The sequence below is a fragment of the Alkalibacillus salilacus genome (assembly GCF_030812915.1).
GTDB classification, from domain to species: Bacteria; Bacillota; Bacilli; order Bacillales; family Alkalibacillaceae; genus Alkalibacillus; species Alkalibacillus salilacus.
The window spans coordinates 1-115,343 of the sequence record NZ_JAUSTQ010000008.1 but is presented as its reverse complement, the minus strand read 5'-3'; the positions used below and the strand labels follow the sequence as shown (position 1 = coordinate 115,343).

Annotated in this window: 110 protein-coding genes, 1 tRNA gene and 1 riboswitch (1 of these 112 running past the window's edge); of the genes, 43 read left to right on the top strand and 68 right to left on the bottom strand. The window is 37.4% G+C overall.

What is annotated here, in order from left to right:
* The 3 genes from pyc to glsA all read right to left on the bottom strand — a co-directional run.
* Positions 1-427: the beginning of a pyruvate carboxylase gene (pyc, locus tag J2S77_RS10405; protein WP_306977095.1), read on the bottom strand. Its footprint begins 3,020 nt before the window's first position; 427 of the gene's 3,447 nt are visible here — the first part of the coding sequence; the start codon lies at positions 425-427; the stop codon falls past the left edge of the window.
* A gap of 298 nt (positions 428-725) precedes the next feature.
* On the bottom strand, positions 726-1,016 hold the full coding sequence (locus tag J2S77_RS10400; protein WP_167259798.1) for an Fpa/YlaN family protein: 291 nt from the start codon (positions 1,014-1,016) through the stop codon (positions 726-728).
* Between the two features lie 92 nt (positions 1,017-1,108).
* Positions 1,109-2,038, bottom strand: a complete 930-nt coding sequence (gene glsA / locus J2S77_RS10395) for a glutaminase A (protein ID WP_306977094.1) — start codon at positions 2,036-2,038, stop codon at positions 1,109-1,111.
* A 107-nt stretch (positions 2,039-2,145) separates the two neighbouring features.
* Here glsA and J2S77_RS10390 point away from each other — a divergent pair, with 107 nt between their 5' ends.
* Together J2S77_RS10390 and J2S77_RS10385 are read left to right on the top strand one after the other, a co-directional pair.
* Positions 2,146-2,625: a hypothetical protein gene (locus J2S77_RS10390; RefSeq protein ID WP_306977092.1), complete on the top strand. Its 480-nt coding sequence runs from the start codon at positions 2,146-2,148 to the stop codon at positions 2,623-2,625.
* Between the two features lie 68 nt (positions 2,626-2,693).
* Positions 2,694-3,284 (top strand): YhcN/YlaJ family sporulation lipoprotein, encoded by a 591-nt coding sequence (locus tag J2S77_RS10385; RefSeq protein WP_306977090.1) that lies wholly within the window; start codon positions 2,694-2,696, stop codon positions 3,282-3,284.
* A 43-nt stretch (positions 3,285-3,327) separates the two neighbouring features.
* Here J2S77_RS10385 and J2S77_RS10380 read toward each other — a convergent pair whose 3' ends face one another.
* Positions 3,328-3,579 (bottom strand): YbyB family protein, encoded by a 252-nt coding sequence (locus J2S77_RS10380; protein ID WP_306977088.1) that lies wholly within the window; start codon positions 3,577-3,579, stop codon positions 3,328-3,330.
* A 135-nt stretch (positions 3,580-3,714) separates the two neighbouring features.
* Between J2S77_RS10380 and J2S77_RS10375 the strand changes: the two genes are divergently transcribed.
* Positions 3,715-3,918 carry a YlaI family protein gene (locus tag J2S77_RS10375; protein ID WP_306977087.1) on the top strand — a complete coding sequence of 68 codons (204 nt, stop codon included), beginning with the start codon at positions 3,715-3,717 and terminating at the stop codon, positions 3,916-3,918.
* An 80-nt stretch (positions 3,919-3,998) separates the two neighbouring features.
* On the opposite strand, the gene J2S77_RS10370 is transcribed toward J2S77_RS10375, so the two are convergent.
* Positions 3,999-4,328, bottom strand: a complete 330-nt coding sequence (locus J2S77_RS10370; RefSeq protein ID WP_306977086.1) for a YlaH-like family protein — start codon at positions 4,326-4,328, stop codon at positions 3,999-4,001.
* Between the two features lie 129 nt (positions 4,329-4,457).
* Between J2S77_RS10370 and J2S77_RS10365 the strand changes: the two genes are divergently transcribed.
* Positions 4,458-4,637 carry a DUF5325 family protein gene (locus J2S77_RS10365; RefSeq protein ID WP_167259782.1) on the top strand — a complete coding sequence of 60 codons (180 nt, stop codon included), beginning with the start codon at positions 4,458-4,460 and terminating at the stop codon, positions 4,635-4,637.
* Between the two features lie 32 nt (positions 4,638-4,669).
* Here the strand turns inward: J2S77_RS10365 and J2S77_RS10360 are convergent, their stop codons facing one another.
* Complete coding sequence (locus J2S77_RS10360) at positions 4,670-5,470, bottom strand: inositol monophosphatase family protein (protein WP_306977085.1); 801 nt, start codon at positions 5,468-5,470, stop codon at positions 4,670-4,672.
* 158 nt (positions 5,471-5,628) lie between these two features.
* Here J2S77_RS10360 and J2S77_RS10355 point away from each other — a divergent pair, with 158 nt between their 5' ends.
* On the top strand, positions 5,629-6,264 hold the full coding sequence (locus tag J2S77_RS10355; protein ID WP_306977084.1) for a YktB family protein: 636 nt from the start codon (positions 5,629-5,631) through the stop codon (positions 6,262-6,264).
* A 44-nt stretch (positions 6,265-6,308) separates the two neighbouring features.
* Here J2S77_RS10355 and J2S77_RS10350 read toward each other — a convergent pair whose 3' ends face one another.
* The 4 genes from J2S77_RS10350 to J2S77_RS10335 all read right to left on the bottom strand — a co-directional run bounded on the left by J2S77_RS10350 (position 6,309) and on the right by J2S77_RS10335 (position 8,921).
* Complete coding sequence (locus J2S77_RS10350; protein ID WP_306977081.1) at positions 6,309-6,581, bottom strand: UPF0223 family protein; 273 nt, start codon at positions 6,579-6,581, stop codon at positions 6,309-6,311.
* 13 nt (positions 6,582-6,594) lie between these two features.
* Positions 6,595-7,554: an NAD(P)H-dependent flavin oxidoreductase gene (locus J2S77_RS10345; RefSeq protein WP_306977078.1), complete on the bottom strand. Its 960-nt coding sequence runs from the start codon at positions 7,552-7,554 to the stop codon at positions 6,595-6,597.
* Positions 7,555-7,659: 105 nt separating this feature from the next.
* Positions 7,660-7,764, bottom strand: coding sequence for a GapA-binding peptide SR1P (locus J2S77_RS10340; RefSeq protein WP_306977077.1), 105 nt, complete (start codon positions 7,762-7,764; stop codon positions 7,660-7,662).
* A gap of 224 nt (positions 7,765-7,988) precedes the next feature.
* A complete protein-coding gene (locus tag J2S77_RS10335) occupies positions 7,989-8,921 on the bottom strand; it encodes a polysaccharide deacetylase family protein (protein WP_306977075.1) in 933 nt (310 codons plus the stop codon).
* A gap of 146 nt (positions 8,922-9,067) precedes the next feature.
* Here J2S77_RS10335 and J2S77_RS10330 point away from each other — a divergent pair, with 146 nt between their 5' ends.
* Complete coding sequence (locus J2S77_RS10330; RefSeq protein ID WP_306977073.1) at positions 9,068-10,603, top strand: glycine betaine uptake BCCT transporter; 1,536 nt, start codon at positions 9,068-9,070, stop codon at positions 10,601-10,603.
* 143 nt (positions 10,604-10,746) lie between these two features.
* Here the strand turns inward: J2S77_RS10330 and lpdA are convergent, their stop codons facing one another.
* The 5 genes from lpdA to J2S77_RS10305 form a co-directional block, all read right to left on the bottom strand.
* Entirely contained in the window at positions 10,747-12,156 is a 1,410-nt protein-coding gene (gene lpdA, locus J2S77_RS10325; RefSeq protein WP_306977071.1) for a dihydrolipoyl dehydrogenase, read from the bottom strand.
* 4 nt (positions 12,157-12,160) lie between these two features.
* Positions 12,161-13,459, bottom strand: coding sequence for a dihydrolipoamide acetyltransferase family protein (locus tag J2S77_RS10320; RefSeq protein ID WP_306977069.1), 1,299 nt, complete (start codon positions 13,457-13,459; stop codon positions 12,161-12,163).
* A gap of 27 nt (positions 13,460-13,486) precedes the next feature.
* Positions 13,487-14,464, bottom strand: a complete 978-nt coding sequence (locus J2S77_RS10315; protein WP_306977067.1) for an alpha-ketoacid dehydrogenase subunit beta — start codon at positions 14,462-14,464, stop codon at positions 13,487-13,489.
* 3 nt (positions 14,465-14,467) lie between these two features.
* On the bottom strand, positions 14,468-15,511 hold the full coding sequence (gene pdhA / locus J2S77_RS10310; RefSeq protein ID WP_306977125.1) for a pyruvate dehydrogenase (acetyl-transferring) E1 component subunit alpha: 1,044 nt from the start codon (positions 15,509-15,511) through the stop codon (positions 14,468-14,470).
* A gap of 472 nt (positions 15,512-15,983) precedes the next feature.
* Entirely contained in the window at positions 15,984-16,655 is a 672-nt protein-coding gene (locus J2S77_RS10305) for a YkyA family protein (RefSeq protein WP_306977066.1), read from the bottom strand.
* Between the two features lie 169 nt (positions 16,656-16,824).
* Here J2S77_RS10305 and def point away from each other — a divergent pair, with 169 nt between their 5' ends.
* The 3 genes from def to rnjA all read left to right on the top strand — a co-directional run bounded on the left by def (position 16,825) and on the right by rnjA (position 19,681).
* On the top strand, positions 16,825-17,382 hold the full coding sequence (def, locus tag J2S77_RS10300) for a peptide deformylase (RefSeq protein WP_306977064.1): 558 nt from the start codon (positions 16,825-16,827) through the stop codon (positions 17,380-17,382).
* A gap of 418 nt (positions 17,383-17,800) precedes the next feature.
* Complete coding sequence (locus J2S77_RS10295; protein WP_167264143.1) at positions 17,801-18,010, top strand: DNA-dependent RNA polymerase subunit epsilon; 210 nt, start codon at positions 17,801-17,803, stop codon at positions 18,008-18,010.
* 3 nt (positions 18,011-18,013) lie between these two features.
* Complete coding sequence (gene rnjA, locus J2S77_RS10290; RefSeq protein ID WP_167264141.1) at positions 18,014-19,681, top strand: ribonuclease J1; 1,668 nt, start codon at positions 18,014-18,016, stop codon at positions 19,679-19,681.
* A 94-nt stretch (positions 19,682-19,775) separates the two neighbouring features.
* Here rnjA and J2S77_RS10285 read toward each other — a convergent pair whose 3' ends face one another.
* The 3 genes from J2S77_RS10285 to J2S77_RS10275 form a co-directional block, all read right to left on the bottom strand.
* Positions 19,776-20,444, bottom strand: coding sequence for a potassium channel family protein (locus J2S77_RS10285; protein ID WP_306977059.1), 669 nt, complete (start codon positions 20,442-20,444; stop codon positions 19,776-19,778).
* A gap of 534 nt (positions 20,445-20,978) precedes the next feature.
* Positions 20,979-22,802, bottom strand: coding sequence for an ABC transporter ATP-binding protein (locus tag J2S77_RS10280; RefSeq protein WP_306977057.1), 1,824 nt, complete (start codon positions 22,800-22,802; stop codon positions 20,979-20,981).
* A gap of 12 nt (positions 22,803-22,814) precedes the next feature.
* Positions 22,815-24,566, bottom strand: coding sequence for an ABC transporter ATP-binding protein (locus J2S77_RS10275; protein ID WP_306977055.1), 1,752 nt, complete (start codon positions 24,564-24,566; stop codon positions 22,815-22,817).
* A 227-nt stretch (positions 24,567-24,793) separates the two neighbouring features.
* On the opposite strand from J2S77_RS10275, the gene J2S77_RS10270 reads away from it, so the two are divergent.
* From J2S77_RS10270 to J2S77_RS10250, 5 genes are all read left to right on the top strand, one after another.
* Positions 24,794-25,618: a mechanosensitive ion channel family protein gene (locus tag J2S77_RS10270; RefSeq protein ID WP_306977053.1), complete on the top strand. Its 825-nt coding sequence runs from the start codon at positions 24,794-24,796 to the stop codon at positions 25,616-25,618.
* Positions 25,619-25,688: 70 nt separating this feature from the next.
* Complete coding sequence (locus J2S77_RS10265; protein ID WP_306977050.1) at positions 25,689-27,023, top strand: FAD-dependent oxidoreductase; 1,335 nt, start codon at positions 25,689-25,691, stop codon at positions 27,021-27,023.
* 169 nt (positions 27,024-27,192) lie between these two features.
* Positions 27,193-28,509 carry a methyl-accepting chemotaxis protein gene (locus J2S77_RS10260; protein WP_306977048.1) on the top strand — a complete coding sequence of 439 codons (1,317 nt, stop codon included), beginning with the start codon at positions 27,193-27,195 and terminating at the stop codon, positions 28,507-28,509.
* Between the two features lie 198 nt (positions 28,510-28,707).
* Positions 28,708-30,519 carry a S9 family peptidase gene (locus J2S77_RS10255; RefSeq protein ID WP_306977046.1) on the top strand — a complete coding sequence of 604 codons (1,812 nt, stop codon included), beginning with the start codon at positions 28,708-28,710 and terminating at the stop codon, positions 30,517-30,519.
* Positions 30,520-30,531: 12 nt separating this feature from the next.
* Entirely contained in the window at positions 30,532-30,768 is a 237-nt protein-coding gene (locus tag J2S77_RS10250) for a DUF2164 domain-containing protein (RefSeq protein ID WP_306977044.1), read from the top strand.
* A gap of 538 nt (positions 30,769-31,306) precedes the next feature.
* Here J2S77_RS10250 and J2S77_RS10245 read toward each other — a convergent pair.
* The 3 genes from J2S77_RS10245 to cbpB all read right to left on the bottom strand — a co-directional run bounded on the left by J2S77_RS10245 (position 31,307) and on the right by cbpB (position 33,754).
* On the bottom strand, positions 31,307-32,422 hold the full coding sequence (locus tag J2S77_RS10245) for an N-acetyldiaminopimelate deacetylase (protein ID WP_306977042.1): 1,116 nt from the start codon (positions 32,420-32,422) through the stop codon (positions 31,307-31,309).
* A gap of 90 nt (positions 32,423-32,512) precedes the next feature.
* Positions 32,513-33,232 (bottom strand): 2,3,4,5-tetrahydropyridine-2,6-dicarboxylate N-acetyltransferase, encoded by a 720-nt coding sequence (gene dapD, locus J2S77_RS10240; protein WP_306977040.1) that lies wholly within the window; start codon positions 33,230-33,232, stop codon positions 32,513-32,515.
* Between the two features lie 69 nt (positions 33,233-33,301).
* Positions 33,302-33,754: a cyclic-di-AMP-binding protein CbpB gene (cbpB, locus tag J2S77_RS10235; RefSeq protein ID WP_306977039.1), complete on the bottom strand. Its 453-nt coding sequence runs from the start codon at positions 33,752-33,754 to the stop codon at positions 33,302-33,304.
* 135 nt (positions 33,755-33,889) lie between these two features.
* Here cbpB and trhA point away from each other — a divergent pair, with 135 nt between their 5' ends.
* Positions 33,890-34,528 (top strand): PAQR family membrane homeostasis protein TrhA, encoded by a 639-nt coding sequence (gene trhA, locus J2S77_RS10230; protein ID WP_306977037.1) that lies wholly within the window; start codon positions 33,890-33,892, stop codon positions 34,526-34,528.
* A gap of 148 nt (positions 34,529-34,676) precedes the next feature.
* Here the strand turns inward: trhA and fadH are convergent, their stop codons facing one another.
* Positions 34,677-35,444: a 2,4-dienoyl-CoA reductase gene (gene fadH / locus J2S77_RS10225; RefSeq protein WP_306977034.1), complete on the bottom strand. Its 768-nt coding sequence runs from the start codon at positions 35,442-35,444 to the stop codon at positions 34,677-34,679.
* A gap of 163 nt (positions 35,445-35,607) precedes the next feature.
* On the opposite strand from fadH, the gene J2S77_RS10220 reads away from it, so the two are divergent.
* From J2S77_RS10220 to J2S77_RS10210, 3 genes are all read left to right on the top strand, one after another.
* Positions 35,608-36,477, top strand: coding sequence for a metallophosphoesterase (locus J2S77_RS10220; RefSeq protein ID WP_306977032.1), 870 nt, complete (start codon positions 35,608-35,610; stop codon positions 36,475-36,477).
* A 136-nt stretch (positions 36,478-36,613) separates the two neighbouring features.
* The gene (locus tag J2S77_RS10215; protein ID WP_306977030.1) at positions 36,614-37,207 is read left to right on the top strand and encodes an SCO family protein; all 594 of its coding nucleotides are present in this window, start codon (positions 36,614-36,616) and stop codon (positions 37,205-37,207) included.
* 61 nt (positions 37,208-37,268) lie between these two features.
* Positions 37,269-37,366, top strand: a riboswitch (SAM riboswitch).
* Positions 37,367-37,463: 97 nt separating this feature from the next.
* Positions 37,464-38,567 (top strand): 5-methyltetrahydropteroyltriglutamate--homocysteine S-methyltransferase, encoded by a 1,104-nt coding sequence (locus tag J2S77_RS10210; RefSeq protein ID WP_306977028.1) that lies wholly within the window; start codon positions 37,464-37,466, stop codon positions 38,565-38,567.
* 428 nt (positions 38,568-38,995) lie between these two features.
* Here J2S77_RS10210 and J2S77_RS10205 read toward each other — a convergent pair whose 3' ends face one another.
* Both J2S77_RS10205 and J2S77_RS10200 read right to left on the bottom strand, forming a co-directional pair.
* Positions 38,996-39,205, bottom strand: a complete 210-nt coding sequence (locus J2S77_RS10205) for a PLDc N-terminal domain-containing protein (protein WP_306977027.1) — start codon at positions 39,203-39,205, stop codon at positions 38,996-38,998.
* A gap of 118 nt (positions 39,206-39,323) precedes the next feature.
* A complete protein-coding gene (locus J2S77_RS10200) occupies positions 39,324-39,677 on the bottom strand; it encodes a hypothetical protein (RefSeq protein ID WP_306977023.1) in 354 nt (117 codons plus the stop codon).
* A 79-nt stretch (positions 39,678-39,756) separates the two neighbouring features.
* Between J2S77_RS10200 and J2S77_RS10195 the strand changes: the two genes are divergently transcribed.
* Positions 39,757-40,920, top strand: a complete 1,164-nt coding sequence (locus J2S77_RS10195; RefSeq protein WP_306977021.1) for an aminotransferase A — start codon at positions 39,757-39,759, stop codon at positions 40,918-40,920.
* 37 nt (positions 40,921-40,957) lie between these two features.
* Here J2S77_RS10195 and J2S77_RS10190 read toward each other — a convergent pair whose 3' ends face one another.
* The gene (locus J2S77_RS10190; protein ID WP_306977019.1) at positions 40,958-41,140 is read right to left on the bottom strand and encodes an aspartyl-phosphate phosphatase Spo0E family protein; all 183 of its coding nucleotides are present in this window, start codon (positions 41,138-41,140) and stop codon (positions 40,958-40,960) included.
* Positions 41,141-41,426: 286 nt separating this feature from the next.
* Between J2S77_RS10190 and lepB the strand changes: the two genes are divergently transcribed.
* Positions 41,427-41,936 (top strand): signal peptidase I, encoded by a 510-nt coding sequence (gene lepB / locus J2S77_RS10185; protein WP_306977017.1) that lies wholly within the window; start codon positions 41,427-41,429, stop codon positions 41,934-41,936.
* A 52-nt stretch (positions 41,937-41,988) separates the two neighbouring features.
* Here lepB and J2S77_RS10180 read toward each other — a convergent pair whose 3' ends face one another.
* From J2S77_RS10180 to J2S77_RS10170, 3 genes are all read right to left on the bottom strand, one after another.
* Positions 41,989-42,120 (bottom strand): YvrJ family protein, encoded by a 132-nt coding sequence (locus J2S77_RS10180; protein WP_306977015.1) that lies wholly within the window; start codon positions 42,118-42,120, stop codon positions 41,989-41,991.
* A gap of 66 nt (positions 42,121-42,186) precedes the next feature.
* Positions 42,187-42,411 carry a DUF2922 domain-containing protein gene (locus J2S77_RS10175; RefSeq protein ID WP_306977012.1) on the bottom strand — a complete coding sequence of 75 codons (225 nt, stop codon included), beginning with the start codon at positions 42,409-42,411 and terminating at the stop codon, positions 42,187-42,189.
* A 14-nt stretch (positions 42,412-42,425) separates the two neighbouring features.
* Positions 42,426-42,647, bottom strand: a complete 222-nt coding sequence (locus J2S77_RS10170; protein WP_306977011.1) for a DUF1659 domain-containing protein — start codon at positions 42,645-42,647, stop codon at positions 42,426-42,428.
* A gap of 410 nt (positions 42,648-43,057) precedes the next feature.
* Here J2S77_RS10170 and J2S77_RS10165 point away from each other — a divergent pair, with 410 nt between their 5' ends.
* From J2S77_RS10165 to J2S77_RS10155, 3 genes are all read left to right on the top strand, one after another.
* The gene (locus J2S77_RS10165) at positions 43,058-44,239 is read left to right on the top strand and encodes an FxLYD domain-containing protein (RefSeq protein ID WP_306977010.1); all 1,182 of its coding nucleotides are present in this window, start codon (positions 43,058-43,060) and stop codon (positions 44,237-44,239) included.
* 12 nt (positions 44,240-44,251) lie between these two features.
* Positions 44,252-45,427: a S1C family serine protease gene (locus J2S77_RS10160; protein ID WP_306977009.1), complete on the top strand. Its 1,176-nt coding sequence runs from the start codon at positions 44,252-44,254 to the stop codon at positions 45,425-45,427.
* Positions 45,428-45,508: 81 nt separating this feature from the next.
* On the top strand, positions 45,509-45,625 hold the full coding sequence (locus J2S77_RS10155) for a YjcZ family sporulation protein (protein ID WP_167263981.1): 117 nt from the start codon (positions 45,509-45,511) through the stop codon (positions 45,623-45,625).
* Positions 45,626-45,671: 46 nt separating this feature from the next.
* Here the strand turns inward: J2S77_RS10155 and J2S77_RS10150 are convergent, their stop codons facing one another.
* The 5 genes from J2S77_RS10150 to J2S77_RS10130 form a co-directional block, all read right to left on the bottom strand.
* Positions 45,672-47,636 (bottom strand): sensor domain-containing protein, encoded by a 1,965-nt coding sequence (locus tag J2S77_RS10150; RefSeq protein ID WP_306977006.1) that lies wholly within the window; start codon positions 47,634-47,636, stop codon positions 45,672-45,674.
* A 34-nt stretch (positions 47,637-47,670) separates the two neighbouring features.
* Complete coding sequence (locus tag J2S77_RS10145) at positions 47,671-49,047, bottom strand: TrkH family potassium uptake protein (protein WP_306977004.1); 1,377 nt, start codon at positions 49,045-49,047, stop codon at positions 47,671-47,673.
* 212 nt (positions 49,048-49,259) lie between these two features.
* Positions 49,260-49,685 carry a YwpF family protein gene (locus tag J2S77_RS10140; protein WP_306977002.1) on the bottom strand — a complete coding sequence of 142 codons (426 nt, stop codon included), beginning with the start codon at positions 49,683-49,685 and terminating at the stop codon, positions 49,260-49,262.
* 63 nt (positions 49,686-49,748) lie between these two features.
* Positions 49,749-50,282 (bottom strand): HD domain-containing protein, encoded by a 534-nt coding sequence (locus J2S77_RS10135; protein ID WP_306977000.1) that lies wholly within the window; start codon positions 50,280-50,282, stop codon positions 49,749-49,751.
* A gap of 195 nt (positions 50,283-50,477) precedes the next feature.
* A complete protein-coding gene (locus J2S77_RS10130) occupies positions 50,478-51,854 on the bottom strand; it encodes an MFS transporter (RefSeq protein ID WP_306976998.1) in 1,377 nt (458 codons plus the stop codon).
* A gap of 154 nt (positions 51,855-52,008) precedes the next feature.
* Here J2S77_RS10130 and J2S77_RS10125 point away from each other — a divergent pair, with 154 nt between their 5' ends.
* Together J2S77_RS10125 and nfsA are read left to right on the top strand one after the other, a co-directional pair.
* On the top strand, positions 52,009-53,490 hold the full coding sequence (locus tag J2S77_RS10125; RefSeq protein ID WP_306976997.1) for a methyl-accepting chemotaxis protein: 1,482 nt from the start codon (positions 52,009-52,011) through the stop codon (positions 53,488-53,490).
* Positions 53,487-54,227, top strand: coding sequence for an oxygen-insensitive NADPH nitroreductase (nfsA, locus tag J2S77_RS10120; protein ID WP_306976994.1), 741 nt, complete (start codon positions 53,487-53,489; stop codon positions 54,225-54,227). Before J2S77_RS10125 ends, nfsA begins: the two co-directional genes overlap by 4 nt.
* A 42-nt stretch (positions 54,228-54,269) precedes the next feature.
* On the opposite strand, the gene J2S77_RS10115 is transcribed toward nfsA, so the two are convergent.
* Complete coding sequence (locus J2S77_RS10115) at positions 54,270-55,895, bottom strand: BCCT family transporter (RefSeq protein ID WP_306976992.1); 1,626 nt, start codon at positions 55,893-55,895, stop codon at positions 54,270-54,272.
* Positions 55,896-55,962: 67 nt separating this feature from the next.
* A complete protein-coding gene (locus J2S77_RS10110; RefSeq protein WP_306976990.1) occupies positions 55,963-58,377 on the bottom strand; it encodes a penicillin acylase family protein in 2,415 nt (804 codons plus the stop codon).
* A gap of 141 nt (positions 58,378-58,518) precedes the next feature.
* Between J2S77_RS10110 and J2S77_RS10105 the strand changes: the two genes are divergently transcribed.
* On the top strand, positions 58,519-59,169 hold the full coding sequence (locus tag J2S77_RS10105) for a hypothetical protein (RefSeq protein WP_306976989.1): 651 nt from the start codon (positions 58,519-58,521) through the stop codon (positions 59,167-59,169).
* 86 nt (positions 59,170-59,255) lie between these two features.
* Here the strand turns inward: J2S77_RS10105 and J2S77_RS10100 are convergent, their stop codons facing one another.
* Complete coding sequence (locus tag J2S77_RS10100) at positions 59,256-59,732, bottom strand: glutathione peroxidase (RefSeq protein WP_306976986.1); 477 nt, start codon at positions 59,730-59,732, stop codon at positions 59,256-59,258.
* A gap of 479 nt (positions 59,733-60,211) precedes the next feature.
* The gene (locus tag J2S77_RS10095; RefSeq protein ID WP_306976984.1) at positions 60,212-60,739 is read right to left on the bottom strand and encodes a PepSY domain-containing protein; all 528 of its coding nucleotides are present in this window, start codon (positions 60,737-60,739) and stop codon (positions 60,212-60,214) included.
* Positions 60,740-60,882: 143 nt separating this feature from the next.
* On the opposite strand from J2S77_RS10095, the gene J2S77_RS10090 reads away from it, so the two are divergent.
* Entirely contained in the window at positions 60,883-61,350 is a 468-nt protein-coding gene (locus J2S77_RS10090; RefSeq protein WP_306976982.1) for a hypothetical protein, read from the top strand.
* Here J2S77_RS10090 and J2S77_RS10085 read toward each other — a convergent pair.
* From J2S77_RS10085 to J2S77_RS10075, 3 genes are all read right to left on the bottom strand, one after another.
* Complete coding sequence (locus J2S77_RS10085; RefSeq protein WP_306976980.1) at positions 61,347-62,276, bottom strand: hypothetical protein; 930 nt, start codon at positions 62,274-62,276, stop codon at positions 61,347-61,349. The genes J2S77_RS10090 and J2S77_RS10085 overlap by 4 nt on opposite strands.
* A 152-nt stretch (positions 62,277-62,428) precedes the next feature.
* Entirely contained in the window at positions 62,429-63,769 is a 1,341-nt protein-coding gene (locus J2S77_RS10080; protein WP_306976978.1) for a sensor histidine kinase, read from the bottom strand.
* The gene (locus tag J2S77_RS10075) at positions 63,756-64,445 is read right to left on the bottom strand and encodes a response regulator transcription factor (RefSeq protein WP_306976976.1); all 690 of its coding nucleotides are present in this window, start codon (positions 64,443-64,445) and stop codon (positions 63,756-63,758) included. Before J2S77_RS10075 ends, J2S77_RS10080 begins: the two co-directional genes overlap by 14 nt.
* 82 nt (positions 64,446-64,527) lie before the next feature.
* On the opposite strand from J2S77_RS10075, the gene J2S77_RS10070 reads away from it, so the two are divergent.
* Both J2S77_RS10070 and J2S77_RS10065 read left to right on the top strand, forming a co-directional pair.
* Complete coding sequence (locus J2S77_RS10070) at positions 64,528-64,827, top strand: TIGR04104 family putative zinc finger protein (RefSeq protein ID WP_306976974.1); 300 nt, start codon at positions 64,528-64,530, stop codon at positions 64,825-64,827.
* Positions 64,828-64,842: 15 nt separating this feature from the next.
* Positions 64,843-65,238, top strand: coding sequence for a thiol-disulfide oxidoreductase DCC family protein (locus J2S77_RS10065; protein ID WP_306976973.1), 396 nt, complete (start codon positions 64,843-64,845; stop codon positions 65,236-65,238).
* Positions 65,239-65,277: 39 nt separating this feature from the next.
* Here J2S77_RS10065 and J2S77_RS10060 read toward each other — a convergent pair whose 3' ends face one another.
* From J2S77_RS10060 to J2S77_RS10040, 5 genes are all read right to left on the bottom strand, one after another.
* Positions 65,278-66,129 carry a CAP domain-containing protein gene (locus tag J2S77_RS10060; protein ID WP_306976971.1) on the bottom strand — a complete coding sequence of 284 codons (852 nt, stop codon included), beginning with the start codon at positions 66,127-66,129 and terminating at the stop codon, positions 65,278-65,280.
* 481 nt (positions 66,130-66,610) lie between these two features.
* Entirely contained in the window at positions 66,611-67,807 is a 1,197-nt protein-coding gene (locus tag J2S77_RS10055; RefSeq protein ID WP_306976969.1) for a cystathionine gamma-synthase family protein, read from the bottom strand.
* 84 nt (positions 67,808-67,891) lie between these two features.
* Entirely contained in the window at positions 67,892-69,103 is a 1,212-nt protein-coding gene (locus tag J2S77_RS10050) for a M24 family metallopeptidase (RefSeq protein ID WP_306976967.1), read from the bottom strand.
* Between the two features lie 269 nt (positions 69,104-69,372).
* Positions 69,373-71,052, bottom strand: coding sequence for a PucR family transcriptional regulator (locus tag J2S77_RS10045; RefSeq protein WP_306976965.1), 1,680 nt, complete (start codon positions 71,050-71,052; stop codon positions 69,373-69,375).
* Between the two features lie 161 nt (positions 71,053-71,213).
* Entirely contained in the window at positions 71,214-72,611 is a 1,398-nt protein-coding gene (locus J2S77_RS10040) for a tyrosine phenol-lyase (protein ID WP_306976963.1), read from the bottom strand.
* Positions 72,612-72,804: 193 nt separating this feature from the next.
* Here J2S77_RS10040 and J2S77_RS10035 point away from each other — a divergent pair, with 193 nt between their 5' ends.
* Positions 72,805-73,050 carry a GlsB/YeaQ/YmgE family stress response membrane protein gene (locus J2S77_RS10035; RefSeq protein ID WP_306976961.1) on the top strand — a complete coding sequence of 82 codons (246 nt, stop codon included), beginning with the start codon at positions 72,805-72,807 and terminating at the stop codon, positions 73,048-73,050.
* A gap of 61 nt (positions 73,051-73,111) precedes the next feature.
* Here the strand turns inward: J2S77_RS10035 and J2S77_RS10030 are convergent, their stop codons facing one another.
* Both J2S77_RS10030 and J2S77_RS10025 read right to left on the bottom strand, forming a co-directional pair.
* Positions 73,112-74,482, bottom strand: coding sequence for a dipeptidase (locus tag J2S77_RS10030; protein WP_306976959.1), 1,371 nt, complete (start codon positions 74,480-74,482; stop codon positions 73,112-73,114).
* 202 nt (positions 74,483-74,684) lie between these two features.
* Positions 74,685-75,215 (bottom strand): YceI family protein, encoded by a 531-nt coding sequence (locus J2S77_RS10025; RefSeq protein WP_306976958.1) that lies wholly within the window; start codon positions 75,213-75,215, stop codon positions 74,685-74,687.
* Between the two features lie 135 nt (positions 75,216-75,350).
* Here J2S77_RS10025 and J2S77_RS10020 point away from each other — a divergent pair, with 135 nt between their 5' ends.
* Both J2S77_RS10020 and J2S77_RS10015 read left to right on the top strand, forming a co-directional pair.
* A complete protein-coding gene (locus J2S77_RS10020) occupies positions 75,351-75,662 on the top strand; it encodes a winged helix-turn-helix transcriptional regulator (protein ID WP_306976957.1) in 312 nt (103 codons plus the stop codon).
* A 291-nt stretch (positions 75,663-75,953) separates the two neighbouring features.
* Complete coding sequence (locus tag J2S77_RS10015; RefSeq protein ID WP_306976955.1) at positions 75,954-78,440, top strand: S8 family serine peptidase; 2,487 nt, start codon at positions 75,954-75,956, stop codon at positions 78,438-78,440.
* 321 nt (positions 78,441-78,761) lie between these two features.
* Here J2S77_RS10015 and J2S77_RS10010 read toward each other — a convergent pair whose 3' ends face one another.
* Genes J2S77_RS10010 through J2S77_RS10000 form a run of 3 tightly spaced genes read right to left on the bottom strand, consistent with a single transcriptional unit; the run spans position 78,762 to position 80,105 of the window.
* On the bottom strand, positions 78,762-79,019 hold the full coding sequence (locus J2S77_RS10010) for a GIY-YIG nuclease family protein (RefSeq protein ID WP_370871821.1): 258 nt from the start codon (positions 79,017-79,019) through the stop codon (positions 78,762-78,764).
* The gene (locus J2S77_RS10005; RefSeq protein WP_306976953.1) at positions 79,019-79,885 is read right to left on the bottom strand and encodes a gamma-glutamylcyclotransferase family protein; all 867 of its coding nucleotides are present in this window, start codon (positions 79,883-79,885) and stop codon (positions 79,019-79,021) included. Before J2S77_RS10005 ends, J2S77_RS10010 begins: the two co-directional genes overlap by 1 nt.
* Positions 79,886-79,913: 28 nt before the next feature.
* The gene (locus J2S77_RS10000) at positions 79,914-80,105 is read right to left on the bottom strand and encodes a hypothetical protein (RefSeq protein ID WP_306976951.1); all 192 of its coding nucleotides are present in this window, start codon (positions 80,103-80,105) and stop codon (positions 79,914-79,916) included.
* A gap of 99 nt (positions 80,106-80,204) precedes the next feature.
* On the opposite strand from J2S77_RS10000, the gene J2S77_RS09995 reads away from it, so the two are divergent.
* Positions 80,205-80,276, top strand: a tRNA-Val gene (locus J2S77_RS09995).
* A 137-nt stretch (positions 80,277-80,413) separates the two neighbouring features.
* Here the strand turns inward: J2S77_RS09995 and J2S77_RS09990 are convergent.
* Entirely contained in the window at positions 80,414-80,923 is a 510-nt protein-coding gene (locus J2S77_RS09990) for a YfiT family bacillithiol transferase (protein WP_306976949.1), read from the bottom strand.
* A 143-nt stretch (positions 80,924-81,066) separates the two neighbouring features.
* Here J2S77_RS09990 and J2S77_RS09985 point away from each other — a divergent pair, with 143 nt between their 5' ends.
* Both J2S77_RS09985 and J2S77_RS09980 read left to right on the top strand, forming a co-directional pair.
* Entirely contained in the window at positions 81,067-84,864 is a 3,798-nt protein-coding gene (locus J2S77_RS09985; RefSeq protein WP_503128500.1) for a PDDEXK-like endonuclease domain-containing protein, read from the top strand.
* Positions 84,865-84,961: 97 nt separating this feature from the next.
* Positions 84,962-85,690 carry a M48 family metallopeptidase gene (locus J2S77_RS09980; protein WP_306976945.1) on the top strand — a complete coding sequence of 243 codons (729 nt, stop codon included), beginning with the start codon at positions 84,962-84,964 and terminating at the stop codon, positions 85,688-85,690.
* A 46-nt stretch (positions 85,691-85,736) separates the two neighbouring features.
* On the opposite strand, the gene J2S77_RS09975 is transcribed toward J2S77_RS09980, so the two are convergent.
* From J2S77_RS09975 to J2S77_RS09955, 5 genes are all read right to left on the bottom strand, one after another.
* Positions 85,737-88,682, bottom strand: coding sequence for a type I restriction endonuclease subunit R (locus J2S77_RS09975; RefSeq protein ID WP_306976943.1), 2,946 nt, complete (start codon positions 88,680-88,682; stop codon positions 85,737-85,739).
* On the bottom strand, positions 88,679-89,947 hold the full coding sequence (locus J2S77_RS09970; RefSeq protein ID WP_306976941.1) for a restriction endonuclease subunit S: 1,269 nt from the start codon (positions 89,945-89,947) through the stop codon (positions 88,679-88,681). The genes J2S77_RS09975 and J2S77_RS09970 overlap by 4 nt, the downstream gene beginning before the upstream one ends.
* Entirely contained in the window at positions 89,937-91,421 is a 1,485-nt protein-coding gene (locus tag J2S77_RS09965) for a type I restriction-modification system subunit M (protein ID WP_306976939.1), read from the bottom strand. Before J2S77_RS09965 ends, J2S77_RS09970 begins: the two co-directional genes overlap by 11 nt.
* Before the next feature lie 92 nt (positions 91,422-91,513).
* The gene (locus tag J2S77_RS09960) at positions 91,514-92,806 is read right to left on the bottom strand and encodes a hypothetical protein (RefSeq protein ID WP_306976938.1); all 1,293 of its coding nucleotides are present in this window, start codon (positions 92,804-92,806) and stop codon (positions 91,514-91,516) included.
* Positions 92,803-94,608, bottom strand: coding sequence for an AAA family ATPase (locus J2S77_RS09955; protein WP_306976936.1), 1,806 nt, complete (start codon positions 94,606-94,608; stop codon positions 92,803-92,805). Before J2S77_RS09955 ends, J2S77_RS09960 begins: the two co-directional genes overlap by 4 nt.
* Before the next feature lie 464 nt (positions 94,609-95,072).
* On the opposite strand from J2S77_RS09955, the gene J2S77_RS09950 reads away from it, so the two are divergent.
* Together J2S77_RS09950 and J2S77_RS09945 are read left to right on the top strand one after the other, a co-directional pair.
* On the top strand, positions 95,073-95,366 hold the full coding sequence (locus J2S77_RS09950) for a hypothetical protein (RefSeq protein ID WP_306976934.1): 294 nt from the start codon (positions 95,073-95,075) through the stop codon (positions 95,364-95,366).
* Positions 95,367-95,390: 24 nt separating this feature from the next.
* Entirely contained in the window at positions 95,391-95,834 is a 444-nt protein-coding gene (locus J2S77_RS09945; protein WP_306976932.1) for a YrvL family regulatory protein, read from the top strand.
* A gap of 217 nt (positions 95,835-96,051) precedes the next feature.
* Here J2S77_RS09945 and J2S77_RS09940 read toward each other — a convergent pair whose 3' ends face one another.
* Together J2S77_RS09940 and J2S77_RS09935 are read right to left on the bottom strand one after the other, a co-directional pair.
* A complete protein-coding gene (locus tag J2S77_RS09940) occupies positions 96,052-97,023 on the bottom strand; it encodes a DMT family transporter (protein ID WP_306976930.1) in 972 nt (323 codons plus the stop codon).
* A gap of 269 nt (positions 97,024-97,292) precedes the next feature.
* Complete coding sequence (locus J2S77_RS09935) at positions 97,293-98,228, bottom strand: InlB B-repeat-containing protein (protein ID WP_306976928.1); 936 nt, start codon at positions 98,226-98,228, stop codon at positions 97,293-97,295.
* Positions 98,229-98,395: 167 nt separating this feature from the next.
* Between J2S77_RS09935 and J2S77_RS09930 the strand changes: the two genes are divergently transcribed.
* The gene (locus J2S77_RS09930; protein WP_306976927.1) at positions 98,396-99,463 is read left to right on the top strand and encodes an SLAC1 family transporter; all 1,068 of its coding nucleotides are present in this window, start codon (positions 98,396-98,398) and stop codon (positions 99,461-99,463) included.
* Positions 99,464-99,490: 27 nt separating this feature from the next.
* On the opposite strand, the gene J2S77_RS09925 is transcribed toward J2S77_RS09930, so the two are convergent.
* Together J2S77_RS09925 and J2S77_RS09920 are read right to left on the bottom strand one after the other, a co-directional pair.
* Positions 99,491-100,072: a hypothetical protein gene (locus J2S77_RS09925; protein ID WP_306976925.1), complete on the bottom strand. Its 582-nt coding sequence runs from the start codon at positions 100,070-100,072 to the stop codon at positions 99,491-99,493.
* Positions 100,073-100,211: 139 nt separating this feature from the next.
* The gene (locus J2S77_RS09920) at positions 100,212-101,477 is read right to left on the bottom strand and encodes a purine/pyrimidine permease (RefSeq protein WP_306976923.1); all 1,266 of its coding nucleotides are present in this window, start codon (positions 101,475-101,477) and stop codon (positions 100,212-100,214) included.
* A 224-nt stretch (positions 101,478-101,701) separates the two neighbouring features.
* Here J2S77_RS09920 and J2S77_RS09915 point away from each other — a divergent pair, with 224 nt between their 5' ends.
* Positions 101,702-101,893 carry a hypothetical protein gene (locus J2S77_RS09915; protein WP_306976921.1) on the top strand — a complete coding sequence of 64 codons (192 nt, stop codon included), beginning with the start codon at positions 101,702-101,704 and terminating at the stop codon, positions 101,891-101,893.
* Positions 101,894-101,918: 25 nt separating this feature from the next.
* Here J2S77_RS09915 and J2S77_RS09910 read toward each other — a convergent pair whose 3' ends face one another.
* On the bottom strand, positions 101,919-102,473 hold the full coding sequence (locus tag J2S77_RS09910; RefSeq protein WP_306976919.1) for a TetR-like C-terminal domain-containing protein: 555 nt from the start codon (positions 102,471-102,473) through the stop codon (positions 101,919-101,921).
* Positions 102,474-102,626: 153 nt separating this feature from the next.
* Between J2S77_RS09910 and J2S77_RS09905 the strand changes: the two genes are divergently transcribed.
* Positions 102,627-104,687, top strand: a complete 2,061-nt coding sequence (locus J2S77_RS09905) for an efflux RND transporter permease subunit (protein ID WP_306976917.1) — start codon at positions 102,627-102,629, stop codon at positions 104,685-104,687.
* Positions 104,677-106,449 carry a YhgE/Pip domain-containing protein gene (locus J2S77_RS09900; protein WP_306976915.1) on the top strand — a complete coding sequence of 591 codons (1,773 nt, stop codon included), beginning with the start codon at positions 104,677-104,679 and terminating at the stop codon, positions 106,447-106,449. Before J2S77_RS09905 ends, J2S77_RS09900 begins: the two co-directional genes overlap by 11 nt.
* A gap of 189 nt (positions 106,450-106,638) precedes the next feature.
* Here J2S77_RS09900 and J2S77_RS09895 read toward each other — a convergent pair whose 3' ends face one another.
* The 3 genes from J2S77_RS09895 to J2S77_RS09885 all read right to left on the bottom strand — a co-directional run bounded on the left by J2S77_RS09895 (position 106,639) and on the right by J2S77_RS09885 (position 109,033).
* Positions 106,639-107,859: a hemolysin family protein gene (locus tag J2S77_RS09895; protein WP_306976913.1), complete on the bottom strand. Its 1,221-nt coding sequence runs from the start codon at positions 107,857-107,859 to the stop codon at positions 106,639-106,641.
* A 214-nt stretch (positions 107,860-108,073) separates the two neighbouring features.
* Positions 108,074-108,292 (bottom strand): hypothetical protein, encoded by a 219-nt coding sequence (locus J2S77_RS09890; protein WP_306976911.1) that lies wholly within the window; start codon positions 108,290-108,292, stop codon positions 108,074-108,076.
* Positions 108,293-108,520: 228 nt separating this feature from the next.
* Complete coding sequence (locus J2S77_RS09885; RefSeq protein WP_306976909.1) at positions 108,521-109,033, bottom strand: universal stress protein; 513 nt, start codon at positions 109,031-109,033, stop codon at positions 108,521-108,523.
* Positions 109,034-109,231: 198 nt separating this feature from the next.
* Between J2S77_RS09885 and J2S77_RS09880 the strand changes: the two genes are divergently transcribed.
* On the top strand, positions 109,232-109,999 hold the full coding sequence (locus J2S77_RS09880; RefSeq protein WP_306976907.1) for an SDR family NAD(P)-dependent oxidoreductase: 768 nt from the start codon (positions 109,232-109,234) through the stop codon (positions 109,997-109,999).
* 271 nt (positions 110,000-110,270) lie between these two features.
* On the opposite strand, the gene J2S77_RS09875 is transcribed toward J2S77_RS09880, so the two are convergent.
* A complete protein-coding gene (locus J2S77_RS09875) occupies positions 110,271-110,783 on the bottom strand; it encodes a type 1 glutamine amidotransferase domain-containing protein (RefSeq protein ID WP_306976905.1) in 513 nt (170 codons plus the stop codon).
* 325 nt (positions 110,784-111,108) lie between these two features.
* Between J2S77_RS09875 and J2S77_RS09870 the strand changes: the two genes are divergently transcribed.
* Positions 111,109-112,050 (top strand): glycine betaine ABC transporter substrate-binding protein, encoded by a 942-nt coding sequence (locus J2S77_RS09870; RefSeq protein ID WP_306976903.1) that lies wholly within the window; start codon positions 111,109-111,111, stop codon positions 112,048-112,050.
* Between the two features lie 47 nt (positions 112,051-112,097).
* Here the strand turns inward: J2S77_RS09870 and J2S77_RS09865 are convergent, their stop codons facing one another.
* From J2S77_RS09865 to J2S77_RS09855, 3 genes are all read right to left on the bottom strand, one after another.
* Positions 112,098-112,571, bottom strand: coding sequence for a universal stress protein (locus J2S77_RS09865; protein ID WP_306976901.1), 474 nt, complete (start codon positions 112,569-112,571; stop codon positions 112,098-112,100).
* A gap of 269 nt (positions 112,572-112,840) precedes the next feature.
* A complete protein-coding gene (locus tag J2S77_RS09860) occupies positions 112,841-114,424 on the bottom strand; it encodes a peptide chain release factor 3 (protein WP_306976899.1) in 1,584 nt (527 codons plus the stop codon).
* A 155-nt stretch (positions 114,425-114,579) separates the two neighbouring features.
* The coding region (locus J2S77_RS09855; protein WP_306976897.1) for an AbgT family transporter at positions 114,580-115,343 on the bottom strand (764 nt) is incomplete at its 5' end.

The window sequence follows — 115,343 nt, the reverse complement described above, 5'->3', positions numbered from 1 at the left end:
GGCCATCTGTACCTGGTATAACTGGTATATCAGCATTAATAGCTGCTTCACGCGCTCTTACTTTATCACCAAACGTATTTAATAAATCACTTGATGGTCCTATGAAAGTGATGCCTTCTTCTTCACATCGTTTAGCAAATTCAATATTCTCAGATAAAAAACCATAACCTGGGTGAATTGCATCAACATTGACTTCTTTAGCTAATTCGATGATTCCTTCAATATCTAAATAAGCATCAATTGGCTTTTTACCTTGACCAATTAAGTACGATTCATCAGCTTTATAACGATGATACGACCCTGTATCTTCTTCTGAATAAATCGCTACTGTTCGAATATTCATTTCAGTACACGCACGAAACACACGAATCGCAATCTCTCCTCGATTCGCGACCAAAACTTTATTAAATGATTTAAGGTCTGCCATAGTTTTACCTCCAATGAATGATTATTCTAAACATCGATTAATACTTGATTACGATTACGATATTCACTTAAATATCTGAATATTTTTTAGATTACATGAAAAAATTATTTTTGTCTAATGATGTAATGCTTTGAAATAAGGCTAATACCAAAGAATATTGCATCTCATTGATCAAAAAGACTAATTTTAACATTAGTTGGTGGATTTTTATTAATAAAGCACTATAATACCAATGAAAATCGAGAAAATAAAAAAACTCAAACTAATAACTTAAATAAGCCATTAGTTTGAGTTTCTGTTAAGTCGACTTCTGTGCTTGAGCCGCATCGTGTAAGGCACTTAACTCGCGCTCTAAATTCTCCATGATTTCTTTACCTGTATCTTCGTGTATTAAATTTAAACGAACAGCGAAATTAATCTCGCGAGACAATCCAAACATTTGTGTATCTAAAACCTCTTCGTAAAGAGGACATTGCGGCATAGTTAAATTATCCATTTGCACTTTAATTAATTGCAATATTTTATCCGCATCTGCCTTTAAGAGGGCGAGTGCTTGTTCATTTTCTTCAAGCGCTACATGAGATGACACGAAAATTCCCCCTCACCTATTAATCCTATCTACTTAATTATACTACCGTTTCACAGCTGAAAATGCAAGAAATCTAGTTATAAAGAAGAATTTTAATAAATCGACCATTTCTTTTCTTGTGTAAGCTTTTCCAATAATTCGATGCCCACTACACTGTTACCCTTTTTATCTAGTGAAGGCCCAAAAACAGCTAGTCCTCCTTCATTTTTAATCACACCAAGAATAGCTCCAGAAACTCCACTCTTGGCAGGGATTCCCACATTGATCGCAAATGTTCCAGAGTTATCATACATCCCGCATGTAACCATAAAGGTTTTACAAATTCTTGCGACTGTAGCTGGTATAAGAGGAACATTCGTATCAGGATCTCGCCCATCATTCGCAAAAACAGCGCCAATTCGTGCCAATTGCTTTACATTCATTTCAATCGCACATTGTTTCGTATAGACATCTAATAACTCTTCAACACTTCCAGTAATAATTCCATTTTGTTTCATGAAATAAGCTAGTGAGCGATTCAAAAAAGCTGTTTGGAATTCAGATTCAGCAACATCGCGGTCATAAGTAACCGAGTCATCTTGACATAACCGACGCATAAAGTCCAAGATCTCTCCCACCATCTCTTCCGAATGACGGCCACGAATCATATTAGTCACAGCGAGCGCTCCAGCATTAATCATCGGGTTAAGTGGTTTTCCTGGCGACTCAAGTTCTAACTTTCGTATGGAATAGAAAGGATCACTTGAGGGCTCTTTTCCTACACGATTAAACACAGCTTCTTCTCCATGTTGAATTAATGCCAAGGCTAAAATAAAAACTTTTGATACACTTTGTATCGTAAATTTATAATTTGATTGTCCAGCACTTGGACATTCACCATCTACACTATAAAAAGCTGCCGCACTAATTTCAGGACTTTGATTAGCTAAGGCAGGAATATAATCGGCGACTGTTCCATTATTAGCATAAATACGCACATGTTCTAACCAGTAATCAAGCTCATTTTTAGAAACAAAACTCATTTACATCTCTCCTTAATGCATGATTAGCTATTTTTAGATATAATCAACTTGTCGGTCGGTAAAAAATGACCCAAAAAAGATTGTTCTCATAGAAAGAGGTGCACGTCATGATTGTACAAATTAAAGGAAACGTTGGCTTTCCAATCACACTCGATCCAACTGTTTGGATTTTTGATGACCGGAAAGTGTTATTAGACGAAGTGTTTATCCAAACACCACAAGTTGATCAACAAGAGGATAAAGCTGATGATGCTTTAACGGTTCAACAGTATCAACAAAAAATTAATCCACCAATCAACGATAGCGTCGATCGATACAATCGAAAGAAGGCATTAGAGAACAGTTATGTGATGCCACTTCAACATTTCATCCATAATGCCGAGCCTAGCGCCAATGCTACAGAAGCCATTTTACATACCAATAATGGTGAGGAACGTATTTCGATGTCAGATTTAATTAATTGTTATTTATTGTTCTCAGTTGATGGAAAACCATTAAAAGAATCTGGTCCTGTTCATGTGATTTTACCCGATGGTTCTAATCAATCTAATCCTTATCAAGGTGTAGGCGAAATTACCATCGTTTAAAATTGGATAATCTTGTTACGATTAAAAGCTCCTTTTAACTTAATACTAAGCTAAAAAGGAGTTTTTTGATGAGATATTTTATAATTGGCTCGTTTCTTTTAGTACTTATGGGAATGTATGCTTGTCAAAATGAACCTGAAATGGATTCAATTGATTCAAATATTAATGAAGAACACATCATTCAAGTCGAAGATTCAGAAACACCCCAAAACCGTGACCATTCGAACCAAGAAGCAGCAGATCGTCTCTCTCAAATCGCCGCTGAAGTCGAAGAAGTTGAAGAAGCTAATGCATTAGTATTCGGCCGTTATACGATCGTTGGTATTAATGTGACTGATGATCTTAGTCGCTCACGCGTAGGTAGTGTTAAATATACAGTTGCTGAAGCATTAAAAGATGATCCGTACGGTCATTATGCATTTGTTGTAGCTGATGGAGATATCGTTGCGCGTATCCAAGAGATTAACCGAGGGATACGAGACGGAGAAGCACGTCATGTCGTTATTAATGAAATAGCTAACCTTGTGGGTCGTTATATTCCAGAAACTCCTCCAGAATCAAATCAAGCTCCTTCATATGAGGAACAAACAGATGAACAGCAATCTGACGAGCAGCAACGTCATCCTCAAAATCCACCTCAACAAGAAACATCTTCATAACAAAACTAACTCCCAAAAAGGTTTGACTTTTTGGGAGTTAAATTTATTCTGACTTCACTTCATTATAATATTGCACGCCGAATTGAGACCCTTCTGCTACCATTTCAGAGTTTTCAAGATCATCTAATTCAGGCTTACCTGTTTCCTCAATTGGAAATCTTTCTTCTGTGAAGTAATTTCTAAAATCATTAATTTTGTTTTTTACATCCTGACGTCTATTCTCATCAATTAATAAATAAGATGTGACAGCCGCTCCAGCAGCAATTGCTGATGAAATAATAAGTTTTCTAGACATAAAAGTTCCCTCCCTAAATTAAAAATTTCTTAATAAAGGTATTCCCTGATGGTACTATTTCAAACATCGAAATGACATTTTTTTGTTTGTCATGCTATAATACAAGCTATAGATGAAATAATTGAGGTGATCGAAATGCGTGCACAATGTGTGCTATGCGATCAAATAGACAAAATCGACTCGGTTTCACTATTAGCAAAGCAATTACGAAAAAAAAGAAAAATTTCCTATCTTTGCGAAGAATGTTCTGAGCGTATTACAGCTAAAACAATTGAGCGAAAACAATCACCACACTTTAAAACTTATCAAACGGATGAATATGATGAATATTTAAGATAGGTTGAGAGCAATTCTTTAACAATACCATTCAAAAAATTCCGGAAGGCTTAAGCAAATTAGCCCTCCGGAATTTTAGCATTCTAATTCGTATTTCGTTCACGATGAAGACGAAAACGATAAATACCTAACACCGTCGATACAATCATTAAAACTTCAACAATAGGTAAAGAAAAGACCGCAAATAAAATTAATAAAAAGCAACCTAATACTAACAGTCCGTAAACAATCAACGATTTACCAATCGGCAATTGTTTAGCAAATCCTAATTTATATGTGATGATCGCAAATACAGCAATAGCTAGAAATAATAACCAAAAGCCCGCTTCACCGCCAACATCAACAAGAAAATATTGTTCAATCGGCGCAAAACGAAAATGCTGATCTGCTGCTTCAATTGATTCTGAATCCACAATAATCCCTCTTTTCTAACCTTCTTCCCTTTACCATCATACTAAATCCAAAAACGTTGTGCTATATAGGATTTGAATGTTTTCAAAATTTGTCACATCGTGTACACTTAATATGAATGAGGTGAAACTATGAAATATGAAACAAAGATGCTTATACTTGCTATTATTATCGTATCCTGCTTTATTGCAACTGCAATTGTCATTAGCTACAGAAATTATGGCTTAATGGCCCTATTTTTCTTTTCAGGATTAGCTTTAATGGGATATGGCTTTAAATTAAAAAGCGAATATCAACGTGATGAACAATAAACGAGCGCTTACTATACGTAGGCGCTCGATTTCTATTTCGGTTCAATATACGTTAATAACTCTGAGTGAATCGCCTGATTAGCACAAATTACAGTATTTTTTTGTAACAAATCAAGAGGTGAACCATCTATTTGCGTGGTCATCCCCCCCACTTCATTCACTAAAATCATACCAGCAGCTACATCCCATGGAGCTAGACGCATTGTCACATAGGCATCAATTATTCCTTCAGCAATAAAAGCAAATTCTAAAGCAGCCGATCCATATGAACGAGTCCCTTTTGCTTTAGCAATAAGTTGATGAATCGTTGTTTCCTTTAGACGCCGATTAGGCATAGCCCAAACATTATTTAAACCAATGAGAGCATCTTCTAGTGTTTTCGTTTGATCTAATGGTTGCAGGCGTCTTCGGTTTTTGTAAGCCCCTTGACCACGTGCAGCTTCATACATCACATCTCCCATCACATCATATATAAGACCAATCTCGCCAATCCCTTCATGATAGATGCCTACTGAAATCGCAAAAAATCGTCTCTGGTGAACAAAATTCATCGTTCCATCGATAGGATCAATAATCCACACGGTGCCTTCTAGTGATTCAACATCTTCACCCACACCTTCTTCACCCATCACTTGATGGTCGGGATAGATCGTTTTAATTTTATTTAGCAAAAATTGTTCTGTCGCTTCATCAACTTCAGTCACCAGATCTTTGTGATCTTTTTTGGTATTAATCTGATACGGCCCTTCCATCATGTCACGAATTAACTGACCAGCATCATAAACCCATTGTTTGGCTTGATCTAACATCGATTGTTTGCTGCGATTATCCATTAACAGAACCCCTTTTTCTCTTTTCAATAACTATATTATAACAAAAATAATTACCCCGCATAAGCTAAAGGGTTTCATACAACAAGATCATCTAAATATGTTAAAATAACTAACGAATTCGACATCATACGAACAATAGTTGAACAAGGAGTGATTGCATGACAACGTTTAATGGATTTAGCCAAAAGGATTTCGACGTTTTTACAATTGACGGATTAGATGAGCGAATGACTGAGTTGAAAAGCCGTATATCACCTAAACTTCAAGATATTGCTGAACGTTTAGAACCTACTGTTTCCTCACTTGCTGGCGATCAAATGTATATCCATGTCGCTAAACACGCTCGCCGTAAAACAAATCCACCGAACGACACGTGGGCTGCCTTGGCAAACAATCAGCGTGGTTATAAAAAGCTTCCGCACTTCCAAATTGGTATGTGGGAATCCCATGTGTTTATTTGGTTTGCCGTTATTTACGAAAGTCCAATCAAAGAAGATTTTGCAAAACAATTAAAAGCAAACAAACAGGAGATACTTAGTCAAGTTCCTGATAATTTCGTATGGTCCAAAGATCACACAAAACCTGAAACGATTAGTCATAAAAACGTAAAAGACCGTGAATTTGATGAACTTGTGGAACGTTTAGAAACGGTGAAGAAAGCCGAAATATTATGTGGCCAAGTTTTCAATCGCGATGATGAACGTTTACAAGATGAAGAAACGATGATGGAATTATTTGATGAAGCAGTTAGAACACTAATGCCTCTTTATAATCTGACGAAAAAGCTACAGTAAACCAAAAGCCCCCAAGCCAATTTGTTGGTTTGGGGGCTTAACTATTAAGCCATGGAAAATGAGTCTTGCTCATTTAGTTCCTGTGCTTTTTTTACCACTCGATAAGGGACATAATCAGTTTCTTTCTCAAAAGTTTTAAACATTGATTTTTCTTCACTTTTAGAAGGCACTACTAATTTAAATTGTTTATAATCATCTAATACTTGTTTTGCGGTTACTTGATCTTCATAAGCTGATTCTACTGTGTTAAAAAACTGAATGACTTGCATCACTTCTTCCGTCGACCAATCAGGATCAATCGGGTAATGATAATTCATAATCTGTCACCTCTTACATTTGCCATTGTTTTTGGATACGTGCAACGTCTAATTGAATAGTGCTAAATAATTCTTCTACTGTTGGTATATCTTGAATTCGCATAGCAACTTGACCGGCCCAACCAAAGCCTTGAGCTTCTAGCCCGTCATAAATATAGCGTTTATTAGCTTTACCGCTAATATAATCTTTTAGTCCTTCATATCCTGTTTCTTTTGCTTCTAACGATAAAATTTCATCTGTCCAATTATTTTTTAAAGCTCGCGCAGGTTGACCTAGCGATGATTTAATCACAACAGTTGATTGTGCATCAGCATTTACAAGGTCCTGCTTATATTGTTCATGCGCATGAATACACTCCTGTGTCGCTATAAAACGTGTCCCCATTTCAATCCCTTCTGCACCTAATGCTAAGGCGGCCATTAATCCACGTCCATCACTAATTCCGCCTGATGCAATAACTGGAATATCAACAGCATCAACAACTTCAGGAATTAAGACAAAAGTTCCGAGGTCATCACGACCAATATGACCGCCTCCTTCTTGTCCTACAACCATCACTGCATCAGCTCCAAGTTCAGCTGCTTTTTCTGCTTGGCGTTTAGCAGCCACTAATACAAGTGTTTTGATACCTGTGCCTTCTACTTGCTCTAAAACAGGTTTGGGGTTCCCACCTGTTACTGAGATGGCCGGAACCTTTTCATCGATTGCTACTTGCACCATGTGCTCAAATTCTCGGTGCCCTTGTCCAATGGCGAAGTTAATACCAAATGGGTGATCTGTTTTTTGTTTCAATTTATGTATTTCTTGGCGTAGAGCGTTTTCGTCAGGTAAGCTCATTGCTGTTATTTGACCTAGTCCGCCAGCATTTGAAACAGCAGCAGCTAAATCAGCATAAGCCAAATGAGCTAAGCCTCCTTGAATGATAGGCCACTCTATATTCAATAGTGCTGTTACTTTCGTTATTAACCCCATTTCATTACCCTCCTTTTGAAGTAGTATAGCATTTTTCTATCGGAATGAAAAAAGCACACGACCTATGCCGTGTGCTAAAATCTTGGTGCTGAAAGCGATTTCAAATTAGTGTTTATGACAAGAACACTGGCTACTGTAAATCACTGTCACTTTTTCAACTTCAAAGTGATCAATAACACGTTGACAGTCTTTACAAACGATTGTGCCCATGACCATCGCTCCTTTATTGAAAATGATATAATTTTAGGTTAATAACAGTATATTATGTCATACTAATTTTTGCAATAGGTTATATAAATTATTTTATGATTCATTAAACAAGTCCAACAATTTATTAGAAAACTGCAGCAACTAATTAAATAAGTAGCCCTATTTATTTAATTAGTTCTAGATGAAAAGAAAAACTTGGCGGATGCCAAGTTTTCCGAAATAATTTATGATTCATCTGTTGGTAACAAAATCGTATCAGGGTCAAGCATATTATATCCTTTATCACGTAAGCCTTGAACAATGTCTTTCAAGGCCGCATTCGTCCATTCACGATCATGCATCAGTAGATTTGCTCCGTCTGATAATAACTCTGTATTAACCATGATGTCTGCAATTGCATCTTTCTCCATATATCCTTGCTTAAAATCATAGCCATACGACCAATTCATTAACAACATGCCTTCTTCTTCTACCAATTGCTTAGCAAAATCTGTGTTAACCCCATGTGGAGCTCGGAAAAATTCTGGTTTCTCTCCTGTCACTTCTCTAATCAAATGATTTAGAGACAAGATTTCTTCACGTTGCTCAGATTCACTGACTTCACTAAGATTTTGATGACTATATGTATGGTTTCCAATCGGAAAGCCCATCTCATGAATTTGTCTAACAATTTCTTGGCTTTCTTCATCTTCCATAAAAATGCCGTTCACAAAAAATATCGCTGGTGCATCTAACTCATTTAAAGTTTTAGCCATTTCAAGAGCTTGACCATCAGGCCCATCATCGATCGTAAGCAAAACAACTTCTGAAGGTGCATCATTTTCATTAATCGGTTTAAATGACCAGACATCATTCATTTCATATAATGGCTCCTGATTTTCTTTATCATTAGTACTAGAATTAGAGTTGTCGTTATCATCTTCCACTTGATCTTGTTCTTGTTCTTCATCATTTTTTGTTTCCGATTCATCTTCACTTGATTCAGTTGTGTCTTCATTCGATTGTTCTTCTGTTTCTTCTTTTTCCTCTTCTTCTACTTGTTCATTTGTTTGCTCTTCTTGATTACTGGATTCTTCACTCGATTCCTCGTTTTCAGTTTCACTTCCACACCCAACTAATGCTAAAATGCACACAAAAAATATGATCCATTTTTTCAAATCTGTTCCCCCTCTTGGTAGTCTCTATTTATATTATATCTCACGTTAAACTAAAATGGATAGGTTAATTTATGACTGATTTATGTATGGATTAGAATGACTTGCTAAAACTAACGATGTCTTACTTTCAGATAGGAGGATATTTTATGAAGAAATCCGTTACACGCGTATTTTATATATCATTAGTTATCGCCATATTATTTATTGCGTGGGGGGTCATTCCTGAAGAGACGTGGCCAAATTGGAACCTTAATACCGTTACTAATAATGTGCAAAGTTTCCTTGTTTCAAAATTTGGCTGGTTTTATTTATTATCTGCCACTGCTTTTTTAATTTTTGCTATTTATCTAATCGTGTCCAAATACGGAAATATTGTCTTGGGTAAAGAAGATGATGAACCTGAATACAATTACTTAACTTGGTTCGGCATGCTATTCAGCGCTGGTATGGGTATTGGTTTGATATTTTGGGGGGCTGCAGAGCCTATTTCACATTTTAACGCACCTCCGTATGATGTTAACGGTGATGGCGAAGCAGGACGCGTTGCTATGCGTTATAGTTTCTTTCATTGGGGTCTACACCCTTGGGGAATTTACGCGATTTTAGCTTTGGCTTTAGCGTATTTTCAATTCCGTAAAGAATATCCTGGATTAATTAGCAGTACACTAAAGCCATTATTTGGTGATCGAATGGATGGTAGTTCAGGTACAATTGTAAACACGATTGCTGTTTTTGCAACTGTCTTCGGGGTAGCAACATCACTTGGCCTCGGTGCTCAACAAATCAGCAGTGGCTTAGGTTTCGTTAATGAGAATTTATCTAATACTGTAACCTTGCAGTTAATTATCATTGGTGTCGTGACTATTTTATTCATGCTATCTGCTTTGACTGGTCTAGACCGTGGTATTAAATACTTAAGCACAACCAATATTGTCTTGATGTTCTTGTTGCTTTTATTTATGTTATTTGCCGGACCAACCAACTTCATTATGAACTATTTCACGACCACACTCGGTAGCTATGTTCAAAACTTACCGTTTATGAGTTTTCGTACAACTCCATTTAGTCCTGATGATACAGGCTGGCTTGAAAATTGGACCATATTCTATTGGGCATGGTGGATTGCTTGGGCACCTTTTGTTGGTATGTTTATTGCACGTGTTTCACGAGGAAGAACGGTTCGTGAATTTATAATTGGTGTTCTTTTAGTTCCGACAATCTTCGGTGCGCTTTGGTTTTCTGCCTTCGGTGGTTCCGCAATCTCTCTCGAATACCATCATGGGATGGATATACAAACAGTCATAAATAATGTAGGTGAAGAAGGGGCCTTATTCACAGTATTAGAAAACTACCCCTTACAACTTGTTACTACATTACTGACAATCTTATTAATTAGTACGTTCTTTATTACTTCTGCAGATTCAGCCACATTCGTATTAGGCATGCAAACGACTGGTGGCGACCTTAACCCTGATTTGAAAGTGAAACTTGCTTGGGGGCTTGTTCAATCTGCTACGGCAGCAGTTTTATTATGGCAAGGTGGTTTAGGTGCTTTACAAACCGCTTCAATCATTGCCGCCTTCCCGTTTGTGTTTATACTCATTATGATTATATTCTCTATTGTTAAAGCCTTTCGAGAAGAAGCGAAACAACACGACCTCAAACGTCGCAAATATAAATAGTTTTGAAATAAATGCATGCTTTAATTTCAAAACTTCCTTCAATAATATAATAAGTTCAATGATTTATTTAATAAATGAGGAAAACACACAAAAACCCGCAAAATGTCTATCAACATTTTGCGGGTTTAATCAATGAGTTGAGTTTATTTTGTAATATGAATTGGCATGCCCATTGCTAAGTCTGCTGCTTCCATAACTGTTTCACCTAGTGTTGGGTGAGCATGAATGGTTAACGCTAAGTCTTCAGCTGTCATTCCAGCTTCAACTGCTAAACCAATTTCTGCGATTAAGTCACTTGCATTTGGTCCAGCCACTTGGCCACCAATCACAAGACCATCTGATTGACGTGTAATAAGCTTCACAAAACCTTCAGAGTCATTTAGTGATAACGCACGTCCGTTAGCGCCGAATGGGAATTTCGAAGCGTCAACTTCAAATCCTGCTTCTTTCGCGCTATCTTCCGAGTGACCAACGCTTGCTAATTCTGGATCACTAAAGACAACAGCTGGAATTCCAAGATAGTCGATCTCAGATTTCTCACCACTGATTGCTTCAGCTGCAATTTTACCTTCATAAGAAGCCTTGTGTGCAAGTGGTGGTCCATCAACAATGTCACCAATCGCATAAATATTATCTAAGTTTGTACGGCACTGTTTGTCGATTTTGATCAGACCATTATCGTCCATTTCAACGCCCATTTCATCTAGACCGATTTCGTCAGTATTTGGACGACGACCAACTGTTACTAATAAATAATCAGCTTCTACCGTTTTTTCTTCGCCTTTTTCTTCATACGTTACTTTAACGCCATTATCGGTCTCTTCAACACCTTGTGCCATCGCCTTTGTAACGACGTCTACGCCTTTCTTCTTAAGACGCTTTTTCACAAGTTGTGTCATACCTTTTTCGAATCCACCTAGGATATCTTCTGTACCTTCAAGAATAGTTACTTCTGTACCAAAGCTAGCGTAAGCACCACCAAGTTCAGTACCAATATAACCGCCACCGATTACAACCATCTTCTCTGGAATCTCATCTAATTCCAAAGCACCTGTTGAATCAAGGACACGATCTGAATAAGGAAATGGTTTTAATTCAATTGGACGAGATCCTGTGGCAACAATCGCATTCTTAAACTTATACGTTTGAGATTGCTTGTCATCCATAATTTTCGCCGTATTTTGATCAACAAAGTAAACTTCACCTTTGACAATGTCAGCTTTATTAGACTTAAGTAAGCCTTCAACACCGCCAGTCAACTTGTTAACGACTTGACCTTTCCACTCTTGTACTTTTGAGAAGTCAACGGATACATTCTCAGCAGTAATCCCCATATCTTCTGAATCATTCGCTTGTTCATAACGGTGTCCCGCTGAGATGAGTGCTTTAGACGGCACACAACCAACGTTTAAACAAACTCCACCTAAATTACCTTTATCGACAATTGTAACACTTTGGCCCATTTGAGCAGCGCGAATTGCTGCTACATATCCGCCTGGGCCTGCCCCTACGACTAATGTATCGACTTCAACTGGGAAATCTCCTACTACCATAAATCTACGCCTCCATCATAATTAATTGTGGATCTTCTAATAATCGCTTCACATGGTTCATCGCGTGTTGCGCTGTTGCACCATCAATAATACGGTGGTCAAAGCTTAATGATATCGCTAAGACAGGTGCTGCAACTACTTCACCGTCACGTACAACTGGTTCTTCACTAATGCGACCAATACCTAGAATCGCGACTTCTGGATGGTTAATAACTGGTGTGAACCATTTACCACCTGCTGAACCAATATTCGTGATCGATGTTGATGCCCCTTTCATCTCTTCTGAAGCTAGTTTACCATCACGAGCTTTCGTTGCCAACTCGTTAATTTCATCAGAGATTTGGAAGATCGACTTACGATCAGCGTCTTTTACAACTGGTACGAGTAAGCCTTTGTCCGTATCGGCTGCAATACCAATATTGTAATAATGTTTTTGAATTAGTTCATCTGTATCATCATCAAATGAAGTATTAAGCACAGGGTATTTCTTAATAGTTGATACTAATGCTTTAACCACATAAGGTAGATACGTTAACTTGATATCTTGTTCTGCCGCAACTTCTTTAAATTTCTTACGATGATTAACTAGTTCTGTCACATCGACGTCATCCATTAATGTTACGTGTGGAGCAGTCTGTTTCGATTTAACCATGGCTTTAGCAATCGATTTACGGATTCCGCTAATTTTCTCACGAGTTTCTGGATATTGTCCTTCAAGCACAGGCTCTTGTTTGCTGCTTTCAGCTGGTTGTTCTTCGCTTGCTTCAGCAGCCTCTGCAGTCTCTGTAGGTTGATCGCCACTTAAGAAGGTATCAATATCTTCCTTTAGGATGCGACCATTTTTACCTGACCCTTGTACTTTTTGAATGTTCACATCATTTTCGCGAGCATATTTACGAACAGATGGCATCGCAATAACACGTTCGCCTTCATCGTCTGATTCACCACGATTTTGTGTTGTACTCTCTTTAGCTTCAGACTTCTCTTCTTTCTGTTCTTCTTTATCTTCTTTTTGCTCTTCAGCGTCATCTGATTCGCTTTCATCAGAACCTTGATCCTCATATCCTTCAGCATCAATCGTAACGATTACTTGTCCAACCGTTGCGACCTCTCCTTCATCAACATGAACGTCGCTAACTGTTCCTTCAACAGGTGATGGAATTTCAACAACAGCTTTATCGTTTTGCACTTCGCAAAGTACATCATCTTCTTGGATTTCATCACCTGCATTAATAAACCACTTGGCTATCTCGCCTTCATGGATTCCTTCACCAATATCTGGTAATTTAAATTCAAAGGCCACTATGATACCCTCCTGTCTTTGACTTCATTAAAAGTTGATTGATTGTTTTGCTTTCTCAACAATATCGTTATGATTTGGTAACCATACTTCTTCTGCTTCAGAAAATGGATATACTGTATCTGGTGCTGTAACACGTAGTACAGGTGCTTCTAAATGCAAGATTGCTCTCTCTTGAATTTCTGAAACAACGCTTGCCGCAATACCTGCTTGACGTTGAGCTTCTTGAATCACGACAGCACGATTCGTTTTCTCAACTGATTCAATAATCGTGTCGTAATCAACTGGGCTAACTGTGCGTAAGTCAATCACTTCAGCTTCAATACCATCTTCTTTTAACTCTTCAGCTGCTTTAAGTGCCGCGTGAACCATCGCACCATAAGCAACAAATGTAATGTCACTACCTTCACGTTTCACATTTGCTTTACCTAAATCAACCGTATACTCTTCTTCAGGTACTTCTTCACGGAATGAACGATAAAGTTTCATATGTTCTAAGAAAATAACTGGATCATTTTCACGAATAGATTGAATTAATAATCCTTTTGCATCGTATGGATTAGATGGAATGACAACACGTAAACCAGGTTGTTGTGCCATCAACCCTTCTAAACTGTCAGCGTGCAATTCTGGCGTATGAACACCACCACCAAATGGTGAGCGAATTGTGATTGGTGCATGCCAACGACCACCTGAACGGTAACGTAGACGGGCAGCTTGTCCACTCACAGCATCCATTGCTTCAAATACGAAGCCGAAGAATTGAATTTCAGGAACTGGACGTAAACCTTGTGTTGACATACCAACAGATAAGCCAATAATTCCTGATTCAGCTAACGGCGTATCAAAGACACGATCTTCTCCGAATTCTTCTTGAAGTCCTTCTGTTGCACGGAAAACACCACCGTTTTGGCCGACGTCTTCACCGAACACAAGGACGTTTTCATCATTTTTAAGCTCTGTTTGTAAAGCATTAGTGATTGCTTGAATCATCGTCATTTGTGCCATGGCTTACTTCGACTCCTTTTCTTTATATTCTTCCATCTGTTCTTCTAAGTTCTGTGGAAGTCTATCGTACATAATTGACATTAAGTCAGTTACCTTTTGTTTATCTTGTTGGTCAGCTTCTTTAATCGCAGCTTTAATTTCTTCTTTTGCCGTTTCAATGATTTCATTTTCTTTCTCTTCAGACCATAAATCTTTAGATTCTAAGTATTTACGGAAACGTACTAGTGGGTCACGTTTTTCCCATTCGTCATCCATATCATCTGTACGATAACGTGTCGGATCGTCACCAGCCATTGTATGTGGACCGTAACGATAAGTCATCGTTTCAATCATTGTTGGACCTTCACCATTAATAGCGCGTTCACGTGCTTCTTTAACGACTTGATATACAGCTAATACATCCATACCATCAACTAAGAAGCCAGGAACACCAGCAGCCGCTGCCTTTTGAGCAATAGTATCTGCTGCAGACTGCTTTTCAACTGGTACAGAGATAGCAAATTGGTTGTTTTGCACAACAAAGATAGCTGGTGCTTGGTAAGCTCCTGCAAAATTAACACCTTCATAGAAATCACCTTGCGAAGCACCACCATCGCCAGTATAAGTTAGTGCAACATTTTGTTTTCCAGTACGTTTCATACCTAACGCAACACCTGCAGCCTGAGTGATTTGCGCACCGATAATAATCTGTGGGCTTAATGCATTCACATCTTCTGGCATTTGGTTACCGTGATAATGGCCACGGGAAAATAAAAATGCTTGATATAGCGGTAATCCGTGGAAAATTAATTGAGGAACATCACGATAAGCCGGGAGTAAGAAATCTTCTTTCTCCATAGCATAATGACTTCCTAATTGTGAAGCCTCCTGACCTGCAGTAGGTGCATAGAAACCTAATCGACCTTGGCGATTTAGTGCAATGGAACGTTGGTCTAACACACGCGTGTAAACCATACGGCGCATTAATTCAACAAGATCATCATCTGATAAATCAGGGAGGTTGTCTTCATCTACAATTTGACCATTTTCATCTAAAATTTGAATCATTTCGAACTGTTCTTCGATACCTTCAAGTGGACTTTTGAAACTCACGTAGGTCACCTCTTCCTTTCATGATTAAAATTTTTTTTTTAGAATGATTTAACGTCCTAATTTAATGAATACCTATCCTTTTTATATGTACCCATAATCGATTAGCGTTAATCATAAAAAAACTGTTACAACTTTTTGCTAGAATGAATTAGTACAACATCCATCTATTAAGTAGTTTATCCTAAAAGAATATTTTTCGTCAAACACTTTTGATTATGCATAATGATAAACATTTTTGATAAATACTATTCAGTTCATGAACTGAAACTGTTACAGCAAATTATCATTTCTGTATTATAACAGAAGGCTGTGTGAGAAAGCGTTTTCTTAACTTAGTCAATATCAAGCTTATTGAGGCCTTACTTAGAAGATGTTTGGAAACAAAAAAGCACACGTACTAGCTACGTGTGCTCTGTCCTACAACAACTTATTCAGTTTCACCATTTTCGCTTTCAAATTCTACATTTAAGTCAACTGTTTCATAAAATTCTCGCTTTAGATCGTTAAAGCTTTCTGTCTTATCATTGAATGTTTGTTGAGCTGAAGTAATATCATCATAACTTGAATTGATCTCATCCACTTGTTCATCTAAAGCTTCTTGCTCCAAGTCTTCATTTGCTAACATGTCATACAGCTCTTGGTCTAAATCCAGTGATTTATTATAAGCATCATAAACATTTTGGAATGCTTCGTAACGTTCGTTCATAGTGGTAACCATATTATTCGCTACTTCTTGTGCTTCCTCATCTAAGTCTTCTATTGACTCTTCAACTTGATCAAACTCTTCTTTTGCCGCGTCGATACTCGTTTTTTCCTGTTCAACCAATTCTCTACGTTCTTCTAAGAGGGCTTGTGCTTCTTCAACTGTGCCTTGGATTTCATCTAATTCATCCATGTTAACTTCGATTAATTCATTGTATAATTCTTGTTCCTGTTGTTCTACGTCTACCAGTTCCTCTTGTGCTTCGTGAAACCCTGCCTCTTCTTCGACAGAAGACTCTAGATGATTATAGATGTCCTCTGCAGCTTGGTTGGAATTGCAAGCGACTATAAACGTCGTGATCGTGATCATTATAAACAGTAAGCTAAGTTTTTTCATCTCGTCATTCCCTTTCTGATCATCATAGTCCTATTTTTATATTTACATCTTTATAACAAGTAAAGTATAGCATATTTCTGTTTTAAAAATATACAACTTACATGATGATTTTATATGATTTATGCTAAAATAGATGATGGAATTTGCGCAATTAGAAAGGATGTCATTAATGATCACAATGGATGATATTGTTCGTGAAGGACACGAGACACTACGACAACGCACTGAGAACGTCACCCTCCCTCCTTCAGACGAAGATCAATATACATTAAAAGAAATGCTTCAATTTATTAAAAACAGCCAAGATGAGGAACTAGCTGAACAATATGACTTGAGACCAGGCGTTGGATTAGCAGCTCCTCAAATCGGCCTATCCAAACGTATGATGGCTGTACATTTCACAGATGCAAACGGTCGGGAATACAGCAATGGGTACTACAATCCGCGTATTGTCAGTCATTCAGTCGAGCAAGCTTATTTACCTGGTGGAGAAGGGTGTTTAAGCGTTGATCGTGATGTGCCTGGAATCGTTCCACGTCATGCACGTATTACCGTTAAAGCCACAACCTTAGATGGCGAAGACGTAAAAATTCGACTCAAAGGTTATGCAGCTTGTGTTTTTCAACACGAAATTGATCATTTAAACGGTGTTATGTTTTATGATCATATTAATCAAGATGACCCGATGACTCCACCAGAAGGCGCTGTATCCGTCGATGAATTATAATTGAAAGATAAATTTCAAGGTACTGACGAACTTTGTCAGTACTTTTTTTGTATTTATTATTTTATTTATGGTGAGGAACAGTATATAATAAAGATAGGATTTATCATGGACATTGGATAAAATAATCATTGTAACAATCATAGCTATGCGATAAATTGCGATCTTATTACCAACCTACTACTAGTTGTATATCATACTGAAAGGAGATGTATGGTATAATGTTGAAACGGTTGCGTGAAAAAATTAAAAAACGTCTAAAAAAAGTACTAAGATCTAAACAGGGTGCAAGTACGTAAATTAACACCTTTTATTTCGCATGGTAACAGACTGAATTTGTTTAATAATGCTTAATTGCATTTTATATAGCTATACGGATAGGAATGAACGTAAAACTAATTTAAGTAAGGAGAGAGACAAAATGGTATTCAAAGTACTCTATCAAGAAAACATTACAGAAGCTCCAGTACGTGAAGAAACTAAAACCATGTACGTTGAAGCAGAAACCAAACGTGAAGTCCGTGAAAAGCTAGCAGACCGTCCGTATAATATTGAGCATGTCCAAGAACTAAGTGAGGCGCATTTAGCCTATGAACAACAATCCGAAAACTTTAAGGTAGAGGATCTCTAACGCATGAAGTTTGTTAAAAACGATCAAGTTGCAATATTTGCGTTAGGTGGTCTTGGTGAAATCGGTAAAAATACTTACGGCATTCAATTCCAAGACGAAATTATTTTAGTCGATGCTGGTATTAAATTCCCGGAAGATGAGTTGTTAGGAATTGATTATGTCATCCCGGATTATACGTATTTAATCCAAAACCAAGACAAGATTAAAGGATTGTTTCTTACACATGGACACGAAGACCACATTGGTGGGATTCCATATTTATTACGCGAGATGAACATCCCGATCTACGGCGGGAAGCTAGCAATCGGCTTAGTCCGAAACAAGTTAGAAGAGCACGGTTTACTCCGTAGCGCTGACTTAAACGAAATTCAGGAAGACGACGTGATTAAATTCCGTAAAACATCCGTCAGCTTCTTCCGTACGACACACAGCATTCCAGATTCATTCGGAATTGTTGTCAAAACACCACCTGGAAATATCGTTCACACAGGTGACTTTAAATTTGATTTCACCCCAGTTGGTGAACCAGCCAATCTATCTAAGATGGCTGAAATCGGGTCTGAAGGTGTTTTAGCCCTCTTATCAGATAGTACTAACAGTGAAGTTCCAGGCTTCAGTCTATCTGAAAGCGTTGTAGGCGAAAGTATCCAAAACATATTCGATGAAGTGAGTGGACGAATTATTTTTGCAACATTCGCATCGAATATTTACCGCCTACAGCAAGTAGTCCAGTCAGCAATTAAGAACAAACGGAAAATTGTTGTCTTTGGACGAAGCATGGAAAATGCAATCAAAATTGGTCAGAAACTTGGTTACATTCAAGCACCGAAAGATACATTTATTGAACCAAACCAAATTTCTAAAACACCGAGTGATGAGTTGGTCATTCTCTGTACAGGCTCACAAGGTGAATCATTAGCGGCATTATCACGTATCGCTAATGGCACGCACCGCCATGTACAGATCCAACCAGATGATACAGTTGTCTTTTCATCATCACCGATTCCTGGTAACACAATCAGTATTAATCGTAATATTAATAAATTGTACCGTGCTGGTGCGAATGTCATTCATGGATCATTAAATGATATTCACACTTCAGGACATGGTGCTCAAGAAGAACAAAAGTTAATGTTACGTTTACTAAAACCACAATACTTTATGCCAATTCACGGTGAATACCGCATGTTAGCTGAACATATTAATTTAGCTGAACAAACAGGTGTCCCACGTAAAAACAGTTTCATTATGGATAACGGGGATGTCTTAGCTCTTGGCAAAAATAAAGTAGGTGTTGCTGGTAAGATTCCATCTGGTTCAGTTTATGTAGATGGTAGTGGAATTGGTGATATTGGTAATATCGTCCTTCGCGACCGTCGTATCCTTTCTGAAGAAGGGTTAGTCGTCGTCGTGGTAAGTATCGATATGAAAGAATTCCGAATTGCTTCTGGACCTGACATTATCTCTCGTGGTTTCGTCTATATGCGCGAATCAGAGGATCTGATTAAAGATGCACAAGGTCTAGTTGCGAATCATTTAGAAAAAGTAATGGAACGCAAGACGACGCAATGGTCTGAAATTAAAAATGAAATTACAGATACAATTCAACCATTCTTATATGATAAAACGAAGCGTCGTCCGATGATTTTACCGATCATCATGGAAGTATAATTGAATCATTCCTATCCAACGTAGTAAGCCCCCATGGCCAATTAGGCCATGGGGGCTTTTAATATGGATTTATAATTTATTTTTACTTAACAGTCTAATCTTCAATAACAAGCGCTTTTTCGAAACGATGAATATCTTGATCGGCACCAATCACAATAATAACATCATCTCTATGAATGACATCACCCGCCATTGGTGAAACATTGATGTCCTCTCCGCGTTTAATGGCCACAACGTTACAACCAAAACGAGCGCGTATATCTAGATCGATTAATGTCTTATCATTCATCTTCTTTCCTGCTTTCACTTCAACGACACTGTGCTCATCTGATAACTCTAAGTAATCTAGAATATTACTTGAAATAATGCTATGAGCAATACGTTTACCCATGTCACGTTCAGGGTGAACAACTTCATCGGCACCAATCTTATTCAAGACTTTTTCATGGTAATCATTTTGAGCTTTAACTGTGATCATTTTAATTCCAAGTTCTTTAACAATTAGGGTTGTTAGAATACTTGCATGAATATTATCACCGATTGCAACAATGATATGGTCAATATTTCGAATGCCTAAATCTTTTAACGCTAATTCGTCTGTGGAATCTGCAATAACTGCATGTGATGCAATATCTTTATATTCATTTATTTTCTCCTCATCAGAATCAATCGCTAAGACTTCCATACCTTCACGTGCGAGTTCCTTACATATACTGCCGCCAAATCGTCCTAAACCGATGACGCCATACAGATGCTTACTCATCTGCCTTCCTCCTCTTTTGTCTATACTGAGCATAGTCTACCATATATCACGACCTATTTGTCGAATGATTATTAAATCTTTCTACAACAAATCCACTAATTTAATATGTTCTGTTAAAGTTCGTTGTTGATGTTGTGATCCGCTACTGGTGGACGCTTTCCGTGGGGCACGGCTCGAGCCTTCTCGGCCACTAAAGGAACTTCGGCTAAGTGCCGGACGTCAATCACAAACGCCGAAGTGATCCACATCCTGTGGCCCTCTGGGGGTCTCGAGACTCGTGCTTTTCCCGTGATGACCTGGACGGTCTAATGTCGACGTTGGTCACAGGACGTGACCGCTTTTAGTCGACCTGGAGTCGCCACCATCGCTACTCACAATTCAACAACTTAGTGCTAAACCAATTGAAATTAATACTAAACTTTAACAAAGCCAATTATTAAAAAATATTTTAATAATCTAGAACTTCAATCTAATGATAGGCCCTTTTAATGTAACAAAGAAAACCGAACGACATGTAAGCCGCTCGGTTCTCCTTTACATTTGATCTAATGCTTGAAATTGTGACTTAACTAGACCATAGTATTCGCCACCATGTGCCATTAATTCATCATGATTGCCTTGTTCTAATATCTGACCGTTTTCTAACACAATAATGTTATCTGAATCACGGATCGTTGATAAACGGTGTGCAATAATAATAGATGTGCGTCCTTCTAATAAGCGTTTAAGCGCACTTTGGATTTTCACTTCTGTTTCTGTATCAATGCTTGCTGTTGCTTCATCTAAAATAATAATTTTAGGGTCAGCTAACAATGCACGAGCAAATGATAACAATTGACGCTCACCAGCAGACAATATATTACCTCGCTCTTCAACTTCAGTTTCATAACCATCTGCCAGACGCTGGATAAATTCATCAGCTCCAACGACTTTGGCTGCATCAATCACTTCTTCATCTGATGCGTCAGGACGACCAAAGCGAATGTTTTCCATAATAGTTCCTGAGAAAATGAACGTATCTTGTAAGACGACACTAATCTTTTGGCGTAAATCATCGAGTTTCACATCCCGTAAATCAATCCCGTCGATCTTAACAGCACCACTCGTCGGGTCATAAAAACGACTGATCAAATTCGCAATCGTTGTTTTGCCGGAACCTGTATGACCGACAAGAGCCACTGATTGACCTGGTTTCATCTCTAAGGAAATATCATCTAAAGCAATCCGTTCATCATCATAAGCGAATTGTACGTGATCAAACTCAATATGACCCTCAATATCATTCAAATGAACGGCATCTTCCTTCTCCTTCACATTCGGTTCTTCATCTAGAAATTCAAAAATACGTTCAGAAGCTGACATCGCCATAAGCAATTGATTATACATTTGACCAAGACGTGAAATCGGCTCCCAGAACATGCCGATAAATAACGCAAACGTAAAGAATGTACCGACTGTTAATGCATCTTGTGAAATTAAGAATGCACCAAAACCTAATAGCACCGCCGTTCCAAACGCATTACTCATTTCCACAAAAGGACGGAACATCGCACTTTTCCGAGTCGCTGTTTGCCAACGGTCAAAGTTATCAGAGTTCACACCTTCGAAAAACTCTGTGTTTTCTTGCTCTTGCGCGAACGATTGCGTAATACGAATACCTTGAATGCTTTCGTTTAAATGTGAATTAAGTCTTGATTGCTGAATCCGTACTTGTTGCCATGAGCGACGAATTCTTTTTCGTAACTTCGTTGAAATATAGAACATAATTGGAATAACAATCACGACCGCTGCAGCTAACGGTGGACTAAGTACAAATAAAATCACAATGATACTAATAAGCATAACGATATCCATGAGTAAGTTAATAATTCCATTTGTAAACAGTTCTTGTAGTGAATTAATATCATTCATGATACGAACGATGATACTACCTGCCGACTTTTTATCAAAAAAGCGGTTTGACAAATGCTGAACATGTGAAAACAAATGTCGTCTTAAATCATAAATCACGTTTTGTCCGAGTAAATTCACATATTTAATCCGAACCATATTACCGATGTAACTAAATAAGTACATGATCGCAATTCCTATAACGAGTTGGATCAATAAATTTGTGTTGCCTGTATCAATTGCCATATCAATTGCCACACGACCAACAAGAATTGGCACAACTAATCGTACGATGGTCGAAACTAGCATAGCGATAATGGCAATAGGTAAGATCTTTTTAGAATACGGTTTTAAATATTTTAATAATCGAACTGTCTGTTGCCAGTTAAACGGCTTATCAACGGCGATATCTTGTGTATAGTGAAATCGTTTTAAATGTGGGCTTTTTTCTTTGGCTTCAGTTGCCATTTGTCTCCCCCCTTATACATGTTGTTTACCTAATATGGCCTCTTTATCTTGGTATTGAATGTCATAAATGCGTTGGTACGGACCTTCATTGTCGAGTAAATCTTCGTGTTTACCGCGCTCAACGATTGCACCACCTTCTAATACAAGAATTTCATCGGCGTGTTGTAGTGATGAAATACGATGCGCAATAATAAACGTCGTACGGTCCGACATGACTTCCCGTAATGCTTTTTGAATTTTCGCTTCTGTTTGCATATCAACAGCTGATGTTGCGTCATCTAGGACTAAAATGCTCGGATCAATCAAAAGAGCTCTTGCTAGAGAAATCCGTTGTTTTTGACCACCTGATAGACCCATGCCACGTTCACCTAGTAACGTGTCATAACCATCTGGCATCGATTCAATGAAGTCATGAGCTTGCGCACGTTTAGCTGCATCAACTATTTCATCCATTGAAGCTTCTGGATTGCCGTATGCGATGTTTTCTTTGATCGTCGTTGAAAATAAGAATGGCTCCTGTAAGACAAACCCTATTTGTTTGCGCAAATCTTTCAGTGAATAGTCTGTCGTCGGTTTCCCATCAATGTAAACAGTCCCCTGTTCAGGTTCATAAAACCGTGTTAAAAGTTGAGTGATACTTGATTTACCGGCACCAGTTGCACCAATTAACCCAACAATTTTCCCAGGTGGTGCATCGAAACTCACTTCTTTTAATGCCTCATCATCATCTTCAACATATGTTAGTGTCACATTGTCAAAGGCAACATGCCCTTTTATTGTTTCGCCTTTAGCTGGTTGACCGTCATCTAATTCTAGATCTGACTCTAAAACCTCAAGTAAACGCTCACCAGATGCTTTTGCTTGTGAAAACTGATTGACAACAAACCCAAAGTTCATTAATGGTCCTAGAAACATCCAGACTAACGAGAAGAAGGCACCTAATTCACCGACTTGAACATCACCTTGAATCACTAAGTAACCACCAAACGCAAGTAAGGCCACAACACATACATTACCGACAAACTCCATAAATGGCATGTATTTTGACCAGATTGATGCTGTTTTCAAATAGTGATCTCGATAGTTTTCCCCTTTTTCTTCATAACGACCAATCTCAAAGTTTTCACGAGATAATGACTTAACCGTGTTCATTCCCGAAATATTTTCTTGAACACGTGTATTCATTCGTCCAAATGAACGTCGGATTCCTAAAAAGGCTGGATGTACACGTTTGTCGAACATATAAACTGAAACAGCTAAAAAAGGCATTGCTGCTAAAGTAACGAGTGTTAATGGTACGGAGTAAAATAACATAACCGCACCACTCACGATTACAAGCGACACAATACGTAATAACTCTGCAAAACCAAACGATAAGAAGAAACGAAAACCTTCTACATCTGCAGTCAAGCGTGACATCAAGTCACCTGTTTTAGCATTATCGTAATACTTGAATGACAAGCGCTGTAATTTACGATACAAATCGTTTCGGACTTCATAAACGGTTGATATACCGAATAAATCACCAAAATACTGTTGCGTAAAAACAGATATTGCTTTGATTCCCATAAGAACTATGAATGCAATAATAATAATTGGTAAAAGGTCAAAGTTTTGTTGACCAATCACATTATCAATCGTTTGTTGCAAAACGATTGGATAAGCGGCCGTTATGATTGTCACAAATAACATAGAGATAAGTGAAATAATCAAATACCGCTTAAAAGGCCAGTAATATTGTTTTAGCTTTTTGAAAATATCCAAGCCTCTTCCCCCACTTTCTATCGATGAATATTCCTGCTTTTATAAATATATCGGGTTACGAAATAAAATGCTACCCCTTTGCCTTAATTTTTTGAAAAAATTTATAATTCGCATTCTTAATATAACTTTGAGTACCCGTAAAATGTCAAATTATGATTGAAACATGATTAACGAAATACGTTATGTGGTATATAATAGTTAGACCTAGTAATGAAAGGAGTTTTTTGATGGACTTTTTAGATCTCGAAGGCATGTTAAGTAACTTAGTGAGTATTGGTGGTCAATTATTATTACTTATTATCGTTTATGTTATTGTGGCCCCAATCGGACGTAAAGCCATTTCTAAGGCCATGGGGCATGTAGCCAAACGCCAAAAATTAAACGAAGGACGTAAGAAGACATTAGAGAACTTGTTGTTAAACGTGTTTACATACGTATTATTGTTCTTTTTCATTGTTACGTTCCTAGGAATTCTAGGTATTCCGCTTGCTCCAGTCTTGGCAGGTGCTGGTATCGTTGGACTAGCTGTCGGTTTTGGTGCCCAAGGTTTAGTTAGTGATATCGTGACAGGTTTTTTCATTTTAATTGAAAAACAAATCGATGTGGATGATTATGTCACAGCAGGTGGTCATGACGGTATTGTAGAAGAATTGGGATTACGGACAACTCAATTACGGGGATTTGATGGCACCCTACACTTTATTCCGAACCGTTATATTCAAGCTGTAAACAACCATACACGCGGTAATATGCGCGCGCTCGTCGATATGGGCATTGGTTATAGTGAAAATATTGACCAAGCTATGGAAATTTTACAAAATGTGTGCGATCGTTTTCGTGAAGACGACCGTATCAAAGAAGGTCCTGATGTTGTCGGAGTGCAAAGTTTAGGTTCATCTGACGTTGTATTACGTGTCATAGCCCAAACTGAAAAAATGCTACAGTGGGAAGTGGAACGTGATCTTCGTAAAGCCATGAAGGAAGCACTTGATGATGCAGGAATTGAAATACCTTTCCCTCACCGTACGATTGTTCAAAAAGAAACCGAGTAATAGCAACTATATGGAGCTCATGTTTGTCACATGAGCTCTTTTTTATAACAAGTAAATGAGGTGGTATGAAATGCGCTACGTTATTATTGGAGGCGATGCTTCTGGTATGAGTGCAGCGATGCAGATTAAACGTGAAAGTACACAAGACGATCAGATTATTACACTTGAAAAAGGAGACTATTATTCCTATGGGCAATGCGGGTTACCTTATGTCATTAGTGGTGACGTTCAGTCAACAGATGATGTGATTGCTAAGCCTGTTGAAGTATTTCGCCAAAAGCATGGCATTGATGCAAGGACACAGCATGAAGTGACTGCCGTAGATCCTAATAAACAAGTCGTTTCTGGCGTGAACCTGGAAAACGACGAACCATTTGAAATTGAATACGATAAACTGCTGATTGCTACAGGCGTACGTCCTGTAAAACCAGATTGGGATGGGATCGACTTAAATGGTATTCACTCGATGAAAACCATTCCAGATACTAATAAAATTATAACCGACCTTCAATCTGAAGAACCTGAGACTGTCACAATCATCGGTGGAGGTTTTATCGGATTAGAAATCGCCGAAAACATGCGTGAAATTGGAAAACATGTCCGCATTATTCAGGCTAGTCAACAATTAATGAACCCGATTGATTATGAGATGGCCAAATTACTACATGACGAAGCTGAACAACAGGGCGTCGAACTTATCTTCAATGAATTCGTCCAACGTTTTGAAGGTGATCAGAGAGTAGAAAAAGTTGTTACTGACCAAGGCGAATACCCAACAGATCAGGCCATTGTCAATATCGGTGTTAAACCAAACACTGATTTCTTAGACCCAAATGTATTCGACTTAAATGATCAAGGTGCTATATTGGTCAATGAATATATGGAAACTAACATCAATAATGTACACGCTGCTGGTGACTGTGCGGTTGACTACAATCGGGTCAAACAGCAAAATGACTTTATACCACTCGGGACTACCGCCAATAAACAAGGTATGATTGCTGGCATGAATATCGTTGGACGAGAGAAATCTTTTCAGGGGATTATTGGAACTTCCATTTTGAAATTCTTTACACTTGATGTTGCAAGAACTGGTTTATCAGAAAAAGAAGCTGAATCCTTAGGTTTTGATTATCGTGTAGTATCGATTAAAACAAATGCTGTCGCTGGATATTACGACCAGCAACCACTTCATCTTAAGCTCGTATATGAACAAGACTCACGAAAATTATTAGGTGGACAAGCCGTGGGTACTACTGGAGCAGACAAACGAATTGATGTACTTGCGACAGCACTCTATCATAATATGTCTACCGTTGATTTACTCAACCTTGATTTGGCCTATTCCCCACCTTATAATGGCGTATGGGATCCACTTCAACAAGCAGCCAAGAAAACACTATAATTCACTAAACCTGTCGAATAATACTCGGCAGGTTTTTTAACCTATTAATAAAATTTTATTTTCAAAAATTGATTGACAATTTCTCGACGAACAGTGTCAAATAATCACTCTTTTGGTACAATGAATTAGGACCTAAGTATGATAATTATAATCTTAAGGAGGATTTACCTTGCCCAACAAGACATTTCGCTTCAGTTTACGATTAAAACTTGTATTATTTACAACGATTTTAGCCATCATTACATACTCGACGAGTGGATTTTTTATTTATGTACTATATGACATGATCAGAGACTTTCTCAATATGTCTGAATTCACATTCACCGTGATCACCTTATTACTCGGAATCTTATGGTCCGGCATATTAGCATACTTTGCCGCACGAATTATTACTGATTCATTAAACAAACTTGAACGCGTTGCTTCAAAAGCTTCAGAAGGCGATATTAATCACCAAGTTGACGTAAAACAATCTGACGATGAAATTCGAGCCCTCAGTTTATCATTCAATAACATGTTATCAAACTTAAAAACAATGGTACATAATATTGACGATAACTTTAAACAGACCCAAAATACCGTTACAAATATAACCGATCGTACCGAACATGCCTCTGAACAAATTGAACAAATACGTGCAACAGTTGACGAAATTGCGTCCGGCGCGGAAAATACGTCATCAGCCGTACAAAACACTGCCGAAACTATTGAAAACACGACACACTTAGCTCAAGAAGTGAAAAACAAAGCCGAAACATCTAAAGATTCATCTCAAACGATGTTAACCACACTTGATGAAAGTAAAGAACTTACACAATCACTTATTAACGGTATTAACGAACTAGCTCAACAACAAGAATCCTCATTGGAGACATTTAACCGCCTTGTCGATAATGCAAATAAAGTAGAACAAATCACTTCACTTGTTGGTGAGTTCGCTGAACAAACAAATTTACTAGCACTAAATGCATCAATTGAAGCATCACATGCAGGCGAGCATGGAAAAGGGTTCGCTATTGTAGCTGAAGAAGTTCGAAAACTGGCTGATCAAAGCACGAAAGCTGTTGACGACATTTCAAAACTCGTCTCTAATATGCAACAAGATGTGCAGGCCATGACAACTGTCATAAACAGTCAAGTAGACCAAGCCAACACAGAAGCATCGAAGGGTGCTCAGACTAATGATGCAATTATCAAAATGTCAGAGTCGATTAATACGGTAGCTGATGAAGTAACAGAAATCTCGTCACTGGTAGATCAACAGTTAACGTCACTTGAAAACACATCACTTCAGTCACAAGAAGTTGCTGCAATTGCCGAAGAAACATCAGCTGGTACAGAAGAAGTAACCGCAACTATACATGAACAGGCATCACTCATGTCAGATATTAGCGATACGACACATGAACTGATTGATCAAGCTAATCGCTTAAATGATCAAATCAAGCAGTTTAAGTATGATGAAATTGATGATGCCGCATCATAAACGAAAATCTTTTAATTATGTTGATTATTTATTGAGGCTAATCAACAATCTGACAAAATTAAATAAATATCACCCTATCTTGCCATTAACTCGAACGTTTTCAAATTTCGTTCGAGTTAATTTTATTTTTGAACAAGGAAACACGCTACATATGCACGAATATATGAAGGAGAACCTAATTGAAATGAGGGGATTTTAATGACAAACGCTTCTTCTATTCGTGGCAAATACACGGTAGACCAATTCATGAGCAGTGAAACGATTGTGACTGTATCAGTTAATGATGACAATCAAACGATTCTGTATGCTAGTGATCAATCTGGTGTATTTAATGCTCACACTGTTTATGTAGATGGGACAAATCAAACCCAAGTTACCCATTCTATTGATGAGAGCATTTTCCCCATTACCTATCTACCGAACTCTTACGATTTTATCTTTCAACAAGATCATGGCGGTAATGAAATTAGTCATTTATATTTATATCAAACCAATGGCTCCATAACAGATTTAACGCCTTCTGAGAATGAAAAAGCATCATTTTTACAGTGGGACAAGAATCGGGATAGTTTCTACTACTTATCAAATAAACGAGACACCCGTTTTTTTGACCTTTATCAAATGCATACTTCTTCATGGACTGCTGAATTAGTCTTTGAAAACAAAGATGGTTTAAATGTCGAAACTGTCTCACCTAATGGGAAACAATTCGCTATCCAACACACTGTTACTGATAATGAATCAAATATGTACCTTTACTCAGTAAAAGATGGGCTGATCCAACTCAACCATCAACCTGGTGAAGCTGAATTTACCCCAATGATGTTCAGTCAGGATTCGAGTGAGCTATATTTTATAACGAACGAAACTTCTGAATTCTTACAACTCAAGAAAATCAATTTATCAACTAATAATGTCACTATTGTTGCTGATGAGAATTGGAACATTGAATGGGCACGGTTCTCACCACAGTACTCTCTACTAATGTATTCATATAACGATGATGCACAAAACAAGCTAAAGGTTATAAACCAAAATTCAGACGATTTTCAGCTCCCGGAATTCCCGGATATGAATTTGGTTGATATGAAATTGTCTCATGATGAAAGGGCTATAACATTTCTTGTGAACAGTTCAGTTGCACCTACTGATTTGTTTGGTTTTACACCTTCAAACACTCAGCTTAATCGCCTAACTTATGCACAACATCCTGAGATTCAATCAAACGAATTGGTTAAAGCTGAAATCGTACGCTATGAATCATTTGACGATTTAACGATTCCAGCTGTTTATTATGAACCTCATTTGAATGATAATGAGAAAGCACCTGCCCTTGTACTCGTTCATGGAGGTCCTGGCGGGCAAGCAACAACTGATTATATTCCGTTGATACAATATTTAGTTAATCAGGGCTATGCAATCATAGCAGTCAACAATCGTGGAAGCTCAGGGTATGGTAAATCATTCTTTAAAGCTGCAGATAAACAACATGGCGAAATCGATTTACAGGATTGTATTGAAGCCAAAAAATATTTAATCTCGACAGGACGAATTGATGAAGAACGAATTGGGATCATGGGTGGTAGTTACGGGGGATATATGGTTCTTGCTGCACTCGCATTCCAACCAAATTCATTTAAAGTTGGGGTCGACATTTTTGGTGTTTCAAATTGGGAGCGAACGCTTAAAGAAATACCATCATGGTGGGAATCTGCTCGCCAAGCTCTTTACAAAAAAATTGGAGATCCTTATCATGAAAATGATTATATTAGAAGCATCTCACCACTATTTCATGCTGACAATATTCATAAACCCTTAATTGTGCTTCAAGGTGCCAATGATCCACGTGTGCTCAAAGTAGAATCAGACGAAATAGTTGATGAAGTCAAAAAGAATGGTGTACCAGTAGAATACATTGTTTTCGAAGATGAGGGGCATGGTTTTACCAAACGTACTAACCAAATAATGGGATATCAAACAATCAAAACATTCTTGGATAAACATTTATAGGAGATGGATTTTATGAAGGAACCAGCATTTATGAAAGACAAAATTAAAGATGAAATCAAAGTCTATTTCTACGAGGAACGAGGAGAAGAACTAGGTGATTTAGCTGTCGAAAATATGTACACATGGTTAGCTGAACAAATCGCACCTTATTATTATAACCTGGGTGTTCATGATGCACGACAGATCGTCGAACAAAAAGTAATGAACCTTGATGAAGATATAAGCTCGTTAGAACGACCGCTAAGATAATATAAAATGGCCGTCAGTTTAACTCGATGATATTCCACACTGTCCCGATGATAAATCATCTGAACTCGATGGAAATTCTTCTGATCCCGATGGTAAACCACATGGACTCGATGATATAAGTCACCGACTCGATGAAAATTCTGATTCCACTTAAATAATTGACCCATTATAAAGGAGGAAACTGCGAATGCAGTTTCCTCCTTTATTTTTACCTTGCGTCATCAAAAAATTAGCCAATTACTGTTATTTTAGTACAAATAATTAATCCACTTTAAATCTTAATTTTATCATCCGCTCACTCAAGAATCCCAAAATGATTCCAATCAAAATGGGTAATAACGAGATCTCAGTATATGATAAAGAAAATTTGAACATAAGTGATTCAATTTCAGCAATAAAACCTATTAGATACAATAATATGATGCTACCAAACGATACCACTAAAGGTACCCAAAAGGATTTATTCACAAGACCACCTCTAATATTAAAATAATTTAACTAAACTAATTGATATTTAGCTCTTAAAATCAACCTACCCTTATCCTTCACGAATCATAGCGACAATTGCTTCAATACCGATGTCTATTGCATCTTCATTCGGATTTAATCGACTCGTATGCAAGCCAGATTCAGAATCAACTCCGAGCCAGAACATAAATCCTGGAAGTTCCTTCAACATATAGCCAAAGTCTTCCCCAGTCATAGCAGACTCCGCTTCAATATACGTCACATTTGTTTTCTCAATTGCCTGCTTAAATCGTTCAACATAATCCTCATCATTATCAACCATATAATAATTAGCTCCATAATCAACAGTTGTCTTACATCCGTAACGCACTTCAATCCCCTCAAGCATTTGCTCAATTGATTGCTTCACAACATCCATCGTTTCAGCATCCGTTGTACGAATCGTTCCCTCTACTCGAGCATGTTCAGGAATAATGTTTTGTACTGTACCTGCTTCCATCTTGCCTAACGTTACAACAGCAGACTTAAGTGGATCAACCATTCGACCGACTACTTGTTGTAACTGGACGTTAAAAGCACTAGCTGCCATCATCATATCACGCGTCTCATGCGGATAAGCTGCATGACCTCCTTTACCATGAAAATCAATAAACAGTTCACTCGTGTTAGCGAATAATAATCCAGGTTTTGAAGCGACGTAACCAACTTCTCGCTTAGGGTCGACGTGTAATGCAAACACAAAATCCGGCGCATATCGTTTCATCGGTTCACTTGCCAACATCGGCTCTGCTCCACCTGGTCCTTCTTCGGCTGGCTGGAATAAGAACACGACATTCGCTTCAGGTCGATCATAAACTATTTCTGTTAGAGCTCCGAGTGCAATAGTCATATGTAAATCATGACCACATGCATGCATTTGCCCCTCGTGAATCGATTCAAAAGAAAAACCCGTTTCTTCTTTGATCGGCAATCCATCTATATCAGTACGATAGGCAATCGTTTGGCTTCCTACAGTCCCTTCGACAAATACAAACAGCCCCGTTTCCCAAGGCGTTACGGTGAGGAAATCTTGTGGTAATGTTTCTACATATTCGCGCAAATACTGTTGTGTCTTAAATTCTTGAAATCCTAACTCTGGTATACGGTGTAAATCACGGCGTATATCAATCCACTTTTCATCTGTCATAAACTTATTCAACCTTTCGCTACCTGTATCATATGTAAGAAAAGCGGAATTGCTTGTTAAGTCAATTCCGCTTCTGCTCAGTAAATCTTATTAGTTATCTAGCTTACGTAACTCTTGTTTGATTTCTGTTTTATCACGAGTTTGTGCATCCATCTCTTTGATCTTCTTAGCTGGTGTACCTGCAACAACTGTGTTCGCTGGTACATCTTCAGTCACGATCGATCCAGCTGCAACAACAGCACCTTCACCAACTGTGACACCTTCTAAGATCACTGCGTTAGCACCAACGACTGCACCATCTTCCACGACTACTGGCTTGGCAGAAGGTGGCTCGATAACACCTGCTAATACAGAGCCTGCACCAATATGACAATTCTTACCGACTGTTGCACGTCCGCCTAAGACGACATTCATATCAATCATTGTGCCTTCTCCCACGACTGCACCAATGTTGATTGCGGCACCTAACATGATGACGGCACCGTCACCAATTTCAACTTGGTCACGAATAATCGCACCTGGTTCAATACGTGCGTTAATATTCTTCATATCTAATGTTGGAATAGCTGAATTACGTCGATCATTTTCAATCACATAATCTTCAATTGAAGATGCATGTTTTTCTAATTCTTCTTTCACAACGCTCCATTCACCGAATAATACGCCAGCGTTACCCGTAATGAACGCTTGTACGTCATCATGAAAATTAACCTGCTCTAAGTTTTCACCTTTTACATAAACTTTTACAGGTGTTGATTTTTTGGCATTCGAAATAAAATTAATAATTTCATTAGCATCCATTTGATTCATATTTCCATCCTCCACTTCATTTAGTTACTCTTTTAATGTATCAAAGAGGTCTTAGTTTTCACAAGATTTTTAAGAACTTTTTTGGCGTGACTTATAGTACTCATTTCGATATTGTTTTAACAATTGGCGACGCGTAATAATTCCTTGCATCACCTCATCATCATCAACAACGCATACAAAATTATAATCAATCAATTCGTGTAAAGCTTCTTCAAGGGTGTCATTGATGTGTAAACGGGGTGCTTGATCATTCATCACATCCATTACGGTTTGTGAGTCTAAACGTTCCAATTCAATTCGCTCCAAACCGAACATGGCTTCAATAATATTTGATTTGCTAATAACACCTTCGAATATTCCGTGGAAATCTAAAACAGGTACTGCATTATAGCCTGTTTTAGTTAAAACTAATAACGCATGCTCTAGTGGATTACTATTTTGAACGTGAGCCACTTTTTCAGCGTCGACCATCATATCTTTCACAAGAGTTGTCGCTAGATCAAACTCTTTTGCTTCTAACATGGTTTTCCTCCTCATTAAAACGAAACGATTAGTCTCGTTTTCCGAGAACTATTTTAACATAAAAGAAGGAAAATAGATATTGTTTAACATAGGAAAAAAATCAGCTATACTAAGACAATAGAAATGAGGGTTTTGATGTCGTACACATTCACACCAAAAGAGGAAAAAGTTAATGCTATAACACACGGATTAGGTGCTTTGTTAAGCTTGGCAGGTCTTGTCATACTAATTGTATATGCTTCATTAAATGGAAATGTATGGCAAGTGGTTTCAGTTACTATTTATGGCGCGACGATGTTGATAATGTATTTATCATCCACCATAGTTCATAGTTTGAAAGAAGGTAAAGCAAAGGATCTCTTTTTATTTATCGATCATTCTTCAATATATTTATTTATCGCAGGATCGTACACGCCGATATTACTCGTTATGCTCAGAGGCCCCATAGGGTGGACATTTTTTGGCGTCATTTGGGGAGTGGCGTTATTAGGTATTGTTTTTAAAATCTTTTTTGTTCATCGATTTATGGTTGTTTCAACGTTAATTTATATTGTGCTCGGGTGGTTCATAGTCTTTGTATGGCAACCACTAGCAGCTGAAATGGACACAACAGGACTCGTCTACTTAATTGTTGGCGGTATTTTGTATTCTGTTGGTAGTCTATTTTACATGTGGCGAGGATTTCCATATCACCATGCAGTCTGGCATCTATTTGTGATCGCAGGAAGTGCCTTTCATTTCTTCGCCATCTTATTCTATATCGTCCTCACTTAGTTTTGAAATAACCTCTCCCCTTTTTGAAATAAGTTCTATAATTTATTTAAAAATGGATCAAGTAATGAAATAAATTAGCAAAGTTATCTCATAAGTGAAGGCTCACAAAAAAGCATTGGCTCTTGTATAAGAGCCAATGCTTTTTTTATTAAAATGGATATTGATTTAGTGATTGACCACCATCTAGTGTGATCACTTCACCATTCATATATTTTGCCTTATCTGAAAGCATGAAGTATGCAAGTTCTCCGATTTCTTCTGGTTCACCTAAACGTTCTAGGGGAACAGATTGAATGGTGCGTTGTGCGGCCTCCTCAGATTCCCAAAGTTTATCAGCGCCACCTGTTCGGTCAATTGGACCTGGGGCAATAGCATTTGCGCGAATACCATAACGACGCCCCCATTCGACAGCTAACGTCCTTGTCATGGCTAATACACCTGCTTTTGCCGATGCGGAATGAATAACACCAGGACCAGCATCCCACGCGTAAGTCGCAACCATGTTTAAAATAGTTCCTTTAATACCATGTTCAATCCAATAATGGCCTACTGTATAGCTACAATAATAAGTACCATTTAATACAATATCAATAACAGCATTCCAACCATTCGGTGATAATTTCTCAGCAGGGGCAATAAAATTACCTGCTGCATTATTAACAAGATGATCAATTCGTCCAAATTTTTGATGAACTTCCTCCACCATTCTCTCGACATCTTCTATCCGTCGCACATCCATTTGCACTACCATAACACTTCCAGTTGCAGTCGCTTCAATTTCTTCTTTTGCTTGCATTAACTTCTCTTCATTTCTACCCGTAATAGCAACATGCGCACCTTCTTGAGCAAACTTTTTCGCCATATACTTGCCCATCCCATTCGAACCACCTGTGACAATCACCACTTCATTCTTCACACGAACCACCCTTTTCCTAATATTTTAAAATGAATGAATATTCATTCGTTTTCATTTATTGTAACGAATATTTGTCCTTTTTTCAAAAACTACTTGTTATCACTCTTGAATAATCTTTAATCGTGCTATAATGTCGATAAGTAATCTAAAAGGATGGCGTAATATGGGGAATAAAATGACTAGGCGTTCATTTTTAAAAAAAGCAACATTCGGTACACTCGGTTCTATTGGGGCAGCTTACGGTGGCTATTATTACGCTCATGACATCGAACCCTACTGGTTAACCATAAAACGAGACTCGGTGGAATCTGAACGCTTGCCTAGTGAATTCAATAACTATAAAATTGTTCAAATTACAGATACACATTTAGGTTTCCAATTAACATTAGAAGACATGAGAAAGATCGTTCGTAAAGTTAATCAAGAATCACCTGATCTAATCGTCTTTACAGGGGATTTATTTGATGATCCTTCTGATATAGGCCAATCACGTTATAATGATTTGATTTCTATCTTATCGGATCTAAAAGCAAAGCATGGGCAGTACTGGATTTACGGTAATCATGATCACGGCGGATATGGAACAGACTCAATCAAAGAAGTCATGAACCAAAGTGGCTTCACCTTGCTTCAAAATGATTATGACAATATTAATCTCAACGGGAGTCAAATACTACTTGCTGGTGTCGACGATGTATTATTAGGTGATCCTCGATTAAATCAATTAATACCAGACGATAAGTCAAACACTTTCAACATTCTCTTGTGTCACGAACCAGACTATGCCGATCAAGTCAAAGATTATAACTTCGACTTACAATTATCAGGGCATAGTCACGGTGGCCAAGTGCAGATTCCATTCTATGGCTATATTATCACGCCACTCCTAGGCCAAAAGTATGTTGAAGGTAAGACAACAATTGGTGAGCGCCCATTACATTTGCTAACATCTCGTGGTTTAGGAACGACTCGACTTCCTTTTCGTTTTCTTTGCCGGCCGGAGATTAATGTCATCACACTAAATGCCACTTAAAGTGGTTTGTCAAGAAATTGTAAAAACATTCACGCTCCTGTCACACTCCGTTATTTTATAACATGTTAAAATAAGTATAAATTAATTTTAAATGCGTGATTAATAACAGATAAGATTGATAAATGGAGTTGATAAAATGATCAGTCGATCTAAATGGTTAATCCCACTTAGCATCATAGGTATTCTGACATTTCTTGTCGCCTGTAATGGTAGTTCAGCCAGTGAACTGGAAGCAGAGCTAGATGTCGCAGTTGAATCATTCGAATATACGAATCAAGATAATGAAACAGTAAGCTTAGAAGACCTTAAAGGGCAATATTGGATTGCTAATTTTATTTTCACAAGTTGTAACACAGTGTGCCCCCCTATGACAGGTAATATGGCTGGTTTACAGCAAACAGCAGCTGAAGAAGATTTAGATATTCGTTTTGTTTCATTTAGTGTTGATCCTGAAGTTGACGATCCTGAGACATTAAAGGCTTTTGGAGATAAGTATAGTGCCGACTATAGCAACTGGGATTTTCTAACGGGCTATTCACAAAATGAAATCGAGAGTTTCGCTGCGAATTCTTTTAATACACTCGTCTCCAAAGTGGATGGTGAAAGTCAAGTAAACCATGGTACGTCATTTGCTCTAGTTAATCCAGAAGGTACTGTCATCAAAACCTACTCTGGTACCAGCAATGAGGCAATGGATGATATCATTGCAGACCTGAAAACTGTTAATTAAAAATTGTAATTGACAATGGTCGTTTCACCATGTAAGATTTGCTTTAATAAATTTCATACAATTCTTATCAAGAGAAGTGGAGGGACTGGCCCTTTGAAGCTTCAGCAACAGGTTCATGACACTGTGCTAATTCCAGTAGCAAACGCTAGAAGATAAGGAGGGAACAAACACTTACGAGTCTCTTCTTAGGAAGAGGCTTTTTTTATGGAGAAATTACATCCATTACAAACACATACTTTAAAGCGAGGGATATTCCATGACAAAAAATCAGATTCCGTTTCGAGCTGATCACGTAGGGAGTTTATTGAGACCTGAAAGACTTCACCAAGCACGCTCTGATTATAAACAAGGAATGATAAATCAAGACACACTAAGAAAAGTCGAAGATGAAGAAATTGAACATATTGTTAATAAACAAATAGAGATTGGATTAAAAGCTGTTACAGATGGTGAATTCCGACGCACTTGGTTTCATTTAGACTTCATGGAGCATTTCAATGGTATGGAGGGATATGTACCTGATAAAGGCTTTCAATTCGCAAACGATACTGAAACCGAACGGTATGATGTTCGTAATACTGGGAGTATTTCATTTAACCCTAATCACCCCTTTATAAATGACTTCAAGGCATTGAACCAAATGGTAAATGGTCGAGCAGTTGCCAAATTAACCATTCCAAGTCCTAATCAATTTTTCAATGCTGGTATTCAAAACGAGCAGGTCTATCCCGACATCGAAACGTATGCAACAGATATTATTCAAGCTTATCAAGATGCCATTCAAGCATTCTATGATGCCGGCGTCCGTTACCTACAATTTGATGATGTTTACATGGCTGGATTATCCGCGCCAGATATACCATTTAATGATGGGCAATATTCGCGTGAATACCTTATCGATCTAGCACTACGTGTTGTCAATGGCAGTTTAAAACACAAACCGGATGATTTGTATGTCACGACACACTTATGCCGCGGCAATTACCGTTCAACTTGGGCATTTTCTGGTGGTTATGACTTAATTGCCCCAACATTATTCGCATATGAAAAAGTAGACGGCTTCTTTCTCGAATATGATGATGAACGCTCTGGTGGATTTGAACCTTTAAAATACATCCCAGAAGATGGTCCGAGAGTTGTCTTAGGATTATTGACTTCTAAAAGTGGCAATCTAGAAGATCGCAATCATATAATCAATCAAGTGAATGAAGCTTCTTCTTATCTTTCTAAAGAGCAACTATGCTTAAGTCCACAATGTGGATTTGCTTCGACCCACCACGGTAATGATTTAACTGAAGAAGAACAATGGCAAAAATTAAGCTATATCGTTCAACTCGCTAATGACATATGGTCGAACTAAAAAGCTGAGACAATAGTTAATAATGCAAAGTAAAACCCGAACGATTTACTTAAATCGTTCGGGTTTTCTGCTAAAATGACGCTCCATCAAAACACTTCGCTTGGTTCTACCGTGACATAAGCTCAACATCGGCTCTGCTGAGGCAATCGCCGTGTTTCCTTTACCGGGGCACGGCTTGAGCTAGGCAGCTACATCGAATAAGCTTCTTTGCTACTTGCACCGAGGAAGCCTACTTCGAAGCATTGACTAGCAGACGCAGGTGCATCTCTCAGCCCAAAAGCATGGCTTGCGGGGTCTCGAGACGCGTGCTGTTCCCGCAGGCGTCTACGTGTTTTGACTCCGCTTCATAAGTGATTAACTATTATGATTTTCATACATTCATCTTTTGCACAATTGAGTACCCTTTTGTCTCTTCCCCATTTTTAACATCAATCATTTCGAATAATTAAGTAAACAATGAACCCCATTACAGGTAAAAATAGCGTACCAAATAAAACGATCATGGCATATTCATTGCTTTTACCTTTCCGTTTAGCATCACGGTACGACCAAATACTCGTTACGATATTTAAAATTAATAACCCCAATCCAAACAATAAAAATATAATAACAGCAAAAATAGAAAAATCTAAAATCATCTTACCTCTCCCCCTCTTTTCTAAATTATATAAAATATATAGATAAGATGAAATAATTGATGAATATTAATTAAAGCTTATTTTGACTACATAGTATCTATGATACACTTTCCACAGTTCATTTGCCATGAAGTGATTGTTTATTTTTAAGCCTATCAGACAAATAGGTTACAATGCCTAAAATTAATAACGTAGCACCAACTAAGAAACTGGCATTTATAAGGGTTAGAACAACTTGTCGCATTTGTGATGCATCATTGATCACAGTATGATTAAATATGTATATAGCTAATAACACGAACATAAAAGCAGTAGCCATACTCATCCAATATAGCAAACTGAAACTAATTGGCAATTTTAAAAAGCGAACAATCACGCCATAGGTTAAACTAATTAAGCAACCAATTAATACAATCCATAAGCCTATTGCTTGCCAGTGTGCGGTTAAATAAATCATCCAATCTGAAAACATAATCGTCACTCCCTTATCTATCAGCATAAGCGGAGCTATTAACTTTTAAACATAATGAATACTACAAGGTGGGAATACAATGGAACAATTACTTAATCAAAACGTCAAAGACATTGAAATTTCAGGGATTCGTCAATTTTTCAATTTAGTATCAGGAAAAGAGAATGTTGTCTCACTTACAATAGGTCAGCCTGATTTCACAACTCCAGATCATATTAAAGAAGCAACGAAACATGCAATTGATCAAAATAAAACCGTATATACACCGAATGCTGGAATTCTCAAATTACGGCAGGCAATTGCCGATTATACCCAAGAGCGCTATCAATTACAGTATGATCCAAACGACGAAATCATTGTGACAGCAGGAGCTTCACAAGCGATTGATATTTCACTAAGAACTATTTTAGAACCTGGCGACGATGTACTCCTGCCAGGCCCTGTTTATCCTGGGTACGAACCTCTCATACGTTTAGCTGGAGCTAATCCCGTTCATATTGATACACGTAATCATGAATTTAAATTAACTGCTGAGCTGATCGAGTCTAACTTAACTGAAAAAACTAAATGTATTATTATGCCTTACCCTTCTAATCCAACAGGGGTTTCATTAAGCGAAAAAGAGCTCTACGATATTTCTGAAGTCATCAAAGATCAACCTGTATTTATTTTGGCTGATGAAATTTATAGCGAACTTACTTACGATCAAGAACATGTTTCCATTGCTCAGTTTAATCATATTCGCGAACAAACGATTGTCATTCAAGGGTTATCTAAATCTCATTCTATGACTGGTTTTAGAATAGGATATGTGTTAGCAGATCGTTCTATTAGACAGCATATGTTGAAAGTTCACCAATATAATGTCTCTTGTGCAACGTCGATTAGTCAATATGCTGCATTAGAAGCCTTAACAGCCGGAAAGCATGATAGTGATGTGATGCGTGATGCTTATGTAGAAAGACGCCGTTATGTGTTAACTCGCCTTCAATCCATGGGGGTTGATGTTGTTGAGCCTGAAGGAGCTTTTTATGTTTTTCCTAAAATTCAACTAGAAAATTCAACGTCCTTTCAACTTGGCTTACGTTTAGTAGATGAAGCTGGGTTAGCTTTAGTACCTGGTGATGCATTTAGTGAATACGGACAAGGCTACATGCGTTTGTCCTATGCTTATAGCCAAGAAGTCTTAAAAGAAGGTTTAGATCGGTTAGAAGCATTTTTAAACGACAACAATTACAATTAAGCATACTTTTAAATTTAGAATGCTGTAAGCAATTGAGCTAGTTGTGATTTTTTTTAGCACCTGTCATCTTTGTGTATTGATTTAATAATTTATCAAGTTCTTGTGACAAATGGACGGATTCATGGCTAGAATATCCATGCTTAGCAGCAACATTAATCATTTCTTGTCTTACGATTTCGATTTTATGTTCAAGTTCGATTAACTCTTTATCTTTTTTCAACTAATGATCCTCCTTGTAACAGTTAGCATCAAAATATATATTTTATGTCTTAAAGATAGTATTGTCAAAAGCCAAAAGAACTATAGTCAACTATAACTTATTATAGGAATACCCTTTTAATTGACTTTGAAACTCGTTTATGAAAATTTTTTCATAAAATTGGACATCGTTACTAATTCATAGTTAGCTTGATTTCTACCTTGTTTGATACTGTCATTTTCTTATTATTATGATAAGATAAATAGATAAGCATTCATTTTGAATCAGCTAGAAAGGAAGAAACCCATTGAAAAAAGAAATCTGGGAATGGACAAAAGCGATTGTTATAGCCCTTGTTATTGCTTTCTTTTTACGGTCTTTCGTCTTTGCAACTTCGGTTGTCGAAGGGGCTAGCATGGATCCAACTTTGGAAAGTGGCGAACGTGTCATTTTTAACAAGGCCGTTTATTTATTAGACGAGCCAGAACGTGGAGATATTGTCATTATTGAACATCCAAATAAAAACTACGTCAAACGTATTGTTGGCATGCCAAATGAAACAATTAAAGCTGAAAATAATCAACTTTATATAGATGGTGAGCCAATAAATGAGGATTACTTAACGGCAGAAGAAGTAAGCGGGACAGGCAACTTCGAGGCAAGGGAAATCCCCGCAAACCATTATTTCGTCATGGGTGATAACCGTGATGTGAGTAAAGATAGTCGAAATGGATTGGGATTAATCAAAGAAAATGATGTCATTGGACGTTCTGAAATTGTCATATTCCCATTCAGTCATTTTTCATTAACAAGATAATACGATAATCAAAAGCCCCATCCACGTGATACTCAAGTGAATGGGGCTTCGATTATGTTTGAGGAATTGATTTTATTGAGTTATTGAGTTGCTCTAGTTTATTTTCAATTCGATGTAATAAATAAAACGTAACAAGAATTGGAAAACCAACATCAGGAACCCAACTAATCCAAGCTTCAGCCAATAGCTCTACCTCCTCTATTTTGGTTATGAAAAAAGGTGACGCATCACTGACGCGCCACCCTATTTATTATGCTTCGTCTAATGAGACTTCATTGACATGACGTTCAACCACTTGAGCATATTCAATAGCCGTAATCGTAGAACCCCCCGATGTCATAATTCCCTCTGCTATAATGGTGTCCATCGCTTGTTTTACTTCAGTAGGATCAACAGGATCTTTCGGGTTATCAATACTAACTGTTGCCATTCGTCCTTCTTCATTACGAAATTTCAACTCTAGACGTTTACTCATTTACTTTCCCTCCTTTAGCCTTGTGTACCAACTAATAACGAGTCATCTTGTCTGATTGCTTCAGAAAGTGAATCATCACATAAATTTGACAATACTTGAGCGACAGCAATTACTGAATCGTTTGTAGCATCTGGCTTCACATTGTTGTAACGACGCGTTTGAAATACTGAATTCCCTTCTTCATCTAAACCTGTTTGATAAACTAATTGCAGTTGACTATCAATTTTTTCTGCCATGTTGTCAACCTCCCTTCACCCTTATAATCGAGTGAAAATAAAAAAAGTGTGAAATGTTATGCAACATTTCACACTTCCAATTCGTCATATTAATTGAGTTCACTTAGTGCTTCACATTATCAAAAATGCAACTACCAATAAAATAAACAAGAACGCCGATTGATAAAATGCCCATTGTTACATCAATTGCTTCCATCGTGAGGCACCTCCTTAACGAGTATGTTACGTTTAATGAACTATTTATATTCTAGCAAATATTATTCCTTTTGAATAGAATAAGTCTTGAAAACAAAGGTAATTCCTGAGAATTGTGAATAAATTGTAACAATTAGTTCTTTCAACCCTCTCTCAAACCACTTATCACATGTTAAAATTTACAATATAGAAAGGAATTATTAGGTGATCAAACAATGATGTACTGTCCCCGTTGCGGATCAAAAACAAAAGAAAACGAAGCATATTGTGTCATCTGTGGCGCACAATTACCTAAAGATTTTGATGATCGTAAGCGTTCACCTAATCGTATTAACCGCTGGTGGTTCACACCATTAGTGACTTTAATCTGTGTATTATTAATCGCCATTGGATTACACTTTTATCTAGAATATAATAATTCCAGAGCTCAATCGTTGTATAATGAAGGTGTCGACTATGCATTAGATGGTCAATACTCTAAAGCACAAGATCAGTTTGAAAAAGCACAAACATATAACCCTAACTTAGAAGCTGCCAAAACAAATGAAGAATTTATGAATACAGCTTTAGAAGTATCTGAAAAACTTACAAATGCTAGCACCCTTATGGAACAAGGAGCTTTCCAGCAAGCTGTACAAATAACTCAAGAAGCTGAAAATGATATCAGTGGCTATGACGGTGAGATCATTAATCAGATCCTTGATACCATCATGAACACGCGTAATGAAATTCGGGTTAGTCAAATTAATCAACGCTTAGAAGATAATCCAGGTCTAGAAGAACTGAAAATCTTAATTTGGCAAGCTGAATCTCTTGAACACGAAGAAGCAGGAGAATTAGAATCTTTAATTCGTGAACGGATTGTCAATCATGTATCAAACGAAGCAAACGAAATGCTGCAGACTAATCAGTTTTCAGCTGCTCTATCACTAATTGATGATGGTTTACGTTATGCACCTGAAAACGAACAATTAACGAGCTTACAATCAACCGTAGAAAATCAAAAGTCTGACTTTGAAACCCAACAACAAGAACGGATTGAACAGGCTCTATCTCAATATGAATTGGAACAAGAACATAACGAAAATAATGCAGTTGAAATGGTAGAAATCAATGCAACACTTAATGAATTCGATGAAATTGAAGTAGTAGGCGAAGTCAAAAGCGTGGCAACACGCCCCATTCATTCAGTCTCTATCACTTATACATTGAATGATGGAGATGAAAATGAAATATTAAATAATGAAGTATTCGCCTATCCTGATACTTTACAACCTGATGAAACAGGTCAAATTGATTATACCCATAGTGATTTACCCGATGATTTCGATGCGGAGGAAATAGCTGTTAATGTTGACCAAATCAAATGGTATCTTGACCCTGAAGAAGCCGAATAGAGGTGAATTCAAATGAAATATCAATTACTTAAAAATATACCACTTGTTCTCTCAGTTGCAATTATCATTATTGGCACAATAGCGATGTTATCCTATTACAATAACTGGGAACAGACAAGTTTGGCTTCGCAAGAGAATTTAGTAGAAACAGTAGCACAAGAAGAAAATACTAGCTCAAATAATTTACAAGAAATCATTCATGAAGCACAAAAAAATGTTGTTCAAATTGAAACGACTGGTCCAGAGGGGTCAAGTCAAGGATCAGGATTCGTTTATAACGAAAAAGGTGACATTATTACTAATGCTCATGTTGTTAAAGATGCCGATTCAGTCTATGTTAAAACATCAGAAGCGCAAACTTACCCTGCTGCTGTCATTGGTATTGGCAACCAACAAGACATTGCTGTGATTCGAGTACCACAACTAGCTAATAGTGCAACATTAGAAGTTGATCCAAACTTTGAACCGAGTATTGGTGATGAAATTATCGCTGTTGGAAGTCCACACGGCTTGCGAAATACAGTTACACTTGGACACGTTTCTGGCTTAGATCGTGATATGACAGTTGAGCAATATGAATACAATAATTTATACCAAATTTCCGCTAATATATCTCAGGGTAATAGCGGTGGACCCCTTATTCATGAAGAAACAGGCAAAATAATCGGGATTAACTCAGCAGCAACTAATGAAGGTACAATCGGCTTCAGTATCCCAATAGCTCAAATTTTCGACCGAGTTTCCATGTGGTCAGACACAGCTAGCGAAGAAGATTTGAATTATGATGGTGACCCAACGATGTATCAAGATATCAATCCGAACACTCTAGAAGAAGATGGGCTTTATTTAATCGATTATTTTTATGAAACATTAAATGTTCGTGATTATTTTGCGGCATACTCACTATTAGGTAGTGATTTGCAAACGTCGCAGGACTATCAAGAATTTCGTGAAAAAGTTGTAAATTCAATTGAAATTAATGTCACTAATCGTGAAGTCACTAATATTGGTGACTACAAAGCAACCATCGTTGTGAATTCTGATCACCTCGTAACGGATGATGATGAAAATGAAGAAACATATCATTATGAAACAACCTTTGAGGTCGGACAGGAAAACGATCAGTTAAAAATTCTAAGCATGAATCGCGAAATTTTGTCCCGTACTAATGAAACTTCTGGTGAATAATTTAATACAGATTAGGTAGTTAACTAGACAACATTAGCCTCTTAAGCATATGGATATATTACATGCTTGGGAGGTGATGGAATGTATCAAGGTTATTCACAAGAAGGGCACTATCATGGTGGATATGGAAACAATTTCGCCCTGATTGTTGTGTTGTTTATTTTACTTGTCATCGTAGGTGCAACATTTTATAACTAAATTCCAAAAAAAGCGGTTATTCCATTTATAGGAATAACCGCTTTTTTTAAAAATCCACAAAGTCTTTCACTCGTTGTGCAGCTACTGGTTTGCTGAAATAAAAGCCTTGCACTTCATCACATTGTTCATTAAGTAAAAACTCTAAGTTATCTTCCGTTTCAACACCTTCAGCGATCACTTTTAAATTCAAGGCATGAGACAAATGGATAATGGATTTAACAATCGCAATATTTTGTTCGCTTTGATTTTGAATAAACATTCGATCAATTTTGATTTTATTTAAAGGGAACTGGCTTAAATACTGTAAGGAAGAATAACCAGTTCCAAAATCGTCTAAAGCTACTTGTACACCTAATTCAGAAAAACGATTCAACGTTTCAATAATATGATATTCATTCGACATAGCCATCGATTCAGTAATTTCTATTTCCAAATACTGCGCTTCTAAGACTGTTTCATAAAGTATTTGACTCACTCGATTAACGAGCCCACGTTGTAGAAACTGTTTAGCAGATAAATTGACGCTTACTTTCACTTTTGGCAAACCTTCATCTTGCCATTTCTTATTCTGAAGGCAAGCTTCATAAATCACCCACTCACCTAATTCAATAATTAACCCTGTCTTCTCGGCCAAAGGAATGAATTGATCAGGTGGAATGACTCCCATTTCGTCATGAAACCAACGACACAAAGCCTCAAATCCAATGATACGATTAGTTTTTAAGTCATATTGTGGTTGAAAAAATAAATCAAAGTCATGGTTCTGCATGGCCTTATGTAGCTCAGCCTCTAGCTGTAGTTGTTCTTTTACCCCTTCTTTTAATGAATGACGAAAGATTTGATATTCGTTTCGCCCTTCCTCCTTTATGACATACATAGCTGAATCTGCATGTTCAATTAATTCTGAGGCGTTCGTTCCTGAATCAGGATATATACTAACTCCAATGCTAACCGTCGTGTAAATATCATAGCCCTCAATATTAAGGGGATTACGGAACTGTTCGATGATTTGATTAGATAGTTTGTCAATCTCTTCATCTTTGCGGACGTTTCGTTGTAATAACAAAAACTCATCACTTGCCATTCGAGCGATGAAAATATCCTCATCAAGGAGTTGTTTTAATCTTAATGCACAAGCTTTGAGTAATTCATCACCAATATGATAACCTAGAGTATCATTAATGTGTTTAAAATAATCAATATCAATAAAATGCACAGCAAACCGCTCATCTTCTGTTTCTATATTATCAATCTCTTCTTTCACAGTCATTTGAAAATAGTTACGATTTGGTAAGTTCGTCAATTGATCATAATAAGCCATAAATTCTATTTGCTGTTCATTCTCAACTCTCTCAGTTACATTTCTGATAATAGCAACGCGTATATTATTAGAACCTTCCCTTAACTGTTCTGGCAATATTTCAACATAAATGGTATCCCCATTTTTCTTGTAGGCACGAATTTGATAAGGAGCATCATGCTGTTCTCTTTGGATTTCTTGCGCTAAATAATCACGGTCTTCAGGATAGACAAAATTAAAGACAGATGTGCCGATTACTTCGGAACGTTTATAGCCAAGCATGCTAGCAAATGCATAATCACAATCAATTAATTTACCACGATCATGCATGAGGATGCCTTCATAGGGACTTTTTCGAGCGTGGTTTAAGCGGTAAATCAGTGAATCCTTTTTGCCTTTTAACCCACCATCCTTTAGAGTATAGCAAAATAAGTGACCAATCGATTGCTTTTTCATAATGACGAGGCTTATCGGCTGTTGTTTCGTCCATACTAATTGTTCATCTTCCCATGCATGTAAAACTTCCTCTAAGTCAATAAATTCAGCGAACCGTAATGATCCCGCTTCATCGTCAATTTTCAACATCATTTCCGCATGTTGATTAGCTGATACGATAAAACCAAATTCATCAACAAAAATAATAGCATCCGTCACATTTTCTAATATCCACTCATCAATCGGCAATGTTAATTTTTCATCTGATTTAAACACTGCAGTTCCCCCTACATATACGTGTCATTTAGCTTTATCCTATATTAATTTTTTCTTTCGGATAACGATAACGATCTCTAGCCTTTCCTCGGTTAAATGAAAATAAAAAGGTCAAAATACCAATACGACCAATTAGCATTAATGTGATAAGGATCAATTGGCTAAACGTTGATAAGTCCTCAGTGATTCCCATCGACAGCCCTGTTGTTCCAAAGGCTGAACTGACTTCAAAAATAATACTTGTTAATGACAAATGAGCATCGATCGCTGTAATAATGATGACACAAGAGAAGAACATCACCATAGCCAGTAATGTCACAACAACCGCTTTAAATAAGTCCTCTTCTTCTATCTCTCTACCAAAGACCCGGACACGATTTCGACCACTGGCAAATGTAAAAATAAAAATAATAACTAAAGCGAATGTTGTCGTCCGAATACCACCACCAACACTACTTGGTGATGCTCCAATAAACATCATGGATGATAAAAAGAGTTGCGTTTGTTCTGTAAATTCATTCATATCAACAGTCGACAAACCACCACTTCTCGCTGTCGTGGATTGGAACAAACTGTAAAATAATGTTTCGTGCCATGTTTTATCTGCAAAAAAGTGATTAAACTCTAAAATAAAAATAACTAGAAACGAAAATGCTAGTAATACAAAATACGTAAGAGTTGTTAATTTTGTAAACAAAGAAAAACGTTTTAAGTTACGTTGTTCTTGTGATATTTGTAAGTATTCTTTGACTTCAATTAATACTGGAAAACCTATGGCACCAGCAATAATCAGTAGAATATTGATAAACTGAACAAAATAATCTTGAGCGAATGGTTCTAATGACTGACCCGTTATGTCAAAACCGCCATTGGTTGTTGCACTGACCGAAGCGAAAAAACCTTGATAATACGCTTCAAGTGCAGAGTCAAAATAAGTTAAATAATAGGTTCCTAAAATCAAAAAGCCAACAAACTCAATGGCTAAAATGACGAAAAACATATCCTTAACAAGCCGAACAATTCCTGCAATTGATTTTGTGTTTTGATCGGTCATGATTAATCGTCTTTCTTTGAACCCAATCTTCTTGCCTAGAACAATCCATATTAATGTACCCAATGCCATAACGCCCAAACCGCCAATTTGTAGAGCAATCGCTATGACAAATACACCAAATACACTAAAAGAACTTGCAGTTTCAACAACAGTTAACCCTGTTACAGTAACTGCACTTACAGCAGTAAATAAAACTTCCATTAGATTTAACTCGATACCTGCTTTATGTGCAATAGGTAATGATAACAGAACTGTCGCAATTGAAGCTGCTAAGAAGTAATAAAGTGAAATCAACTGAACAGGTGTTAAAATATCTAATATAGATTTAGTTGGTGTTAAACGATTAATCCGACTCATAGTATATGTTCTCCTTCGATGACGAAAATTCCTGCAATATCGCTTAAAAAATGTCGTAATATTGCTAAAGAATGTCGATAGTACTTATTATGTCGCATGATTTATCTTCCATCAACCATTTTTTGTATTCGATTGTTTTGAGCATCACAACGTTGATATAAAAATAACCCTAAACTAGATTAGATTGCCTAGCTAGGGTTAGCTTCTGTTCACTAAAAAGTATTTTCTTGGTTTTTCTCTTTGAACTTATTTAATAATGAATCGCCTTGATAACCTGCTTCAATAAGTTCTTGCAAAGTTTCTTCTACTTGTTGACGTTCACGATTAACCATATCACCCATTAATATCACATTCATATCTTGATCAATGTTATTAACGGATTGTACTTCGGCTAAGATGGTAGCTTTAGGATTCGATTCTTTCGTAATACGCACTTGTGTCACAAGTTCTTTTTTTCCATCTAATTTCCGTACGAAAAAATCTTGATATTTCTTAGGAATATACGCTTCTATTAACCATCGGGATTCATCAACTTCACGATCAATGATTAATGCATCGAAAAAAGCAATATCTTTCGTGGCAAGATCTTCACCAGATTTCTCTAAAACATCAAGTGACACGAGCTTAAATGATTTCATCGAATCTTCCTTTCCTTCTTCACCTCTATTATAAAGTAAACGAACAGAAGACAAAAGTCCTTATTAGGAAATCGAGCGCTTAGGATCTTGGTTTTGCAAAATCCGTTCTTCTAAGCGAGCTAGACGTTCATTTGCTTCTCCAGTATCCATCTCAACATAATGATGTGCCCCACCTGGTAACTCTTCCATTTCATCTGCTCGGAATACGACATCATGTAACGGCGTCCGCATCGATTCTATTGAAAATGGTAAATAAGAGTCCGTGTGAAGCAAGATTGCAATTGAAATTGTTTTAGCTCGCTCTTTATTTTCACCTAAGCGAATCAATAATTTATGCGATCTTTCTGCACCTTTTATAGCATGAATATCATGTTTGCGATATTCTTCGTAATCCCATTTACCATCTTTATACCACTCATAATGCCCAATATCATGAAGCAAAGCAGATTTAGCAGCAAGGTCAAGGTCGACACCTTGTTGTTCTGCTAACGTAACGGATTGTTCAGCAGTGGATACAGCATGGTGAATGCCAGAACGTTGCAAATATTTTTGTGTGATTGGATGATTAAATATTTCATTTAACGTAACACGTTTCAATGTTTTACCTCCTTTTCATTTTGTTTTCCCGCGTTTATTTTTAAGAAACAATATAGCATAATATGCAATAAAAAAGCAATTGATTATGTTTTTGTCTAGTTATAAAATACCCGGGATTAGTTATTTCAAAACTAATCCCGGGTATTTCAATAGTTCGCTTATTAATTTAAAAAGTAAGTGAAGTTATTTAATAAATTATGTGGTTGGGCTTGGTTCCTTGAAAATTAGCGAAAATAGTAATAGTGATAATAAGACTAAGCCCATAAAGGCAAAAAAGACATTACTGAATACGGCGCTATCACCACTAACTGCTATGATGTTGACAGGATGTTGTGGTGAAAACAAATCAAGTGCTACCCCCACGATTGCACCGCTGAGCGCACCAGAAACGAAATTCATCAAATTAAAAACACCCATACCCACACCTGTTTCTTGTTTAGACAATAAGTTCGCTAAAATGTCAGCTCCTGAAGCTTGTACGAGCGGGAAACACATCATCGGAAATACAAGCATGATGCTGACAATCCATGGTGTTAAACCGACTGTTGAAGAGACAATAATAAATCCTGTCATTAACAAGCTCAAGCTCATGATATAGACTTTACGTGAACCAATTTGGTCCACAAGACTTCCTCCCTTTCGCCCGATTAATGCAGCACTCATAGCCCCTGGAAACATCACAAGGCCTATTTGCATGGTTGTTAAATCATATACATCTCTCAACATGATGGGTACAGTAAACATTAAAACAAATAAACAAGCAACAGCTAGAAAACTTGAGATAACAGCAACAATATAGTTTTGATTTTTGAATAAATGAGGCGGTATAAATGGATTTTTTGCTGTAAACATTCTTACTGTGCCAAAAATACCAGTTAAACCCGTAATCCAAAAAATATTCATATCTCCTAATGTAATACCAATAATCGTAGTTGAAATTGTCACCGCAACAAGAGCTGCTCCTAAGTAATCTAATTTAGCACTGACCGTTTCTTCTTCCGGAAGATTCTTTAGTAGAAAAGGCAATGTGACAATCATTAAAGCTGATGTCAAAAATAAGTACTGCCACGTTAAAAATCCAGCAATTACACCTCCTAGTATGGGCCCGATTCCTGATGCGAAAGCCATAACAGATGAGATAATACCAAGAATCTTACCACGTTCACTCGGAAAAAAACGAATCGGAGCAATAAACGCAATCGCTGGCATCATTGATCCGCCCACCGCTTGAATTACACGAGCTGCCAACACAAAATAATAATTAGGCGCTAAAAAACCAATCACTGACCCAATCGCAAAAACAGTTAAACCAAACGTAATCAACTTCTTAAATGCTACTGTATCAGCTAACTTACCATATACTAATGCTCCCACCGAATAAATCATGATATAGCCTGTCATCACCCAACTGACTTCAGAGGGTAATAAATTAAAACTTTCGGCAATGTCAGGAATCGCTATATTGAACATCGTTCCGTTCATTACCGAAAACATTAGGACGAAACAAATCGAAAACAATAACATTTTGGGATTCTCTATATGTAGATCATTTTTATCTTTTGCAGTTTGCATCTAAACTCCCCCCTCTCTTCTTATCCTTATTAATCATAATGATTCGACGTCATACATGCAATTATTTTATATTTTCCGACTCTACCTAATATTTTCTGATTATGTTAATATAATTTTAAATATTAATAATTTACAGAAGATTGAGGGGGATCTTATGTCTAATCAAGACACATTGTCCATTGAACAACTTTCTTTGCATCGGAAAAACAAACTATTATTCACGATGATCACGATCATTACGATTATAAGCACATTTGTAAACATATCAGCAGGATTGTCTATGCAATTAATTATCTTTGTTCTACTTGCTTTAATTGCGATCTTAATAGTTACAGGATATTTGATTAGGACGAAAAAGGCAATGACCATTGTTCCATACATATTTATCTTGGGGTTATCGCTGATGCTTGCTTATATCGTTTTAATAGCAAGTGTGGCAACCCATAATATTGGTTTAATTTTCTTCCTACTCATCACGTCAGCAATCTACATGTCGCTCCCTTTATTAATTTTAGGTTTTACATCAAGTATGATCATTTTTCATACTCTCGTTTTTATGCACGGCGACCAATTAGACTTGCGATATGAAACAACTTTGTCATTTATCTTGTTCACCGCTATCATTTTATTTGGACTTCATAAAATTACTAAACAAACCGATCACGAATTAGAACAGTTACGACAAGAGAATGATTTAAGATTTCAAAATGAAATTAAGCAAAAAAAACATATCGAAAAGCAAACAGCAATCATTAAAAATAGTATGGAAGAAATTAAATCTCAATCGAATGTCAATATTCAAGCGTTTTCCGAAATGCATCGTGCCATCCAGGAAATTGCTTCTAGCACTGAAACGCAAGCTTATGATTTAACAACAATTAATAATTCTATTAATGATACAGCCACTAATATTGATCAGATGATGCATCACTTAAACGATATTCAAAAAAATACGAATGAAACCTCCGAACAAGCTCAAGCAGGTAAAGTGGAATCAGACCAAATGATTGAACAAATTAAAACGTTTGAAACGAGCATGAATCAAATGCGTACGACATTTAAGGATTTAACGGAAAAAGTCGAGTCATCAGCTACGTTTATTCAATCAATTAAAGAAATCAACGAACAGACTGGACTACTAGCGCTCAATGCCTCAATAGAAGCAGCACGTGCGGGTGAACATGGTAAGGGTTTTGCTGTTGTCGCTGATGAAATTCGTAAATTAGCTGACAATACTGATAAAACGGCATCTAATATTTCCGATAATCTTAATGCCATGAAACAGACAAACGAACAAACGGATGGACAAATGAAAAACCTACTAGATGTATTACAAGATAATATTGCAATAATCAATCAGAGTAGCGAACGTTTTAATCAATTTGAAGATGATACGAAAGACCTTCAACAAATGTTAAACCAATTTAGTCAAATAGCTGAGCAAGTCAATGAAAGTACAAGACATATTAATGATACAATGGAACAAATCTCTTCTAAAGTACAACATACAACGGCTTCTGTTGAAGAAATAACCGCAACCGTTCAAGAACAAACCAATCAGAATTCACAGCTCCATGAAGAGATCGAAAAAACTACCGAAGCATTACAACAACTTTCAAAGGAGTCATCAAGATGAACGAAACAATTAATTTACTTATGAATCATCGCTCAATTCGAAAATTTAAAGATGAAAAATTAACAGAATCACAGATCAAAACAATTGTTGAAGCTGGTCAAGCTGCTTCAACCTCAAGTTACTATCAGGCCTATTCTATAATTGGAGTTACAGATCTAAACATCAAACAACAATTACGTGAGGTAAGTGGTCAACCTTACGTAGAAGAAAACGGTCATTTATTTGTATTTTGTGCAGATCTCAATCGATTGGCGCAATCACAAGACGAAACGACACGTGAACAAATGAAAACTAACCTAGAAAGTACAGAATTCTTTATGATGGCAACAATTGATGCAACACTTGCTGCTCAAAATTGTGCTGTAGCGACAGAATCACTTGGCCTGGGTATGTGTTATCTTGGCAGTTTACGTAACGACGTTAATCGTGTGAATGACATTCTAAATTTACCAGAATATGTCGTACCACTATTTGGAATGGCTGTTGGTGTCCCTGAAGAAAAGCCAGAGCGTAAGCCGCGTTTTGACTGGACAACCGTTTATCATGAAAACCAATATGACATTACCACAGCAGCTGAATTTCATGCCTTTGACAAGACAGTAACTGATTATTACACACACCGAGCAACTAACGGTCGCGATGATCAATGGAGTGAACAAATCAAACGTAAGTTAACCAATCCGATGCGTCAAGATGTCGGACCGTTTATCCAAGATAAATCTCTAAATCGCCATTAAACCCAAAAAGAGGGGCGGAATAAAGTTTCCGTCCCTCTTTTTTTAATCCTTATCATTTGATTGTTTTTTCTTACGTCGCCTTTTCAACTTCTGTCTGATATTTTTCATATCAAGTATAATGGTTTTCGGTTCATACTGCTCATCGATTTTTAAGTCACGAGTTGAAGTCTTCATAAATGACCAAGCAATTAAAAACATAATGAAAATGAGCGGGAATCCACCCACAATACTCGCCGTTTGTAATGTTTCTAATCCGCCTAAATACATGAGTGTGAGTGGTAATAAACAGATCGTAAACGCCCAAAACATCCTGTTCCAACGCAGTGGCTCCTCATCTTCTAATAGTTTTTGTGTAACTGAAGCTAAAATATATGAACTTGAATCGAATGTTGTAGCTAAAAACACAACAGATAGGAAGACGAAAATGGCTACCATGATATTCGAAAACGGTAATTGGTTAATGATTGATATAATCGCTGCCGGTGCACCTTGATCATTTAATACTTGTACGACATCAAATTCTCCCGTAATCTGTAAAAATAAGCCGAAGTTACCCATAATGCCGAAAAATAGTAAACAGCCAATAGAACCGTACACCATAGATCCAATAATCACTTGGCGAATTGTCCGACCTCTTGAAATTCGTGCAATGAACAATCCGACAAATGGCGCGTAGACAAGCCACCATGCCCAATAGAATACCGTCCATGACTCTGGGAACCCTGTTTCTTCAACGCCTTCCATTACTGCAAATGGTTCTGTCCAAGTACTCATACGAAAGAAATTATCTAATATTAAGCCTACACTATTCGTCGTCGTTTCTAATATAAACAGCGTAGGTCCAGTAATTAATACAAATAATAACAAGAAAATCGATAATCCTAAATTTAGATTACTTAAACGTTTGATTCCTTCCTTTAAACCGACATAAGCACTAATCGCAAATATCACGGTTACTACTAATAATACAATCGTGCGTAGTAACATGTTATCTTCAAATCCAGTTAAATCAGCAACACCTCGAGAAATCAGTGGTGTACCAAGGGCTAACGTTGTCCCTGCCCCACCTAACAAACCAAAAATGAACAAAACATCAATTAGTTTACCGACCATTGTATCTGAGTACCCTTTTAATAATGGGCGTAACGTTTCACTAATTTTAATAATTGGCTTCTCCCGTACGTAGAAGAAATACGACATCGGAACAGCCGGAAGAGCATAAATGGCCCAAGCAATCGGTCCCCAATGAAAAATACCGTACGTAGAAGCCCACTGAATAGTTTCAAGTTGATCGGAAGTTGGACTCAATCCAAAAGGTGGACCTTGGTAATAAAAGGCCCACTCAATCGTACCCCAATATAAAATACTCGATCCGATTCCTGCAGAAAATAACATTCCAGCCCATGCAGGTGTACTAAACTCAGGCGGTTCTTCTTCTTCACCTAACTTCACTTGTCCGTTTTGGCTAAACGCAACAAAAATAAGAAAGAAGAAAATCGCTAACCCCATCGTTAAATACAAAAAACCAAATCTGTCAGACATCACATTATTTAACTGCGCAACAAAAGCACTGCCTGCTTCTGGATAGATAATTAACGGAATTACAACTGCTAATATAACAATAAATGAGATAATAAATGTTGGCCAATCAATTAATCTTGTTCTCATGTATACTACCCCTTTTGATGTAATGGTTTTAGTATGAACCAGTCGGGGAACATTATGAACGATTCTTCTATTCAGCTAACAATTGGAAAGTCTCACCTGCGAAACCTTCCATATTTGTGGTATGATATTGACCTTCTACCCAATCATAAATTTGATTATCATACCATTCGCTACGATAATGGCCAGCTTGACCTGGTCCAACAATATGATCACCTTGAAGTGGTTCTGCCATATCCGTCACAAATCGCCAGCTTGCTCCATGATCGACAATACCATTTTCATTATGAGAAGCGGCCATTACCGTAACTGGACTGCCATCAACAGGTTTAGGTTCTTGTTCATTAAAGAAGACGTCTAAGAATGCTGTGCCTGATAACGGATGCTCGAAATAAACTTGATGGTAATTACCCCACTGCCAATCACTTACATCTGACCCATAATCTGATTCGATGTTTTCCATTGCTTGCTCGAATGCCTCACGAACAACAGTCTGTAATCCTCCTTTCTTTTCTATCCAATTCACTGATTCGCCTTCGTAACTATGACGAATTAGCTCATCAATGGTTTGACCGCTCCCTTTGAACATGCTCATTAAGTCTTCAGAAAAAGCCTCTTCAAATAAAACCGCTTCTATATTAGCGAACAATCGATCAAAAATTAGTGGCCCAGCTAACTCTCGGTTATCTTGAAAATTCCAATCAGCTAACGTATCTAAAGCATCAGATTCCGTTTCCGACCAATCACCATCAGATAATAATTCAGTGAACATCGGAACAAACTCACGAGCCCGTAAATTCATCGTATCCATTTGTAATGTTTTCATATCTTCTTTTGTAAGCTGATCCCGCTCATCTAGAAATTCATGGATCCTGGTGTAACGATAAGGCTGCGCCCAAACATGACTGATATGATAAGGGTATTCATCTGAAATAATCTTATTGTTAGCTGTTCCAACAAATCCTTTTTCGGGATTAACTAGTGTCGGTAATTCATCAAAAGGAATAGTTTCTGTTAGATCATGATCTGGATTCCAACCTTCCATTGGTAATAAGGCTTGATCTGGATGATCATATATAGGAATACGACCATTTGCTTTATAAGCGATAGTACCGTCCGTACTTGCAAAAACAAAGTTTTGGGCAGGTGCATGGAAATCTTCTAAAGCCGTTTCAAATTCATCCCAATTTGAAGCCCTGTTCATTTGTAGAACAGCTGACAACTCCTTTGTTGCCTCTAATGCCGTCCAGTCAATCGACATCACAGTTTGATTTTCTTCAGCTTCAACTGGATTCGTAAACTCTGAAATAACTGGACCATGTTTCGTTTCAACCACTTCATAATCTATGGATTCCTCACCATCTACTTCAATCGTTTCATTAATTACATCTGCTTCATACCATTCATCATCATACAGAAATTGATGAGGGTTTTCTTCATGTCTTTTTTCTAAATAAAGTTGCTGGACATCCGGGCCTACATTGGTCACGCCCCAGGCAATGTCTTTATTTTGACCTAAAATAATGCCAGGAACACCAGCGAAAATAACGCCAGATGTTTGATAATTCGGTGAATCTAATTGAACTTGGTACCAAATAGATGGTGTAGCTAAACCTAGGTGCGGGTCATCTGCTAATAAAGGCTCTCCTGACTCTGTTTTATCGCCAGATACAGCCCAATTGTTGCTGCCGTTAAATTCGGGAGGCGTTGGTGCTTTCGACAGGCTTGCAGTGACATCAACGTATTCTTCATCTGAAATATTTGTTAAAGCTTCCTCAGGATAAGAAGGGAATAATTCATATGCCTCATCTTCTGGGAAATTATTAATTAAATGATAGTTAAAAGCCTGACGTTCCCAATGACCACCTAGATCGTATGCCATAAATTTACCTATGGTTAGCGAATCAAGCGGTGTCCAATCACTTACTTCATCCAAGCCCATTAATGTAAACTCAATCGGCATCCTGTTTTCTTCATCTGCCTGATCAATATAAGCATTCACTCCAGCAGCATAAGCCTCTAAAGCTTGCATTGTTTCATCATCGTATTCTGAAATTGATTTCTCTGCAGCACGTCTTAACCCTAATGTACGAAAGTATTTATCTTGATTCAGTGCCATATCGCCAACGACTTCACTCAGCTCACCTGAAGCTTGTCGGCGTGACATTTCCATTTGAAATAATCGATCCTGTGCAGTGACATAACCTTGTGCAAAAAATAAATCCTCATCATTTTCAGCACTAATATGCGGAACACCGTCATCATCACGAGTGACATCAACATCCTCTGTTAAACCTGAGAACCTTTCACTCTCTTCAACAAATTGACTAACCTCTACTTCTCCTTCTGTTTTCGGTAGCGAACGATTTATGTAAGCGTTTACAACTAATAGTGCGATAATCATAACGACAACTAAAATTCCAACCACTATTAGACTCCATTTCAAACCTTTATGCATTGGTTTCTTCTGCTTCACTTCAGCCATACTAATCTCCCCCTTTATCCTTTAATCATAATACAAATATTCAAAAAATTTAACACTTTTGTGTCGATTCATAGTTTTAATTTACGAATTCCTTTCATTACGCTTATAATGTATAAGGATATACGAAATGAGGTGACAGAGGTGCCCACCAAAACAAAAGCATTACTCGTCGTTATAATTTTCATTGTGGCTCTAGCAATGGGTGTCGTTTATTTGATGTATCTTGGTTTTACAACAGATGATGATACAGCTTCTTCTCTAAAAAATGAGGCCACAACTTATATAAACGAATCTTTTCCTTACGAGGGAGATGTAACAGAGGTCATTAATGATTCCACTGGTGTTTATGAGGCTTTTCAACACGCTGCGATCGTTGATTTAGATCAAAAGGATTTTAACATGCTTGTATTTAAAAATGAGCAAGGTCAACTTGTAGACAGTTACGTAGCTGAAGTTTGGGAAGATGAGTTGGAAAACGTTTTAGTTCCTGAAATCGAATCAAGGTTCGGTAGTAGTGATATGATAAAGGAACTATGGATTGCGTACCCAAAAAATATTGGACAAAAGAAAGAGATTGAACCGAATAATGTGCCATCTGTTGCTGGACAAGATGTGAACCCACATATTCGCTTAACGATTAACCGCGGTGAGGAAGAAAGTGATGAAGAAGATTTACAAGCTTTAATCGACTTAATTCAATCTGAGTTAGAAGTGCCAGGCGGGCGAATAACCCTTAGTTATAATGACCAAGCATTTTTATTTAAGGACAGTAATAAGAGCGAGAATTTTTAATGATGAAACACCGATGAATGATCGCATTCACCGGTGTTTTTTATAAAAAAGCTGAGCTTACAATCATTTGTAAACTCAGCAAAAATCTATATTAATACGACTAAATCTTTTTCGATTTTCTCAGGTCTTGCCTGTGGAGGATAACGACGAATAACTTTACCTTCACGATCAACTAAAAACTTAGTGAAGTTCCATTTAATCTCTCCACCAAGAAACCCTTTTTTCTCCTCTGTCAAATAGGAAAACAGAGGATCTTGTAGCTCGCCTTTCACATCTACCTTCTGATATATCGGAAAACTAACGCCATAGTTCAGTTTACAAAAACTTTCAATATCACTTTGATCATCAAATTCTTGATTCATAAACTGATCACAAGGGAATCCTAATATGTGAAAACCTTTAGTATGATAATCGTCATACAGTTTCTGCAACCCCTCAAACTGTGGCGTAAAACCACATTTGCTTGCTGTATTAACGATTAACAAGACATCTCCTTTAAAGTCAGACAATGCTTGAATTTCGCCATTTCCTTTGGTGACTTCAAACTCGTAAATCGTTGACATCTACTTTCCCCCAATATTAATACTGATGATCTACACAGTGCTGACAAAATAGATTGCCGTCTTGATAAACACCGTTTAAAAAACCATTTTCACAGTAAACTACTCTTTCACATCTTATACAATACCCAACAAATTCAATCATCAAACACCACCTATAAAATAATTTTGTTGGTATAGATTGATTTGTTTGTTTATAATAAATTTAACAGAAAATTAAGGATGGTGAAAGTATGGGTTTAAAGTCACGGATTTATAAATTGCTAAGAATTTGGAATGATGTAGATGCTGTTCGAAAAGGGAAGATCGGAAAAAGAGTTGGGAGGCGCGCTTCAGGACGAGCTACAGGTAAATTTTTAAACAAACTATCTAAATAAAAAGTCAGATGACTAATGGCTCATCTGACTTAATTGCATGGGAATTTTCCATATTCCTATTATATTTTATCTATATTTAGTGTTTGCAGATTAATTGTTAGACCATTATGAATTGACGTCTAAAACGACCCCTGTATAAGCATCAACGATTACATGGAAATCTTTTTCATCATAACGGACTAATACTTGATAAACCCAGGTACCATGATCTTTAGTTAAATCAACACGCTTCGGTTCCCCGTTCACTGTTTCCAATGCTAATTCAATCGCATCTAATTGTTCAATTGCTGATCCTGTTGCGGTTAAGCTATGAAACGGTTGTTCTTCTCGACGATATAAATTTTTAACATGGCCACTTCGACCGTCAATTAGCACATCAAATGTTTCATCATCTTGATTAACAGTTACTTCAAACTCATTATGCTCATTTAGAGTAACCTCTTCGATTGTACCTTGCATATATTGATTAATAATAGCTTGTAGTTCAGATTGACTTAGTAATGCTGGATTCATTTGATCATCCTCCGCTTTAGCAACGTCTGCTTCAGATTGTTGTGTTTCATTCGTTATTCCGAAAATCGTGCCAAACATGAATGTTCCAGCAAATGTACTATATAGGATCGTCTTACGCATTGATCTCCCTCCAATTCATGACACTTACAAGTTTACTCATAAGATATGAGAAAATAAGAAAAAGAAGATTAAAATTTGATTAAAATATTGGTAAAATATTAATAGTCCAACTAGAAATTGGAGTTAAGGAAGGAGACTAATCTATGAATAAAACATTGATTTGGTCCATCGCAACAGGTATTGCAGTTATTCTAATATTCATTTGGATTTACCGTGAACCTGCACCAGAACCACAAACTTTTACTGAAGTATTCACCAATGACATTGAAAACGTAGACGAAGCCAGTGTCTTACGTCGCTCTGATGGTGAAACGGACCAAGCAGTAACTTCTGAAAATGCGACAATACAAGCTTTATTAGATGATTTAGGCTCGATGGAAGTGCAGGAAGTTGAAAATCAAACCATTGAACCAGACTACATCGTCAGCTTTGACCAGCGAGTCGTCGAATTCTCAGAGAATTATGTTATGATCTTTGGACAAGATGGTGTCAAAACGTACGAGATTCTTGAGCAAGGAGAACATTTAAATACAATCGAAAATGATTTAGAGTTTGAAACGGTGCAAAGCCAAGATAATAGCAGTAGTGAAAACGAAGAGGAATCGGATTAACCCGATTCCCCTTCTTCATTCTGACTATTTTCATTTTCTTCTTCACTTGAGGACGTATCATCCCGTTCTACCCATGTCACAGTTTCTACATTGCCGGAAAATCCATTAATCTCAACAATAGCCTGTTCTTCTTCTGTGGCATTGATTGTCACGATATAATAAATGATTCCATCAATTTCTTGTATTTGAACATTGGCAACTTCTCCATCATCTTGCACTTGTTCTAATGCAATGGTGGTTGCCTCTTCTTCTTTTACGGCAAGTTCTGGTGTAGTATCTTCTGTTTCACGAGCGATAATCTCGCCTGTCAATGCTTCCACTTCAAGTTTAGTTCGTGTCAATTCATGTTCGATTACTAACGTATAAAGATCAGATTCATCATCAAATTCTATCGAAGTAATTTCTCCCTCAAATTCTTGTTTGATTTGGTTAGTCACTTCATCTGTGCTTAGACGTGTCGGTTCATTGTCGGTGTCACTTTCGTTTTCATTATCATGATCAGGATTATTTTCGTCATCATTCTGGGAAGATTCTTGGTCATTGGTTGACTCAGAGTTATTCTCAGGGTCATTTTGTTCGGTCTGATTAGATCCTTGGTTTGATTGATTTTCTTGATCAGAATTGTTGGTGGTCTCTTCATCATTTTCAATCGTTGCTTCACGTGTTAAATCAACGATCGATCCATCTTCTCGACTTACTGTGGCATGGTAGACACCTTGGTCCCTCGTTATTTCAAATGTGAAATCATTCACTGACTCGGACCTAAAAACAAGATCACCATCGACTTGTTCTGCTAAACGGCCCTCGGCTTCTATCTTAGACAATAATTCCGTTTCGTCTGAAAATATGACTGATTGAGCTAACATGAATAACAACCCAGTTATCATCACACCGACTATGATCCAAATTCCACTACGACGTCTCATTTTTTTCACCCTAAACTAACGTTTTTGCTAAATCTTATGATAACGAATAGAGATTAAAATAAGATTAAAAGACAACATTTTTAGCTCTCTTTTTCTCATTTATTTAATTAGTTCCTCTATTTATTAGATAAATCCTCTAATTTATTAAATGGTTAGAGGATCACTTTGACGGTGGTTCCTTCACCAGGTGTGCTTGATAGATCAAGTGATGCATCTAAAACGTCAGCCAGTTCTTTAGCTAAAGCTAAACCTAAACCACTGCCACCAGTAGCTCGTTGCCTTGATTCATCGACGCGGTAAAAACGTTCAAAAATTTGCTCTTGTTGAACATTTGGGATTCCTACACCATAATCGCGAATTGTCATGACTGGATTGTCATCAACAGAATCTAGTGCGAGTTCCACTGATGTATCACTATACTTAAGTGCATTATCTAATAAAATATACAGTAATTGCTTAAGTTTCCCTTCATCCGTATAGTAAGTAGTAGGTTTGGCATCAACAAAAACAGTACGCTCATAAGCCTGATGCATGTGATTAGCCACATCTTGTACTATGGCGTCGAGGTGTACTTTAGACATGTTTAGCTGCCAATCTTGATCACGTTTTGCTAAAAGCAATAATTGTTCTGTCAAATCGCGCATTCGCTTTGCTTCGCTATGAATCGCTTCAATTGCTTCTTCTACCACTTCAGTCCTTTCGTACCCTCGCCTTTTCACTAAATTGGCATAAGATTCGATCACCGTAATCGGTGTCCTTAATTCATGAGACGCATTCGAGACAAACTGTTCTTGCTTCTCAAAATTAGCTTGCAGTAAGCGAATCATGTCATTAAATGTTTGGCTCATAGTAAACAGTTCGTCTTTAGAACGTTTAGGAAGAGAAATTTCTTGAAATGTTTCATTCTCTTTAATTCGATTCATCGTCTGAATAAGAGACTGTATCGGTTCTAAAACTAAATCAGCAACCAGTTTACCAGAGATGACAACTGGCACAATCGCAATTAAAGCAACGAGTAAAATCACTAATTGTAGATTTGCCAATGTTTCATCTAACGCATCTAATCGTTCAACCATTTGGACATAAACAACATCACCTTCATTCCAAATGATCGGCTGTTGCACAAATGATACAGTTGACCCATCAACATCGTCTAAACGAGTAACAACACGTCCTTCCTTTTCTGGAAGTTCGGCTCGATATAAGCCAACTTGTCTATTCGCTGTAACCGACGTCATCATATCAAATGATTGATCAACGACACGAATCGCCCCATTTGATGGGACATAAGCACGCAATAGATCTTCTGTTTGTACAGAAGAACTAAGATCATGAACGTTCGAAGTCATCGCTTGTGCTTCTTGATCTAAACGATTTAACTCGCGGTCATAGGCTTCCTCAGCAAACAATACATAAATAGCAACAGAGAAAGCAATGAGCAATACAATAAACAACCCGGTTGTCGCGACAAAAATTTTATTACGTAGTTTCATACGGATCCTTTAGCACGTAGCCAACACCTCTGACTGTATGAATAAGTGGTGACTCATCTTCATGGTCAACTTTTTTTCGTAAATAGCGGACATAAACATCAACAACATTCGTATCACCAACGAAATCATAGCCCCAAACGGCGTTTAATATTTGTTCTCGCGACAACACTTGTCTCGGATGACGAAGAAATAGAACAAGCAAATCAAATTCCTTAGGTGTTAATTCAATCGTTCGATTGGCACGAATGACATCGCGTGTGGACACGTTCAAATGAAGGGGCGGAAAGTTCAACCAATCACCATCATCTTTTACCTCAGTAGAACGTAAATGTGCCCTAATTCTTGCGAGTAACTCTTCGATTTGAAAAGGTTTGGTAACGTAATCCTGCGCCCCACTATCCAGCCCCGTCACTTTATCTTCAACCGTGTCTTTAGCCGTTAGCATAATAACAGGTGTCGTTTGGTTATGCTTTCGATAACGTTTTAAAATATCTAATCCACTCATCTCAGGTAGCATAATATCAAGTAAAATGAGGTCGAATGTTTCGTCACGCATGATTTCAAGGGCATCATAACCAGCGGATACGGTCGTAATCCCATACCCTTCAAATTCTAATTCTAACTGTAAAACACGTGCGATTTTAGCTTCGTCTTCAACAACTAAGATATGCGTCATCTCATCACCTTCTGTTACGACATTTTCTAAGGTCTATGATATCATAAAGGGAAAAGCAATACAGAAAATTGAGGTGATTTCGATGTTCTCGTGTGCAAGTTGTGGCTATAAGTTCAAATATAAAGAAGCTTTACCGTTTAGTTGGAATGCTCGTGTTGGCCGTGATTGCCCAAAGTGCGGGAACAGACAGTATTATTCTGCAGCAAGTCGTAAAAAATCCATGTATTTCACACTAGCCGGCATGATCATCATTATATTTTCGAACACCATTAATCTGCCACTACCCTATGTGTTTTTAGTAGCATTCGTTTTGGTAAGTGCATTATTATTACTGACTCCTTTTATATATGAATTATCAGATGAAGAAGAACCCTTATGGTGATGGAGGATTACCCAAATGAAAACTGTCATTTTCTTTGATGGCGTTTGTAATTTATGTAATGGCATTGTTCAATGGTTAATTGAGCGTGATCATCATGATTCTCTTCGCTTTGCTCCGCTTCAAAGTGATTTAGGTCAGCGTGTTTTAGATGATACTGGCACACCCGATTTAGACAGTATAATTGTTATTCGAGATAAACAACGCTATGTAAAGTCTGATGCTGTTTTAATCATTGCTGAAGAGTTAGACCGACCTTATCAGAGGTTAAGCTTACTCAAATGGCTTCCAAAACAGGTTCTTGATGTTGGCTATGACTTCATTGCCAATAATCGAAAACGGATTTTTGGTGAGCGTGAATCATGTATGATGCCGACACCAGACTTAAAGCGAAAATTTTTAGACGTTAAATAAGCACGTGTTTCCTCAACTATTTGGAAACACGTGCTTACTTTATTTAGCGATAAACATTTGTGTCCAATACGGACTCATACGACCACTTTCTTCATAGCCAATACCAATATGAGTAAAGGCATCATTTAAAATATTTTCACGGTGACCTTGACTATTCATCCAACTATCGACGACTTGTTCAGCCGATGGTTGTCCAGCTGCAATATTCTCTCCTGCAGCGGTATAAGACACATTAAATTGGTCAAGCATATCGAATGGTGACCCGTATGTCGGTGATTGGTGACTGAAATAGTTCTGATCAGCCATATCAACCGATTTACGTTGAGCTACATCCGTAACTTCTGAATCATGTTCAAGTGGACTCAAACCATTCTCTTCTCGTTTTTCATTCGTCAATTGAATCACTTCATCAACCATTGATTGATTTGTCGTTACATCGCCTGATTCTTGGCCATTATTTGTCTCATTATCTCGAGCTTCATTTTGTCCCTGACCTTGGCCGTTTTGTTGACCTTGTTGGCCGCGATCGGTTTCACCTTGTCCTTGACCTTCCTGTTGACGATTGGTGTTATCTTGTCCACGGTCACCTTCTTCAGTTTGACCAGGATCAGGATTACCTTCACGATCAAAGAAATTAAATGGGACGAAACGATTATCGTCACCACGTTCATTCCGATCTTGATTATTTTCATATTGAAAACGATTCCCGTCATTACGATTGTCTGATGTGTCGCGATTTGCCTGATTATTACCGTTCCCATCACCTGTGAATCCAATGTCGGTCATATTTGTACCATCATTGACGTTATCATTCGGTTCAGACTCTTCTTGGCAAGCTGTTAATAAAAGCATAATTGCCATTACACCGATCAACCACTTCGTTACTCGCATGATTACCATACCTCCTTTCCTCTCTGTTGCATTCATAGCTTGTGCGCTTGTCAGGAGATGATACTGGGTGGATTTTGGAAAAAGAAGCATGTTCGTTCATTAAACCATTAAAAAATGAGAAGGCATTGTTATTAAATGTCCTTCTCATCTAAAAAGTACTTCAGATTTTGGATTTGTTAAAGATTGGTTCTTGTTTTCAACTAATTTAGCACTGAGTTGTTAAATTGTAAGTAGCGAAGGTGGCGACTCCTGGTCGAAGCATTGTGGAACTTCCACAAAGAACGTAAACGTCCTGTTTGCAAAGTGGAAGTCACGACATCATGTCGAAGTACGTCCTGCGCCTGCGAGTACTCGGCGCAGAATTAGGCAAAGAAGCTTATGAAATCAGCTTTTGTGTCCAACGTCGACATTAGGCCGTCCGGTTAATAACGGACTTAATCATTGCGAAATTTTGATTGTGTAAGAATTATCCTTTTAAAAATTATTTAGTTAAAGCCTCGATAGGTAATTTTGCAAAGGCTTGCTTTAAATCTTCAATTAAATCATCAATATCTTCGATGCCTGCACTGTACCTAATTAAACCTTCAGGAATGCCCATCGCAGCACGTTCTTCTGGTGTACATTCCACATGACTCGTTAAAGCAGGTGGTCCGACGATGGTTTGAACACAACCAAGGCTTGCAGCACGCTTAGCTAATTTCAAATGTGGTAACAGTTGGTACACTGTATCTAAACCACCTATAACGGAAAAGCTAAGCATACCACCGAAACCTTTCATTTGTTTTTTGGCAATATCATGGCCTGTGTGGCTCTCTAAACCAGGATAAAAAACATCTTCCACCCATTCAACTGTCTGCAAATATCTAGCTACTTGCATAGCATTCTGATTCTGTCTTTCTAATCGTAAATGGAGTGTTTTCATTCCCCGTAACAAAAAGTACGCTGCTTGCGGATTTAATGTAGCACCGTTGATTTCACGATAATGATACACTTGGTCGATCAAATGCTGTGGCCCGCAGACTATGCCGCCCAATGCATCTGAGTGACCACCAAGATATTTCGTCGCACTGTGCAAGACAATATCCACACCAAAATCGAGCGGATTTTGATTCACTGGTGAAGCAAAAGTACCATCAATAACAACAAGAGCCCCTACATCATGACCTGCTTTTGCCATTCGTTCAATATCAATCAGTTTTAACGTTGGATTTGTCGGTGATTCTAAATAAACAAGTTGACAGCCCTTTGCAATTTCTCGTTCCATCTCTTCATGATCACCAGTTTCGCAAAAGACAACCTCAACACCAGTATTAGGTAAGAATTCGGTAAAAATTTTATTAGTGCCACCGTAAGTATCTTTGATCGTGACGACGCGATCACCAGGACGTAAAAATGCGTTAAGTGTACCAGATATGGCTGCCATACCTGTGGCAAAAGCTGTCGCTGCTTCTGCTCCTTCCAAGTCTTTCACTTTATCTTCAAAAGCTTGCGTCGTCGGATTAGTATTACGGCCATACACATGGCCATCTTGTTTTCCAGTTGCAATCGCATTCCATTCGTCCATATCATCATATCCAAATGAAACACTGTGTACTACGGGTACTTGCGTTGCGCCGTATGACAATTGTTCTTTCTCACCTGACCAAAGAGCTTTTGTAGCTGGTTTAAATTCTGTCATGATAACCCCTCCTCCATTTATTCATAAAATGGCGACTTCACATTGTGTCAAAGCCACCACCCGCTTGATCGCCATCGATTAAGTTTAACTTATAATACCTTGGCTATTAGTCGGAAAGTGATATGGGCTAGTTACGATTAACTCGCGCGAATAATTTGTTAGCAATTCTGCGCCTTGATTGGTCACAACAAAGGATTCGCTCATTTCGATTCCGTCTGATTCAAACCATAACCCTGGAATAAAATGAAAGGCCATGTTCGGCTCAAGCACCGTCCTATCACCTTTACGAATACTTGCTGTGTGCTCACCCCAATCTGGTGGATAGTTTAAGCCAACTGCATAACCAAGACGCGATTCTTTTTCAATGCCATAGCGACGTGTTGATTCTCGCCAAGCTTCTTCCAATTCTTCTAGGTATACACCTGGTTTCGCTCGTTCGAGCACATTTTCAATTCCTTCTTGAACAATTTGATTTAACCGTTCTAAACGATCGGACGCATGACCAACTGAAATCGTCCGTGCTAATGGAGCATGATAACGCTCATAACAACCAGATAATTCTATAATAACGGCATTGCCTTCCTCAAAATAACGATCAGACCACGTTAAATGGGGTGAAGAAGTATTTTCACCTGTCGGGATCATCGGCACAATCGATGGATAATCGCCTCCAAATTCTTCAGTTCCTTTAATCAATTCATAATAAATCGCAGCAGCGGCATCGTTTTCTCTTGCTCCTGTATGAATCGCTTGGATTCCCGCTTGCATCGCTCTCTCTGAAATTTGTCCTGCACGTCGCATGTATTCTAGTTCTTGATCTGATTTGACAATTCGAACCCAATTGACGAGTGAAGTCGCATCAATAAAGCTCGCATTCGGTAATTTTTGAAGTAATGTCATGTAAGCTTTAGCAGAGAAATAGTATTGATCCATCTCAACGCCAATTCTGCGATTACCATGGCCTATTTCAGTTAAAATTTCAGCTATGAATTGCATAGGATGATACTCTTCTGAATTGACATAGAAATCAGGATAAGACATGATATTTTCATCATACATCCATGTTGTTGCCTTAGCTCCGTTTTCATCCATTAAACGTCCGATCCATATAGGTTGCGGTTCATCAATCATGACAATCAACATTTGATGTACATAAAACGACCACGCATCATATCCTGATAGATAATTCATATTAGCTGGGTCCGTTATCAGCAATACCTCTACTCCTTGTTTTGCCATTCGAGCTTTGGTTTTCTTAAGTCGTTCTTGATATTCTAAAATATCAAACGTCAACATAATTAACGCCTCCCTTCCCTAATTGACTGAATTTTTTAAATCTTTTGTTATGTTTATTGTATTCCCGTTAGAGCTGGTTTGATAATGTGCAAAGTGTATGAAGTTTTCAAGAGAGTTTTTATACACTTTTGAAAGGACTATCATTTATTAGATAACTCCTTTAATTTTTGAAATTAATGGCTCGAGTTTTGAAATAACGATTTAAATTTATTTCAAAACTTCATAGAACATAAAAAAACTTGGCATGCGCCAAGTTTTTATCACCACTCTTATTTGAATTGCTTTAACAACCACAGCCTGACGCTTAATTCGAGCATAAATGAATCATCTGCATCCACCAGGGTCAGACCTGTTAATTGTTCAATATTTCGCAAACGATACAATAACGATTGTCGATGTAAATTAAGTGCTCGTGATGTTTGGCTGACATTTCCTTTAAACTTTTGATAGGTCATAAAGGTATGAATTAAGTCCGTTTGTCGTTTACGGTCATACTCAATTAAAGGATTCACTGTTTCCCTTACCATATCAATGAGTGCCTGGTTATCAGCGATATTCATTAACAAGCGATTAACTTTTGTCTCTTCAAAAAACGTTCGATCTCCAAAACCAGCCTCATCCGTATGAATATCCAGGGCCGTTCGTGCTTCTTGATAACTTTCATGAAATGCTCGCATCCCATTAGCATGTAAGCCAATGCCCCAAGCAAAATAAACATGAGCTAACTGATCATGCAGCCTTCGCTCGACCATATCTAAAAAATGATTAACCGTCTCTTGATACCCTGTATGGTCTATTTCTAAAAAAATGATGACCTCTCCTTCATCAAATGAGGACATTGTTTTGCGTTCTAGTTGCTGACTAGCATGTGTTATCTCTTTTTGCACATAATAGTTCAGACTATGTAACGATGATTGCCCGGGCTGATCGTAATAGTCATCCCAATCCGTTTCAACTTCTTTTAATTGAAAATCTCCAACAATACATGCATAAGGTAGGGTCAAATCATACCCTAATAACTCTCCTTTAGACAGCATTTTAGCATCAAGTGGTGTATCATCTTTTGCTAACTGCAAGACAAAGTTATCTTTTAAACGAATCTCTGTTTTTTCCACTGCGTTCTCCGTTAAAAAATATAGTGCACATGCTGTTAAACCGTGTTCTAAGGCATGCATCGTGAACCAATTTAACTCTTCAGCCGATTTCGGCATCACTAGTAAATAACCTTGCTTCTTATTATTCGAGAAAATCGTTAACTCATAACATGTTTTCTCACCGACTAAGTATTGATTTAAATGGTGATATAGTGGATGTTCCGTTAGAGGTAGATCAGGGCGGACAAGTTGCTCAACAGCTATATCACGTTCGCCATTTAAGGCAGCAATGATATCAGCATCAAAATCACAATTGGCTCGAATATTCTTCTCATCATCACTGATTGCAACGGGAATTTGAATGGCATAATATAATTGATTCATTAACTCCTCTAAAGTACAGCCATTCAATACACTCGTCACTAGCGCTTGGCGCAATGCTTCAACTCGATTACGATTGGACTCATTTTCTTCATTGATTAGTTGAATCACACGATGAATAATATCAGAAAAGCGTGTTTGCCATGAGACTTCAATCAAGGTAAAATCATGCTCTTCAGCAAGTTTTAGTACTTCTTGAGGTATAGCAGATACATAGCGGCCCGTCGCAATCATTAAGGCTGTTGCTCCTGAATCAATAATATCTTGAACAAAGGAACGAAATATTGCGGGATGATCCTCACAACCAATCCCTGTCGACAGAACAAATTCATGCTTACGAACAAAATTTTCAACCGGAATTTCAATGACTGATATCCATTCAATGTCACGCTGATCAAGCCCTGTTTCACCAGTATGAACGACGGCTTCACTCATAATATCAAGATTAAGCACATCACGCATTGACACGCCCATGTTCTCACCTTCTCTCCTATCTGTTCTTTTATTATAGATGGATTTAGTGAAAACCGTCAATTCAGAATATTGCGATATTTAATAAAAAAGTGTCGGCTTAAGTAAACCGACACTTTTAATAAGTCATATTCGAATTCAACGTTTACAGAAAAAATAATTCATTATGCTTCATTTGCGATTAATGTGCTTTTTAAAGGCGAAAAACGGGCATTAAAGAAACGTAACGTTGGCGGTTCATAATCCATTGATAACCCTTTAATTTGCTCTCTTTTATTATATAGATTAATCACTGAATCAGCGACAACATCCATGTGACTATTGGTATAAACACGTCTAGGGATTGTCAGTCTTACCATTTCTAATTTCGGTACATTATGTTCGCAGGTTTCTTTATTACGACCGGCCGAAACAATGCCCCGTTCCATCGAACGAACGCCTGAATCAAGATAAAGTGCTGCTGCTAGTGATTGTGATGGGAACATTTCACGGTCTAAATGACTTAAAAATGCTTTAGCATCTAAATAAACAGCATGACCACCTATTGGTCGGACAACAGGAACCCCTGCTTCCATCAATTGTTCGCCTAAATAACGTACTTGCTTAATACGATGCTCAATATAAGCATCATCTATCGATTCGTACATCCCCTGAGCCATCGCTTCCATATCACGGCCAGCCATTCCACCATAAGACGGCATTCCTTCATATACGACGACTAACTCACGGGCTCGTGTATATAATTCAAAATCATTCATGGCTAGGAAACCACCAATATTGACTAAAGGATCCTTCTTTCCGCTCATGGTACAGCCATCAGAGAATTTGAACATATCACGGACAATATCTTTAATCGGCCGATTTTGCTGGCCCTCTTCTCGTTCTTGGATAAAATAAGCATTTTCCACGCAACGAGTCGCATCGAACATCACGTCTATTCCATGCTCTTGGCACAAGGTATAAGTCTCTTTCAAATTCGCTAAACTAACTGGTTGGCCGCCTGCCATATTAACCGTCACAGCAACACAGACATATGGAATTTTATCAGCCCCGACCTCATCAATTAATTCTTCTAATTTCACAAGGTCCACATTGCCTTTAAAATCAAGCTCAGCTGAAGGATCATGAGCTTCATCAATAATGACATCTACAAATGTACCACCATTCATTTCTTGGTGAGCACGAGTTGTTGTAAAGTACATATTGCCAGGAATGTAATCACCAGGCTGAATCTTCATCTGTGATAATAAATTTTCGGCTCCACGACCTTGATGGGTTGGGATCACATAATCATAACCAAATAAGTCTTGCACCGCCCGTTCGAGCTTGTACCAACTTTTACTTCCGGCGTACGCTTCATCACCCATCATCAAGGCACCCCATTGTTTGTCACTCATCGCATTTGTCCCGCTATCCGTTAGCAAGTCAATATAGACATCTTCACTATCAAGTAAAAATGTATTGTAACCTGCTCGTTTCAATGCTTCCTCTCGTTCTCCACGGTTAAGCATCGTCAGTGGTTCAACCGCTTTTATTTTATACGGTTCAGCTGTGCGTCGCATTCAAACACCCCTTTTAATATTTTCTTAATTTTCAGTATATAAAGAGGTTGAAAAACTAACAAGCACACTCATAAAAAGATAAACGCTTTAACGTCATAAAATTTAAGTAATCTTGGCATTTAACTCCTTAATGTTTAATAGAACATTAAAAAAGGGTAATGTTTGAACAAAAGATGAAAGGAGTGCTATTCACATGTTAGAACTCATATTATTTATTATTGTCGGTGGCATAATCGGTTGGATTGGCGGTATGCTGATTGGAGGCACACCTGGTGGAATAATCGGAAATATCGTTAGTGGCTTAGTCGGTGCTTGGATTGGTCACAATCTTTTTGGATCAATTGGACCCGAAATAATGGGAATTGCTATATTCCCTGCTATTGTTGGCGCACTTATCTTTGTTGCGATATTAAGTTTAATTATGAAAGTTGTGAAGTAGACAAATTATTCTCTCCCTTTACTAAAAAAATCTCGGCCAGGATTCTGGCCGAGATTTCATTTTATTGTTCGCCTAACAGATACATGTAATGGACAAGTGTTTCCATACCTTGGTCGAAGTTTTCTAAGTGGAAATGTTCATTCGGTGCGTGTAGATTCTCATCTGGTAAACCAAAGCCCATTAACACCACTGGAACATTTAAGATACGATCCAATTCAGCTACAATCGGAATCGACCCCCCTCCACGAACATAAGCCGTGTCATTTTGATAAACCGTTTCATAGGCTTGAGCCGCTTTTTGAATAACAGGGTGATCAAATGGCGTCACATATGGCTTGCCTTTATCAAATGGAGTCACACTAACATTCACGCCAACTGGAGCCTTAGAATGAACATGTTTCGTCAGTTGTTGGACAATGTGTTCTGGATCTTGGTCAGGGACCAAACGACAAGTAATTTTAGCCGTTGCTTGATTTGGTAATACCGTCTTAATGCCTTCACCCTGGAAACCACCATAAATACCATTAACTTCTAAAGTTGGACGGACAGATGTGCGCTCAACATAAGAATAACCTGCTTCACCGTCTAAAGCTGGAACACCAAGATCATCTTTTAACTGATCCTCATTAACGGATACACGAGCTAACGCATCACGCTCATCTTGTGATAATTCAGGAATATCACGATAGAAATCTTCTACTTGAATGAAATTATTATCATCACGGAACGAATCCACGATTTTAACAAGCGCATGAATTGGATTCACAACGCCCCCACCATATTCGCCTGAATGAAGATCACTATTTGCACCCTCAACATCGATTTGAATTCCTGCTAGTCCGCGCAATCCGTACGTGATCGTCGGTTTTCCTTTTTCAACTAAGGCCGAATCGGACACAATCACGAGATCAGCATTAAGTTGATTAGCATGCTCATCCGCAAACTTCGGTAAATTCGGACTACCTATCTCCTCTTCACCTTCAATTAATACCTTGAAGTTTACAGGTGGCGTATCATCTTGATTGATCACGGCCTCCATAACTTTCAAATGCATGAAGACTTGTCCTTTATCATCAGTCGCGCCTCGCGCATAGATCTTCTCATCACGGATTGTTGGTTCAAACGGCTCTGAATCCCATAAATGAACAGGGTCAACGGGTTGTACGTCATAATGACCGTAAACTAAAACGGTAGGTGCGTTACCATCTGCTATGTACTCACCATAAACAACTGGATGGCCGTCTGTTTCCATAATCTTAGCCTCTTGGAAACCGATATTATGAAGTTCTTGTTCAACCCACTGTGCACCGCGCAATGTATCTTCCTTGTGTTCAGATAGAGAACTAATACTTGGGATTTTCAAAAAATCTTGAAGTTCCTCTAGATGACGTTCACGATTATCTTTCAAAAACTGAATAACTTGCTTCTGCATAACTGCCCCTCCTTAAACTAATTCTTCATTCCATTATAAAATAAAAGGTATGATTGTGCATGACTGAATCATTAAAAAATAAATACTTCCTCCGCTATTTTTTTCATTACTAGGAATAATATTGGTAATACAGCTTTTTTAAACTAAATACTCAAAAATTTGACCCAAAAAAAGAGAGGCCGAGGCCTCTCTTTAAGTAACTTTATTCTTCAACGACAAATTCAAATGCTGCTTGAATGCTGACTTCTTTACCAATTAATACGCCACCTGTTTCAAGTGGAGCATTCCATGTTAGACCATAATCTTCGCGGTTGATTTTTCCTGAAACATCAAAACCAGCAACCATGTTACCACTCATAGGGTCTTTTGCAACACCGTTTGCTTCAACTTTAAACGTTTCTTCGTTCGTTACACCTTTAATCGTAACATCTGCAACCATTTCATATTCTGAATCAGCTACTTTATTAAATGATTTAGACTGAACTGTGATCGTCGGATAATTTTCTACATCGAAAAAATCCTCTGATTTCAAGTGACCGTTACGATCTTCTTGATTTGTTTCAATTGAATCAACATAAACAGTTGCTTTCGCATTAACAGTGTTTAAATCTTTAGGATTACCACTTACTTCAACATCAAAGTTTTGGAATTCACCTTTTGCTTTAGATACCATCATGTGTTTCACTTGGAAATCAATCGAACTGTGTACTTTGTCTAATGATACTTGTGCCATAAAAATAGCCTCCTTAAATTATGTTACTTACTTTATGTAACTAACTATACATAAATAATTTAATAAAGTCAAGTAAGTAAAATGATTTTCAATCAACACCAAATTGGTTATAATGTAATCAAGAGGTGATCGCATATGGACCAAACGATTTGCCCGAAATTCGAGAAAGCTTTATCCATTATGAACAAACGCTGGACATCATTAATTATTTTTCAACTATTAGAAGGTTCTCAGCGTTTTTGTGAAATAGAATCCGCCATTGGCGTCAGTGGACGCGTTTTATCAGAACGCCTTAAAGATTTAGAGAAAGAAGGAATGGTGAAGCGCACTGTTCACGACGAAACGCCAGTGCGGATCGAATATTCCTTAACGGATAAAGGCCATTCTCTTAAGCCTGCGCTTAATCAAATCCAATCGTGGGCTGATCAATGGATCGAAGCAGAATAACCAATAAAATGCTCTCGCTTACTAAGCGGGAGTATTTTTTAGGTCTAAAGCCTCTCTTTCCTCTTTATGCTAACTTGTGTAAATTGACTATTGGCCTCGAATTTAACGTTCTAATGGCCTACACGATTTTCTCCTCATAAATTTCTATTCCCACTCATACAAATGCTAAAACATCATTTATTCGAATCTTCTAAATATTAGTTATATAGTCGCAAGGGAATTTAATTGCGATTATGGAAAAGTTAAGTTGTGCGCCAAATGGCGAAACAAATATTCTTAGGAGGGAATTGAATGTCGAGAAGGTCACACAAGTTTTTATTAGGGGTTACTGCCTTTTTACTCGCTCTCAGTGTATTCATTATGTCTACAGATTATGCTGAGGCAAAGGGCAAAGGTAAAAGCAAAGGTCAAAATAAACATCAAGACACAAGTGAAGCAAGTGGTGAATTACAAAAGACTGGAACAATTCACGGTGAGTTTGATTATGAGTCTGACGAGCTCGTTACGGTTATTATTGAGATGACCTCTCCTTCTGTTTTAGAAGGTAAACATCAAAATACATCCGTTGATCGTGATGCATTAAAAGAAGAACGAGATAGTGTTATTGAGCGCATCCAATCAATCTCAGAATCAAGTGAGGTTAACCGTGAATATGATTACGTATTTAGTGGTTTTTCACTTGAAGTTAAACAAAGTGATATCAGAGCAATCGCTTCTGTTAACGGAGTTGAAGCTGTTTACCCGAACGTCAAACACGAAGTAACAAAAGTTGATGAACAATCGTTTAGCCAAGAAGAAGTATCACCTGAAATGATTGATACCGCCCCACATATTGGTGCGCCAGATGTATGGGAAGACCTTGGTTACACAGGTGAAGGTGTGACAGTCGGAGTCATTGACACAGGTGTCGATTACACACACCCAGATTTAGATCATGCCTTTGGTGATTATAAAGGGTATGACTTTGTTGACCAAGATCAGGACCCACAAGAGACACAACCTGAACAAGGTGAGGTCACCAATCATGGTTCACACGTGGCAGGTACAATTGCTGCTAACGGAGTCATTCAAGGTGTTGCTCCTGAAGTTGACCTACTTGGTTACCGAGTATTAGGCCCTGGTGGTAGTGGTGCGACTGATAACGTGATCGCAGGGATTGAACGTGCTGTTGAAGATGGCGTAGATGTTATGAACTTATCATTAGGTAATACAAATAATGACCCAGACTTCGCGACAGCACTTGCACTCGATAATGCTATGCAAGACGGAGTGGTTGCCGTTTCTTCAAATGGTAATAGCGGGCCAAATGATTGGACAGTAGGCTCACCAGGTACAAGTCGTGAAGCTATTTCTGTTGGTGCAAGTGAATTGCCATATATGTTGTATAATGTAGGAATCGATGTAAATGGATTAAGTGCTGATAGTGCAGATGTTATGGGTACACCTTCATCTGAAGCACTTCAAGCGTTAAATGAAGGCGATTATGAATTAGCGCAAGCTGGATTAGGTTCAGCTGACGAAGTGGCTGAAGTTGACCTAGAAGGGAAAATAGCTTTAGTCGAACGAGGTGAATACCCATTCGTTGATAAGGCTGAAAACGTTGCCGCAGCAGGTGCGGTAGGTATGGTCATCTATAACAATGAAGAAGGTACTCAACCACGTGTTGGTGACATGGCAATTCCAACAATTAAAATGTCTCAGGCTGACGGAGCGGCTTTGGTTGACTCAGTAGAAGCTGGAGACAACACGGTCACTTTTAATATTGAAGAAGATGGCTTATCTGGAGAGACAATTGCAGATTTCTCTTCACGTGGTCCTGTAACAGATTCTTGGATGATTAAACCTGATGTCAGTGCACCAGGTGTAAATGTCATTAGTACTGTTCCAACACATAATGATGCGGCACCACATGCCTATGCCGCGATGTCAGGTACAAGTATGGCAGCCCCCCATGTCGCAGGTGCAGCAGCATTAGTTGTTCAAGCAAATGAAGACTGGGATGTTGATGAAGTGAAAGGTGCTTTAATGAACACAGCAGAACCACTAGAAGATTTAAGTGGTGAACGCTATCCGAACAATACCCAAGGTGCTGGTAGTATCCGTATTCCTGAAGCGATTACGACAGATACACTGATGGCACCAGGTTCATATTCTTTCGGTACTTTTGAAAAAGACAATGGTAAAGAAGTTGAACGTCAACATTTTGAAATCGAAAACTTATCCAACGAGCGTAAACGCTACGATATGGACGTGACTTTATTTGATGGCAACGATCACATCAAAGTGAATACGAGCAATAACTTAAATGTTAAAGCTGGCGGTACACAAAAAGTAAACATGAACGTTCAAGTCGATGCTGGAAAACTTGATGGCGGATATTATGAGGGATTAATTACATTGAAAGACAATGACGAAACGATCGAAATCCCTACTGTCCTATTCGTCCAAGATCCATATGATGTATTTGAAATTGACGATCTCATGGCTCAAGGAGATTTTACTTTAGACCAAGGGATTTTCGATGTCACACTTGGATTCAATTATGATATTGAGTACGTCGATTTTGCGATTTACGATTCTGGCTTATCAGCTGGAGCTGTCATTGCTCAAGCTGGTGCTCATGATGCGGGCGAGAACAACTTCACAATTGATGCGAGTCCAATCTTGCCTCAATTGCCTGCCATCCTACCTTCTGATGGTTATAACTTCGTCGTCTTTGTTGGCAAAGGAGATAAAGAAGAAGGTTGGGTACTAGGTGAATTTGATTTAGAAGAATAAACGGTTAATGAAAGCATTGGGGCGGGGCCCCAATGCTTTTTATTTTGATCACTCGTCTAATTATTAAATAAATCCTTTCATTTTTGAAATAATCATCTCTATTTATGAGATAATCCTAGCTATTTGTGAGACAATCATCTCAATTTGTGAAATAACAACCACCATTTGTGAGATAACTCCTACCATTTGTGAGATAATCAACCTCATTGGAAGATAAACCCAATCAATTATGAGATCATTTGTATAAATGAACTCATAATAACCCAAAGTTATTTAAAAGATTAATTGTATCCATAAAAAAAGAACCTGCACATTACAGGTTCACTCTACATTCATCACGGCAGTGCGAATCATCTCTTCCTTCGCCTGCTTATGTAATTGTTTAATCGCTGCTTCTCGCCGCATAGCTTCAGACTTCGTTTCAAACGATTCCTGATACACTAATTCAACCGGTCGCTTGGCCCGAGTATACTTTGCCGCTTCACCCGCCTGATGTTTAGCAACTCGCGCCTCGACATCATTCGTATACCCTGTATATAAAGACCCATCACAGCAACGCAATATATAAATAAAAAACATCATAATTCCCCTTCTTCACTCGTCGCATCAGATTGTCGTAATAAAGCTGCTCGTTCGTGCACTTTTGCCAAATAAGCTGAGCTAACATCTGGTGAAGCACCGCGTAAAATTTCCCGTAGGTAATGATCTGGTGGTGCTAACTCTTCTTGTTTATCAATCACGATAAACGTCAACATAGGTAGCAACTCACCGTTAAACTCGACATCCACTACAGCTGGACGGTACCTGCCCACATTCACACCTTCACGTTGATACAAATAATCTATCGCGCTCATCGTAACCTGATAGACAATCCCTTCAACCATATCATCAGCTTCAACAATATCTGCTCGTCCCCCGTCTGGTAATTGAGTGGTAAATTGCAACTCAAAACTACTTAGACGACCTAGCCCCATTCGCTTAAACTCAGATAACACACCAGCCTGTTCAATTCTTTCCGTATCCATACAAGATCCGTAAGCAAAATAATAAGGCACAGATTGATTAAGAATAGACTCTAATCGCCAATCACCTGATGCAATTGTGGACCATTCCTTGACTTGGTTAGCTGTCATATAATATGTATATGCATTTAAGAAGCCATGACCTGTCTTCACCTCGACCTGAACACGTTCATAATAGGGATCCTGTTTCGGCTCATCCCCTTCAAGCGCATTAATTTTTATCAGCGTTTCCTCAGATACTTCATACACCTCACCATATACCCAAGAGGAGTCATCGAGTACAATCGCAGGAAAATCTGATTCAGTATCCACCATTCTTCCAAGAATCGAAGCTTGATAGGCTACTAATTTTTCTCCGGCTATTATTCTGTGATTCCGTTCACCATAACGAAGCGTACCATAAACAAACACGTACGTCCCCATAATAACCTCCCCTATTCTTAACTCAAGCCTACTGTTTTTTCATTTCTTTCATTAAGGTGAAAACACGCTTACTATATATATAAACCATAACGCCTAGTCCGACAACGAAAAGCGCCGATAATCCGATCCAAACAAAATTTAAATACTGCGGAAATAGATAAGCTAAAACACCAATCACAGCTAAACCAATTAATAAAGAAGTTAAAATTCGCGGTAACATAAAATTTTGCCTCCAACTATTCAAAAAGTGTTGACATTCATATTATAAGCTATTATATTAGTACTTGTCGACAAAACGTCGGTGACAATTCAACAACAAGACTCCGTAGCTCAGTGGGAGAGCACTTGCTTGACAGGCAAGGGGTCGCTGGTTCGAATCCAGCCGGAGTCACTAGGCAAATGCGTCCAACTGATTCAATCGGTTGGGCGTATTTTTTATATCTATGAAAAACCGGCCATCAAGTAGATAGCCGGTTTCATAATAACTTAGAGAATTTTAAGCGGTATCGAAATTAACTATGAAGTCACTTAATTTGATAACGCAATCTTAATATGTTCTAAATGATGCTCCTCATGCCACGACAACTTCGCCAGTTTGGTCGCAACAGAAATTTTACCTTCATCCGCACGGGTGAACACCCTAGTTAATTCTTCCTCTTTTAAACTAGTTCCTAATGCAACAATCCGTTCGTTAATCCCTTCTAACATTTTTATCGAACTTTCAATAGGTAGCTTGCTGTCTGGCAGTACCACCCATTTGTTCTGATCAAAAGTTGAAACAGTCGGGTTATCTTCCTTCAACGCCATTTTCAAACGTTGATACATAATCAACTGTGAGTCAGCTATATGATGCACTAACTGACGTACGCTATAACTACCATCACGGTACGTTTTCTTTAAATCCGAATCATTTAACCCGTCTACTGTTGCTCTTAACCTGTTCGTATAAGTCTCAATATCTTTCATCCATTCATGGATATGATCTAACGTTATAGTTTCTGGCAATTCTAATTGACCAATTGGGAATTTGACGTTCATGTGTAGCCTCCTTTGGGGTCTTACAAATATTTAACCTTTTAGTAATTTTAACATAACCTGCTTATATGTTTGAAATTTAAAACTAGTCTTAATCAGGATTTGATACCTATTTACAATCTTTTTGTTAATAAGACAAATCATGTATAATTAACTATAAACATTCAATTTTCAAGGAGAGAAAAAGAATGAAAAATAAATTAATGGATCTGAGAGATAAATTAAATAACATTAGTAAAAGTAACAGATCTATACGTCTTTTAAAAAACTATAATAAATCCACATTTGACTTATATGAACTAAATAAAATAGAAGGTGAACCTGAAAAGATCCTCAACAACTTATTAAATAATTACACTGAAACAATATTAAAAGTTAAACAGGACAATATAACTACTCAAAACCTTTCCAACAAGTTAACGAGTCTATATAGAAATGTCAATTCTATTGAAGAAGAAACAGGCCAATATGATTTATACCTTGGCTACCCTTTTATTGAAGGTAGTCTGTTCGATCATACATATATTCGCGGACCATTATTTCTATATCCAATTAAATTAACCAGAGTTAAAAAGACTAATATCCAGTGGAAAATCGAAACGAATACAGAAGATTATCCTCAATTAAACAGAACGCTCTTTCTAGCGCTTCAAAAAATCAACGAAATGTATTTTGATGAAGATTTCTTTCAAAACGGAGAAGAAATAGCAAAGAATGCTGATATTGAAGAAATTTTGGAATGGTTACAGACTCACGGATTCAATATTTCAAATAATATCCAAGAAAATTTGATGGAAATAACCAATTATAATAAAGATGAAATTCCAGAGTTCAATAAAAATAGCTATAGATTGAATAATCAAGCTGCAATTGGTTTGTTTTCTCAAGGCGATTCTGCAGTACTAAAGGATTATGATGATTTTTTAAAGTTACTCGAAGATGGTGAGGATTTAGGAATTGTAGATGACTTCCTTAATCTGAATACAATTGAACATAGTAGTTCTCTGCTTAATTCAGAAGAAACGAATAATTATAATGAAAAAGTCGAAAAAGAAAAAGGAAAATCATTAGTCTTAGATACTGACGCCTCGCAAGAACAAATCATTGAAAATTTACAGACCGGTAAAGGTATGGTAGTAGACGGGCCACCAGGAACAGGTAAGTCACAAGTTATAACAAATATTATTTCAAACGCAATGTCCAAAGGTGAAAAAGTAATGCTTGTGACACAAAAACGCGCAGCATTAGATGTTGTATACCAGAGGTTAGATTCGCTAAATTTAACTGCCAATGTTGCGTTATTACATGATGAGAAAAATGACAGACCACAATTATATAGTAAAATCAATAATGCACTTAATAGAGTTCAAATGGTGGATGAAGTTGAAGAAGAGCATGAAAACATTTCTAACCGAATCGTAGCAATTGAACGCGAAATGGATGATGTTAGCAAAGCTTTATTCACCCCACAACATCATGGATATAGAGCATTAGATTTATATAGCGAAAGCACACCGAACAAAGATGTCGATAAAGTTTTAGATTTGAAAGGTCATTTATCAAATATCCATAAAAACAATCTTAAAGATGTATTAGATGATATTGAAATTTACGCTAATTATTATGATTCTTATGGAACTAATAATCCGTTACATGATAGAAAACCTTTCAATCAAATGGAACTTACTGATAAGACAGAGCTTATTGAAACATTACAACATATAAAAGAAAACTCAAAAGATATATCAGATTTTCTAGATCACTTCAACGATGAAGAAATCACCCCTCAATATAGCATGGGGATCGATACCAAATTAGAAAAAGTATATGATGATTTAGATACTAATGAGGAAAAAACGTTACAAAAATTAAGGGTATGGCTTTGGACTAGCTTTACAGGAAAGACCATCATCGAAGATTTATTAGATGGTGAGAAATTCAAAGGTATGTCATCCAAAGAATGGCCAGCAATACGTGAAAAATTAACAATATTATATGATTTATCTCAAAAATCTCAAAACCTTCTCAATAACTTAGAAAGTTTAAGAAAATTCTTTGAAGATAACTCAATTGACTCTTATGCAAAAAGAATATCAAAAGGTGATATTCCCTTAAAGGATTTTGAGAACAAGTATGACTATGCAGTTGAGTATTTTGATCAATTACGTGAAATGGATACTTTTTATGACTCCGTTGGTACTGACACTCAGGCCATCATCGATTCATTAATCCATAAACATCCAGAACCAACTCATAAACTTGATAATGAATGGTCAGATTTAGCTGAACAATCAATATTTATTCATTGGATTGATGAGATTGAGTCAAAACACCCTGACATTTCAAAAGTTAGTAATGGTTCATATGAAAAACTTCGTCACAGGTTAGAAGAATTATTATCTCAAAAACAAGAATTAACTAGAAAATTAATACAAAACAAGCTAAATAAAAAAGTTGAAGAAGTAAACGATCACGATTATAAAGCAGTAAAAAGTATGCTACATCAAACTAATAAGAAAAGTAAGATTTGGAAAGTCCGTAGATTTGTCAATGAATTTTCTAATAATGGCCTAATTGATGTAATGCCTGTTTGGCTGGTATCACCAGAAGTCGCATCTGCTATATTCCCTTTACAAGAGAAGCTTTTTGACTTAGTTATATTTGACGAGGCATCTCAGTGTACCGTTGAAAATGGTTTACCAGCAATCTATAGAGGTAACAAAGTCGTAATTGCAGGTGATGAACAACAACTTCCTCCATCGACATTATTCAAGAGTTCTGTTGATCTCAATGACGAAGACGACGAAGAAGAAACAGATGATTTCCATGAATCAGAAAGTTTACTTAATCTAGGCAAAAGAATTTTACCAAATCGTATGCTTGAATGGCATTATCGTTCTAAATCTGAAGAACTTATTAATTTCTCTAACCATTCCTTTTATAATGGTGCCATGCAAATTGCACCAAATGTGAATCACATGCAAGAACCCGCCTCTATTCAATGGCATAAATCCCAAGGACAATGGATTAATCAGAGAAATAATACAGAAGCTGAAGATACAGTTAAATTATTAAAAGACTTATTAATTAAGGACCACAATAAGTCAATTGGGATTATTACATTTAACAAGAAACAACAGGAAACCATTGAAAACTTAATTGATAATTATAATGAAGAGGACCCAGAATTCAGCGCTGTTTATAACGAAGTCATGAAACGTGACCTTGATGATAGAATCTTTGTAAAAAATATTGAGAATGTTCAAGGTGATGAACGTGATATTATTATATTCTCAATAGCGTATGCCAAAAACAAAGACGGTAAAGTTCATAATCGGTTTGGTACTTTAGGTCAAAAAGGCGGAGAAAACAGATTAAATGTAGCCGTTACAAGAGCCAAAGAAGCCATTCATGTTGTGGCTAGTATTGAACCAAGTGAACTCGATGTTAGTAATACTAAAAATATCGGACCAAAATTATTTAAATACTATCTCACTTATGCTAAAGAAGTGTCTGAACTGCAAAAAGAAAATGTTGAAAATGTATTAACTCAAGTTAATACTGAACGTAATACACAGATACAAGATTCTCCTCTGCACTTTGATTCAGGTTTTGAAGAACAAGTCTACGAAAAGTTTAGACAAATCGGTTATCAAGTGGATACACAAGTTGGTATGTCAAGCTATCGAATAGATTTAGCCATTGTTGATCCAAATGATTCAAGTCGATATGTATTAGGAGTCGAGTGTGATGGTGCTATGTATCATAGCTCTCCTTCTGCTAGAGCGCGTGATATTTATAGACAACGCTATTTAGAGTCACAAGGATGGCATATAGAAAGAATATGGAGTAGAAATTGGTGGAAAGATCCAAATAGTGAAATTGAACGAATTGATCAAAAGATAAAGTCTTTAAGCAGAGAAAAAACTAAGAAAAGTGTTTAATGCTTCCAGCGCAAACAGGGTTTGCGCTGGTTTTTTATTTCAAAATTGCCCTCCCTCCAACTTCATAGTAAAATACCATTAGAAAGAGGGAATCCAAATGCCGACCATACAGTATGGAACAACATCAATTGATTATTGCCATTACATAGAGGATCGTAAAGATGTACGCGTCTCGGTTGATCTAATTAACGGGGTTGAAGTGTACACACCTGAGCATCTCGAACAAACCAAACTCGATGAGATATTGAAAAAGAAAGCACGTTGGATTAGTGAGAAATTAGAAGCACTTGATGAAGTAAAAGCTGTCACTCAACCGAAAGAAATGGTTAGTGGTGAGAAGTTACCTTATTTAGGGCGAAATTATCGCATTAAAATTTACAAAGATTCAGTTCAATCAGCTTCACTTAAATTAAAACAAGGGCGATTTGTGGCTATTGTCCCTGATTACTGGACGCAAGAAATGATTCAACAACAACTCGATCAACACTTTAAGACTTGGTATCGTGAACACGGGCTAAAAAAAATGCTCGATCGCAAACACCATTATGAATCCCTGCTTGGCGTTGAATCACGTTCGTTTCAGTTACGGACGCAGCATAAACGTTGGGGAACGTGCACACCAAATGGTGATATTTATATTAACTGGCGACTTGCGATGGCCCCGGTTCATGTTATTGATTATGTGATCGTCCATGAACTTGCTCACTTAATTGTAGCTGAGCATAACGATCAGTTTTGGAAAATCGTTAAATCGACATTACCAGATTACGAAGCCTCAAAAGAATGGTTACGCGTTCACGGGACTGAACTTCATACGATTGACTAAAGTAAAAGGCATACCACCTGACACAGTGGTATGCCTTTTATATGACTTACTTTTTATAATGCACCTCACCTAGTTCAATCAATCGGCGAGCAATGCTTTCAACTTGTCCATTCGGGATTGCTGTCGGTCGTAAATGTTTTTTTAGGACTTTACGCATTTCGCGTTTGACGTCTTCTTTATCTGTCCAATCAATGACAGCGTGGTCTTGAATGATCTCTGTTACGATTTCAGTTAAATCTTTGACGCTTTCTTGTTCTGCTTCGCTTGGCAATTCTTGTTCTAACAATTGATAGAATGGTAATTGTTCAGGGCTAGCTAAGCCATATTGTTGACTCTCTTCATCCATGTTTATTAATTCTTCACGAAATGCATGGAGTTCTTCTAGTAATTCTTCAATCGTCATCTGTCGTTCTTTACGTTTCTCAATCAACTCTTCAAGGCGCTCTTTTATGGATGTATACTTAACGGGGTTCTCATCTAACTTCACACGGATTTCGTGTTTGATCGCGTGTTCCATTTCAGCTGCTTTCGCTTCAGGTGATTTCAGTTCATCCAGTTTTTCATCGAATTGATTCGTTAAAATGTTGACTGGTTCCACTAACACTTCAGGTGTTGACGCGTAAACATATTCCTCAATTAATTCGCGTACTTTACCACCACAATCAGAAATATCCATCGCCCCATCATCCACATGATAACGAGATTTAGCTAATTTACGGACTTTTCCAAGCCATTTCAAATCATCAACATACGGTTTCGCTCGTGGACTTGGCATAATCATATCCATGCTTTCGGAAAATTTCTTAAACGCCGTATCGAATTTATTACGAACATCTTCTGGCTCTAGCACTTTAATGCAAGCTTCATAATCTTCTTTGTTAATATAGTCAAAGAAACGCATCGCCTGACGGTGACGTTGTTCAAGTCGTGGCATCTCTTCATCGACATGATGCATGGCGCCTTTAACGTCTTCCTCATGGAAAATACCTAGTGCTTCTTCTAAAAATTTCGATACACCATAGTAATCAACAATCAATCCATGACTTTTCTTATCATATGTCCGATTGGTACGAGCGATAGCTTGGAGCAAGTTGTGTTCTTTTAACGGCTTGTCTAAATACATCACTTGTTCAATCGGTGCATCGAAGCCAGTTAACAACTTATCGCAAACGATTAGGAAAGCTAAAGGATCATCATCGAGTGGTTTCTTAAATCGTTCGATAAGTTGTTTTTCTTCTGTACGTGTTAACGCATACTGTCTCATTTCCTCTGGGTCGTTATGGCCTCCTGAAATAATGACAGCTGACTCATAATCACTTAACTCATCTAATAGTTTCTTATATTCAACCGCCGCTTCACGTGAGACAGAGACAATTTGTGCCTTAAACCCATTCGGTTCAATATATTGCTCATAATGCTCAATCATATCCAACACAACATGACGCAGACGCTTAGGTGAAGCTGTGAGTGCTTCTTCCGTGACGTATTTCTGTTTAATGCGTTCTTTATCTTCATCCGAATAATCACGGAAAAATCGTTCGAATAACGTATCAATCGATTCTCCTTGCACATGCAAATCGACAAGTCTTGCTTCATAATAAATCGGGACTGTCGCTCCATCTTCTACTGCTTTTTCGATTGGATATTTATCAATATACGTACCAAATGTGCGTACTGTACTTTTATCTTCTTTATCAATCGGTGTACCCGTAAAGCCAATATACGTCGCGTTCGGTAACCCAACACGCATATTCATCGCAAGGGAGCTGTACTGCGAACGGTGGGACTCATCGACTAACACAATTACATTCTCTGAAGACGTTAACAATGGATAATCCTTTTCATCGTCTGTCTGGAACTTCTGGACAAGCGTCATAACAGTCGCACCTGGTCCTTGTTGTAATAACGTTTGGAGTTCATCAACCGATTCGGCTTGTTGTGGATTCGGGAAGCCACAACTACGAAATGTATTGGTAATTTGTTGGTCTAAGTCTTGTCGGTCTGTGACGACCACAATTACGGGGTTTCCTAGTTCAGCATGCCGTCTTAGTTTCATCGATAAGAAAACCATCGATAATGACTTACCAGAACCTTGTGTCGCCCAAACAATACCACCACGTTCTTGCGGGTGTTCACCATTTAAAATACGCTCAGCCGCTTTATTCACGGCACGGTACTGTTGGTAACGGCCCATCTTCTTAATAACGCGGCCACCTTCTTGTTCATAAACAACAAAGTTCAAAATTAAATCAAACAATCGTTTCTTATCTAATATACCCGTCGTTAAAATATCTTGTGGTGTCGGATTATCACCAACATCCTCAACAGATAACGGATACGGCTCTTTCCACGATGCATAATGTTGCACTTTCGCACCAATTGTCCCAACACGAGCGCGATCATTACTTGTCGCGATCATAAACTGGTTGTAGTAAAACAAGGGCTCATGTTGTTGCTGGTAACGTCTTAACTGTTTAACCCCTTGCCCGATTTGGTCCTCAGGTGGAAGCGTAGGACTTTTACATTCGATTACGACAAGTGGAAGTCCATTCACATATACCATAATGTCAGGACGAATCGTTTCATTCGCATACGTATAACTAAATTGGTTCGTGATCAAAAAATCATTATTCTCAATATCATTAAAGTCAATTATTTGCACCGTTTGGTTTTTTAGTCCACTGCCGAGATCTTGTTTGACTGACAAATGATTAATTAGCAGTTCATGGAAGTGTTGATTCGCATCCATTAGACTCGTCCCGTCTATATGCGAAATTTCACGCATGACTTTATTTAAATTATTGTCATTCAACCACGGGTTAAACCGTTTGAGTGCCTCACGCAAACGTCCTTTTAAAATAATCTCTAACGTCGATGAACGCTCTTGATCTAGTTCCGGTCCATGAACGTACGTGTAGCCAAGCTTCTGAAGTTGTTTAATCATTCGATTTTCAACAATCGTTTCTTCATTCCAAGCTTGCGCGTCACTCATGACGGAACCTCCTCGTCTTCATTGATGGGTACACGGACTTTACCTGTTAGGAGTTGTTGCATCAGGCCTTGTTTAATATTAGTTAGTTTTGACAATTTTTTCTGCTCAATTTCTTTTTTATACTCTATTGCGTTGATTCTATCACTTATTTCCTGTTGCTCTTCAATACTTGGTACTGGAATTAATATTTCAAAAAAGTCTTTCACACCTACATTAAGTAACCCATGACTTCTTCCACCTTCAGGGGCAATATTATATACTTGTCTATTCCATAAACCAGAATCAAAGTAATGTTTATAAAATGATTGCAAATAAGGCTGTTTTAGCCTAAAGCATATATATAGAGTTGAAACTACACCGTTATCATATTTATCTAACATTTTAATTGCACCCAATGGATAACCATTTGAATAACTTTTATTATAAGCAAAATCTCCTTTTTCAAGATAAATATAGTTTGAAAGGTTTTTAGAAGAGACGCTTTTATTAAAATAGTCAAGTTGGTTAACCAATCCTTTTTCTCCGGATATAGTTAACACATTTTGGTTATTGTTATAATTTTTTGTTCGAATTCGATCAAAAACTTTATTAAACGATAATACTTGCCATGCTTCAGGAATAGAACCTATAGGACTGACTTTGAAATTATGGCTCCTAATTCCATTTATTAACAACTGTTGCATCAAACCCTTTTTCACTGTCTCGGTTTCTTCGATAATTTCTTTCGTTTTATCGATTGCTTTATCGACTGATGAAAGGATTGCTGCAATTTTTTGTTGTTCATCTAATGGGGGAATATAAACATGAATTGATTCAATTTGTTTAGGGCTTATATTGGGCTGTGCCCCTCCAATTGCATCAATTTTTATTACATTTTGAAAATAACTGGATTGAACAACAAATCTTAAGTAATCTTGGATCATAAAATTATCTTTCTTTATTTTAAATACACCTACACGTTGATTTAATAACAAAGGAAGGTTTTCTTTTTTTATAATTCCTGTTTTCCCAGTTGTTGCTCCTGACATAGCAATCACAACATTGCTTTCTTTCAATAAATAAGAACTGTATGTTTTGGCAATTTCATCATCAATATAAGCAATACCATCTAATTCAATACCATTATTCCTAATATTCGCTATTCTTAACAAAGGAATACCGTTATCCTTAAAATCTCTACTTTTAAATGCATTTCCACCTTGTAATTTAACGTAATTACCTAACTTATCGAATGTCCATCCATGTTGGGTTTTTTCACTCATCATACCCCAACTCCTTCAAATACCCATACATCTTACTTTCGATCTCATCACGTTCTTGCTCTAGCCTCTTCATTTCAGCAACAGCTGCCTGAACATCGATTTCTTCCTCTTCTTCAGTTGAATCGATGTAACGGGCAATGTTTAAGTTGTAGTCATTTTCCTTAATTTCATCTAATTCCACAACGCGACAATATTTCTCCTGTTCTTCCCAAGCATCATAAGCATCTACGATTTGTTTAATGTCTTCATCACGTAATACATTTTGGTTTATTGCTTCTTGGTAGTTTTTCGATCCATCTAAGATGAACACATTCCCTTGGTTTTCAGTTGATTTATTTCGATTCAAAATTAAGATACACGCTGGAATGCCTGTGCCGTAAAATAGGTTTTCTGGAAGACCGATAATCGCCTCGACCAAGTCTTCTTTTAAAAGACCTTCACGAATTTTGCCTTCTGCTCCACCACGGAATAAGACTCCGTGAGGCATGACGACACCTGCTTTACCTTGATGGTTTAAGGTCGAAATCATGTGTTGCACAAAGGCATAATCTCCTGCATTTTTTGGTGGAGTACCAAAGCGGAAACGACCATATTCGTCGCCTTCCGCTTCTTCACGTCCCCAGTTTTTAAGTGAAAACGGCGGATTGGCAATCACGCGGTCGTATAATAATAACTCTTTATCATCACCAACTAATTGTGGATCACGAATCGTATCACCACGAACGATGTGGTGGTCACTTAAACCATGTAATAATAGGTTCATTTTACAAATGGCCCATGTATTTAAGTTTTTCTCTTGGCCGTGTAACGTTATATTACGTGCGTCACCACCTTGAGATTTAATATAATCAACCGACTGTACAAGCATACCGCCTGATCCAACTGTTGGATCACAGACGCGCATACCTTCTTCTGGTTTGATTAAATTGACAATCAGTTCAACGACTTTATTTGGCGTGTAGAATTCGCCGCCTTTTTTACCAGCATCATCGGCAAATTGTTTAATTAAGTACTCATATGCACGGCCTAACATATCGGGTTCTGATAAATTATTATTACTTAAATCAATTTTCGAGAAATGCTGAATCAATTGCATTAGTAGCGAGTCCGGTAGTTTATCTTTATCATTAAAGTCGATATTCGCTAACACGTTTTGTAGCGACGTGTTTTCTTCTTCTAACGCTTCGAACGCTTTGTTGATGGTATTTCCAATATCATGTGTCTGTATTTGGATATGAGACCAACGCGCACGTTCTGGCACGAAGAATTGGTGCTCATCTGGGTCTTCCCAACCATGGTCACTATCTTCTTCTATTTCAATTTCTTTCGCTGTCTCAACAAACACATCACTTAGTCGTTTCAGAAATAACATACCAAATATGTAGTTCTTATAATCGGATGAATCAATACTTCCACGCAGTATATTCGCCGACTCCCATAAATGGTTTTCGAGTTCTTGTAGTGTTAATTTGCTCATGACGTAACCTCCAAATATTGCTATGTGCTATATTTAATATATCAAAATCTGATTCGTAAAGGTAGATTTCTCATTGTCTTTACAAGAATTGCTTATAAACTCCATTTCGCTAATCCTATTTCGTCATCATTTAATACGAGTAGTTTAATATGATCTGTCTCTCTTTTTGACGTTTGGGTTTGGCGCAGGCACAACAATCCATTAACTTCAATTTCATCACGTATATATTCATTCTTGTGATTTTTGACAAAATGCATATAATCATTCAATTCTGCCAAGCCTTTTCTAGCATATTTATCATCTGAAGTGTTTTTAACTTCACCAATCGTTAGTGATACCAGTTCCTGAGTGCTTTTGTCTATCTTCTCAATAATAAAATCTGGTCTTCCTTCCCACACACTAGAAGATTCCTTTTGAATATTAAAGAAAAATTGGTCTAGCTGTTTTTGATTTTTATAAGACTGACATCTTTGCTGTAAATACGGGTTAGATGAATTTGCTATTTCATCTTCTTTAACGTTAAAACGTATATCTTGTGATCCAGATGAATTATGATACAGTTTATAGAAATAGTCAGGATCATCCCAAGATGCTACTAAATTTTGTGATTTATCCATGATATAGAGTTTAACCATATTCGGTTGTTGTTTAATCATTTGAACCACCCAGTACAATTCAAATAAAACGTCTCGATTATCAGGCGTGATCAAGGTTTGTTCAAACAAATGAACTAGATCAGACTCATTATATTGTCCACGCATAAGTTTACGATAGTGCTCCAAAAGTTTTGCAGCCTTTTGGTAAAGTGGATTACGGTGACGAAGTGTTTGCTGAATCATGCGATCTGTAACAGAGTCGCCGTTAACTCGTTGGATGTATATGTTTTTTCTTAATGCTTTTGAGACACTCATCTGTAACGATTCCGAATCATTAAACCAATTCGAACTTTTTAAGTTTGATATAAAGTCATTCCGCACTAATAAATCATCTAACACCATTAGTATTTGTTTCAGGATTTGGTTTTCTGTTGTGTTATAGGATTTCACACTTTCATTTGTTGTAAAGATGGTCTGATCTTGATAGTTTCGTGCTAATCTTTCTCTGATCGTCTCACTAAAATCAATCTCTCCACGAACTTCTCCATAATATGTTTCTTTTGTATATGTTGTGGTCGTCTTCATCCGTTTTAATAGCGACGGTAATTGTTGGACAAACCTGTTTGTCTCAGGTAATAATAAAAATCGCAGTTTTAGTAAATCATTAAAATTGGCAATGTTAAGGCTTGTTTTTGATAAAACTGAATCAATATTAATTTGACCTGACTTTAGATAACCAACTAGATAACTAGATATCTCATCCAATAACTGTCTATCTGTTAACGTCATTCGAATGCCCCTTCACCGAAGAAGTCATTAGCAAAGTTCAGTAGGTAAGTATCATTAATCACGACATCAGTTTTCTCTTGTAATTGTTTAATGAATTCTTTAATCCGACTTAATGGCAATCCTTCAAATTGTGGTAACACATACATCATAATAGGTTGTGCAAAATCGTCATTTTCTTCTGTATGACGCGCAATGTCCTCAATAATAGCTGGTCCTATCTTCCGGTATTGATTAATTAACATCCAAATATTTTTAAGGGTTTCGATATTAGGATAATCTTCCATCCCCCAAATCGATAAATATTCTTTAATTAACTTATTATTGATATCTTTAGGCGCACCAATTGAAATAAAGGCAAAACGGCGCATAAACGCATAACTCATTTCATATAACGACGACTTATCAATGGTATTCATCGTCGCAATAATTCGCCAATCATCAGGCATGACATATTCGTTTTCTTGAATGTCCTGAATCTTTTCGCCCTTTTGTGGTGTGATATCGATTAACTCTCCGTTATCAGCTGCATAAGGTAAGACAACATCATCACCTGTTAAAACCGAAAAAAGTGAACCGAACGCTTTATCAATATCTGCACGGTTAATTTCATCAATGATGAACCATTTATTATGAGGTTCATTCGTTTTTCGATCCTTGAAACATTTTAAAAACAGTCCATCATCGAAATAAAGTTTACCGTTTTGGTTAGGTTTATAGCCACCGATCGTATCGTAAGTTGACCAATTTGATGATGCAGTCGCCATCATAGGTTTAACATTATATGCCTCACAGATTGAACTCGCTAACTTAGATTTCCCAGTACCAGGTGGTCCAGTTAGGATAATATGCTTGCCATTTTTCAATGCTGATGAAACTTGTTCAATCAGTAAGTCTTTCTCTTCAAATACTAAACCAAGATCTTGTAGCTCAACTTCAAAATTCACATTTAGATGATCGCGATCAATTGATGGCTCTTCACCAGGACCATCAGATTTAATATCACCTTTCCATTCCTGTCTGATTTCAGGATGATCGTAAAAATCTATATCCTCACCATATTTCTCATTAAGTTTCTCTCGAATTTGAAGTAATTGATAATCCATGTCATGATAGTCATTCTCAATTATCATATAATCAAACGTATTTTTCACTTTTTTCTTGTGTCCCCAGCTCACCATTCTTTCAAAGTAATCGGGGTGTAATAAATGGAGAATAACATGTTGCATTTGTAGCTGTTTACCAAACCTTTGACGTATATCATCTACAAACTGCTTTAGTTTCCAAGGTTGGTTCAGAATATTTTCACGTTCTTCAATTGGCATATCCTTTAATTGCTTAACAATTGAATTAAGAAAAGAAATTTCATGATATCTGTTTGAATTATAACCTGACCCAGGTGAACCAAGGCCTCCATTTAAAGCTTCTAAAATTGGCCAAGAACGATCAAACTCAATCCCCTTCCACGAAGCAATCTTCTCTAATTTATTGATTTTAGTCTTATATGTATTTGAGCGTTTAGAGGGAAACAAATAATATATGTACATCAACTCAATCAAGAATTTATAAACAGATTCAACTTCGTTCTCTAATTGATTCTCTAATTTAATATCAAAGGTTTCACCAGAACTATCAGGACTGTCAACGAAAATTGACTTAAACCTACGAATATTATCTTGCGTCCAAACAGCTTCTCCTTCCCAAATCAGTGAGCCTTCATTCAATAGACAATTTTCTTTCCACTTCTTCATCGCATCATATATTGCTTTACGATCATCCTTCTTTTCAAAATAATATTTAGCCATCTAAACAAATTCATCCTCTCTCTAAATCTTTTTTACCATCTAAACACTATTTTACAGAATCTTTCAACAAACGAAAAGGATTTAGGAAGTTTAATCTACTATCATAACAATCCCACACATCACTATACAGTAATGTGTGGGATTCCATTTGAAGACCGACCAATTTTATTTTTATTGTAATACGCTCTCGTCTGCCCTCCGATCACCAAGTGATTTCGCTATCAACTGCTCGATTGGTGCGCACCTTTTTCTCCGCACGCTTTGTATTATAGCGTGTTGAATTTTTATTGCAATTTAGGAAATGAACGGTTTAAGCACAAAAAATGAGCTTTTCTATCATTTAAACCAATAATGTTTCCTGAATATCGTCCGATATTGAATAAATAAGGAAAACGTTAGAACAGGAATTCCAATCCTGTTTAGTTTATGATAAGTTGGTATTTAAGTTCCGTTGGAGGATTATTATGAGACACTGGCGGACATTTTTCTTGATACTGGGCATGATAGCTTTATTGATTATTTTTTCCGTATCAGCCTTATATTCATTGTTTGTTGTCAATCAAATCGCGATTTTACCGTTATCTGATTGTCGACCATTGTTCATATTCACGCCTGAAACAGTCGAATATTGTAGTGAGATTTATTTGATGGATGCTATTCTATTATCTTTTCGTTATCCCACCACCTATTTAGCACTCTTGGCAGCAGGCGGTTTCATTTATATGCTTATCCAGTTATTTAGACGTCAAAACGACTAAGACTTTATAGAGGAGTCAAAGGATATGGGGGATCATTCAAAGCAATTTAAACGAATTGGCTCATGGCTCGGAATGGGTTTATTTGTCACCATTATTTTAAGTTTGGTTGTTGGCGTTTATTTTTTAACGATGGCTGGTGCTTTCGAGCTTCTTGGGGTGCAGTATCATTCAGTTTGGGGGTTAATTGGATTTGTAGCAGGCTACTTCTTGTTAGGGTTTATTTTAGATCTATTCTTTAATCCTTTAGCTGCTATATTATCTGCACGTACAGAGAGCCGATCCTTACCATCTTTCATAACGATCGGATTAGATGTGGTATCAAATGGATTGAGTTTATCCATGATGAATTTAATAATGAGTTCAGTAGTTCTAACGGAGGTTGCAATGCTGATCTTGGCAGTTGCGATCGCATTCATTGAATTTCTATTAGATAAAGACCGTCACGCTAAATCCTCTTCTTATTTATAGAATTGATTTGATCAAATGTTCATCTAGACTAACCTTCCTTTTTATTTTTGAGATAAATTCGTTCATTAATGCTTTTATTTATTAAATAAATTAAGGTGCGCTCTCAATTTATGAGATAACTAGCCGAATTAATGAAATAAATTCGGCTAGTTTTGAAATAAATTCGAGGAATTATTTCAAAAAATCAAAACTTCAACGCACACAAAAAACCCTCATGTTACCATGAGGGTTTTTCGGTCATATGATGCGTTTCCGTTGGCCATTGTTCCTTTTGGCCACGCATTTTTCGGAACTTGTATTTTTTCAATTTTTTCAGTGAAAATACCGTTAAGAATAACGATATGAACAGTAATCCAAACCCTAATAGCTGATAGCCAGTTAAGGCTTCATTGAACACGATGACACTCACTGAAATGGCGATGATAATTTCTACGGATGATAGGATTGTTGCTTTGCTTGATTCGATATAAGCAAGGCCTGTTGTATAAAGCAAATAGGCCACAACAGTTGATATAACAACGATTCCTAAGATGTTAAGCCACACATCACCATTTGCAAAAGCAGACGCATTTTGCCAAATACCACTTGTCGGGATTAAAAACGCCGACCCTCCAGCCATCGCGTAAAAGGTAATGGTAAACGGATGATACCAACGACTGACGTTTTTACCGAGCAAGCTATACGTTGAACAGAAAAAGCCTGCTAACAGTCCAAATAAGATGGTTTGCAATGTTAAAGCAAAATCTCCTAAAGGTAGGAATTCAATCGCAAACGCACTTCCTAAAATCGTTAACGAGATCGCAACGAGTTTTTGCTTGGTTAGTGCTTCTTGGAATAAGACTCTGGCAATAATCGCTGCAAACACTGGTGATGAGTACACGAATACGACTGCAACTGCAAGCGTTGCTAGGTCCATTACTTGGAAATAAAACCAATTGAAAAAAGCGATACTGAATACGCCTAGTGCGATAAAATAAGGTAGGTCTTTTAGTCGGATTTTAAGATAACTGCGTGCTAGAATGGCTAACATAACTAGTAGGATCAAGCTGGAAAATGTCAAGCGTAGAGTAACAACTTGCCAAGGTGTAAAACCTGCGGCGTACAAATTTTGCACGAATAATCCGGTTAGACCCCAAAAAGCTGCCCCCAAGATTACCATGCTGTAGGCAATAACGTGATTCATTCTCATCGTTAAACCCTCCCTCTTCTCTGTCTGTCGGTTCAGGTAAAACTACTAAGATGTATGTTGTGTTGTATTACTTCGAGCACTTAAATCTTACAACGCTGAGCGATTATTATCAACCATTTTGATGTGAAAAATCAGAAACTTTTTCTATATAGTTTTAAAACTGTCACAATGGCTTTCAAAGCTTTTAATCATAATATAATTCTCATTAAATTTAGTTGCAAAAGAAGTGCTTTATCAAAAAAATAACACGATCTCGTCATGAGACCGTGTTATTCTTGTTCAAATTCTCCTGATTCTAGACTCAATCTTGCTTCAATTCGGTTTCCAACCTGACCGATTGCATCGATATAGACCGATTCTTGATCGTCTTCCCATTCAATCGTATTAACGTTTAACAGCTCGGCTTCGCTTATCGTTGAGAAATCAGCTGTAACAATATTATTCCCATCTTCAAGGGAATCGATAAAAGCCTGTTGGTTTGATGGAGCTTCATTGACAGTCGTGTAAACATAGTAATTCCCTTCTGGTGACCAAACGATGCCTTCACGTGATGAAACCACTTGATTGGTCACATTAGTAAACTGAATCTCTTCATTCTCTAAATCAATGTACCCTACCACTGTATAGGAAAAGACATCACCTGATGTGAACACAGTAACTGCAATCTTATCCTCATTCGGTGACAATCCTTCATGCCTTATAAACAACTGATTAACGTCAGGATGTTCTTCAATTACCTCAGCGAATTGATCATCCCATAAATCAGGAGCATTTGATGATTCCCAAACTTGATCAAGAGATTGCTGTAGTTGCGACTTTTCAATCGAAAAAGTTTCATCTTTAAATTCAACCTTTTCTACAGTTTCTAATGCCATTGCAGTGCCTTCATCAAGTGTGTGTTCCACGGCAATATCTTCGACTGTTTCTTCCAAAGAAGCTTGTAGTTCAACGTCTTGATCAACTTCGAAACGATATTCTAAATCTGAACTAACCTCCTCTCCTTCTTCACTCCATCCAGTAAACTCATAACCATCCTCAGGTTGAAGTGATACGACAGCCTCTTCACCAGATTCATATAGGCCTGTGCCAGTAACTTCTGCTGCATTTTCTGGTTGAATATCAACACTGACTTCATATTCCTGTTTAGAACAACCAATTAATAACATGACTAACATTATATGTATTACGATAATCGGCCTTAGCACAGTTCTCACCTCGTTTTAGTTTAGTTAAATCATAACTCGAAAAATTTTAAAATTAAACCTTTACGCATTAATTTTTTGACCATTTTGTAAAAACTTTTAACCTTTTTAATCTAGAATAGTTTGATATAATAATTTTGGTAACTGAAAAAGCGAAAGAAGTGTTCACCATGAATGTATTCTTGACAGTCATACTTTTCTTAGTTGTATGGTTCATATTTCACAATAAAATAATTCGCCTACAATCAGATCCAACAGCATCGGGGGCAATCGTCATGGGGATCGGTGTATTTTTGTATGGCATTCTGTTATTCTTCGACGTGAGTTTATGGCTACGTCATTTATTTGTAGTCACCATGGTCCTCTTATGGATTCTTACAGCCCTATCAATTACAAAGTCAATAATCCATAAACAGTTTATTCAAGCTCATCTGTCGGACCCAATTGGTAGCTTTGCAGTTGGTACGTGGATTGCAGGCACTTCTATTGTATGTAATGTCATTGTATTATGGCTGTCGGATTGGAAATTAGTCGTTATTCCGCTTGCATTGTTTAATACCGTTATGTGGGGTGGCTATGTTGGTCTAGTCATGAGGCAATTCACTCGCATTTGGCGAGAAAAACATTTCTATAAAGTTCATGGTATTCTCTTTTTGAGCACGGTTAGTACACAATCCATCGTCGTTATGTATACACATTTAATACCTGACATTTGGCCTATTGTCCTAAGCCAAGCATTAATTGTGATTGGCCTTGTGTTTTATATGCTTTCCTTTTTGATGATGATTTATAAATATAAACGAAATAAACCATTAAATATTGCTGATCAATGGTCGAATACTAATTGCATTATACATGGAGCTATGTCTATTTCTGGAGTTGCTGTTTTCATTAGTGGTGCATTTCCTAGTTATGTAGTCGTCATGATGTGGGTATGGGCTCTGCTCTGGTTCTTCATCGTAGAAGCTATTGAACTAATTCGAATTCACGAACGTTATAAACAGTATGGTCTAGTTAAAGGGCTTGGCCAATATCATGTCAGCCAGTGGGCTCGGAACTTCACATTTGGCATGCTTTACGTTTTAACTTCATTGGTTGAATTAGATGGTCTGTTGGCAAACATTCAGAGCGTACTGATTCAAACTTTGCCATGGATGCTGGTGATATTGTTGGTTATTGAGACCAGCTTATTATTTAATCATTCCATAAAAATGACAGATCATCGCCCAGTGGCCTAAGCTTTGATTCGACTTACAGAAGTTAGATTATATTCCTCGAAATAATTGTTTAAAATTAATCCATTTCGTTAAATAGAGATCATCCATTAAGAGTGTTGTTGCAGTCGATTGGAATGGTTCGAATTCCTCTCTAGGAAGTTTATAGGTTACCTGATCTCCCTTGCGGTGGTTAACGCCATGATTCGTCTTGGGCTCTAGTGCGACTTGCGATTCATCTGATATTAATTTAATCTTAGCGAAGTTTTCAGTATTTTCATCAGGTCCCTGGTCGGCTACTGATATAATTTCTGCTGAGTTAGATCCATACGTGCCACGGGATTCGAATGTAAAAGTAATTTGATCATCGCCTTGTTTAATGTTTTTTAACTGGAGGGTCAGATCATCATATAGGACTAATTGTTTGTCTAATTCGCCTATTTGAAGACCTTCTTTAAATGTAGTTTGAAACGTAGCGTCAAGTTCATTTGAGTAAGGTTTAACGTCTTCCTTTGTAATCACAAATTGCATGCCAGATACCCATGTACTGATGGTGCCAGTGATAAATAGAACAGCAATAATAAAACCGGTCACAACAATGAATCCTATGTACTTATCCCTCTTCTTCCCCATTTATATTCCACCTTTATGATTTGTTAGAGATAGTTTAACACGAATCAATAATCTCTTGAGGATCATGTAAGGATTATTTTCATTATATGCTGATCATTAATAAAAAATCGCCAATCATAGAATTGACGATTAATTTATATTATTCACTTGTTTTCCAAATCTTTTCAAGAACAACGGCGATAATCGTACCCACTAATAATCCATTGCTAACAACTTGTTTAATCGTCTCAGGTAAATGAGCGAAACTTTCAGGTGGAATAAACATTAGACCTCCACCTAATAACATCGAAACGGTAATAATGGTCATACGACGCTCGTATAGTGGTTCTGCGAATAAATTTCGCAAACCCAGTCCCATCAATTGTACAAATGTTGCAAGTAAAGCCGCATTTGCAATCGGTGACGGAATCATTGCTAAAAAGGCTATAACGACCGGGAAAAATGATACAATCATTAATAAAGCTGAGGCCCAGATGAACGGGCCTTTTTTCGTTTGGCCTGTCAATTGGATAAATCCAGCTGTAGATGCTAGTGGAACAACTGCCACACCTGAAAACATCCCTGAAATACCATGGTTAATACCAAGCGTAAAGCTACCACGATTCATTTGTGTTTGGCTGAAATTCGAATGGCCATCAATAACGTCAGATGTTGCAGAAAGAGCTGCAACAATATTGGAAAGCAAAATGAATGCCGTTAATATCGCGATTGGAACCACACTCCATTCAAACTTAGGCGCACCCCAAGCGAACATTTCTGGCATTTGCATAATAGGGGCCTGACTAGCCAGCATATCACCAGTACCGAAAAAGATGACAAATAATAACCACCCGAGCGAAATACCGAGTAATACAGCATAGCTCTTCATCCAACCAGTGAAAAAGATCGATAGAATTAAGACTGAGCTAAATGTCACCATAGCGATCGCAAATTGACCAGAATTAATCTGTGTTGCTTGACTGCTAAGCCCAAGCATTCCTTCTAAAAAGGTTCCACTTAGTTGAAATGTGAGTAAGGTTAAAAATACCCCTGTGACGAGTGGTGTGAACAATCCGATGACTTTACCAGACACTTTAAATAAACCGAATGCCATTAAAAATGCTCCAGTTAAAATCATCGCCGCTTCAAGTAAACGAAAGGCTTCAACACCTGCCTGTCCAGTTGTTCCAACGCTTATTGCGAAAACGGAAAACGTGGAAACCCATAATCCAGCAGGTCCATCAACGATCGGTAGTTTATGTCCAATCAATCCTTGAAGAAAACCAGCAATTCCGACAATGAAAAATGTCCGTTGCATAAGCTGCATAATAGCAGTCGTGTCCATATCAAAAATAGAACCAATGACGATCGGAATCGCGACGGCATTGGCGAGTAAAAAGATAAACCATTGTATAACTTTAAACAATTTATAAGTCCTCCTTCAATTAAACCAAAGGACATTTTAACATATTTCCAGAAAAATGAGCTTGTTTCGATAATATTTAGATTGTTATGAATAAAAACAAGGAACTGATAGAAAAAGTCTGTACATTGTTTTACATCTTAGGATTGTTTTAGAATCACTCTCGGTCCTCTTTGATTAACATCAAGTTAAGTGTATACTTAATTAAAAAAAAAGGAGATGATTTAATGTCGCATCATGATTTTGCAGTAACAACAGACCAATTAAAAGGCAAAATTGTTGAAGAAGTTGCCGTTAATAACTTTGCACTAGTCATTAAATTTACTGATAACACCTATTTAGATGTCTATCTCGATTCAACAGAGAAAGCTATTAAGACTTCAACGAATCAATTAAACGTGGATGAAACGAATAATTAATACGTCTCATCCACTTCCATCACCATTACCTTTCAGGCGTTCCCCCGTTCACAAACGCATGGATTAAATGCGCCATTTCTTCCGTACTCTCAGGTCTCTCTGCGGCAATCCAAGCTTTAATCACATGGATAGCTCCGCTAATAATATACGTACTATAGTAATCAGACACCGTTTCATCTAGATCATACGTATTGCTCATGACAAACTGATGCGCAACATTCATAACCCGCTTCTCAAAAGCTGGATCACTATTTTCATTTAACAAAACACGAAATGTTTCCGGCATATCCTCAATGTATTCGAGTAATTTCTTCGTCATTAGTCGGGATTCTTCATCTTGATCGAAACTATAACTATTCAAATAATTTTTCAAGTCCGTTATAATTTCATCTTCTATCGTCATCAATAAATCATATGGATCGCGGTAATGTGTATAAAACGTTGACCGATTGATATCAGCCATTTCACACAACGTTTTAACTGTCACATGATTAATCGATGTTTGTTTTAGCATATCGATCATGCTTTCTTTTAACACTTTGCGAGTATATTGCTTACGACGATCAAGTTTTTCGCCCATTGATCTTCATCCTTTTATGACAATTTTGTTGAAATCCAACATCAATCCAACGTAATGTTGGATATCTAACACGAAGTTGAAATCTGTTTGTTGAATATCCAACACCGTGTCCATATAATGATAAAGTGGATTAAGATTCAATGCAAGAAAGGAATGAGACCAATCGACCTCGCAAATAAGATACTCAAACATAAAAAATCGGTTGTCTGGACATTTATCATTCTCGCCATTGCTAGTACAATTGCGCAGTTTGCTGTGTCGGTCAATTACAATATGATGGATTATTTACCTGATGAGGCTCCATCGATGCAAGCAACAGACACGATGGAAGCTGAATTCGACGAACCTACTGCCAATGCGCGCGTCATGGTGGAAGATGTCACTATTCCTGAAGCGCTTAAATACAAAGAAAACTTAGAAACTATTAATGGCGTGTCTAATGTTGATTGGTTAGATGACTTAATCGACTTAAAACAACCGCTTGAAATGGCTGATCAAGACACAGTTGAACAATATTATGATAAACAGTCCGCCCTATTTCAAGTAACCATTGAAGAAGGGAAAGAAGTTGAAGCAACTGATGAGATCTATGCCTTAATCGGTGAAGATAATGCGTTAGACGGAGAAGCAGCTGACACTGCGACTTCTCAAAAAATGACAGGTCAAGAATCGATGTATGCGGCTGCCATACTTATTCCGATTATCATCATCATTCTTGTGCTTTCTACTAACTCATGGGCAGAACCAGTCTATTTCTTAACAGCGATCGGCATTTCTGTCTTAATCAATCTAGGTTCAAATATTTTTATCGGTGAAATATCCTTTGTCACACAATCCGTCGCACCGATTCTTCAATTAGCCGTCTCACTTGACTATGCGATTTTCTTGTTACACAGTTTCTCCGATTATCGGAAAGAAACATCTTCGCCATATGAAGCGATGCGGCTAGCGATGAAACGTTCATTCCCAGCGATTGCAGCAAGTGCGTCAACGACATTCTTTGGTTTTATTGCACTCACATTTATGAACTTTGAAATCGGTGCTGACCTAGGTGTAAACCTTGTAAAAGGGATTGTCTTCAGTTTCATCAGTGTCATGATCTTCTTACCAGCTCTGACATTAATGTTTTACAAATGGATTGATAAAACAGAGCATAGACCAATTGTCCCATCTTTCAAAAATATTGGGCGTCGGGTATTAAAAGTAAGAATTCCAGTCCTAATCTTAGTGGCTATCTTGATTGTTCCGGCTTTTCTCGGCCAAAGTGAAACATCTTTCATTTATGGAATTGGTGAACAACCTGATTCATCAAGATTGGGTGCCGACCAAGAACAAATAGAAGAACAATTTGGTCAGAATACCCCTATGGTCATGTTAGTGCCTAGAGGCGATGTTGCTTCAGAAGAACAGCTTGTGAATGATTTAGAAAACTTAAATGCTGTTGATACAGTCCAAAGTTACGTGAATACAATCGGACCAACTATTCCATCAGAGTATTTAGACGAAAGTCAGACGGAAGCCTTTTATTCTGAAAATTATAGCCGAATCACCTTGCATACAGACACACCTACAGAAGGTGAAGAAGCATTCAGTCTCGTTGAGGAAGTCCGAACAATTGGTGATCAATATTATGGAGAAGAGGCCGAACTTCTCGGTGAAAGCGTCACTTTATACGACATCAAGGATACCGTAGAGCGAGATAATACGCTTGTTAATTGGCTGACAGTTCTAGCAGTCGCAACTGTGTTAATCGTGACCTTTAGAAATATAATCTTCCCTGTTGTCTTATTAATTACCATACAATCGGCTGTTTGGTTTAACTTATCAGTTCCATATTTCATGGACTCAGAACTTGTCTTTGTTGGTTATTTGATTGTCAGTACTGTCCAACTCGCAGCGACTGTCGACTACGGTATTTTATTTACCGAGAATTATAATCGCTTGCGCCAAACCTTACCGGCTAAAGAAGCGATTATTCAAACAATTGATGGTAAGATCTTTGCCATTTTTGTTTCGGCTGCAATTTTATCTAGTGTCGGCTTTATTTTATGGCTGACATCCAGTAATCCAATCGTAGGATCTGTTGGTCTATTATTAGGCCGAGGCGCGTTATTAGCATTCTTGTCGGTTGTCTTCTTACTGCCGGCTTTACTGCTTATAACCGATCGTTTAAGGTTAAGATCTTCTAAAAAGGAGGCATCTCATGATGCGTAAAACAATCGCAGTGACAGCGGCTATAGGCTTGCTGATCTATCCAGCGAGCCAAACATTTGCCGCAACAGAACAAGAAGGCAGTTATAGTGAAAAACATGAAGTGATCTACGCTACATTAAACGCGAGTGGTGAACAAGATGGCTTATACGTTGTCAATGAATTTAACATAAATGAAAAAGGTACCATCACTGATTACGGGAATTATGATTCGACTGAGAACCTTTCAACAGTTGATGAAATTACAAGTAATGACAATGAATTGTCTTTACCAGCAACAGAAGATCCATTCTATTATCGAGGTGATATGAATGATCAGTCGTTGCCGTGGACATTTGATGTCACTTATAAACTAGATGGTGAAATGGTTGAACCGAGTGACATTGTTGGTGAAAGCGGGACAGTTACGATGTCTGTCGATGTTAATCATAGTGAATCAGCTCGAGACGTCTTTACTGAAAATTTCATGGTTCAAGTCTCTGCCACAATGAATTCCGATATTTTTAGTAACATATCAGCACCAGATGGTACAGTAGCCAGTGTTGGTCAGGATCAACAAGTTTCTTTTACAGTGATGCCAGGTGATGAAGAAACGGTAACATTAGAAGCTGAAGCTGAATCATTTGAATTTGATGGATTTAGTATTTCAGCACTACCAGCTTCAATGTCTGTCGAACAACCTAACACAAGTGATATGACTGGTGATATGGAAGAATTATCAGATGGCGTTGCAGAATTACACGATGGTGTCTCTGAACTCAATAATGGCTTAAATGAATTAAATAATGGCGCTAGTGATTTAAGTGATGGTTCAGCCAGTGTTTTAAATGGTTTACGTGATTTAAATAGTGGTTCTAGTGATCTTATTGGGGGATCTGAATCAATTCAATCCAGCATTGATGAGATGCATCAAAATTTAGCCAACCAAGACACGTCTGGTGATGGCTTGAGCGAGATGGCAACAGGCTTAGAAGAAATAGCCAGTGGATTAGATGAAGCTGCTACGGGATTAGATGATTTGCGCAATAATTACTCAGAAGCATATAATGAGCTCAGCGGAGCCATTCAAGAGATTCCTGATTCACAACTGAGCGAAGAACAATTACAAAGTTTAAAACAAAGTGATGCTGATGAAGAAGTAGTCGACACATTGATCAGCACTTATGAAGCGGCTCAAACAACAAAAGGCACTTATCAAGAGGTTAGTGAAGCATTTGACGCTGTGAGCCCAGCATTAGAAGATACAAGTAGTCAATTAGGTAACATCGCAAGTGAATTGCGAACGATGGCTGAAGAATTAAATAATGCTGACCCAGCTAGTGGACTAGCTGAACTAGAAGAAGGTTTAGCTCAATTATCATCTGAATATGGCAATTTCCATTCTGGATTAGTTGACTATACAGATGGTGTCGGGGAATTAGCTAATTCCTATCCTTCTGTTCATAGTGGCGTGAGTGACTTACAATCTGGACTTAGCGACATTTATAGTGGATCAAATGAATTGCGCGATGGTTCTCGTGAGTTACGGGATCAAACAAGTGACTTACCTGAAGAAATGCAAAGTGAAATCGATAGTATGATGAGCGATTATGACTTTGATAATTTTGAAATGAAATCATTCGTCTCTGAGAAAAACAATGATCGAATTGAATCTGTTCAGTTCACATTGCAAACTAAAAAAATAGAAATGGAAGAACCTGAAGAAGAATCTGAACAAACAAATGAAGATCAATCAATTTGGGATCGCTTTTTAAATCTCTTTTAATAGTTGCTCGGCTAATTAAGCTAACGTTTAATTAGCCGGGTTTTTTAACATTTAATTGAGATTGTTAAACAATCTCACCACTTTATTTCATAATTAAGTAGAACTGTCTAACAAATTATCAAGTTTGTTTAACAATGTCCTCACTGATAACAAAAAAGAGCCATTTAGCTGTGCTAAATGGCTCTTTCTTTATTTCACTATTTGGACTTTACGAATGGATCTGTCTTCTGTTTCTAAAATTTTGAAGGTTAAATTATTACGTTCAATGACGTCTTCCTCTTCTGGAAAACGATTCATTTCTGTTAATAAATAACCTGATAAGACGTCCTCTTCTTCTGGAATATCAGTATTGAAAATTGAATTCAATCGTCTTAATGGAATTTTTCCGTCACAAATAATTTCCGTTTCAGAAAGTTTTTCGACCATGGAATCATTATCGGCGTCATTTTCGTCTTCGATTTCCATTCCAATCATGGCTTCAATAATATCTTCGTGTGTCACAATACCTTCTGTTCCACCATACTCATCTAAAACAACTGCAAAGTGTTTATTATGTTTCGTCATTTCACGGAACACATGCTCAATCGACTGAAACTCATACGTAATTAGTGGATCCATATCACTGAATGATTCAAGTGAGTTTTCTGGTTCCATTGACCAATGAATCAAGAATTTCGAGTGAAAAACCCCTATAATATGGTCAATGTCATCAGCAATAATCGGGTAACGGGTATAAGGATGTTGAATTGCAATCTCCCGTACATCTTCAAACTTAGCATCCGCATCAAGTGATACAATTTCAACACGTGGGGTTTGAAGAACATCTTTTACGTTTAAGTTTTGAAAATCCAAGGCCCCTTTAATGCGGTAAGATTCATCGTCCCGAAACGTTCCTTCTGAATCCGCGATATCAATCATTGCCTTGAATTCTTCTTTTGAAAAAGAATATTGCTGCTTTTCACCTTTTGATAACACTTTCGTAATCGTATCGGTTAACCAATTTAAGATCACGGTGATTGGTTTAAAAATAACCACAGCTGTTTTAATCACAGGGTACACAAGATAAGAGATTCGATCTGGGAACGTAGCGGCTACTGATTTCGGGATCACTTCAGCGACAATAATAATCGTAACCGTTAAAATGGCTGTCGCCACCGCAACATCAAATCCATATTGAATCGCCATTGTCGTAACTAGTGTTGGCAAGATAATATTTGAGATATTGTTACCGATTAAGATAGCCGTAATAAATTCATTTGGCTTTTGAACCAGTTTTAATAATTTTTCTGACTTTTTATCTCCTTCTTGGGCTTGTGTTTGTAATTTCATACGATTGGTTGCTGTAAGAGCCGTTTCACTCCCCGAGAAGAAAAGTGAAACAAAAATTAATGCAATGATTGCGAAAATCAATAGTTGCGCCTCCTTATGTATCATCAAACTGATGTATCTATTCCCCAAATAGATACACTCATAACACGATTAGCTCTTGAAGTTATGAAATAAATTCATGAATTTATTTCATAACCTAACTCAGTTATCTCATAAATCTTGTTATTTATGAAATAACTTGATGCAATTATCTCATAAATAAGGCCACTTTTTTCAAAATTTTTGTGAATAAACCTTAATTAACGTATTTTTTGTAAAGTGGAAAGAAAACAGCAAAAGCAATCAAGACTGTCAGCAAAAACACTAAGATTTTTGACATAACAGTTGGTTCACCAAATATTAATTCCCATACATTCGCAGAAAAACTAATGTTCAACCATTCTAAGATACTTTTTACCAAAATTCCTACAAATAAACCTAGAACGATCAACAGTGCAAATACTGATTTTTTCACACCAAACACACTCCACATTAATCTCTTAACACTATTTCGCCTTCAAACGCTTTAATCCCTTTTAATCAATAAGAATTTTGAAGCTTCCCTCCTGACTATTTAATCTTTAGAGCCGTGATTCAAATTATAGCCCGGGAAATAACTCCAACTTTCATTCAGAAATGAATTTATGATTCAATAAATAGTAAAAGCTTGGCACAATGCCAAGCTTTTACACTCATATACTTACTATTTTGCAATTAAGACAGGAATATTAGATTCGTTCGCCACTTTATTACTGACACTTCCCATCACAAGTTGACGAAGACCACTAATACCACGATTTCCTAATACAATTAGATCCATATCCTGATCCTCTGCATATTGCACAAGCGTTTTAGCGGGATCACCTACTAATGTTTCATAATGGACTTCTTTGATATCATCCGAAATTTTTGTAGCTACTTCACCTAATAGCTTCTGTGCCTCACTCCCAATCGATTCTTTATTAGCGGTTGGGTTAAAGTCTCCGAATTGGACATATGGCACATAATTGGTCGTATTATGCATCATAGAAGCTCCATGTGAAAAAACGGGTTCTGAATTCATTGTTGCTTTCGTTTTTGTATTTTGATCATGAACGTACACAACGATTAAGGAAGCATGATGAGCTTTTGCTAAGCTCTCTGCCTGACGAATCGCTTTCATACTATCACTCGAACCGTCATATGCAACTAGGATCTTTTGATATTCATGACTCATACTATTCAACTCCTTCCTACAGGATTCTATTCCTTATATATCCTTTACTAGCAATGCTTAAACATTTTAGATCACGTCTTCTACCTTTTTCAAAACGACATCTAGTGTCACTGCTCAGGCTAAACACATCACAAGAACTATAGGAACTTGATGTGTTACGCTTATTAAATAATGTATTTATGAAAGGATGAAATATTCATGGCAAGAACCGCTCTAATCACTGGCGCTAGTGGTGGCATTGGTTACGAACTCGCTAAACTTATGGCAAATGACTTAAACCTTATTTTAGTCGCACGGAGTGAAAATAAATTAGAAGAAGTTAAAGCAGAACTAAGCTCACACACCAATGTGACGATTATCCCGTTTGACCTCGCCAAACCCCAAGCAGCAAAAGCCCTATATGATCGTGTCCAGCAAGATGGGCACCGCGTCGATATCTTAGTGAACAATGCTGGATTTGGAATCGAAGACTTATTCCTTGAGACTGATCTAGATCGTCTCAACCAAATGTTACAGCTTAATATGGTCGCGCTTACTAATTTAACGTATTATTTTGGACAAGATATGGTCCGTTCTCAATATGGAAGAATATTAAATATCGGGTCCATCGCTTCCTTTGTTCCTACCCCAGCGATGAGTGCATATGCAGCAACGAAAGCTTATGTATTATCCTTATCAGAATCTCTTAACACCGAACTCCAGAAAAAAGGTAATCTATCTGTCACTGCTTTATGTCCTGGACCAACCGCAACAAACTTTGCCAACGAAGCCAATATGCAATCCATGGGTGAATCATTTAACGATATAGCGATGTCACCAGAACGCGTCGCTTCAATTGGCTATCATGCCCTTTTCAAAAAGAAAAATGTATCAATCCCTGGCAAACGATATAAATTTCTTATTGCTTTCACACGCATTCTAACTCGAAAAATGGTTCAGCGCCTCCTAGCTAAGTCATTAAAATAAGACATTAAAGTAACCCTACACTAAGAAACATTAGCGTAGGGTTTTCTATTGAACTTTCTATTTATTTAATTTCCACTATCTTTTATTTAATTTCTGGTTGAATTTATCTCATAACTCAACTGAATTATCAAATAACTAAACGTTTATCTCATAAATCAGAGAATTTATTTCATAAATAAACGTACTAATCTCATAAATTAGCGATTTTATCAAATAAATTGAGAGATTCAAACCATATGAAAAAGGAGAGGATTTCCCCCTCCTTTCACTTTTAACCTTCTAATTGTTTTAATGCTTCGCGATTAAAGGCTGGTAAATCATCAGGTGTTCGGCTCGTTACAAATTTACCATCGACTACAACCTCTTCATCAACCACTTTAGCTCCTGCATTGCGTAAGTCATTGCGCACTGACACAAAGCTTGTTAATGTCTTACCTTTTAATTGTTCAGTATCAACTAGGAACTGTGGTGCGTGACAAATTGCAAATACTGGTTTATCTGATTCAAAGAATTGACGTGCGAATTTTGCATTTTTTTCATCAATGCGTAATAAATCAGGTGAGAAACCACCTGGAACTAATAATGCATCATAGTCACTTGCATCAACGTCATCAACCCCATAATCAAGGGTCATTTCTTGGCCGTTCTTGCCTTTTATCGTTTCACCTTTTCCTTTTCCAATCAAATCAACTTGATGTCCAGCATCTCGTAATTTTTCTGCTGGATCCGTTAATTCAATCTCTTCTACCATATCTGTTAGTAAAGCTGCTACTTTTTTACCCATAAATAAATGACCTCCTTTTTGAATCTCACATTCTTTGTTATACCCAATCAACAACCTACCTTAAACCTACTAATCAAAAAATTCCCCGACACGGTTTGACATTATATCCGACTATGTTATTATAAACTTTGTAAAGAAAAAATTTAACGTTTTTAACAACTCGAAGGATGGTGATTTATGGCAAACTATTTATCGACGTATTAACACGTCATACCTAATGTTGAACAAACATTCAGAATCATGTATGCTAATCAACATTGGTTGTAATCACTTTGCCAACATAACATCAACTTTATTTTTAACAATCTGAGGAGGAACAACACATATGCATTTTAACAAAAAAGCATTACTACTAATCCTTACAGGTATGATTTTAATCGTCCTAGCAGCATGTGGCGGCGAGGAATCACCTGAAGGATCAGACCAATCAGAAGGTGCTAACGAAGAAGAAAATAGTGAAGGTAGCGAATCTAGTGAAGGCGATGTCAACCAAGAGACAATTGAAATGGGCCAAATCAACTGGGCTGAAAACATCGCTGTGACTAACATGTGGAAAGTCATCTTAGAAGAACAGGGCTACAATGTTGACCTTGTAAACTTAGATATGGGGCCGACAATGGAAGCTTTAGCAAACGATGAACTAGACTTAGGATTAGAAGTTTGGCTACCCGTTCAAGACGCTAACTACCTAGATCAATACGAAGATCAAGTATTCTTCTCTGAAGCAACTTGGTATGATAACGCTAAAGTAGGTCTTGTTGTACCTGAATATATGGAAGATATTAATAGTATTGAAGATTTAAATGAAAATGCTGATAAATTCGATGGCGAAATTACTGGTTTCGATTCTGGTGCTGGTACCATGGAAGTAACTGAAGAGATGATTCAAGAGTATGACCTTGAATTGGAGCTAATGCCAAGTTCTGAACCTGCTATGATTGCAGCAATCGACAAAGCAGTTAAAAACGAAGAACCAATTGTTGCACCACTTTGGAATCCACATAGTATTTTCGCTAAACATGACCTTAAATATTTAGAAGATCCAAAAGAAACTTATGGTGGCGTTGAGAAGATACACTTCGCGACACGCCAAGGTTTTGGTGATGAATACCCAGAATTCACACAATGGTTGAAGAACTGGAAGATGGACGACACGCAAATTGGTGAACTAATGGCAGCTGTTCAAGATGCAGAGGAACCAATTGATGGTGCTCGTACATGGGTAGAGAACAACCAAGAATTAGTTAACGAATGGATGGAACAATAAACCATTAAAAAAGCTTGGGCCTATTTATAAGGTCCAAGCTTTTTTGACTATTTCGTCACTAAAACTGGACAATGAGCATCATTTGAGACTTTATGGCTGATACTCCCCATAACAAAACGTTTCACCCCACCTAATCCTCTGTTACCGATCACTATTAAATCAATATCATTCTCTTCAGAGTATTGGATAATACGTCTTTCAGGCGGCCCTGTTAATACATCAAACCTTACATCAATATCTTTTGATACTTCAGACTTAGCTTGTTCCATAACACTATCCGCTAACCGTTCGACATCTTCATAAGAGTTCATCTGAGATATATTCGGAAAGTTTTGATTAGGATCATTAAGCGCTTCATTATCATATGGAGCTGGATGATTATATGGATCATGTCCTTCAACAAATACTAAGTATAAACGGGCGTCACTTTGTCTAGTGATTCCTTCAGCGATCTCAAGTGCCTTTTGGCTATCAGGAGAACCATCATACGCTAATAAAACATGATTAAATAAAGCATTCATAATAACAACCTCCTCTTAATTTTCAAAGCACTTCTCCCATGCTCCCAATTTAGTTTAAGCACTAAACTGTCTTTCAGAGGATCTGAATGAAATAATTGGTCGGAAAATAAATCAATTATGAAAAAGATCTCTATATCATATAATGCCTAATTCATCTTCTTATTATTCATATACACGTTTTCCACGCAAACTAAACCTATTGTCCTAACAAACCATGTAAATTTCACAAATTAAAAAGCCGCAGCTATTATTAGCTACGACTTCTTTAATTAGTTTTGTTCGTACTGATTCACTTCATAAAGATCGATTAAATCTATCTCTGGATGACGATCCTTAAACAAGTTTAACGAAAATTCATTTTTGAATAACACGACCGGATTATTTTCACGATCACGGACAAGCGTACTACGACTGTCAAAGATGGATTCATCAACCTGATCAGGTTTCAACCATCTCGGTACTCGCTCTCCGATATCCTCTAACACCACTTCTGAATTATATTCGTTTTGCATGCGATATTGGAATACATCGAATTGTAATTGTCCAACTGCACCAATAATAAATGATTCAGTATGATATTTCTTAAACAACTGAATAGCACCTTCTTGAACAAGTTGTTCAATCCCTTTATAAAACTGTTTCGACTTCATGACATTTTTCGCCGTCACTGTTTTATATAATTCAGGTGGGAATTGAGGTAGTTCATCAAACTCAAACACCGTCTTACTCTCAGTAATCGTATCACCAATATGATACACATTCGGATCATAAATACCGATGATATCACCAGCATACGCCTCTTCAATCGTACCGCGCTGCGAGGCGACAAATTGCTGTGACTGATTTAAATTAATTGTCTTACCAGTTCGAGATAGCTTTACACTCATATCACGCGTAAACTTCCCTGAACAGATTCGGACGAACGCAATTCGGTCACGATGATTCGGATTCATGTTAGCTTGAATTTTAAAAATAAATCCAGAAAACTCTTCTTCTGTCGGCTGGATGACGCCGTCTGTTGTTTGGCGAGAACCAGGTGCTGGAGCCATTTCGATAAATGAATCAAGAAATGTTTCCACACCAAATGGCGCAAGCGCACTACCGAAGAAAACAGGTGTCTGCTCACCTGCAAGTACTGCATCAAGTGAAAAGTTTTCGCCCGCTTCATCTAATAGCGCAACTTCATCCTGTGCCATCTGAAACTCTTCACGCTGACGTAATTCTGCATACTCGTCAGCCTCTAATTCATCATAAGGTACGCGCTCCTCCTCACCATTCTGTAAATAACGTACGAATTCATTTGATTGACGGTCAAATGTCCCTAAGAAGCGTTTACCCATACCTGCTGGATAGTTCATTGGATACGTTTCAATCTCTAAGACTTCTTCAATTTCCTCCATTAAATCAAGTGGTTCACGACCTTCACGGTCAACCTTATTGAAAAACGTAAAAATCGGAATCCCTCTCATGCGACAAACTTTAAATAATTTTTTCGTTTGTGCCTCGATTCCTTTCGTCGAATCAATAACCATGACCACACTATCAACGGCTGTAAGCGTTCGATAAGTGTCCTCACTGAAGTCTTCGTGACCTGGTGTATCTAAAATATTAACTTCATAACCTTCATAAGGAAAGTTCATCACACTTGATGTAACGGAAATTCCACGTTGCTTCTCAATTTCCATCCAATCAGATGTCGCAAATTTGCCCGATTTCTTCCCTTTTACAGTTCCAGCTTCCCGAATTAAATTACCGAAAAGCAACATCGTTTCCGTTAACGTTGTTTTACCTGCATCAGGGTGCGAAATAATCGCAAATGTTTTACGTTTTTGCACTTCTTCTTGTATCGACATATATTAACCCTTTCTATCTTAACTTAGCCTTTCATATCCTAACATAAACACAAGACTCATTGTAGTGAAAAATCCCGAACGACTTCCCCAAACAATACTAAACCTTTTCTACAAAGAAAGCCCCTCCAATACAGGAGAGGCTTAAAAAAACAATATTATTCAGTATACATGATTGGTGAACCAGGGCCTAATTCAAGACCTAGTAACATCCAAACGATTAACATTAATGTCCAAATCACTAAATATGCTATTGAATAAGGGAACATAACAGAAATCAAAGTACCAATTCCCATATTCTTAACATATTTCTGTGCAAAGGCAATAATAATCGCAAAATAAGTCATCAGTGGTGTAATAATGTTTGTTGCTGAGTCAGCAATACGATAAGCCATTTGTGTTAGTTCTGGTGAATAGCCAAGTTCCATTAAAATTGGAACAAATACAGGCGCTAACATTGCCCATTTAGCAGAAGCACTGCCGACAAATAAGTTAATGAAACCAACAACCAATACAAATCCAATGATTAATGGAATTCCAGTGAAATTAGCAGATTCTAGAAATTCAGCACCATATACACCTAATACAAGACCCATGTTTGTTTCATTAAAGTAAGCAACGAACTGACCTGCTGTAAATGCTAAGACAATGAACATTCCCATTGATGCCATTGTATCAGACAATTGGTCAGCAACATCTTTATCGTTCTTAATTTCTTTTGTCACGATTCCGTATACTAAACCTGGAATAAAGAACAAGATCATAATAATAGGTACCAGCGAATCCATAAATGGCGACCTGATAATACCACCATCATCCGCACGTAACGATAGAGTCCATATAATTGTGTAAAAAGGGTCATTTTCCTCTCCACATGGTACAATGTTTTCAACCACAAAAACGATTACCAGGAGGAGAGTAT

Coding starts and splice junctions, on each gene's coding strand:
- J2S77_RS10040 (WP_306976963.1), bottom strand. CDS start 72,611: ATGCGACGCACAGCTGAACCGTATAAAATAAAAGCGGTTGAACCACTG.
- J2S77_RS10170 (WP_306977011.1), bottom strand. CDS start 42,647: ATGGCAGAAAAAATTGATAGTCAACTGCAATTAGTTTATCAAACAGGT.
- J2S77_RS10025 (WP_306976958.1), bottom strand. CDS start 75,215: ATGGCACAAGTATCATTAGACAAAGTACACAGTTCGATTGATTTCCAA.
- J2S77_RS10355 (WP_306977084.1), top strand. CDS start 5,629: ATGACAACGTTTAATGGATTTAGCCAAAAGGATTTCGACGTTTTTACA.
- J2S77_RS10075 (WP_306976976.1), bottom strand. CDS start 64,445: ATGACGCATATCTTAGTTGTTGAAGACGAAGCTAAAATCGCACGTGTT.
- J2S77_RS10045 (WP_306976965.1), bottom strand. CDS start 71,052: ATGGGCGTGTCAATGCGTGATGTGCTTAATCTTGATATTATGAGTGAA.
- J2S77_RS10140 (WP_306977002.1), bottom strand. CDS start 49,685: ATGAAATCATTTAAGCTCGTGTCACTTGATGTTTTAGAGAAATCTGGT.
- J2S77_RS09870 (WP_306976903.1), top strand. CDS start 111,109: ATGCATTTTAACAAAAAAGCATTACTACTAATCCTTACAGGTATGATT.
- J2S77_RS09930 (WP_306976927.1), top strand. CDS start 98,396: ATGAATGTATTCTTGACAGTCATACTTTTCTTAGTTGTATGGTTCATA.
- J2S77_RS10130 (WP_306976998.1), bottom strand. CDS start 51,854: ATGCAAACTGCAAAAGATAAAAATGATCTACATATAGAGAATCCCAAA.
- J2S77_RS10285 (WP_306977059.1), bottom strand. CDS start 20,444: ATGAGTAAGCATCTGTATGGCGTCATCGGTTTAGGACGATTTGGCGGC.
- J2S77_RS10200 (WP_306977023.1), bottom strand. CDS start 39,677: ATGTTTTCAGATTGGATGATTTATTTAACCGCACACTGGCAAGCAATA.
- J2S77_RS10330 (WP_306977073.1), top strand. CDS start 9,068: ATGAAGAAATCCGTTACACGCGTATTTTATATATCATTAGTTATCGCC.
- J2S77_RS10270 (WP_306977053.1), top strand. CDS start 24,794: ATGGACTTTTTAGATCTCGAAGGCATGTTAAGTAACTTAGTGAGTATT.
- J2S77_RS10385 (WP_306977090.1), top strand. CDS start 2,694: ATGAGATATTTTATAATTGGCTCGTTTCTTTTAGTACTTATGGGAATG.
- J2S77_RS09950 (WP_306976934.1), top strand. CDS start 95,073: ATGAGACACTGGCGGACATTTTTCTTGATACTGGGCATGATAGCTTTA.
- J2S77_RS10035 (WP_306976961.1), top strand. CDS start 72,805: ATGTTAGAACTCATATTATTTATTATTGTCGGTGGCATAATCGGTTGG.
- J2S77_RS09980 (WP_306976945.1), top strand. CDS start 84,962: ATGCCGACCATACAGTATGGAACAACATCAATTGATTATTGCCATTAC.
- J2S77_RS10360 (WP_306977085.1), bottom strand. CDS start 5,470: ATGGATAATCGCAGCAAACAATCGATGTTAGATCAAGCCAAACAATGG.
- J2S77_RS09965 (WP_306976939.1), bottom strand. CDS start 91,421: ATGAGCAAATTAACACTACAAGAACTCGAAAACCATTTATGGGAGTCG.
- J2S77_RS09910 (WP_306976919.1), bottom strand. CDS start 102,473: ATGGGCGAAAAACTTGATCGTCGTAAGCAATATACTCGCAAAGTGTTA.
- J2S77_RS09880 (WP_306976907.1), top strand. CDS start 109,232: ATGGCAAGAACCGCTCTAATCACTGGCGCTAGTGGTGGCATTGGTTAC.
- J2S77_RS09860 (WP_306976899.1), bottom strand. CDS start 114,424: ATGTCGATACAAGAAGAAGTGCAAAAACGTAAAACATTTGCGATTATT.
- J2S77_RS10345 (WP_306977078.1), bottom strand. CDS start 7,554: ATGGGGTTAATAACGAAAGTAACAGCACTATTGAATATAGAGTGGCCT.
- J2S77_RS10125 (WP_306976997.1), top strand. CDS start 52,009: ATGTCTAATCAAGACACATTGTCCATTGAACAACTTTCTTTGCATCGG.
- J2S77_RS10195 (WP_306977021.1), top strand. CDS start 39,757: ATGGAACAATTACTTAATCAAAACGTCAAAGACATTGAAATTTCAGGG.
- J2S77_RS10065 (WP_306976973.1), top strand. CDS start 64,843: ATGAAAACTGTCATTTTCTTTGATGGCGTTTGTAATTTATGTAATGGC.
- J2S77_RS10315 (WP_306977067.1), bottom strand. CDS start 14,464: ATGGCACAAATGACGATGATTCAAGCAATCACTAATGCTTTACAAACA.
- J2S77_RS10015 (WP_306976955.1), top strand. CDS start 75,954: ATGTCGAGAAGGTCACACAAGTTTTTATTAGGGGTTACTGCCTTTTTA.
- J2S77_RS10050 (WP_306976967.1), bottom strand. CDS start 69,103: ATGTTGACGTTTGATATTTTAGAATATCAAGAACGACTTAAGAAAACC.
- lpdA (WP_306977071.1), bottom strand. CDS start 12,156: ATGGTAGTAGGAGATTTCCCAGTTGAAGTCGATACATTAGTCGTAGGG.
- J2S77_RS10030 (WP_306976959.1), bottom strand. CDS start 74,482: ATGCAGAAGCAAGTTATTCAGTTTTTGAAAGATAATCGTGAACGTCAT.
- dapD (WP_306977040.1), bottom strand. CDS start 33,232: ATGAATCAAATGGATGCTAATGAAATTATTAATTTTATTTCGAATGCC.
- J2S77_RS10055 (WP_306976969.1), bottom strand. CDS start 67,807: ATGACAGAATTTAAACCAGCTACAAAAGCTCTTTGGTCAGGTGAGAAA.
- J2S77_RS10380 (WP_306977088.1), bottom strand. CDS start 3,579: ATGTCTAGAAAACTTATTATTTCATCAGCAATTGCTGCTGGAGCGGCT.
- J2S77_RS09925 (WP_306976925.1), bottom strand. CDS start 100,072: ATGGGGAAGAAGAGGGATAAGTACATAGGATTCATTGTTGTGACCGGT.
- trhA (WP_306977037.1), top strand. CDS start 33,890: ATGTCGTACACATTCACACCAAAAGAGGAAAAAGTTAATGCTATAACA.
- J2S77_RS10280 (WP_306977057.1), bottom strand. CDS start 22,802: ATGGCAACTGAAGCCAAAGAAAAAAGCCCACATTTAAAACGATTTCAC.
- J2S77_RS10110 (WP_306976990.1), bottom strand. CDS start 58,377: ATGGCTGAAGTGAAGCAGAAGAAACCAATGCATAAAGGTTTGAAATGG.
- J2S77_RS10390 (WP_306977092.1), top strand. CDS start 2,146: ATGATTGTACAAATTAAAGGAAACGTTGGCTTTCCAATCACACTCGAT.
- J2S77_RS09915 (WP_306976921.1), top strand. CDS start 101,702: ATGTCGCATCATGATTTTGCAGTAACAACAGACCAATTAAAAGGCAAA.
- J2S77_RS10220 (WP_306977032.1), top strand. CDS start 35,608: ATGGGGAATAAAATGACTAGGCGTTCATTTTTAAAAAAAGCAACATTC.
- J2S77_RS10115 (WP_306976992.1), bottom strand. CDS start 55,895: ATGAGAACAAGATTAATTGATTGGCCAACATTTATTATCTCATTTATT.
- J2S77_RS10060 (WP_306976971.1), bottom strand. CDS start 66,129: ATGCGAGTAACGAAGTGGTTGATCGGTGTAATGGCAATTATGCTTTTA.
- J2S77_RS10070 (WP_306976974.1), top strand. CDS start 64,528: ATGTTCTCGTGTGCAAGTTGTGGCTATAAGTTCAAATATAAAGAAGCT.
- J2S77_RS10250 (WP_306977044.1), top strand. CDS start 30,532: ATGAAGGAACCAGCATTTATGAAAGACAAAATTAAAGATGAAATCAAA.
- J2S77_RS09865 (WP_306976901.1), bottom strand. CDS start 112,571: ATGAATGCTTTATTTAATCATGTTTTATTAGCGTATGATGGTTCTCCT.
- J2S77_RS10215 (WP_306977030.1), top strand. CDS start 36,614: ATGATCAGTCGATCTAAATGGTTAATCCCACTTAGCATCATAGGTATT.
- J2S77_RS10010 (WP_370871821.1), bottom strand. CDS start 79,019: ATGTTTTTTATTTATATATTGCGTTGCTGTGATGGGTCTTTATATACA.
- J2S77_RS10100 (WP_306976986.1), bottom strand. CDS start 59,732: ATGTCAACGATTTACGAGTTTGAAGTCACCAAAGGAAATGGCGAAATT.
- def (WP_306977064.1), top strand. CDS start 16,825: ATGATCACAATGGATGATATTGTTCGTGAAGGACACGAGACACTACGA.
- J2S77_RS10255 (WP_306977046.1), top strand. CDS start 28,708: ATGACAAACGCTTCTTCTATTCGTGGCAAATACACGGTAGACCAATTC.
- J2S77_RS09900 (WP_306976915.1), top strand. CDS start 104,677: ATGATGCGTAAAACAATCGCAGTGACAGCGGCTATAGGCTTGCTGATC.
- J2S77_RS10350 (WP_306977081.1), bottom strand. CDS start 6,581: ATGAATTATCATTACCCGATTGATCCTGATTGGTCGACGGAAGAAGTG.
- J2S77_RS10145 (WP_306977004.1), bottom strand. CDS start 49,047: ATGAGTCGGATTAATCGTTTAACACCAACTAAATCTATATTAGATATT.
- J2S77_RS10265 (WP_306977050.1), top strand. CDS start 25,689: ATGCGCTACGTTATTATTGGAGGCGATGCTTCTGGTATGAGTGCAGCG.
- J2S77_RS10160 (WP_306977009.1), top strand. CDS start 44,252: ATGAAATATCAATTACTTAAAAATATACCACTTGTTCTCTCAGTTGCA.
- cbpB (WP_306977039.1), bottom strand. CDS start 33,754: ATGTTAGAAGCAAAAGAGTTTGATCTAGCGACAACTCTTGTGAAAGAT.
- J2S77_RS10165 (WP_306977010.1), top strand. CDS start 43,058: ATGATGTACTGTCCCCGTTGCGGATCAAAAACAAAAGAAAACGAAGCA.
- rnjA (WP_167264141.1), top strand. CDS start 18,014: ATGAAGTTTGTTAAAAACGATCAAGTTGCAATATTTGCGTTAGGTGGT.
- J2S77_RS09975 (WP_306976943.1), bottom strand. CDS start 88,682: ATGAGTGACGCGCAAGCTTGGAATGAAGAAACGATTGTTGAAAATCGA.
- J2S77_RS10340 (WP_306977077.1), bottom strand. CDS start 7,764: ATGGGCACAATCGTTTGTAAAGACTGTCAACGTGTTATTGATCACTTT.
- J2S77_RS10375 (WP_306977087.1), top strand. CDS start 3,715: ATGCGTGCACAATGTGTGCTATGCGATCAAATAGACAAAATCGACTCG.
- J2S77_RS10095 (WP_306976984.1), bottom strand. CDS start 60,739: ATGCGTAAGACGATCCTATATAGTACATTTGCTGGAACATTCATGTTT.
- nfsA (WP_306976994.1), top strand. CDS start 53,487: ATGAACGAAACAATTAATTTACTTATGAATCATCGCTCAATTCGAAAA.
- J2S77_RS09945 (WP_306976932.1), top strand. CDS start 95,391: ATGGGGGATCATTCAAAGCAATTTAAACGAATTGGCTCATGGCTCGGA.
- J2S77_RS09960 (WP_306976938.1), bottom strand. CDS start 92,806: ATGACGTTAACAGATAGACAGTTATTGGATGAGATATCTAGTTATCTA.
- J2S77_RS10020 (WP_306976957.1), top strand. CDS start 75,351: ATGGACCAAACGATTTGCCCGAAATTCGAGAAAGCTTTATCCATTATG.
- J2S77_RS10085 (WP_306976980.1), bottom strand. CDS start 62,276: ATGAGACGTCGTAGTGGAATTTGGATCATAGTCGGTGTGATGATAACT.
- J2S77_RS09940 (WP_306976930.1), bottom strand. CDS start 97,023: ATGAGAATGAATCACGTTATTGCCTACAGCATGGTAATCTTGGGGGCA.
- J2S77_RS09970 (WP_306976941.1), bottom strand. CDS start 89,947: ATGATGAGTGAAAAAACCCAACATGGATGGACATTCGATAAGTTAGGT.
- J2S77_RS10245 (WP_306977042.1), bottom strand. CDS start 32,422: ATGACAGATGAAAAGTGGATTGATATACGCCGTGATTTACACCGTATA.
- J2S77_RS10155 (WP_167263981.1), top strand. CDS start 45,509: ATGTATCAAGGTTATTCACAAGAAGGGCACTATCATGGTGGATATGGA.
- J2S77_RS10090 (WP_306976982.1), top strand. CDS start 60,883: ATGAATAAAACATTGATTTGGTCCATCGCAACAGGTATTGCAGTTATT.
- J2S77_RS09885 (WP_306976909.1), bottom strand. CDS start 109,033: ATGAGTCATGAATATCAAAAGATCCTAGTTGCATATGACGGTTCGAGT.
- J2S77_RS09875 (WP_306976905.1), bottom strand. CDS start 110,783: ATGGGTAAAAAAGTAGCAGCTTTACTAACAGATATGGTAGAAGAGATT.
- J2S77_RS10365 (WP_167259782.1), top strand. CDS start 4,458: ATGAAATATGAAACAAAGATGCTTATACTTGCTATTATTATCGTATCC.
- J2S77_RS10205 (WP_306977027.1), bottom strand. CDS start 39,205: ATGATTTTAGATTTTTCTATTTTTGCTGTTATTATATTTTTATTGTTT.
- J2S77_RS09990 (WP_306976949.1), bottom strand. CDS start 80,923: ATGAACGTCAAATTCCCAATTGGTCAATTAGAATTGCCAGAAACTATA.
- pdhA (WP_306977125.1), bottom strand. CDS start 15,511: ATGATTCAAATTTTAGATGAAAATGGTCAAATTGTAGATGAAGACAAC.
- J2S77_RS10080 (WP_306976978.1), bottom strand. CDS start 63,769: ATGAAACTACGTAATAAAATTTTTGTCGCGACAACCGGGTTGTTTATT.
- J2S77_RS10000 (WP_306976951.1), bottom strand. CDS start 80,105: ATGTTACCGCGAATTTTAACTTCTTTATTAATTGGTTTAGCTGTGATT.
- J2S77_RS09955 (WP_306976936.1), bottom strand. CDS start 94,608: ATGGCTAAATATTATTTTGAAAAGAAGGATGATCGTAAAGCAATATAT.
- J2S77_RS10210 (WP_306977028.1), top strand. CDS start 37,464: ATGACAAAAAATCAGATTCCGTTTCGAGCTGATCACGTAGGGAGTTTA.
- J2S77_RS10305 (WP_306977066.1), bottom strand. CDS start 16,655: ATGAAAAAACTTAGCTTACTGTTTATAATGATCACGATCACGACGTTT.
- J2S77_RS10175 (WP_306977012.1), bottom strand. CDS start 42,411: ATGAGTAAACGTCTAGAGTTGAAATTTCGTAATGAAGAAGGACGAATG.
- J2S77_RS09905 (WP_306976917.1), top strand. CDS start 102,627: ATGAGACCAATCGACCTCGCAAATAAGATACTCAAACATAAAAAATCG.
- J2S77_RS10005 (WP_306976953.1), bottom strand. CDS start 79,885: ATGGGGACGTACGTGTTTGTTTATGGTACGCTTCGTTATGGTGAACGG.
- glsA (WP_306977094.1), bottom strand. CDS start 2,038: ATGAGTTTTGTTTCTAAAAATGAGCTTGATTACTGGTTAGAACATGTG.
- J2S77_RS10295 (WP_167264143.1), top strand. CDS start 17,801: ATGGTATTCAAAGTACTCTATCAAGAAAACATTACAGAAGCTCCAGTA.